This is a genomic window from Mycobacterium sp. (assembly GCF_004298145.1).
Classification (GTDB): Bacteria; Actinomycetota; Actinomycetes; order Mycobacteriales; family Mycobacteriaceae; genus Mycobacterium.
The window spans coordinates 1-115,343 of sequence record NZ_SCRH01000015.1 but is presented as its reverse complement, the minus strand read 5'-3'; the positions used below and the strand labels follow the sequence as shown (position 1 = coordinate 115,343).

Annotated in this window: 101 protein-coding genes, 3 tRNA genes and 4 pseudogenes (1 of these 108 running past the window's edge); 58 read left to right on the top strand and 50 right to left on the bottom strand. The window is 67.5% G+C overall.

The window, feature by feature from the left end:
• A protein-coding gene (locus tag EPN51_RS06160; protein WP_293038674.1) for a VWA domain-containing protein crosses the window boundary here: on the top strand, nt 1-67 show its end. Its footprint begins 1,970 nt before the window's first position; 67 of the gene's 2,037 nt are visible here — the last part of the coding sequence; the start codon falls outside the window, past its left edge; its stop codon occupies nt 65-67.
• A gap of 32 nt (nt 68-99) precedes the next feature.
• The gene (locus EPN51_RS06155; protein WP_293038671.1) at nt 100-948 is read left to right on the top strand and encodes an aldo/keto reductase; all 849 of its coding nucleotides are present in this window, start codon (nt 100-102) and stop codon (nt 946-948) included.
• A 21-nt stretch (nt 949-969) separates the two neighbouring features.
• Here the strand turns inward: EPN51_RS06155 and EPN51_RS06150 are convergent, their stop codons facing one another.
• From EPN51_RS06150 to EPN51_RS06120, 7 genes are all read right to left on the bottom strand, one after another.
• On the bottom strand, nt 970-1,572 hold the full coding sequence (locus EPN51_RS06150; RefSeq protein ID WP_293038668.1) for a DUF1707 domain-containing protein: 603 nt from the start codon (nt 1,570-1,572) through the stop codon (nt 970-972).
• Between the two features lie 132 nt (nt 1,573-1,704).
• Nucleotides 1,705-2,601: an enoyl-CoA hydratase family protein gene (locus EPN51_RS06145; RefSeq protein ID WP_293038665.1), complete on the bottom strand. Its 897-nt coding sequence runs from the start codon at nt 2,599-2,601 to the stop codon at nt 1,705-1,707.
• Between the two features lie 9 nt (nt 2,602-2,610).
• On the bottom strand, nt 2,611-3,777 hold the full coding sequence (locus EPN51_RS06140; protein ID WP_293038662.1) for an acyl-CoA dehydrogenase: 1,167 nt from the start codon (nt 3,775-3,777) through the stop codon (nt 2,611-2,613).
• A complete protein-coding gene (locus EPN51_RS06135; RefSeq protein ID WP_293038659.1) occupies nt 3,774-5,765 on the bottom strand; it encodes a biotin carboxylase N-terminal domain-containing protein in 1,992 nt (663 codons plus the stop codon). Before EPN51_RS06135 ends, EPN51_RS06140 begins: the two co-directional genes overlap by 4 nt.
• Nucleotides 5,766-5,770: 5 nt before the next feature.
• Nucleotides 5,771-7,360 carry an acyl-CoA carboxylase subunit beta gene (locus EPN51_RS06130; RefSeq protein ID WP_293038978.1) on the bottom strand — a complete coding sequence of 530 codons (1,590 nt, stop codon included), beginning with the start codon at nt 7,358-7,360 and terminating at the stop codon, nt 5,771-5,773.
• Nucleotides 7,361-7,451: 91 nt separating this feature from the next.
• Nucleotides 7,452-8,600: an acyl-CoA dehydrogenase family protein gene (locus EPN51_RS06125; protein WP_293038656.1), complete on the bottom strand. Its 1,149-nt coding sequence runs from the start codon at nt 8,598-8,600 to the stop codon at nt 7,452-7,454.
• A complete protein-coding gene (locus EPN51_RS06120; RefSeq protein ID WP_293038653.1) occupies nt 8,597-10,321 on the bottom strand; it encodes an acyclic terpene utilization AtuA family protein in 1,725 nt (574 codons plus the stop codon). The genes EPN51_RS06125 and EPN51_RS06120 overlap by 4 nt, the downstream gene beginning before the upstream one ends.
• Nucleotides 10,322-10,606: 285 nt before the next feature.
• On the opposite strand from EPN51_RS06120, the gene rpmF reads away from it, so the two are divergent.
• The 7 genes from rpmF (at nt 10,607) to EPN51_RS06085 (ending at nt 15,921) form a co-directional block, all read left to right on the top strand.
• On the top strand, nt 10,607-10,780 hold the full coding sequence (rpmF, locus tag EPN51_RS06115; protein ID WP_293038650.1) for a 50S ribosomal protein L32: 174 nt from the start codon (nt 10,607-10,609) through the stop codon (nt 10,778-10,780).
• 57 nt (nt 10,781-10,837) lie between these two features.
• Nucleotides 10,838-11,524 carry a two-component system response regulator MprA gene (gene mprA, locus EPN51_RS06110; protein WP_293038647.1) on the top strand — a complete coding sequence of 229 codons (687 nt, stop codon included), beginning with the start codon at nt 10,838-10,840 and terminating at the stop codon, nt 11,522-11,524.
• Nucleotides 11,525-11,540: 16 nt separating this feature from the next.
• A complete protein-coding gene (locus tag EPN51_RS06105) occupies nt 11,541-13,103 on the top strand; it encodes a HAMP domain-containing sensor histidine kinase (protein ID WP_293038975.1) in 1,563 nt (520 codons plus the stop codon).
• A 72-nt stretch (nt 13,104-13,175) separates the two neighbouring features.
• On the top strand, nt 13,176-14,630 hold the full coding sequence (locus EPN51_RS06100) for a trypsin-like peptidase domain-containing protein (RefSeq protein ID WP_293038644.1): 1,455 nt from the start codon (nt 13,176-13,178) through the stop codon (nt 14,628-14,630).
• Between the two features lie 59 nt (nt 14,631-14,689).
• Complete coding sequence (locus tag EPN51_RS06095; RefSeq protein WP_067167795.1) at nt 14,690-15,187, top strand: MogA/MoaB family molybdenum cofactor biosynthesis protein; 498 nt, start codon at nt 14,690-14,692, stop codon at nt 15,185-15,187.
• A 22-nt stretch (nt 15,188-15,209) separates the two neighbouring features.
• The gene (locus EPN51_RS06090; protein WP_293038634.1) at nt 15,210-15,338 is read left to right on the top strand and encodes a hypothetical protein; all 129 of its coding nucleotides are present in this window, start codon (nt 15,210-15,212) and stop codon (nt 15,336-15,338) included.
• Nucleotides 15,339-15,498: 160 nt separating this feature from the next.
• The gene (locus EPN51_RS06085) at nt 15,499-15,921 is read left to right on the top strand and encodes an MscL family protein (RefSeq protein ID WP_293038631.1); all 423 of its coding nucleotides are present in this window, start codon (nt 15,499-15,501) and stop codon (nt 15,919-15,921) included.
• A 37-nt stretch (nt 15,922-15,958) separates the two neighbouring features.
• Here the strand turns inward: EPN51_RS06085 and EPN51_RS06080 are convergent, their stop codons facing one another.
• From EPN51_RS06080 to EPN51_RS06070, 3 genes are all read right to left on the bottom strand, one after another.
• Complete coding sequence (locus EPN51_RS06080) at nt 15,959-16,639, bottom strand: SAF domain-containing protein (RefSeq protein ID WP_293038628.1); 681 nt, start codon at nt 16,637-16,639, stop codon at nt 15,959-15,961.
• 64 nt (nt 16,640-16,703) lie between these two features.
• Complete coding sequence (locus EPN51_RS06075; protein ID WP_293038625.1) at nt 16,704-17,039, bottom strand: FmdB family zinc ribbon protein; 336 nt, start codon at nt 17,037-17,039, stop codon at nt 16,704-16,706.
• 88 nt (nt 17,040-17,127) lie between these two features.
• Nucleotides 17,128-17,727, bottom strand: coding sequence for a 5-formyltetrahydrofolate cyclo-ligase (locus tag EPN51_RS06070; RefSeq protein WP_293038622.1), 600 nt, complete (start codon nt 17,725-17,727; stop codon nt 17,128-17,130).
• Nucleotides 17,728-17,803: 76 nt separating this feature from the next.
• Between EPN51_RS06070 and EPN51_RS06065 the strand changes: the two genes are divergently transcribed.
• The 6 genes and pseudogenes from EPN51_RS06065 to EPN51_RS06040 form a co-directional block, all read left to right on the top strand.
• Complete coding sequence (locus tag EPN51_RS06065; protein WP_293038619.1) at nt 17,804-18,715, top strand: UTP--glucose-1-phosphate uridylyltransferase; 912 nt, start codon at nt 17,804-17,806, stop codon at nt 18,713-18,715.
• Nucleotides 18,716-18,824: 109 nt separating this feature from the next.
• Nucleotides 18,825-20,114, top strand: coding sequence for a gephyrin-like molybdotransferase Glp (glp, locus tag EPN51_RS06060; protein WP_293038616.1), 1,290 nt, complete (start codon nt 18,825-18,827; stop codon nt 20,112-20,114).
• Nucleotides 20,115-20,136: 22 nt separating this feature from the next.
• A complete protein-coding gene (locus EPN51_RS06055; RefSeq protein WP_293038613.1) occupies nt 20,137-20,790 on the top strand; it encodes a GNAT family protein in 654 nt (217 codons plus the stop codon).
• Between the two features lie 202 nt (nt 20,791-20,992).
• Nucleotides 20,993-22,048 (top strand): gephyrin-like molybdotransferase receptor GlpR, encoded by a 1,056-nt coding sequence (glpR, locus tag EPN51_RS06050; RefSeq protein WP_293038972.1) that lies wholly within the window; start codon nt 20,993-20,995, stop codon nt 22,046-22,048.
• A 50-nt stretch (nt 22,049-22,098) separates the two neighbouring features.
• Nucleotides 22,099-22,171: transfer RNA gene (locus EPN51_RS06045), tRNA-Ala, on the top strand.
• Between the two features lie 99 nt (nt 22,172-22,270).
• Nucleotides 22,271-22,369 (top strand): annotated as a pseudogene (locus EPN51_RS06040) (helix-turn-helix domain-containing protein); the annotation flags it as partial.
• Here EPN51_RS06040 and EPN51_RS06035 read toward each other — a convergent pair.
• From EPN51_RS06035 to EPN51_RS06025, 3 genes are read right to left on the bottom strand one after another with little or no spacing between them, the layout of a single operon-like run.
• Complete coding sequence (locus EPN51_RS06035; protein WP_293038610.1) at nt 22,366-23,577, bottom strand: cytochrome P450; 1,212 nt, start codon at nt 23,575-23,577, stop codon at nt 22,366-22,368. The pseudogene EPN51_RS06040 and the gene EPN51_RS06035 overlap by 4 nt on opposite strands.
• Nucleotides 23,578-23,602: 25 nt before the next feature.
• On the bottom strand, nt 23,603-24,883 hold the full coding sequence (locus EPN51_RS06030; RefSeq protein ID WP_293038608.1) for a DUF427 domain-containing protein: 1,281 nt from the start codon (nt 24,881-24,883) through the stop codon (nt 23,603-23,605).
• A complete protein-coding gene (locus tag EPN51_RS06025) occupies nt 24,880-26,115 on the bottom strand; it encodes a cytochrome P450 (RefSeq protein WP_293038606.1) in 1,236 nt (411 codons plus the stop codon). The genes EPN51_RS06030 and EPN51_RS06025 overlap by 4 nt, the downstream gene beginning before the upstream one ends.
• A gap of 170 nt (nt 26,116-26,285) precedes the next feature.
• Between EPN51_RS06025 and EPN51_RS06020 the strand changes: the two genes are divergently transcribed.
• From EPN51_RS06020 to EPN51_RS06010, 3 genes are all read left to right on the top strand, one after another.
• Nucleotides 26,286-26,879, top strand: a complete 594-nt coding sequence (locus EPN51_RS06020) for a TetR/AcrR family transcriptional regulator (RefSeq protein WP_293038603.1) — start codon at nt 26,286-26,288, stop codon at nt 26,877-26,879.
• A gap of 178 nt (nt 26,880-27,057) precedes the next feature.
• A tRNA-Ala gene (locus tag EPN51_RS06015) sits at nt 27,058-27,142 on the top strand.
• 275 nt (nt 27,143-27,417) lie between these two features.
• On the top strand, nt 27,418-27,924 hold the full coding sequence (locus tag EPN51_RS06010; protein ID WP_293038600.1) for a formate dehydrogenase: 507 nt from the start codon (nt 27,418-27,420) through the stop codon (nt 27,922-27,924).
• Between the two features lie 129 nt (nt 27,925-28,053).
• Here EPN51_RS06010 and EPN51_RS06005 read toward each other — a convergent pair whose 3' ends face one another.
• The gene (locus EPN51_RS06005) at nt 28,054-28,662 is read right to left on the bottom strand and encodes a TetR/AcrR family transcriptional regulator (protein ID WP_293038969.1); all 609 of its coding nucleotides are present in this window, start codon (nt 28,660-28,662) and stop codon (nt 28,054-28,056) included.
• A gap of 91 nt (nt 28,663-28,753) precedes the next feature.
• Here EPN51_RS06005 and EPN51_RS06000 point away from each other — a divergent pair, with 91 nt between their 5' ends.
• From EPN51_RS06000 to EPN51_RS05980, 5 genes are all read left to right on the top strand, one after another.
• Entirely contained in the window at nt 28,754-29,923 is a 1,170-nt protein-coding gene (locus EPN51_RS06000) for an SRPBCC family protein (protein ID WP_293038597.1), read from the top strand.
• Nucleotides 29,924-29,999: 76 nt separating this feature from the next.
• A complete protein-coding gene (locus EPN51_RS05995; protein WP_293038594.1) occupies nt 30,000-31,133 on the top strand; it encodes a peptidase M42 in 1,134 nt (377 codons plus the stop codon).
• A 158-nt stretch (nt 31,134-31,291) separates the two neighbouring features.
• Complete coding sequence (locus EPN51_RS05990) at nt 31,292-32,308, top strand: GHMP kinase (RefSeq protein WP_293038591.1); 1,017 nt, start codon at nt 31,292-31,294, stop codon at nt 32,306-32,308.
• On the top strand, nt 32,296-32,913 hold the full coding sequence (locus EPN51_RS05985) for an SIS domain-containing protein (protein ID WP_293038588.1): 618 nt from the start codon (nt 32,296-32,298) through the stop codon (nt 32,911-32,913). The genes EPN51_RS05990 and EPN51_RS05985 overlap by 13 nt, the downstream gene beginning before the upstream one ends.
• 13 nt (nt 32,914-32,926) lie before the next feature.
• Nucleotides 32,927-33,481: an HAD-IIIA family hydrolase gene (locus EPN51_RS05980; protein WP_293038585.1), complete on the top strand. Its 555-nt coding sequence runs from the start codon at nt 32,927-32,929 to the stop codon at nt 33,479-33,481.
• Here EPN51_RS05980 and EPN51_RS05975 read toward each other — a convergent pair.
• Nucleotides 33,478-34,224: a WecB/TagA/CpsF family glycosyltransferase gene (locus EPN51_RS05975; RefSeq protein ID WP_293038582.1), complete on the bottom strand. Its 747-nt coding sequence runs from the start codon at nt 34,222-34,224 to the stop codon at nt 33,478-33,480. The genes EPN51_RS05980 and EPN51_RS05975 overlap by 4 nt on opposite strands.
• Before the next feature lie 349 nt (nt 34,225-34,573).
• On the opposite strand from EPN51_RS05975, the gene EPN51_RS05970 reads away from it, so the two are divergent.
• The 3 genes from EPN51_RS05970 to EPN51_RS05960 are packed head-to-tail and all read left to right on the top strand — an operon-like array spanning nt 34,574 to nt 36,948.
• A complete protein-coding gene (locus EPN51_RS05970) occupies nt 34,574-35,524 on the top strand; it encodes a GNAT family N-acetyltransferase (protein ID WP_293038966.1) in 951 nt (316 codons plus the stop codon).
• Between the two features lie 56 nt (nt 35,525-35,580).
• Complete coding sequence (locus tag EPN51_RS05965) at nt 35,581-36,270, top strand: DUF5642 family protein (RefSeq protein ID WP_293038579.1); 690 nt, start codon at nt 35,581-35,583, stop codon at nt 36,268-36,270.
• A gap of 27 nt (nt 36,271-36,297) precedes the next feature.
• Nucleotides 36,298-36,948 (top strand): DUF5642 family protein, encoded by a 651-nt coding sequence (locus tag EPN51_RS05960; RefSeq protein WP_293038576.1) that lies wholly within the window; start codon nt 36,298-36,300, stop codon nt 36,946-36,948.
• Here EPN51_RS05960 and EPN51_RS05955 read toward each other — a convergent pair.
• Nucleotides 36,945-37,541, bottom strand: coding sequence for an alpha-ketoglutarate-dependent dioxygenase AlkB (locus EPN51_RS05955; protein WP_293038573.1), 597 nt, complete (start codon nt 37,539-37,541; stop codon nt 36,945-36,947). The two genes, EPN51_RS05960 and EPN51_RS05955, sit on opposite strands and share 4 nt — an antisense overlap.
• Before the next feature lie 95 nt (nt 37,542-37,636).
• Between EPN51_RS05955 and arcA the strand changes: the two genes are divergently transcribed.
• A complete protein-coding gene (gene arcA, locus EPN51_RS05950; protein WP_293038571.1) occupies nt 37,637-38,851 on the top strand; it encodes an arginine deiminase in 1,215 nt (404 codons plus the stop codon).
• A 77-nt stretch (nt 38,852-38,928) separates the two neighbouring features.
• Here the strand turns inward: arcA and EPN51_RS05945 are convergent, their stop codons facing one another.
• Nucleotides 38,929-40,461 (bottom strand): dolichyl-phosphate-mannose--protein mannosyltransferase, encoded by a 1,533-nt coding sequence (locus tag EPN51_RS05945; RefSeq protein ID WP_293038963.1) that lies wholly within the window; start codon nt 40,459-40,461, stop codon nt 38,929-38,931.
• Nucleotides 40,462-40,543: 82 nt separating this feature from the next.
• On the opposite strand from EPN51_RS05945, the gene rsmI reads away from it, so the two are divergent.
• A complete protein-coding gene (rsmI, locus tag EPN51_RS05940; protein ID WP_293038568.1) occupies nt 40,544-41,383 on the top strand; it encodes a 16S rRNA (cytidine(1402)-2'-O)-methyltransferase in 840 nt (279 codons plus the stop codon).
• A gap of 1 nt (nt 41,384) precedes the next feature.
• On the opposite strand, the gene EPN51_RS05935 is transcribed toward rsmI, so the two are convergent.
• The 4 genes from EPN51_RS05935 to EPN51_RS05920 all read right to left on the bottom strand — a co-directional run bounded on the left by EPN51_RS05935 (nt 41,385) and on the right by EPN51_RS05920 (nt 45,344).
• Nucleotides 41,385-42,638, bottom strand: coding sequence for an aminodeoxychorismate synthase component I (locus EPN51_RS05935; protein WP_293038565.1), 1,254 nt, complete (start codon nt 42,636-42,638; stop codon nt 41,385-41,387).
• A gap of 106 nt (nt 42,639-42,744) precedes the next feature.
• On the bottom strand, nt 42,745-43,656 hold the full coding sequence (locus EPN51_RS05930; RefSeq protein WP_293038563.1) for an RNA polymerase sigma-70 factor: 912 nt from the start codon (nt 43,654-43,656) through the stop codon (nt 42,745-42,747).
• Entirely contained in the window at nt 43,653-44,837 is a 1,185-nt protein-coding gene (locus EPN51_RS05925; RefSeq protein ID WP_293038560.1) for an FAD-dependent oxidoreductase, read from the bottom strand. The genes EPN51_RS05930 and EPN51_RS05925 overlap by 4 nt, the downstream gene beginning before the upstream one ends.
• Before the next feature lie 204 nt (nt 44,838-45,041).
• Nucleotides 45,042-45,344 (bottom strand): hypothetical protein, encoded by a 303-nt coding sequence (locus tag EPN51_RS05920; RefSeq protein WP_293039011.1) that lies wholly within the window; start codon nt 45,342-45,344, stop codon nt 45,042-45,044.
• Here EPN51_RS05920 and EPN51_RS05915 point away from each other — a divergent pair.
• From EPN51_RS05915 to EPN51_RS05880, 8 genes are all read left to right on the top strand, one after another.
• On the top strand, nt 45,226-46,896 hold the full coding sequence (locus tag EPN51_RS05915) for a hypothetical protein (protein WP_293038557.1): 1,671 nt from the start codon (nt 45,226-45,228) through the stop codon (nt 46,894-46,896). The genes EPN51_RS05920 and EPN51_RS05915 overlap by 119 nt on opposite strands.
• 221 nt (nt 46,897-47,117) lie before the next feature.
• Nucleotides 47,118-48,983 (top strand): bifunctional diguanylate cyclase/phosphodiesterase, encoded by a 1,866-nt coding sequence (locus tag EPN51_RS05910; RefSeq protein ID WP_293038555.1) that lies wholly within the window; start codon nt 47,118-47,120, stop codon nt 48,981-48,983.
• A 10-nt stretch (nt 48,984-48,993) separates the two neighbouring features.
• Complete coding sequence (locus tag EPN51_RS05905; protein ID WP_293038552.1) at nt 48,994-50,688, top strand: hypothetical protein; 1,695 nt, start codon at nt 48,994-48,996, stop codon at nt 50,686-50,688.
• A gap of 161 nt (nt 50,689-50,849) precedes the next feature.
• Nucleotides 50,850-52,310, top strand: coding sequence for a polysaccharide biosynthesis tyrosine autokinase (locus EPN51_RS05900; RefSeq protein WP_293038550.1), 1,461 nt, complete (start codon nt 50,850-50,852; stop codon nt 52,308-52,310).
• A complete protein-coding gene (locus EPN51_RS05895) occupies nt 52,307-53,788 on the top strand; it encodes an O-antigen ligase family protein (protein WP_293038548.1) in 1,482 nt (493 codons plus the stop codon). The genes EPN51_RS05900 and EPN51_RS05895 overlap by 4 nt, the downstream gene beginning before the upstream one ends.
• The gene (locus EPN51_RS05890; RefSeq protein WP_293038546.1) at nt 53,785-54,798 is read left to right on the top strand and encodes a glycosyltransferase family 4 protein; all 1,014 of its coding nucleotides are present in this window, start codon (nt 53,785-53,787) and stop codon (nt 54,796-54,798) included. Before EPN51_RS05895 ends, EPN51_RS05890 begins: the two co-directional genes overlap by 4 nt.
• Before the next feature lie 16 nt (nt 54,799-54,814).
• Entirely contained in the window at nt 54,815-55,741 is a 927-nt protein-coding gene (locus EPN51_RS05885) for an aldo/keto reductase (RefSeq protein ID WP_293038960.1), read from the top strand.
• Nucleotides 55,738-57,441: a GMC family oxidoreductase gene (locus tag EPN51_RS05880; RefSeq protein WP_293038544.1), complete on the top strand. Its 1,704-nt coding sequence runs from the start codon at nt 55,738-55,740 to the stop codon at nt 57,439-57,441. Before EPN51_RS05885 ends, EPN51_RS05880 begins: the two co-directional genes overlap by 4 nt.
• A 5-nt stretch (nt 57,442-57,446) precedes the next feature.
• Here the strand turns inward: EPN51_RS05880 and EPN51_RS05875 are convergent, their stop codons facing one another.
• Complete coding sequence (locus tag EPN51_RS05875; protein WP_293038957.1) at nt 57,447-58,490, bottom strand: glycosyltransferase family 4 protein; 1,044 nt, start codon at nt 58,488-58,490, stop codon at nt 57,447-57,449.
• An 11-nt stretch (nt 58,491-58,501) separates the two neighbouring features.
• Nucleotides 58,502-59,323: a class I SAM-dependent methyltransferase gene (locus EPN51_RS05870; RefSeq protein ID WP_293038541.1), complete on the bottom strand. Its 822-nt coding sequence runs from the start codon at nt 59,321-59,323 to the stop codon at nt 58,502-58,504.
• 307 nt (nt 59,324-59,630) lie between these two features.
• On the opposite strand from EPN51_RS05870, the gene EPN51_RS05865 reads away from it, so the two are divergent.
• The gene (locus tag EPN51_RS05865) at nt 59,631-60,500 is read left to right on the top strand and encodes a hypothetical protein (protein ID WP_293038539.1); all 870 of its coding nucleotides are present in this window, start codon (nt 59,631-59,633) and stop codon (nt 60,498-60,500) included.
• A gap of 35 nt (nt 60,501-60,535) precedes the next feature.
• On the opposite strand, the gene EPN51_RS05860 is transcribed toward EPN51_RS05865, so the two are convergent.
• Genes EPN51_RS05860 through EPN51_RS05840 form a run of 5 tightly spaced genes read right to left on the bottom strand, consistent with a single transcriptional unit; the run spans nt 60,536 to nt 67,403 of the window.
• Nucleotides 60,536-62,509, bottom strand: coding sequence for a glycosyltransferase (locus EPN51_RS05860; RefSeq protein WP_293038537.1), 1,974 nt, complete (start codon nt 62,507-62,509; stop codon nt 60,536-60,538).
• A complete protein-coding gene (locus tag EPN51_RS05855) occupies nt 62,506-63,969 on the bottom strand; it encodes an oligosaccharide flippase family protein (RefSeq protein WP_293038535.1) in 1,464 nt (487 codons plus the stop codon). Before EPN51_RS05855 ends, EPN51_RS05860 begins: the two co-directional genes overlap by 4 nt.
• An 11-nt stretch (nt 63,970-63,980) precedes the next feature.
• Entirely contained in the window at nt 63,981-65,567 is a 1,587-nt protein-coding gene (locus EPN51_RS05850) for a sugar transferase (protein ID WP_293038533.1), read from the bottom strand.
• Nucleotides 65,552-66,124, bottom strand: coding sequence for a dTDP-4-dehydrorhamnose 3,5-epimerase family protein (locus tag EPN51_RS05845; RefSeq protein WP_293038530.1), 573 nt, complete (start codon nt 66,122-66,124; stop codon nt 65,552-65,554). Before EPN51_RS05845 ends, EPN51_RS05850 begins: the two co-directional genes overlap by 16 nt.
• A 58-nt stretch (nt 66,125-66,182) precedes the next feature.
• The gene (locus EPN51_RS05840) at nt 66,183-67,403 is read right to left on the bottom strand and encodes a PPE family protein (protein WP_293038528.1); all 1,221 of its coding nucleotides are present in this window, start codon (nt 67,401-67,403) and stop codon (nt 66,183-66,185) included.
• 655 nt (nt 67,404-68,058) lie between these two features.
• Here EPN51_RS05840 and EPN51_RS05835 point away from each other — a divergent pair.
• The 4 genes from EPN51_RS05835 (at nt 68,059) to EPN51_RS05820 (ending at nt 72,761) form a co-directional block, all read left to right on the top strand.
• Nucleotides 68,059-68,736, top strand: a complete 678-nt coding sequence (locus EPN51_RS05835; protein ID WP_293038525.1) for a TetR/AcrR family transcriptional regulator — start codon at nt 68,059-68,061, stop codon at nt 68,734-68,736.
• Nucleotides 68,737-68,789: 53 nt separating this feature from the next.
• Complete coding sequence (locus tag EPN51_RS05830; protein ID WP_293038953.1) at nt 68,790-69,503, top strand: TetR/AcrR family transcriptional regulator; 714 nt, start codon at nt 68,790-68,792, stop codon at nt 69,501-69,503.
• Between the two features lie 140 nt (nt 69,504-69,643).
• Complete coding sequence (locus EPN51_RS05825) at nt 69,644-71,680, top strand: hypothetical protein (protein ID WP_293038523.1); 2,037 nt, start codon at nt 69,644-69,646, stop codon at nt 71,678-71,680.
• A gap of 13 nt (nt 71,681-71,693) precedes the next feature.
• Nucleotides 71,694-72,761, top strand: a complete 1,068-nt coding sequence (locus tag EPN51_RS05820) for a polysaccharide deacetylase family protein (protein WP_293038521.1) — start codon at nt 71,694-71,696, stop codon at nt 72,759-72,761.
• Here EPN51_RS05820 and EPN51_RS05815 read toward each other — a convergent pair.
• Nucleotides 72,758-73,120, bottom strand: a complete 363-nt coding sequence (locus EPN51_RS05815; protein ID WP_293038518.1) for a PAS domain-containing protein — start codon at nt 73,118-73,120, stop codon at nt 72,758-72,760. The two genes, EPN51_RS05820 and EPN51_RS05815, sit on opposite strands and share 4 nt — an antisense overlap.
• A 210-nt stretch (nt 73,121-73,330) precedes the next feature.
• Nucleotides 73,331-73,921: a TetR/AcrR family transcriptional regulator gene (locus EPN51_RS05810; RefSeq protein ID WP_293038516.1), complete on the bottom strand. Its 591-nt coding sequence runs from the start codon at nt 73,919-73,921 to the stop codon at nt 73,331-73,333.
• Nucleotides 73,922-74,014: 93 nt separating this feature from the next.
• Between EPN51_RS05810 and EPN51_RS05805 the strand changes: the two genes are divergently transcribed.
• Both EPN51_RS05805 and EPN51_RS05800 read left to right on the top strand, forming a co-directional pair.
• Nucleotides 74,015-74,488 (top strand): DUF1772 domain-containing protein, encoded by a 474-nt coding sequence (locus tag EPN51_RS05805; RefSeq protein WP_293038513.1) that lies wholly within the window; start codon nt 74,015-74,017, stop codon nt 74,486-74,488.
• Nucleotides 74,489-74,509: 21 nt separating this feature from the next.
• Nucleotides 74,510-74,875 carry a nitroreductase/quinone reductase family protein gene (locus tag EPN51_RS05800; RefSeq protein ID WP_293038511.1) on the top strand — a complete coding sequence of 122 codons (366 nt, stop codon included), beginning with the start codon at nt 74,510-74,512 and terminating at the stop codon, nt 74,873-74,875.
• Here EPN51_RS05800 and metG read toward each other — a convergent pair.
• Complete coding sequence (metG, locus tag EPN51_RS05795) at nt 74,872-76,416, bottom strand: methionine--tRNA ligase (protein ID WP_293038508.1); 1,545 nt, start codon at nt 76,414-76,416, stop codon at nt 74,872-74,874. The two genes, EPN51_RS05800 and metG, sit on opposite strands and share 4 nt — an antisense overlap.
• Nucleotides 76,417-76,434: 18 nt before the next feature.
• Here metG and EPN51_RS05790 point away from each other — a divergent pair, with 18 nt between their 5' ends.
• The 5 genes from EPN51_RS05790 (at nt 76,435) to EPN51_RS05770 (ending at nt 82,461) form a co-directional block, all read left to right on the top strand.
• Entirely contained in the window at nt 76,435-77,277 is an 843-nt protein-coding gene (locus tag EPN51_RS05790) for a TatD family hydrolase (protein ID WP_293038506.1), read from the top strand.
• A 158-nt stretch (nt 77,278-77,435) separates the two neighbouring features.
• Nucleotides 77,436-78,563 (top strand): resuscitation-promoting factor, encoded by a 1,128-nt coding sequence (locus EPN51_RS05785; RefSeq protein ID WP_293038503.1) that lies wholly within the window; start codon nt 77,436-77,438, stop codon nt 78,561-78,563.
• Nucleotides 78,536-79,468: a 16S rRNA (adenine(1518)-N(6)/adenine(1519)-N(6))-dimethyltransferase RsmA gene (gene rsmA / locus EPN51_RS05780; RefSeq protein WP_293038950.1), complete on the top strand. Its 933-nt coding sequence runs from the start codon at nt 78,536-78,538 to the stop codon at nt 79,466-79,468. Before EPN51_RS05785 ends, rsmA begins: the two co-directional genes overlap by 28 nt.
• Before the next feature lie 64 nt (nt 79,469-79,532).
• On the top strand, nt 79,533-80,489 hold the full coding sequence (locus EPN51_RS05775; protein WP_293038947.1) for a 4-(cytidine 5'-diphospho)-2-C-methyl-D-erythritol kinase: 957 nt from the start codon (nt 79,533-79,535) through the stop codon (nt 80,487-80,489).
• 337 nt (nt 80,490-80,826) lie between these two features.
• The gene (locus EPN51_RS05770) at nt 80,827-82,461 is read left to right on the top strand and encodes a fatty acyl-AMP ligase (protein ID WP_293038501.1); all 1,635 of its coding nucleotides are present in this window, start codon (nt 80,827-80,829) and stop codon (nt 82,459-82,461) included.
• A 12-nt stretch (nt 82,462-82,473) separates the two neighbouring features.
• Here EPN51_RS05770 and pth read toward each other — a convergent pair whose 3' ends face one another.
• The 3 genes from pth to EPN51_RS05755 all read right to left on the bottom strand — a co-directional run bounded on the left by pth (nt 82,474) and on the right by EPN51_RS05755 (nt 84,971).
• Nucleotides 82,474-83,049 (bottom strand): aminoacyl-tRNA hydrolase, encoded by a 576-nt coding sequence (pth, locus tag EPN51_RS05765; RefSeq protein WP_293038498.1) that lies wholly within the window; start codon nt 83,047-83,049, stop codon nt 82,474-82,476.
• A gap of 12 nt (nt 83,050-83,061) precedes the next feature.
• Complete coding sequence (locus tag EPN51_RS05760; protein ID WP_293038495.1) at nt 83,062-83,727, bottom strand: 50S ribosomal protein L25/general stress protein Ctc; 666 nt, start codon at nt 83,725-83,727, stop codon at nt 83,062-83,064.
• Between the two features lie 374 nt (nt 83,728-84,101).
• Entirely contained in the window at nt 84,102-84,971 is an 870-nt protein-coding gene (locus EPN51_RS05755; protein ID WP_293038492.1) for an oxidoreductase, read from the bottom strand.
• 180 nt (nt 84,972-85,151) lie between these two features.
• Here EPN51_RS05755 and EPN51_RS05750 point away from each other — a divergent pair.
• A pseudogene (locus tag EPN51_RS05750) lies at nt 85,152-88,457 on the top strand (LuxR C-terminal-related transcriptional regulator).
• Nucleotides 88,458-88,492: 35 nt separating this feature from the next.
• On the opposite strand, the gene EPN51_RS05745 reads toward EPN51_RS05750, so the two are convergent.
• The 5 genes from EPN51_RS05745 to EPN51_RS05725 form a co-directional block, all read right to left on the bottom strand.
• A complete protein-coding gene (locus EPN51_RS05745; protein WP_293038489.1) occupies nt 88,493-89,149 on the bottom strand; it encodes an LpqN/LpqT family lipoprotein in 657 nt (218 codons plus the stop codon).
• Entirely contained in the window at nt 89,146-89,493 is a 348-nt protein-coding gene (gene arsC / locus EPN51_RS05740) for an arsenate reductase (glutaredoxin) (RefSeq protein WP_293038486.1), read from the bottom strand. The genes EPN51_RS05745 and arsC overlap by 4 nt, the downstream gene beginning before the upstream one ends.
• Nucleotides 89,494-90,474, bottom strand: a complete 981-nt coding sequence (locus EPN51_RS05735; RefSeq protein ID WP_293038483.1) for a ribose-phosphate diphosphokinase — start codon at nt 90,472-90,474, stop codon at nt 89,494-89,496.
• A 91-nt stretch (nt 90,475-90,565) separates the two neighbouring features.
• Entirely contained in the window at nt 90,566-92,059 is a 1,494-nt protein-coding gene (gene glmU / locus EPN51_RS05730; protein WP_293038480.1) for a bifunctional UDP-N-acetylglucosamine diphosphorylase/glucosamine-1-phosphate N-acetyltransferase GlmU, read from the bottom strand.
• Nucleotides 92,060-92,176: 117 nt separating this feature from the next.
• Nucleotides 92,177-92,248: transfer RNA gene (locus EPN51_RS05725), tRNA-Gln, on the bottom strand.
• 184 nt (nt 92,249-92,432) lie between these two features.
• On the opposite strand from EPN51_RS05725, the gene EPN51_RS05720 reads away from it, so the two are divergent.
• Nucleotides 92,433-93,026, top strand: a complete 594-nt coding sequence (locus EPN51_RS05720) for a TetR/AcrR family transcriptional regulator (RefSeq protein ID WP_008254212.1) — start codon at nt 92,433-92,435, stop codon at nt 93,024-93,026.
• A 92-nt stretch (nt 93,027-93,118) separates the two neighbouring features.
• Here the strand turns inward: EPN51_RS05720 and lysA are convergent, their stop codons facing one another.
• Nucleotides 93,119-94,459, bottom strand: coding sequence for a diaminopimelate decarboxylase (lysA, locus tag EPN51_RS05715; RefSeq protein WP_293038477.1), 1,341 nt, complete (start codon nt 94,457-94,459; stop codon nt 93,119-93,121).
• Nucleotides 94,460-94,580: 121 nt separating this feature from the next.
• On the opposite strand from lysA, the gene mfd reads away from it, so the two are divergent.
• The 8 genes and pseudogenes from mfd (at nt 94,581) to EPN51_RS05675 (ending at nt 104,219) form a co-directional block, all read left to right on the top strand.
• The gene (mfd, locus tag EPN51_RS05710; protein ID WP_293038474.1) at nt 94,581-98,279 is read left to right on the top strand and encodes a transcription-repair coupling factor; all 3,699 of its coding nucleotides are present in this window, start codon (nt 94,581-94,583) and stop codon (nt 98,277-98,279) included.
• Nucleotides 98,279-99,237 (top strand): annotated as a pseudogene (locus tag EPN51_RS05705) (nucleoside triphosphate pyrophosphohydrolase). The gene mfd and the pseudogene EPN51_RS05705 overlap by 1 nt, the downstream one beginning before the upstream one ends.
• Before the next feature lie 350 nt (nt 99,238-99,587).
• Complete coding sequence (locus EPN51_RS05700; protein ID WP_293038908.1) at nt 99,588-100,316, top strand: lytic murein transglycosylase; 729 nt, start codon at nt 99,588-99,590, stop codon at nt 100,314-100,316.
• Nucleotides 100,317-100,362: 46 nt separating this feature from the next.
• Nucleotides 100,363-101,652 (top strand): phosphopyruvate hydratase, encoded by a 1,290-nt coding sequence (eno, locus tag EPN51_RS05695; RefSeq protein WP_293038471.1) that lies wholly within the window; start codon nt 100,363-100,365, stop codon nt 101,650-101,652.
• A 26-nt stretch (nt 101,653-101,678) separates the two neighbouring features.
• Entirely contained in the window at nt 101,679-102,374 is a 696-nt protein-coding gene (locus tag EPN51_RS05690; protein WP_293038468.1) for a septum formation initiator family protein, read from the top strand.
• The gene (locus EPN51_RS05685) at nt 102,367-102,855 is read left to right on the top strand and encodes a DUF501 domain-containing protein (protein ID WP_293038465.1); all 489 of its coding nucleotides are present in this window, start codon (nt 102,367-102,369) and stop codon (nt 102,853-102,855) included. The genes EPN51_RS05690 and EPN51_RS05685 overlap by 8 nt, the downstream gene beginning before the upstream one ends.
• The gene (locus tag EPN51_RS05680) at nt 102,849-103,799 is read left to right on the top strand and encodes a Ppx/GppA phosphatase family protein (RefSeq protein WP_293038462.1); all 951 of its coding nucleotides are present in this window, start codon (nt 102,849-102,851) and stop codon (nt 103,797-103,799) included. Before EPN51_RS05685 ends, EPN51_RS05680 begins: the two co-directional genes overlap by 7 nt.
• Before the next feature lie 111 nt (nt 103,800-103,910).
• Complete coding sequence (locus EPN51_RS05675; protein WP_293038459.1) at nt 103,911-104,219, top strand: hypothetical protein; 309 nt, start codon at nt 103,911-103,913, stop codon at nt 104,217-104,219.
• A 59-nt stretch (nt 104,220-104,278) separates the two neighbouring features.
• On the opposite strand, the gene EPN51_RS05670 is transcribed toward EPN51_RS05675, so the two are convergent.
• The 10 genes and pseudogenes from EPN51_RS05670 to EPN51_RS05630 all read right to left on the bottom strand — a co-directional run.
• Entirely contained in the window at nt 104,279-104,959 is a 681-nt protein-coding gene (locus EPN51_RS05670) for a response regulator (protein WP_293038456.1), read from the bottom strand.
• Nucleotides 104,956-107,538 (bottom strand): sensor histidine kinase KdpD, encoded by a 2,583-nt coding sequence (locus EPN51_RS05665; RefSeq protein ID WP_293038453.1) that lies wholly within the window; start codon nt 107,536-107,538, stop codon nt 104,956-104,958. Before EPN51_RS05665 ends, EPN51_RS05670 begins: the two co-directional genes overlap by 4 nt.
• A 12-nt stretch (nt 107,539-107,550) precedes the next feature.
• Nucleotides 107,551-108,474 (bottom strand): potassium-transporting ATPase subunit C, encoded by a 924-nt coding sequence (locus EPN51_RS05660; RefSeq protein ID WP_293038450.1) that lies wholly within the window; start codon nt 108,472-108,474, stop codon nt 107,551-107,553.
• Between the two features lies 1 nt (nt 108,475).
• Nucleotides 108,476-110,626 (bottom strand): potassium-transporting ATPase subunit KdpB, encoded by a 2,151-nt coding sequence (gene kdpB / locus EPN51_RS05655; RefSeq protein WP_293038447.1) that lies wholly within the window; start codon nt 110,624-110,626, stop codon nt 108,476-108,478.
• The gene (gene kdpA, locus EPN51_RS05650) at nt 110,623-112,296 is read right to left on the bottom strand and encodes a potassium-transporting ATPase subunit KdpA (protein ID WP_293038444.1); all 1,674 of its coding nucleotides are present in this window, start codon (nt 112,294-112,296) and stop codon (nt 110,623-110,625) included. The genes kdpB and kdpA overlap by 4 nt, the downstream gene beginning before the upstream one ends.
• Entirely contained in the window at nt 112,297-112,386 is a 90-nt protein-coding gene (locus EPN51_RS28965; protein ID WP_366509392.1) for a potassium-transporting ATPase subunit F, read from the bottom strand.
• A complete protein-coding gene (locus EPN51_RS05645; protein WP_293038906.1) occupies nt 112,383-112,466 on the bottom strand; it encodes a potassium ABC transporter ATPase in 84 nt (27 codons plus the stop codon). The genes EPN51_RS28965 and EPN51_RS05645 overlap by 4 nt, the downstream gene beginning before the upstream one ends.
• A 223-nt stretch (nt 112,467-112,689) precedes the next feature.
• On the bottom strand, nt 112,690-114,213 hold the full coding sequence (locus EPN51_RS05640) for a HAMP domain-containing sensor histidine kinase (RefSeq protein WP_293038441.1): 1,524 nt from the start codon (nt 114,211-114,213) through the stop codon (nt 112,690-112,692).
• Nucleotides 114,210-114,983, bottom strand: coding sequence for a response regulator transcription factor (locus EPN51_RS05635; protein ID WP_293038438.1), 774 nt, complete (start codon nt 114,981-114,983; stop codon nt 114,210-114,212). Before EPN51_RS05635 ends, EPN51_RS05640 begins: the two co-directional genes overlap by 4 nt.
• A 243-nt stretch (nt 114,984-115,226) precedes the next feature.
• Nucleotides 115,227-115,343, bottom strand: a pseudogene (locus EPN51_RS05630) (type VII secretion protein EsxI); the annotation flags it as partial.

Below are 115,343 nucleotides of genomic sequence, written 5' to 3'. Positions count from 1 at the left end.
GCCCGATCTCGACGGGCTGGGAGCGGCGGTCGTCGGCGACTATCTACGCTCCCGCCGCCGTAAGTAGCGCCCGGTGAGGGCTGAGGAGGAGAAAATCCCGTGAGCAAGGTTCCCACGATCGAACTCAACGACGGTGTCGACATCCCACAGCTGGGTTTCGGCGTGTTCCAGATCAAGCCCGACCAGACCGCGTCGGCGGTCAACACAGCGCTGAAAATCGGATACCGGCACATCGACACCGCCCAGATGTACGGGAACGAAACGCAAGTCCGACAAGGCATCCGTGACGCGGGTCTCGACCGCGGCGAGGTCTTCATCACCAGCAAGCTCAACAACGGCTTTCACAAGCCCGACGATGCGCGCCGCGCCTTCGACCACACGCTGACGGCGCTGGATTCCGACTACGTCGACCTGTTCCTCATCCATTGGCCGCTGCCCACGCTCTACGACGGCGACTTCGTCTCGACGTGGAAGGTCTTCGAGGAGTTCGCACGGGACGGGCGCGCCCGCAGCATCGGTGTGTCGAATTTCCAAGTCGCACATCTGGATCGGCTCGCCGACGAAACCGGCACCGTCCCGTCGGTCAACCAGATCGAGGTGCATCCGTACTTCGGCAACGACGAGGTCCGGGCGTACGGGCGCGAGCACGGCATCGCCACCGAGGCGTGGGCGCCCATCGCCCAGGGCAAGGTGCTCGACGATCCGGTGATCAACCGCGTCGCCGAGGGCCGCGGTAGGACGGCCGCGCAGGTGGTGTTGCGCTGGCACATTCAGCGGGGTGACATCGTTTTCCCCAAATCGGTGACACCGGAACGGGTCAAATCCAACTTCGAGCTGTTCGACTTCGAATTGGACGGCTCCGACATGGACGCGATCTCGGCGCTGGATAAGGGGGAGTCGGGACGCAACGGCCCCAACCCGGACACCTTCGACTACGTACCCGGCTGACGCTGCTATAGCCGCTGGCGGCTACCCGCGTGGTCTGCGGGCTTTGCGGGTGATCCCGACGCCGCCCCACAGCGAAAAGCCGCGAATGTGGACCGTCGGCGCTCCGGGAGTGCCTTGGCCGATGACGCGGCGGTCGAAGTTTCCCATCACGCCGCGGCCGTGCACCTCGACGTTGACCTCGGGTGGCAGCAAAATGTTCTGCATACCCATGATCGACATCGCGTGGATGTCGACCTCGGTCGAGGTGAAGTCGGCGTAGCGCAGATCGACCACCCCGCTGCCCCACAGGGTGAAGGTGGTCAGCTTTTTCGGCACGTTCCATCTGCCGCGCCGCTCGAAGCCGCTCAGCAGCGCCAGCAGCAGCGTCGACGGCGCCGGATTGGGTTTGCCGCCGCGGCGCGGACTGATCGGCGCCCCCGGCAGATCGGCCCTCAACCGGTCCAGCTCCTCATACGTTGTCGCCGCATAGGCCCTGGTCAAGCGGTCTTCGTAGTCGTTGAGCTGCAGGCGACCCTGCTCGGCCGCATACGCCAGCAACTGCGCAGTCTGTATGCGATCGGTATCGGCCGCACGCGACGGTTCGTCGCGCGTGTCCTCCGCATCTCGTTGCGTTGAGTTGCTCATCACCCACGAGCCTACGACGTCCAGGTTTTGCTGCAAGAGGATTGGCTAAACTGCAACCTCGCATCGGCCCGGGCCGCACCGCCGGCCGTTTGGCCGGACCCCCTCTTTGACATCTGGCTAACTAATCGGTGGCTAACTCGTCCATCTCGGCGCCCGCTTCTCGAGGAACGCCAACATGCCTTCGCGGGCTTCGTCGGAGACGAAAAGGCGCGCCGATTCCTCGGCGAGCCGTTCGGCATCGCGGTCGAACCCTTCGAGGACCGCGGCGGTGGTCAGTGCCTTGGAGGCCGCGAGGCCCTGCGGTGAACCACGGCCCACGTCGGCGACCAGCTTGTCGACCGCGGCGTCGACGTCGTCGGCGGCCATGGTGATCAGCCCGATCTCCGCCGCTTGGTGGGCATCGAAGGTTTCGCCGGTCAGGTAGTAGCGCGCCGCGGCGCGCGCCGACAGCTTCGGCAGCAGCGTCAACGAGATGATCGCCGGCGCGACGCCGATGCGGGCCTCGGTCAGCGCGAAGGTACTGCGCGGACCGGCGACGGCGATATCGCAGGCGCCCACCAAGCCGAAGCCGCCCGCCCGGACATGCCCGTTGATGGCGGCGATCACCGGCAGTGGTGAGGCGACGATGGCCCGCATCAGGGCGGCCATCTCCCGGGCCCGTGCGACGGCCATGTCGTATACCGATGGTGGCGACCCGCTTCGCCCGGCTGCGCCGCCCTCGCGATCGCCACGCACCGATGGTGGCGACCCGCTTCGCCCGGCTGCGCCGCCCTCGCGATCGCCACGGGGGCTTCCCCCGCCGGCCGCTGAATTTTCGGAGAGGTCCGCGCCGGCGCAGAAGGTACCGCCGGTGTGGCCCAGCACCACCGCGCGCACCGCGGGATCCGACGCGCCATCGCGCAGCCCCTGGTGCAGCTGGCTGACCAGCGTGGTGGAGAGCGCGTTGCGGTTGTGCGGTGAGTTCAGCGTCAGCCGCGCATACGGGCCGCCCGTGTCGGCGGGCCCGGCGTATTCGACGAGCGTGTCCATCAGCAGGGCTCAGTAGCTACGCGGCAGGCCCAGTGACGTCTGCGCGACGAAGTTCAGCACCATCTCGCGGCTGACCGGAGCGATGCGGCCCAGCCGGGCCGAGGTCAGCATGGCGCCGACGCCGTATTCCTTGGTGAGCCCGTTGCCGCCCATCGATTGCACCGCCTGGTCCACCGACCGGGTGGCCGCCTCGGCCGCAGCATACTTGGCCATGTTCGCGGCCTCGGCCGCGGCCATGTCGTTGCCGGAGTCATAGAGGGTGGCGGCCTTTTGCATCATCAGCTTGGCGAGCTCGACCTCGATGTGGCACTGCGCCAACGGATGTGACAGGCCTTGGTGCGAGCCGATCGGTGTGCCCCATACCTGGCGGGTCTTGACGTATTCGGCGGCCCGGTCGAGCGCGAACCGTCCCATCCCGACGGAACTGGCTGCGCCCATGATGCGTTCGGGGTTGAGCCCGGCGAAAAGTTGTGCGATGGCGGCATCCTCGGCGCCGACGAGCGCATCGCTGGGCAGCCGGACATCGTCGAGGAAGACCTGGAATTGGCGTTCGGGGCTGATCAATTCCATTTCGATGGGCGTATAGGTGAAGCCCGGCGAATCGGTGGGCACCACGAACAGCGCGGGGCGCAGCTTGCCGGTCTTGGCCTCCTCGGTGCGGGCCACCACCAGCACCGCCTGCGCCTGGTCGATGCCGGAGATGAAGACCTTCTGGCCCTTGAGGACCCAGTCGCTGCCGTCGCGACGGGCGGTGGTGGTGATCTTGTGCGAGTTGGATCCGGCGTCCGGCTCGGTGATGGCGAACGCCATCGTCAGGGTGCCGTCGGCGATCCCGGGGATCCAGCGCTTCTTTTGCTCCTCGGTGCCGAACTTGCTGATGATCGTCCCGTTGATGGCGGGCGACACCACCATCAGCAGCAGCGCGCTACCGGCGGCCGCCATCTCCTCCATCACCAGCGACAGCTCGTACATTCCGGCACCGCCACCGCCGTACTCCTCGGGCAGGTTCACGCCGAGGAAGCCGAGTTTTCCTGCCTCCGACCATAATTCGTCGGTGTGCTGGTGGGCGCGGGCCTTGCGCAGGTAGTATTCGCTGCCGTAGTTGGACGCCCACTCGGCCACGGCCTTGCGCAGGGCCTGGCGTTCTTCGTTCTCGATGAAGCTGCTATCGGTCACTGGGGATCTCCTTCGGATTGGGGCGCTTCCACTCTTGCCAGCACGGCGCCCACTTCGACTTGCTGACCGGTTTTGACGTCGAGTTCGGCGAGAACGCCGTCGACCGGTGCGGCGATCGTGTGTTCCATCTTCATGGCCTCCAGCCAGATCAGCGGCTGCCCCGCGGTGACGGTGTCGCCGATCGCGGCGCCGAGCCGGATGACGTTGCCCGGCATGGGGGCGACCAGCGAACCCTTTTCGACGGTCGAGCCGGGCTCGGGGAACCGCGGCAGCGCGATCAGGTGCACCGGTCCGCGCGCGGAATCGACATAGACGTCGGAATCGCCTGCGTCGTAGTGCCGTACCGAGAAGGTGTGGTCGACACCGTCCGTCCTCAGTACCACGTCATTCACGGTGGCCGACACCAGCTGCACCGAAGGATCGTCGGGGAGGGTCAACCCTGTTCTGTCGAAACGGTATTGGACCCCGTGTTCGTTGCCTTCGTCGTCACCGTAAGTCTTGACCTGGTAACCCGACCGCAGGTTTCGCCAGCCACTGGGGATCGCACCCAACACCGGGGCGAGGGCGCGGTTGCGCGCGGCGCCGGCGAGGGCGGCCGCGACCGCCGACAGACGTACGGTTGCGGCGTCGCCCAGCGGGGCCGATAGCTCCGCCAGGCCGTGCGTATCGAAAAACGCTGTGTCGGTGGCGCCGTCGAGGAACGCCGGGTGCCGCAGCACGTTCACCAGCAGATCGCGGTTGGTGCGTAGGCCGTGCACCCGGGCGCGGGCCAGCGCGTCGGCGAGAACCAGCGCCGCCTGACGGCGCGTCGGGGCATAGGAGATGACCTTGGCCAGCATCGGGTCGTAGTGGATCGACACCGTGAATCCGTCGACGATCCCCGAATCCAGCCGGATCCCCGTCCGTTGCCCCAGCGAGCCGAACTGGGCCCGAACCGACGGCACCTCGAAGGCGCGCACCACGCCGGCCTGCGGCTGCCAGTCGCGTGCGGGATCCTCGGCGTAGAGCCGCGCCTCGATCGAATGGCCCTGGGCGGCAGGAGGGTCGGCGTCGAGGGCAGCGCCGTCGGCCACCGCGAGTTGCAGCTCGACCAGGTCGAGCCCGGTGGTCTCTTCGGTGACGGGGTGCTCGACCTGCAGTCGGGTGTTCATCTCCAGGAAGTAGAACTCGCCGTCATCGTCGGCCAGGAACTCCACGGTCCCCGCGCCGGCGTAGCCGATCGCGCCGGCGGCCAGCCGGGCCGCGTCGAACAGCTTGGCGCGCATGCCCGTGGTGCGCTCGACGAGCGGTGAGGGGGCCTCCTCGATGATCTTTTGGTGGCGGCGCTGAATCGAGCATTCGCGTTCCCCGACCGCCCACACCGTGCCGTGGGAGTCGGCGAGCACCTGAACCTCGACGTGATGCCCCGTGGGCAGGTAGCGCTCGCAGAACACCGTCGGATCGCCGAAGGCGGACTGCGCCTCCCGGCGCGCCGCGGCGACTTCACCGGCGAGGGCCGATAATTCGCGCACCACCCGCATCCCACGGCCGCCGCCGCCCGCGGAGGCCTTGACCAGCACCGGCAGCTGCGCCTCGGTGACGGTATCCGGGTCGAGTTCGTCGAGGACAGGCACGCCCGCGGCGGCCATCAGCTTCTTGGACTCGATCTTGGAGCCCATCGCGCGCACCGCGTCCACCGGCGGCCCGACCCAGGTCAGGCCGGCGTCCTGGACGGCGGCCGCGAAATCGGCGTTTTCCGAGAGGAATCCGTAACCAGGGTGTATCGCGTCGGCGCCTGCCGCGCGGGCGGCCTCGATGATTGCCTCGGCGTTGAGGTAGTCGTTGTTCTTGGGCAGCCGAACGCGGGCGTCGGCCTCGGCGACGTGCGGCGCGCCGGCGTCCGGGTCGGTGTAGACGGCGACGGTGCCCAGGCCGAGCCGTCGGCACGTGGCGAACACCCGGCGGGCGATTTCGCCGCGGTTGGCAACCAGAACTCGAGTGATTCCCATGGGGCTCACATCCGGAAGACGCCGAAGTTCGACGTCCCCTTGATCGGGCCATTGGCAATGGCGGACAAACACATTCCCAGCACTGTGCGGGTGTCGCGCGGGTCGATCACCCCGTCGTCGTAAAGCATTCCGGACAACACCAGCGGCAGCGACTCGGCCTCGATCTGGCCTTCCACCGCGGCCCGCATCGCCGCGTCGGCCTCCTCGTCGACCTGTTGGCCGCGGGCCTCCGCGGCCGCGCGGGCCACGATCGACAGCACGCCCGAGAGCTGGGCGCCGCCCATCACCGCGGACTTCGACGTCGGCCACGCGAAGAGGAAGCGCGGATCGTAGGCGCGACCGCACATGCCGTAGTGGCCCGCGCCGTAGGAAGCGCCGATCAGCAGCGAGATGTGCGGGACCGTCGAATTGGACACCGCGTTGATCATCATCGCACCGTGCTTGATCATCCCGCCCTCCTCGTAGTCCTTGCCCACCATGTAGCCGGTGGTGTTGTGCAGGAACAGCAGTGGCGTGTTGGAGCGGTTGGCCAGCTGAATGAACTGGGTGGCCTTCTGCGACTCCTCGCTGAACAGCACCCCGCGCGCGTTGGCCAGGATCCCGATCGGATAGCCGTGCAACTGGGCCCAGCCGGTCACCAGCGAGGACCCGTACAGCGGCTTGAATTCGTCGAATTCGGAGCCGTCGACGACGCGGGCGATGACTTCGCGGGGGTCGAACGGGATACGCAGGTCCGCGGGAACGATGCCGATGAGCTCCTCGGTGTCGAACAGCGGCTCGGTGACCGGTTTGGGTTTCGGCCCCTGCTTGACCCAATTCAACCGGGTGACGATGCGACGGCCGATGCGGATCGCATCGAGTTCGTCGAGGGCGAAGTAGTCGGCCAAACCCGATACCCGGGCGTGCATTTCGGCGCCACCTAGCGATTCGTCGTCGGATTCCTCGCCGGTGGCCATCTTCACCAGCGGGGGACCGGCGAGGAAAACCTTGGAACGTTCCTTGATCATCACCACGTGATCGGACATGCCCGGGACGTAGGCGCCACCCGCGGTGGAGTTGCCGAATACCAGTGCGATGGTGGGGATTCCGGCCGCCGAGAGGCGGGTCAGGTCGCGGAACATCCGCCCGCCGGGAATGAAGATCTCCTTCTGGGTGGGCAGATCCGCGCCGCCGGATTCCACCAGCGAGATCACCGGAAGCCGGTTTTCGAAGGCGATCTGGTTGGCCCGCAGGATTTTCTTCAGCGTCCATGGGTTGCTGGTGCCGCCTTTGACCGTCGGGTCGTTGGCGACGATCATGCATTCGACGCCTTCGACCACGCCGATGCCGGTGACGGTGCTGGCGCCGACCTTGAAGGCGCTGCCCCAGGCCGCGAGCGGGCTCAGCTCCAAGAACGGCGAGTCCGCATCGACGAGCAACTCGATGCGCTCGCGGGCCGTCAGCTTGCCGCGGTCGTGGTGGCGTTCCACGTATTTGGGCCCGCCGCCGGCCAGCGCGTTGGCCAACTCGGCGTCGATTTCGTCGAGTTTCGTTATCGCCGCGGACGCCGCCTCGGTGAACACGGCGTCGTCGTGGTCGAGCGTGGACTGCAGCACGGTCATGACCACCGCCGACGACGCAGGGCGACGAAGCGATGTGGGGGTACCCCCGGCCGCGCAGCGGCGAGGGGGCAAGGAGGCGGTGTGATCATGATTGGAACCCCAGGAGTTTGGCGGACAGTGCGGTCAGGATCTCGGTGGTTCCGCCGCCAATACCCAGGATCCTCATGTCCCGGTATTGGCGTTCGACCTCGGATTCGGCCATATAGCCCATGCCGCCGAACAGCTGGACGGCTTGGTTGGCAACCCATTCCCCGGCCTCGACGGCGGTGTTCTTGGCGAAACACACCTGCGGAATCAGATTCGTCTCGCCGGCGAGCTGACGTTCCACCACGCTGCGCGAGTAGACGCGGGCAACATCGATGCGGCGGGCCATCTCGGCCAGCGTGTTCTGCACCGATTGCCGCGAGATCAACGGGCGACCGAACGTCTCACGGTCGCGACACCATTGCACCGTCAGGTCCAGGCATCGCTGTGCGCTCGAATATGCCTGTGCGGCAAGGCCGATGCGCTCGGAGACGAAGGCCTGGGCGATCTGGGCGAACCCGCTGTTCTCGGCGCCGACCAGGTTGGCCACCGGCACCCGGACGTCGGTGTAGGAGAGCTCGGCGGTGTCCGAGGACCGCCAGCCCATCTTGTCCAATTTGCGCGTCACCTCGAAGCCGGGGGTGCCCTTCTCGACCACGATCAACGAAACCCCCGCCGCGCCAGGGCCTCCGGTGCGCGCCGCCGTGACGACGTAGTCGGCGCGAACCCCGGAGGTGATGTAGGTCTTGGCGCCGTTGACGATGTAGTCGTCGCCGTCCCGCACCGCCGAGGTGCGCAGGTGCCCGACGTCCGAACCACCGCCGGGCTCGGTGATGGCCAGCGAACCGATCTTCTCGCCGGCCAGCGTCGGCCGGACAAAGGTGTCGATCAGCCGGGCATCGCCGGAGGCGATCATGTGCGGCACGGCGATGCCGCAGGTGAACAGCGACGCGAAGACGCCCCCCGGGGCGCCGGCCTGATGCATTTCTTCGCAGATGATGACCGCGTCGGCGCCGTCGCCGCCCCCGCCGCCGACCGATTCGGGGAGGCCCGCGCCCAGCAGCCCGGCCGCCCCGGCGCTGCGATGCAGGCTGCGCGGCAGATCGCCGGTGCGCTCCCATTCGTCGACGTGGGGCAAGATCTCACGTTCCGCGAAGGAGCGCACCGTCTTTCGCAGTTGCTCGCGTTCGGGTGTGGTCCAGATAGTCACAGAAACCCTTCCGGAATGTCGACGTAGCGGCTGCGCAGCCATTCGCCCAGCCCCTTGGCCTGGGGATCGAACCGCGCTTGGTAGGCGACGCCCTGACCGAGGATGCCCTCGATCACGAAGTTCACCGCCCGCAGATTCGGCAACACGTGGCGGACGACGTCGAAGTCCGCCGCTTCGGGCAGCAGCTCCTTGAGGCGCTCGACGGTCAACGTGTGGGCCAGCCAGCGCCATTGCTCGTCGGTGCGGACCCAGACCCCGACGTTGGCCGAGCCGCCCTTGTCGCCGCTGCGGGCCCCGGCGACGCGGCCCAGCGGCGCCCCGCGCACCGGCCCGTCCGCAAGCGGCTCGGGCAGCGGCGGCGGATCGGCGCGTGTCAACTCCAAAGTCTCGGTGGCGCAAGGGATGAAAGTCCCGGTCCCGTCGGCGTGCACCGCGACGTGCGGCACTTTCGTAGCGTCCACGTAGCCGGCGGTGAACACGCCGTAGACCTGGCCGTCGCCCGGCGGGGCGGTGACGTGAAATCCTGGATAGCTGGCCAGCGCCAATTCCACTGCGGCCGAGGAGAACTGGCGTCCGACGTTGGCGGGGTCGGGGTCGCGCACGACGCAGTGCAGCAGGGCGCTGGCGGCTTCCTCGGTGTCGGCGTCGGCGTGGTCGGTGCGGGCCAGGGTCCACTCGAGTTCGGCGGGTTTGACGGTGAGTGCGGCGTCGAGTTGCCTGCGCACCAACTCGGCCTTGGCCTCGATGTCCAGGCCGGTCAGCACGAAGGTCATCGAGTTGCGGAATCCGCCGATGCTGTTCAGCGACACCTTGTAGGTGGGCGGCGGGGCTTCGCCGCGCACGCCGCTGATGCGCACCCGGTCGGGGCCGTCGGACGCGAGCTCGACGGTGTCCATCCGGGCGGTGACGTCGGGGTTCGCGTAGCGGGCCCCGGTGATCTCGTAGAGCAGCTGGGCGGTGACGGTGTCGACGCTGACCAGGCCGCCGGTGCCCGGGTGCTTGGTGATCACCGAGGATCCGTCGGCGTAGACCTCGGCGAGGGGGAAACCGGCGTGGGTGAGGTCGGCGACCTCCGTAAAGAACGAGTAGTTGCCACCGGTGGCCTGCACACCGCATTCGATGACATGGCCGGCGACCACGGCGCCGGCGAGCCGGTCGTAGTCGGTGCGACCCCAACCGAAATGCGCGGCGGCTGCCCCGACGATCACCGAGGCGTCGGTGACCCGGCCGGTGACGACGACGTCGGCGCCGTCGCCCAGGCAGTCGACGATGCCCCAGGCGCCCAGGTAAGCGTTCGCCGTCAACGGGCTGCCCAGGCCCAGTTCCGCGGCACGCGGCAACAGGTCGTCGCCCTCGACGTGGGCGATCCGGGCGTCGATACCCAGGCGGTCGGTCAGCGCGCGGATCGCGTCGGCGAGGCCGGCCGGGTTGAGGCCGCCGGCGTTGGCCACGATGCGGACCCCGCGGTCGCGCGCCTCGCCCAGGCAGTCCTCGAGCTGTGTCAGAAAGGTCCTGGCGTAGCCGCGCTCCGGGTGCTTCATCCGGTCCCGGCCCAGGATCAGCATGGTGAGTTCGGCCAGGTAGTCGCCGGTGAGGTAGTCGACCTCACCGCCGGTGAGCATTTCGCGCATCGCCGAGAGCCGGTCGCCGTAGAACCCGGAGCAGTTCGCGATCCGGACGCCACCACCGGAAGTACCGGAAGCACCGGAAGCAGAGGCCATGTCCGTCCTCCATTCAGGGATTCACCGGCGAAACCCAACCAACCAACCGGTAGGTTAGCGGGTACCGCGGGTGTCACGTCAAGGATCCCACTTCGTTGCGGGTGCACCAGGGCCGTGCCCGCACGGCAGGCGCGCAGCCGGCTGGACCGCGGGCAGGCGGGCGTCCGTTTTGGCGACGAGCGGACCAGCGACTATCCTGATACGCGATCGTCGTCCGTTCGGCCTCCCGGCCACGCCGCGCGACATTGCCGAACTGCAAGCCACATTGAGGAGTTAGGCCCGACCATGGCCGTACCCAAGCGCAGAATGTCGCGCGCGAACACCCGTAGCCGGCGCGCGCAGTGGAAGGCCGAGAAGACCGAACTCGTCGGTGTCACGGTCGCAGGTCAGCGGCACAAAGTCCCGCGCAGGCTGCTCAAGGCGGCCCGTCTCGGCCTGATCGACTTCGACCGCCGCTAGCCCGATGGCGGCGCGCCTCTCAGGTCAGTCTCAGGCGGTGGGACGAAACTAGGGGCCGTGCGAATACTGGTCGTCGACGACGATCGCGCGGTGCGCGAATCGCTGCGCAGATCGTTGTCCTTCAACGGCTACTCGGTCGAGTTGGCCCATGACGGGGTCGAAGCCCTCGAACGGATCGCCAGCGATCGCCCCGACGCGCTCGTCCTGGATGTGATGATGCCGCGCCTGGATGGTCTCGAGGTCTGCCGTCAGCTCCGCAGCACCGGCGACGACCTGCCGATCCTGGTGCTCACCGCGCGCGATTCGGTTTCCGAACGGGTCGCGGGGCTGGACGCCGGCGCCGACGACTACCTGCCGAAGCCGTTCGCCCTGGAAGAACTGTTGGCCCGGATGCGGGCGCTACTGCGCCGGACCAAGCCGGAGGATGACGCCGAATCGGTGGCGATGAAGTTCTCCGACCTCACCCTGGACCCGGCGACCCGCGAGGTCACCCGCGGCGAACGCGGAATCAGCCTGACGCGCACCGAGTTCGCGTTGCTGGAAATGCTGATCGCCAATCCGCGCCGCGTGCTCACCCGCAGCCGCATCCTCGAGGAGGTATGGGGATTCGACTTCCCCACCTCGGGCAATGCGCTGGAAGTCTACGTGGGCTATCTGCGCCGCAAAACCGAAGCCGACGGTGAGTCCCGGCTCATCCACACGGTGCGCGGAGTGGGTTATGTCCTTCGGGAGACACCACCGTGACGACGCAATTCCCACGATGATCAAGTTCCACCGGCCTGCGCGCCCACCCATGCGCCCACCGCTGCGCGCCACGCCCTCCCTGTCGTTGCGGTGGCGGGTCATGCTGCTGGCGATGTCGATGGTCGCGATGGTCGTGGTCCTGATGGCCTTCGCCGTCTACGCCGTGATTTCGGCCGCGCTGTACAGCGACATCGACAACCAACTGCAAAGCCGGGCCCAACTGCTGATCGCCAGTGGTTCACTGGCGGCGGACCCCGGCAAAGCGATCGAAGGCACCGCCTATTCGGACGTCAACGCGATCCTGGTGAACCCGGGCCACGCGATCTACACGGCCCAGCAGCCGGGTCAGACCCTGCCGGTCGGTGCGCCGGAAAAGGCGGTCATCCACGGTGAGCTGTTCATGTCGCGGCGCACCGCCGGCGATCAACGGATCCTGGCCGTCCACCTGCAGAACGGCACCTCGTTGCTGATCTCCAAGAGCCTCAAGCCGACAGAGGCGGTGATGAACAAACTGCGCTGGGTGCTGCTGATGGTCGGCGGCGTCGGGGTGGCGGTCGCCGCGGTCGCGGGCGGCATGGTCACCCGGGCCGGCCTGCGCCCGGTGGCACGCCTGACCGAAGCGGCCGAGCGGGTGGCGCGCACCGATGACCTGCGACCCATTCCGGTGTTCGGCAGCGACGAATTGGCCAGGCTCACCGAGTCGTTCAACCTGATGCTGCGGGCGCTCGCCGAGTCGCGGGAACGGCAGGCGCGGCTGGTCACCGACGCCGGGCATGAACTGCGCACCCCGCTGACGTCGCTGCGGACCAATGTCGAGCTGCTGATGGCGTCGATGGAACCGGGAGCGCCGCGGCTGCCCGAACAGGAGATGGTCGACCTGCGCGCCGATGTGCTCGCGCAGATCGAGGAATTGTCCACTCTGGTAGGCGATTTGGTGGACCTCACCCGCGACGACGCCGGCCAGGTGGTGCACGAGCCGGTCGACATGGCCGATGTGGTCGATCGCAGCCTGGAGCGAGTCAGGCGGCGCCGCAACGACATTCACTTCGACGTTGACGTGACGCCGTGGCAGACGTACGGCGACGCCGCGGGGCTCTCGCGTGCGGTCCTGAACCTGTTGGACAACGCGGCCAAGTGGAGCCCGCCGGGTGGCCACGTCGGTGTCACCATGCGACAACTCGACCCGTCGCACGCCGAGCTGGTGGTCGCCGACCATGGCCCCGGCATTCCACCACAAGAGCGTCGGCTGGTGTTCGAGCGGTTCTATCGTTCGACGACGGCGCGGTCCATGCCGGGCTCCGGACTGGGGCTGGCAATCGTCAAGAAAGTCGTGCTCAACCACGGCGGGTTGCTGCGGGTCGAGGACACCGTCCCGGGCGGCCAGCCCCCGGGCACCTCCTTCTATGTGCTGCTACCCGGGCGGCCGCTGCCGCCGACGACCTACTCCGCGTCGGAACCCGAAACCGGCCAGGTAGACGCCACGGCCGACCCGGCGGTGCCGGCGACCGGCGATGAGGCGAACTCTCGGGAATCGGCGAACGTTATCTCAGTGGACTCTCAGTCCGCGCGGGCAAGGTAGGTCTGCGGCTACTGTTGAACCCAGCCGTCGACTTGCCGAAACACTGAGATAGAGGAAGAGCGACTTAGCGACATGACGAATGACCCGAGGTATTCGCCACCGCCGCAGCAGCCGGGATACCCGCCCGCGCCGAATCAGACTGCGCCCGTCCCGAGCCATGCGGGGTCCTCAGGCTATGCCCAGGGGCATCAGCAGCCGTACAACCAGCAGTTTGACTGGCGCTATCGGTCGCAGACAACCCAGTTCCGCCCGCCCTACGAACCGTTCAGCAACAGCAGGCCCGGCCGGCTCCCCGGGCCCGGCCCGATCCCCGGGGCGGGCCCGATTCCCGGCATGCTGCCTGGAATGCCCGCCGCGCCGGAACCGCGGAAGCGTTCTCGCGCAGGACTTTTGACCGTCGGTGCGGTGGCTATCGCGGTGGTGTCGGCCGGTATCGGCGGTGCGGCGGCAACGGCCATCGAGCTTGGCAACCACGCGACGAGCAATGGCGGCGGGCGCATCGCGGGCGCGGCGCCCAGCGTCCCGGCCGCGAACATGCCGCCGGGCAGCGTCGAGCAGGTCGCCTCCAAAGTCGTGCCCAGCGTCGTGATGCTCGAGACCGATATCGGGAGACAGTCCGAAGAGGGCTCCGGCATCATCCTGTCGACAGACGGGCTGATCCTGACCAACAACCACGTGGTCGCGGCCGCGGCGGCACCGCCCAAGGGCCCCGGGGGTCCCCCCGGGGCTCCGGTGCCTCCCGGCGGCCCGGGCGGTCCGGCGCCGAAAACCACGGTGACCTTCTCTGACGGTCGCACCGCCCCGTTCACGGTCGTCGGTGCCGACCCCACCAGCGACATCGCCGTGATTCGCGTGCAGGGCATGTCCGGGCTCACGCCCATCTCGCTGGGCTCTTCGTCGGATCTCCATGTCGGTCAGCCGGTGGTGGCGATCGGGTCGCCCTTGGGTCTGTCGGGCACGGTGACCACCGGAATCGTGAGCGCGCTCAACCGGCCGGTGTCCACGACCGGTGAGTCGGGCAACCAGAACACCGTGCTGGACGCGATCCAAACCGATGCCGCGATCAACCCCGGTAACTCCGGCGGCGCGCTGGTCAACATGAACGGCCAGCTGGTGGGCGTCAACTCGGCCATCGCCACCCTGGGCGGCGAGTCGCCGGACGCCCAGAGCGGCTCGATCGGTCTGGGCTTCGCGATCCCGGTCGATCAAGCCAAGCGCATCACCGACGAGCTGATCGCGACCGGCAAGGCGTCCCACGCCTCGCTCGGTGTTCAGGTGACCAGCGACAAAGGCACCCCGGGCGCCAAAGTTGTCGACGTCGTCGCGGGTGGTGCGGCCGCGAGCGCCGGTTTGCCCAAGAACGTGGTCGTCACCAAGGTCGACGACCGCCCGATCAACAGCGCCGACGCATTGGTCGCCGCCGTACGGTCCAGGGCGCCCGGCGACAAGATCACGCTGACCTTTTCCGATCCCGCCGGTGGCGGCAGCCGGAGTTTGCCGGTCACCCTCGGGAAGGCGGACCAGTAGTGAGAGTGGACGAACCCTCGGCGACCGGATTGTCGGAGCTCGGATATACGGTTGCACCCATGGAAACGGGTGCGGAATTGGTCGTTGGCCGGGCTCTGGTCGTGGTGGTCGACGATCGCACCGCCCACGGGGACGAGGACCACAGCGGCCCGCTGGTAACCGAACTGTTGACCGAGGCGGGATTCGTCGTCGACGGTGTGGTCGCGGTCGCCGCCGACGAGGTCGAGATCCGCAATGCGCTGAACACCGCCGTGATCGGCGGGGTGGACCTGGTTGTCTCGGTCGGCGGGACGGGCGTGACCCCCCGCGACGTCACCCCGGAGGCCACCCGCGAGATCCTGGATCGCGAAATCCTTGGCATCGCCGAGGCTATCCGCGGCTCGGGGCTGTCGGCAGGCATCGTCGATGCCGGTTTGTCACGCGGTCTGGCCGGTGTTTCCGGCAGTACGTTGGTGGTCAACCTGGCCGGCTCGCGCTATGCGGTGCGCGACGGAATGGCGACGCTGAATCCGTTGGCGGCCCAGATCATCGGGCAGTTGTCGAGCCTGGAAATTTGATTCGCGTTCCCCGGGATTAGTTGTGACCAGACCTCCCAGTTTCGACCCCGAATCGGTTTCGGGAACTCAGGAGTCGACGGACGGGCTCGACCCGGACGCCGACGAGCACGAGCAGTGGTTGCGGGAGAACGTGCCCCCACACCACGGTTGAGCGGCGGACTCGACCGAGGGTCTGGTTGCCGACGTCACGACGCGGTCAACCTTTGGCGACTAATTGCCCGAGAAATGTGTGATAGCGCACAACCTGGCATAGCGTTTTCCGGGGGCGGCGGCGTGTCGCCCTGGTAATTGGCGCTACGGGAGGTGTGCGCATGCTAAAGGGATTCAAGAGTTTTGTGATGCGCGGTGACGTGATCACCGTGGCCATCGGTCTGGTCGTGGCCCTGGCCTTCTCGAACCTCGTCAAGGCCTTCACCGACAGCGTGGTCAACCCGCTGGTCGCGGCCGTGCAGCCCGGTGCCAAGTTCGGATTGGGTTGGCAACTCGGCGACGCGGGCAACAGGGCGACCTTCGTCGACATCGGATCGTTCATCTCGGCGATCATCTATTTCGTCGTCTTCATGACGGCCGTGTACTTCATGATCGTGGTGCCTTATAAGCACATCCAGGCCCGCCGTGGGGTCACCGTGTTCGGAGAGGAACCGGCGACCAAGGCGTGCTCGGAGTGCATGTCCGACATCCCGGACGGCGCGCGCAAGTGCAAATACTGTGCCAGCCTCCAGACGGCCGCCTGATCCAGTGCGTTTGGGGGGCGAAGCCGCGGCGACGCACTCAGTGCAGGGTGAGCGTCACCGCCTGACCTAGCGCCGAGCCCGCCACCGTGTTCGCCACGCGAGCCGGCAGCGCGACCAACACGACGCGGTCGCTCTCGGCGGCCTGGAGTTTTTCCCTGGCCGACACGAGCACCACGACGGCGTCGGTGGCCACTACCTTGGGGGCGGCGTGGGCGGTCTCCGGCGAACCGGTCGCCGGTGCGGCCAGCACGTCGACCACGTCCCCGACGCGAACGAGGTCGATCAAGGCGCCGTCCGCCAGACGCAGCGGCACGATACGGGCCCCGGGTCCCGCCTTCGACCCGATTGCGGCCTCGGCCAGCCGGCTGCCCAGTAACCGGACGTCGGTGAGCACCTCGCCGCGCCTCGCCGGGCCGGCCAGCGTCGAACCCACGACGGCATCCACGTCGGCGCGTACCCCGTCGGGAACCGTTGAGGCCAAACGTTTTTCGAGTCGAACGTCGGCGGCGGTCAACGCGGCACCGGGCCGCAGGTCATGCTCGGCGACCACCACCTGCGCGTAGTCACCGTCGGGATTGGAACGCAGCGTCGCGATCCCGGCCAGCACGACGAGCCCGCTCGCGGCGACACGGCGCGCCAGCACAGTACGAGTCCAGTCCGGCCGCAACCACAGCGACAGCCGGCTCAATGCGCTTGGGTTCAGCGATGATTCGCCCACGCCGCAACGGTAGGCGCAACGCGATGGGCAGGCTGGCGGTCAGCGACGCCGGTGTGGATAACCCTCAGCTGGTGGCGGCAGCGGCCGACGCCGTGGAGCTGCTGCTCGACTTCTCGCTCGAGCTGGACTTCTCACTGGAATTGGACTTTTCGCTCGAACCCGAGCTCGATCCCGAGTCGGTCGACGAGGACCCATTGCCGGAGGTGCTGGACTTCTTGCCGGACTCGCGGCTGTCGGTGCGGTAGAAACCGCTGCCCTTGAACACCACTCCGACGGAGTTGAAGCGCTTGCGCAGCCGACCGGAGCAGCGTTTGCACGTGGTCAGCGCGTCGTCGGTGAAGGCCTGCACGATGTCGAAGCGATCGTCGCACTCGGTGCACTGATAGCTGTAAGTCGGCACGAAAACCTCCGGATGATTGCAAACGTGGTTAGCACTCTAGCGTCTCAAGTGCTAGAACCGCCACGTGACCTGTCTCATTCCCGACGCATCACCGCGGAACGAGGGCGATTAATCCGCCCCGCGGCGTGAGCGCGTGGGTCATGGGAACGTCGTGCGGGCCGGCCGGGATCTCGTCGAGCAATTCCGCGTCGCGGACGATCGCGACCAGCGGTGCTTGCGGGTCGTGGCCGCGCAGCGAGCGATCGTAGAAGCCCCGGCCCCGGCCCAGCCGCACCCCGCCGCGGTCGACGGCCAGCGCCGGCACCAGTACCAGGCCGCACTCCGCCAGGGCCGATGCCGGCAGCCACGGCTGTGGCGGCTCGAGCAATCCCCACCGGCCGGTCGTCAGCGTGCCGGGCCGGTATTCGCCCCAGGACAGCGGCAGCGGCGTGTTGTCGGCGGTGGTGCGCGCAACCGGCAGCAGCACCCGCCCAGAGCGCCGCAGCAACATATCCAACAGTTCGATCGACCCCGGCTCGGTGCCCACCGGCACGTAGGCGCAGACCGTGGTGTCGCTGGTCAGCATGTTTTCCAGGGCTTCCAGCTTGTCCCGCAACAGCTGCGCCTCGGCGGCCCGAACGTCGTCGGCAACGCGACGCCGGGCCGCGAGCACCTGTTCGCGCAACGTGGCCTTGCCCGTGGTCGCCATGCGTCAACCATGACAGTCAGGACTTTGCCCGCGCCACATCGAGTCGGCCAGGCGGATGCGGGTTATCGTGTGAACAATGTCATGCCCAAACGTGGTGGTGCCACGCACGGCTGTTGTGCCCGCCGCCGGTCTCGGTACCCGCTTCTTGCCGGCGACCAAAACGGTCCCCAAGGAACTGCTGCCGGTCGTCGATACCCCGGGCATAGAGCTGGTCGCGGCCGAGGCGGCCGAAGCCGGCGCCGAGCGCCTGGTGATCATCACCTCCGAGGGCAAGGACGGTGTCGTCGCGCATTTCGTCGAAGACCTGGTGCTGGAAAGCACGCTCGAGGAGCGCGGCAAAACGGCGATGCTCGACAAGGTCCGGCGCGCGCCGCGGCTGATCAAGGTCGAGTCCGTCGTGCAGAGCGAACCGCTGGGGTTGGGTCACGCGATCGGGTGCGTGGAATCGCGGCTGTCCGACGACGAGGACTCGATCGCGGTGCTGCTGCCCGACGACCTGGTGCTGCCGACCGGCGTGTTGGGGACGATGTCGAAGGTGCGAGCCCACTACGGCGGCACGGTGTTGTGCGCCATCGAGGTGACTCCCGAAGAGATCAGCGCCTACGGGGTTTTCGACGTCGAACCGGTGCCCGACGACGACAATCCCGACGTGCTCCGGGTCAAGAGCATGGTCGAGAAGCCCAAGGCCGAGGACGCGCCGTCGCTGTTCGCCGCGGCGGGTCGATACGTGCTCGACCGCGCCATCTTCGACGCGCTGCGCCGCATCGAGCGCGGGGCCGGTGGTGAAGTGCAACTCACCGATGGGATCGCGCTGCTGATTTCGGAGGGCCACCCCGTGCATGTCGTCGTGCACCGCGGATCTCGACACGACTTGGGAAATCCTGGCGGCTACCTCAAGGCTGCGGTTGACTTTGCATTGGATCGTGACGACTACGGCCCGGAATTGCGGCAATGGTTGGTGGCGCGGTTAGGCCTGGCCGAGCAGTAGCCCGGCGGTACCCGGCCGGCGGAACGCTTAGCGGTCCCGGGCGGGGATGCCCCGCCCGCGCAGTGAGCGGGCCGGGCGCCCGCCGGGATTGAGGGCAGAGAGGCGCGCTGTGCGTTCTGTGGAGGAGCAGCAGGCCCGGATCACGGCGGCCGCGGTGGCCCCGCGGCCGATACGTGTGGCGATCGCCGAGGCGCAGGGATTGATGTGCGCCGAGGAGGTGGTGACCGAACGCCCGATGCCCGGTTTCGATCAGGCCGCGATCGACGGCTATGCGGTGCGCAGCGTCGACGTCCTCGGTGTCGGCGAGGTGGGCAGCGACAGTCTCCCCGAGCCGGTCGACGACTCACCCGAGAACGACGGGCGCGACGGGCTGGTGCTGCCGGTGATGGGAACCGTCGAGGCCGGGTCGCGCACACCCAGCCGCTTGCAGCCACGCCAGGCCGTCCGGGTGCAGACCGGAGCGCCGCTGCCCACGCTGTCCGACGCCGTCCTGCCGTTGCGGTGGACCGACGGCGGAACGTCGCGCGTCCGGATCTACCGGGGGGCGCCGTCGGGCGCCTACGTGCGCCGCGCCGGCGACGACGTCCAGCCCGGAGACGTCGCGGTGCGCGCCGGAACGGTGATCGGCGCGGCCCAGGTCGGGCTGCTCGCTGCGGTCGGCCGCGAACGCGTGCTGGTCCATCCGCGGCCGCGGGTCACGATCATGGCGCTGGGCGGCGAACTGGTCGACATTTCGCGCACCCCGGGAAACGGGCAGGTCTACGACGTCAACTCCTATGCGCTGGCGGCGGCGGCCCGCGATGCCGGTGCCGAGGTCAACCGCATTGGGATCGTCGGCGGCGGCCCCAAGGAGCTGCGCGACGTCGTCGAGGGCCAGATCAATCGCGCCGAGGTCATCGTCGTCGCCGGCGCGGTCGGGGGCGCCGCGGCCGAGACGGTGCGCTCGGTTCTCTCCGAGCTCGGGGAGATAGAGGTGGTTCGGGTTGCCATGCATCCCGGATCCGTCCAGGGTTTCGGGCAGCTGGGCCGCGAGGGCGTTCCGACGTTTTTGTTGCCGGCCAACCCGGTGAGCGCGCTGGTGGTTTTCGAGGTGATGGTGCGCCCGCTGATCCGGTTGTCGCTGGGCAAACGCCAGCCGATGCGCCGCGTCGTGCAGGCCCGCACGCTCTCGCCCATCACGTCGGTGGCGGGGCGCAAGGGTTACCTGCGCGGCCAGCTGATGCGGGACCAGGAGAGCGGGGAGTATCTGGTGCAGGCGCTCGGCGGCGCCCCGGGCGCGTCATCGCACCTGCTGGCCACCCTCGCCGAAGCCAACTGTCTGGTTGTGATGCCCAGCGGCGCCGAGCAGATTCGCACCGGCGAGATCGTCGACGTCGCCTTCTTGGCTCAGCGCGGCTGAGCGGAACCGGACCACGCCCACCGTGAACCTGTTGCGCTCCAATTCTCGTCATCCGGGCTGGCCCATGAGCGTTGGGCCGCTGCGGGTTCCGGCGGGCGTGGTCCGGCTGCGGGCGGTGCGGCTGCGCGACGGGGCGCAGTGGAGCCGGATCCGGCTGACCGATCGTGCGCATCTGGAGCCGTGGGAGCCCAGCTCCGAGGGTGACTGGACGGCCCGGCACGCCGTGGGCGCCTGGCCGGCGTTGTGCTCCGGCCTGCGTGCCGAGGCCCGCCAGGGTCGCATGCTGCCCTATGTCATCGAACTCGACGGGCGCTTCTGCGGGCAGTTGACCGTCGGCAACGTCACCCACGGGTCGCTGCGGTCGGCGTGGATCGGCTATTGGGTGCCGCGCTCGGCCACCGGCGGCGGGGTGGCGACCGCGGCCTTGGCCCTGGGGCTCGATCACTGCTTCGGGCCGGTCATGTTGCACCGGGTGGAGGCCACCGTGCGCCCGGAAAACGCCGCCAGCCGGGCCGTGTTGGCAAAGGTGGGGTTTCGCCAGGAGGGCGTATTGCAGCGCTACCTCGAAGTCGACAAGGCGTGGCGCGATCACCTGCTGATGGCGATCACCGCCGAAGAGGTCACCGGATCGGTGGCATCGGCGCTGGTCAGAGCCGGTAGCGCAAGCTGGGCGTGACGCCCGCCCGGTGATTGGGACCGTGGGCGGCGCCCCGAGGGAGACCGAATCTTTGTCGATCTGGGACTAGCGCGACACGAGTGACTCATGGTGCTTGTGGGAGGCAAATTACAGGTGTGTAATTGTCCTGGTCGTCATGACCCGGCCGCGTTGGCTACCGATGGGCTTCGCGGGGGACGAGAACCGAAGAGAGCAGGTCATCATGCCAAGCATCCCGCAATCATTGTTGTGGATATCGCTCGTGGTGCTGTGGCTGTTCGTCTTGGTGCCGATGCTCGTCAGCAAACGCGACGCGGTGCGTCGCACCAGCGACGTGGCGTTGGCGACCCGAGTCCTCAACGGCGGGGCTAACTCCCGGCTGATCAAGCGCAGCGGCCCGGCCGCCGGCCATCGCAGCGATCCCGACTGGCAGCCGCCGGAAGGCTCGGCCGACACCGACCTCGACGAGGAGCACTTGGCCGAGGACGAAGACAGCGACCGGGAAATGGACGACGACGCCGACACCGAGGAGCTGAGCCGCCGGCGCCCGGTGGTCATGAAGATGGCGGTCGCCGAAGCCGACGAGCCCGACTACCTCGACGTCGACGTCATCGAGGATTCCGCCGCACTTCCGGTGGGGGCCAGCGGTTCTGCGGCCGAGGTCGTCGACGAGGAGCCTGCTGAGCCCGTCGAGGACGACGACGTCGACACCGAGGCCGTCGCGAAACACGATGACGAGGACAGCTACGAGTACGTCGAGGACTCGTCCGGGTTGGAGCCCGCGGCCGACGGTGACGAAGCCGACGACGAGGTGCCGGCCCCGATCCCGCGCAACGCCGCGCGGCGGCGCCGGTTCGACACCAAGACCGCCGCCGCGGTCAGCGCCCGCAAGTACGCGTTCCGCAAGAAGGTCCTGGTGGTGATGGCGGTCGTCCTGGTCGGCTCGGCCACCGCGGCGTTCAAGATCTCCCCGAGCGCCTGGTGGGTGTGCGGCACCGCGATCGGCATCACCCTGCTGTACCTGGGTTATCTGCGGCGCCAGACGCGCATCGAGGAGAAGATCCGCCGCCGCCGGATGCAGCGGATGGCGCGGGCGCGCCTCGGCGTCGAGAACGCCTACGACCGCGAGTACGACGTGGTGCCGTCGCGGCTGCGCCGCCCGGGCGCGGTGGTGCTGGAAATCGACGACGAGGACCCGGTCTTCGAGCACCTGGATTATGCGACGGCGATGCGGACCTTCGGTTGGCCGCGGGACTTGCCGCGCGCCGTCGGCGAGTAGTGCCGGCAGTTCGGCGGTTGGTGCCGCGGCTGGTAGCCTGCTAGCGATCAGGGGCTATGGCGCAGTTGGTAGCGCGACTCGTTCGCATCGAGTAGGTCAGGGGTTCGATTCCCCTTAGCTCCACAAAGTTTGAGCAGGTCAGGGCGTATAGAGGCCGTTAGGGAACTTCCGCCGTCCGCAGGGCGTCCGCAGTAACCTGGATTGCCTCGTTCAGGCGGTCTGCAACTTCGTCGCAGCGGGGAATCGGCTACGACTATTGCGACGGCTCTTGGCGTTAGTCGTGCCACGGTCTACAGGGTTCTCGGAGAAGCCCTGACCTAGTCGAGGACCTTGACGGGTAACGTCTTCCAGCCAACGACGTTCGCCATCTGAACCCGTTCGCACCTGTCGAAGTCGACGTCGTATCGGGGCATGAAGTCGAGTAGCTTCTCCAACGCGATGGCGCTTTCCATGCGAGCCAGGGCGGCACCGAGGCAACTGTGGATGCCGTATCCGAGGCCGAGATTCTGAGCCTCGGTGCGGTCTCGGTCGATGTCGAAGATGTCGGCGTTAGTCCACGCCAGGTGGTCGCGATTGGCCGACCCTCCAATCAGGAATACCGGGGCACCCTCGGGGATCGTTTGTCCGTGCAGGTGAACGTCTTTCGTGGCGACGCGCACGTTGTATTGCGCAGGTGCCTCGTACCGCAGTAATTCTTCGACCGCAGCGGGAATCCGGCTGCGATCATCGAGCAACTTCTGCCATTGGTGTGGGTGCCTGGCGAAGAGGTAGATCGCGCTGCCGACGAGCTTGGTCACGGTTTCGGCTCCCGCTCCGCCGAGCATCGTTGCGAATGCGGCGATTTCGATGTCGTCGAGTCGAGTTTTCTCGCCGTCATCACGGACCAATTCGGCTTCGAGCAACTTAGTGAGCAGATCGTCTCGGGGTTCGGCGCGGCGTTCTTCGATTAGCCCGTAGTAGTACATCGCGGTGTCAAGGGAGGCTTGAGCGCCGTCCTCCGTCAGTTCGAGTTGTCCGACCTCGCGTGTTAGGGACAAGTCGATCCAGTGCCGCACCTGTTGTGCGTCTTCCTCAGGTGCGCCGAGCATGTTGGTGATGACTTCGACGGGAAACGGTGCGGCGAAGTCACCGACGGCATCGAATCCGTCGGGGTCGACCCGGCGGAGGTGCTTGTCGATCTTCTCGGTGGCCATCTGTTTCTGGGCTTGGATTGCTCTTGGCGTAAAGACTTTGTTGAGCAAGCTGCGCATGTCGCGATGGCTGGGAGGGTCCATCATGATGATCATGCGTGGGCCGGTGTCGACGGGTATTCCGTTGCGGATCGTGGCGAGGTCGGTTCCACGGGCCGACGAGTACGTCGCCGAGTCTTTGAACGCAGGCGCGACATCGGCGTGTCGGGTCAGTGCGTAGAAGTCGAAGTCGGCGTTGTAGTAAACCGGTTGCTCATCGCGCATGCGTCGGTAAGTCCCGTAGGCCCCGTTGAAGAAGTCCTCCGAGAACGGGTCAAAGTTGATTTCGGCGGTCGTCACTGCGCCCTCCACTGCGTCAGATAAATCACATGGCAGTGCGGTTGTCGCGGCCCATCGCTGCCGGGGTGCGGTCGAAGGCGCGTGCCATGGCCTGCACCGTGTACGACGCCGCGAGGCGACCGTCGGATGTGAAGACTTTGCCGTTGCCTTGGATCAGTCCACGCCCTGACCAAAAGGCATGATTGCTGTACAGCAGCCAGTCGCTGACGTCGACTTCATCGTGAAAGGCGATGCTGCTCGTCATGACTCCGGTTGACACGGTGTCGTGTGCCTGAGCTTCACCGAAACCGTGATGCGGTGACATGCCGGCGGCAATGGTCCAGTGTGTGGTCGATTGGGCGAGAAGCGCAGTGTGCAAGTACGACTCGTCGGGCGCGTCACGGAAGCGGACCCATACGTCGATCTGGGGCGGTCCGATGCGCTCGGGGTCGGGATCGTAGGCTCCGTCGACGATTCGTATCTCGCGTCCGGTGACTCCGAATCCGGGGAAGCTCTCCGCCCCGTCGGGTCCTGGTACGTCGGGCATAGGTGGCTGATCACGGATGAGATCGGGCGCACCGGAATCGGCGAGGACTATCGCGACGCAACACAGTGCCCCGTGCTGAGTGGCGTGAACTTGAGTCGTGGAGAAGGTTCTGCCGTGCCGAAGAACTTCGACGGCGAGGTCGACGGGCGCATCGAAGGCCGCTGATTTTGTGAAGATGGTGGATACAGAGGTAACTCGTTGACTTGCAAGCGTTTTGGATGCTGCGACGATGGATTCTGCGACAAGTTGACCACCCTCGACCACGTTGCGCCAGGTGGGTCCGTGCGCGGGACCGATGAACCGGCCCTCACCGGCGGGCTCGACATCAATGATCCGCAATAACTCACTCGCATCGCCCCAGACTGGGAAGGAGGCTGGCACGCTTCTGCCGCCGGGCCACCGCTCCACAATTTCGATGCGTAGCTGGTGGCTGTAGAACGCCGCATAGCCCGCGATTCCTGCGACCTCGGGGAGCGGAGTGCGATACGTCCAGGCGACGCCCTTGGCGTGGTCGTGGGCACCTGCGAGGTCCCAGTAGTTAGCGCGACCCTTGAACGGGCATTCCGTCGTGTGAGCTGAGGGCATCAACAGGTCCCATCGGACATCGGACTTCGGGAAGTACAGTCGGTCGATGTGATCTGTCTCGGTCACTACTAGGCAGTCGTCGCTTTCGGCGATGAGTGTGTCGTCGTGCCATACCTGGCCGGTGTACTGGCACGGCGCGATGTCGATCCGGTAGTCGGGGTGGACGGGCCACGCCGATTCGACTTGACCGCTCACGACCTGGCGTCGGCTTGGTGTCGCGATTTTTCGCCGGTCAGTGCGGGCATGGTTTCCCAGCCTCGGACGGTTGAGGTGGTCGACATCCGTGCTGCCGAGAGGTCGACGTCCCACTCAGGGAACCTTTTCAGAATTTCTTCGAGTGCGACGCGCCCTTCTAGGCGCGCCAGGGCGGCACCAAGGCAGAAGTGCGCACCGACAGCGAAAGCGATATGTGATCGGTTTTGGCGGTGAATGTTGAACATCTCGGCGTCGGGACCGAATTGGCGGTCATCTCGGTTTGCCGAACTGATGAGGAGTGTCATCACGCTGCCGCTAGGCACCTGCTGGCCGTAGTATTCGACGTCGCGTGTGACGTAACGCGATACAAACGGAGCGGGTCCTTCGAAGCGCAATAACTCCTCGACCGCCTGAGGGATCAGACCCGGATCGGCGACGAGTTCCCTTCGTTGGTCGGGGTGCTCGGCGAGCACTTTTGCGGCCCATCCGATAAGCCGTGCTGTGGTCTCGTTGCCTGCAAGGGCGACCATGTTGACGTACATGAGCAGCTCGGCGCGCTCCAAGTGACGAGTGACTCCATGCTCGTCCTCGAACTGCACATTGAGCAGTTCGGTGACGATGTCGTCGGACGGATTATCGGCCCGCCAGTCGATGTAGTCCGCCCACAGTTGACCGTCGTCGAATCCGGTCGACGCGGACTCCATGGGCTGACCCGCCTCGGTGGTCAGAATCGCGTTCGCGTGGTCGCGGGACCTCAGTTGGTCCTCATCGGGGAAGCCCAACAGCATGCCAATGACCCGCATGGGCAGTTCCGCGCCGAAGTCCGTGACGAAGTCGAACCCGCCTGCACCGACGAGCGGGTCGAGGCTGCGCACGCAGAACTCTCGAATCTGAGGCTCCAGTGCGCTGATCTTGCGCGGAGTGAACATTCGCGACAACAGCCTTCGGTGAATGTCATGTCGGGGTGGGTCCTCCGCGACGATAAGACCTGACGGAATCTCCATATCCGCCTTGATGAACTCCAAGATGTCGCCGCGTGCGGAACTGAACGTCTTGTTGTCGAAGAGAGCCTTCTCGACATTTGTGTAGCGGCTCAGCGCGAAGAAATCGTGTTGCTCGTTGTAGTAGAGCGGCATCTCGTCTCGTAGCCGCCGGTACACGGGGTAGGGGTCGGCGACGAGGTCGACATCGTAAGGGTCAAAACGAATCTCACCAGTGGTGTTGCGGGCCATCGCGTCGCTCCTCTAGCTGTCCGACGTGCGGATGAGTTTGCCGCTAGCCGGACTCTGCCATGTTTTTAAGCGCCTGCTTAAAAGTTAAGCACCTGCTTAACATATCATGGTGGAGCCGGTCAACCCGATAGCCTGACCTGTCGGTACGTACGAAGAATGCGAGCGCATGAATGGCATCGCCAAAACGGATCGCGTCGCCGAATGCGAAGACGCGCACCGTGATACTGGATGCAGCCGAGCAACTGATGTTCGAAGAGGGCTGGGCAGCCGTCACTGGCCGCCGCGTTGCGCAGAGAGCCGGCCTCGGCTCTCAGCTCGTCCACTACCACTTCGGCACGATGGACGATCTCCTTCGAGCGGTTTTCCAACGCCAAGCCGAAAAAGGGTCCACGGCTCATGCAGAAGCCCTTGAATCGCCTCAGCCTCTGTGGTCACTCTGGCGGATGATTCGGGACGCCCCTTTCAGCAAGTGGACTATGGAGGTTCTTGCCCTGGCGAACCATCGTCCGCAACTCGCCGCCGAACTACGCCACTACGCGCAGACGTTCCGCGCCGAGCAAGCTGAGATGGTCGCCGCCGTGTTGAAGAAATATGACGTCGACGAACGAAGCGTTCCGCCCATGGCGGTGGCATTCCTGATGACCGTCATCCCGCCGGTCCTTTTCATGGAGGACCAACTCGACATCACCGCAGGGCACGCCGAGATAGTCGGCCTCGTTGAGCGATACCTGCGCGAGGTCGAGGGGGAACCCACTCCGCATTAGGCAACGTCGCGGTTGGAGCCTCCACTGAAATGGGACGGGGTGGGGGGTAGCGCCTTGGCCCTTCGCCATGCGCCTTGAACAGCCCAGCGTCCTCTCTCTCCGGCACGCGTCCGCAGCAGTTCCTCTTGCGGTCTGCGTTGGCCAACGTCGCCAACTCGACGACCAGCGCATTTCTAGCGGAGCCAACGCCGTCAACATGCACACACGCCCAGGCCGACTCGTCCGCATCGAGTAGGTCAGGGGTTCGATTCCCTTTAGCTCCACAGAGTTTGAGCAGGTCAGGACGGTAGTCGAGCGTCAGGCTTCCGAAGCCGTCCGTTGCGGCATCGAGACGCCGGCGACCTCGTCCAGGTCCTCGTAGAACTAAGTCCGCGTACACATCCAGCGTCGCCGACGCCGTGGCCGAGCAATCGCTGCAACGACCATCCTGACGAGCCGGAGGCGGTCTCGAGCCGGTAACGCTATGGCGTGTCGGGATTTCACCGCCGGTCGGTTCTGAGATCGTTGGACATATCGCGATGGAACGCAAGGAGGCGGCGTGAGCCCCACTCACATTTTCTTCGTGTCGGCTCTCGTCGTCATGCTGGTAGTCGGGATCGCGGCAATCATGTTCTCCGGAAAGCGGTTCCGCCCTGAAGCGACCCTGGCGATTGTGTTGACGGTGGTTACCGTCGCGGGCTGGGTCTGGCGGATGCCACGGGGGTGGTACACGATTTCGCAAATCGCTTGGCGCTACCGGCTAAAGACGTCTCAGGTCCGGGAGGTCGCGGACAAGCTCGGCATGAGGGCCTTCAACCGTGGTGCGCTGGTCCCTCCCGCACAGCGGAAGAAGATGCATCCCGAACTGATGCGTCTGAAGAAGCGTAAGGCGGTACGCGAGCCGAGGGCAGCGCAGGACACCCGACTGGTCTACGAATCCTCGGCCGCGCAGTCTGATTTCCTGGAGGAGGCCGATCGCATGCAGTTCTCCGGGGAGGAGCTATTGCGACATCTGCGTCCGAGTAGTACCCATTTCCTGGCAGACGTCGAGGACGAGGCGGTCTGACGAAATCAGCTGGGGCCAGGGCGGACCGACGCCCTCGCACCTCCTCGTCTCGTTGGCGGACCGGACGCCGTGAGCTGATACCGGGACCGGACCGCCGCCGAACGTGAGCGGCGGTTCACGGGCAAGTAGCTAGCGCTCGACGGCGGCGTGGGCACGCACCGACGGCGCGATCCAGTCTTCAAGGAACTTTCGCAGCTCCAACCCGGTGCGCGGCGGGCGGCCCGGATCCACGATCAATGACTGCAGCGTGCGCAGCATGATTTCGACCAGTTCGTCCAGCCGGCCCGCGGCGAATCCCGCTGCGGCCCAATCGACGTCGAACCGGCGCAGGATCGACCGGCCGAACGAAATGGCCATGTCCGAGGTGACCCCCGCGGTGAACGCGCTGGCCTTGCCGGGCTGGAACACCAGGCTGAGGTACTTGTCGTGGGCGAGTTGCTCGAAGGTGTAGGCGATGCCCTCCACCACGGCCTCGGTCGGGTCGGTGATCGAACCCAGATGTGCCGCAAGCCGATCCAGAAACCCATCGACCGACGACAGCGCCGTCGCACCCAAGAGCGTCTCGTGGGTGGGGAAGTACCGGTAAATCGTCTGCCGGGTCACGCCGAGCGTCGACGCCACCTCGGACACGCTCACGGTCCCGCGCGCGTCGATCGCGCGTCGCGTCGCGGTCAGGATGCGCGCGATCGCCTCATCGTCGTCGGCCGGGATGTCACCCGACCAGCCGTGCCGGCGCATGGCGTGATCGTCGCACACGCCGCGCCCGAGCTTGACAATACAAACAATAGTGATTGTATGGTCCGAGACATCGGGGGTGAAGGAGACGAGCGTGACGACGATCGACAGCCCGGTGAGCGGCACCGACGAGACGTTGACCCGGCGGGGCCTGCGTCACGCCCTGGAGAAAACGACCGACCTGGCCGAGCGTGAACTGCGGGTGCCCCTGCACTACTACCGCGACCCCAAGATCACCGAGATCGAGGAGTCGCAGATTCTGCGCCGGGTGCCGCTGGCCATCGTCCCGTCGGCGCAGGTGCCGAACACCAACGACTACGTCGTGCGCTCGGTGCTGGGCGACTCGCTGTTGGTGACCCGCGATCGAACCGGGGCCAGCCACGTCTTGCTCAACTACTGCCGGCACCGGGGCGCGATGCCGGCCCGCGGATCGGGCAACGCCGCACGCTTCGTCTGCCCGTATCACGCCTGGACGTACAAGAACACCGGTGAACTGTTCACGGTCCCGGGCAAGGCCGGCTTCGACTCGATGGACACCAAGGACTACGGCCTGGTCGAACTGCCCTCCGAGGAGCGACACGGCTTCATCTGGGCGGTGCTGACCGCCGACGCGACCATCGACCTCGACGAACACCTGGGCGACTTCGCTGCCGAACTCGCGCTGTGGGACTACGCGTCCTACGGCTATCACACCGAGCGCGAATTCACCTCCGACGTGTCATGGAAGGGCGCCCTGGAGGCGTTCGCCGAGGGCTACCACTTTCCGTACGTCCACGGCGAAAGCCTGATCGGGCAGAACACCCTGGCCAACACGATGGTCTACGACGGGTTCGACAAGCATCACCGCATCGGGTTTCCGTTCACCTGGATCACCAACGCGGACACCGATCCGTCGGCCTCGCTCGAACCGGTGGCGAACATGGGGGTGATCTACTGGGTGTATCCGAACCTCGTCCTGGCCAACAGCCCGGTGGGGGTGGAGATCATCGACATATTGCCCGCCGGTGAGCCGACCCGGTGCACGGTGCGCCACAGTTGGATGGGGCGCATCCCGGCTACCAGCGATGAGATGAGAGCGGCCTACGACGCGGTCTTCGAGGGGGTGCACGCGGCCGTTCGCGACGAGGACTTCGCCATGCTGCCCCAGTGCGGCGAGGGCGTCCGGCACGGCCAGCACGACCACATGATCATCGGACGCAACGAAATCGCCGTCCAGCACATGATCAAGGTGTTCGCCCAAGAACTCGGCGTCGCACTCGCCTGACATCATTTGAGCGTTTGCGATAGTCGCAGGCCATCGCGGGTACTGATCCTCTGAACCCAATGACGGAGAGGATCTCATGGCGCAGCGCGACCGCGATTCGACCGACGAGTTGCTGCAAGAACTCCTGTGGACCTATGGGCCGTGCGGGCAGGAGGACGAGGTCCGCGCCGTCATCGCCCGCGAACTGCAACCCGTCGTCGACGACATGTGGACCGACGACGCCGGAAACCTGATCGGATACATCGCCGCCAACGCCTCGAGCGACGACGCCGGGGCGCCCGATCACCGTCACCGGACGGCGGCCATACCCGGCACCGCGACGCGGGTCATGGCGCACATGGACGAGCTGTCGATGATCGTCAAGCGCGTGGAGCCCGACGGCACCCTGCATCTGACGCAGCTGGGCACGATGTACCCGGGTAACTTCGGACTGGGCCCGGTCGCCGTGCTCGGCGACAACGAAACCCTCACCGCGGTACTGACTCTCGGCTCCGAGCACACCACCGAAGAAAGCTCGCGGATCTGGGAGACCAAGCCCGATCAGGGCGACCGCGCGCTGGACTGGCATCACGTGTACGTCTTCTCCGGCCGCAGCACCGAGGAGTTGGCGGCCGCGGGCGTGCACGCCGGCACCCGCGTGTGCGTCGACCGCAGCAAGAGATCGGTGGTCGAGATCGGAGACTACGTCGGCGCCTACTTCCTCGACGACCGCGCCGCGGTCACCGCGCTGCTGAACGTCGCCCGCGTGCTGCGCGAGGGTGACCAACGGCCCGCCGACGACGCCTACCTCGTGTTCACCACCAACGAAGAGATCGGCGGGGTGGGGGGCAGCTACGCCAGCGCCACCCTGCCCGGCGACCTCACGCTCGCCCTGGAAGTCGGCCCCACCGAACGCGAATACCGCACCAGCGTCACCGGCGGACCGATCATCGGCTACAGCGACGCGTTGTGCGTTTACGACAAAAAGGTCGCCGACCGGCTGCTGAAAATCGCCACCGACCGGGGGCTGTCGCCCCAGCCGGCCGCGCTGGGCGCGTTCGAATCCGACGCGTCGCACTCCAAGGCCAACGGGCTGACCGCGCGCGCCGGCCTGCTGTGCCTGCCCACGCTGAGCACCCACGGCTACGAGGTCATCGCGCGCAGCGCGATCGACGACATGGCCGCGATCGTGGTCGATTTCGTGCTCGAGCCCAGCAACCAGACCGCCTGAACATCGCTGCGGACCGCGCCGGGCGGAGTCCGGCGAAAACGCGACAATCGTGCTGGTCAGCTTGTTAGGCTGGCGACGCTTCCGGACGCAGAACGATGGGGTTGGCACGTGGTAAGCGTGGTCTCGCAGCTGGGCGAATCGCTCGCGGGGGAATCCCCATGACACGTCCGCGAATTCGCGCACGCGCGCCGCTGCGGATCTCGTTCGCCGGTGGCGGCACCGACGTGCCACCGTTCCCGGCGACCGAAGGCGGCTGCGTCCTGTCGGCGACCATCGATCGCTACGCCCAGGGATCGCTTGCCCCGCGCACCGATCGCCGGGTCAGCATCGAGTCGGTGGACTTCAAGACCACGCACGAGATGACGCTCGACAGCGAGATTCTCTACGACGGCAGCCTCGATCTGATCAAGGCCGCGGTGCGCAGATTCGGCCGTGACGGCACGGACGGCTATGACCTGGTGCTGCGTTCCAGCGCCCCGCCCGGCTCGGGGCTGGGCTCGTCGTCGACGATGATGGTCGCGCTCACCGGCCTGCTCGCCGAGCACTACCGGCTGCCCATGGGCGAATACGAGACGGCCCAACTGGCGTGTGCCATCGAACGCGAGGATTTGGGCATCGCCGGCGGCATGCAGGACATGTACGCCGCGACGTTCGGCGGGTTCAACTTCATCGAATTCACCGACCGGGTGATCGTCAATCCGCTGCGGATCCGCGACGAGACCGCCTTCGAGCTCGAGCTCAGCCTGCTGCTGTGCTACACGGGCATCACCCGGGACTCCGCGCGGGTGATCGAGGACCAAACACGGCGTGCCACAACGGGTTCGGATGACACCCTCGCGGGGCTGCGGGCCCAGAAGGACCTGGCGGTCGCGATGAAGGCCGCGCTGTTGACGGGCAAGCTGAACGACTTCGGTGCGCTGCTGGGCGAAGCGTGGACCCAGAAGAAACGCATGTCGCCCTACATCACCAACGAGCGCATCGACGATCTCTACGAGCTGGCCCGGAAAAACGGGGCACTGGGCGGCAAGCTCACCGGAGCCGGTGGTGGGGGATACATCCTGCTGTTCTGCGACTTCGCCAAGAAGCACCGCCTCATCGAAGCCCTCGAGGGCGCCGGCGCGGGCATCACCGAATTCGCCTTCGAGAGCAAGGGATTGACGACATGGCAGGCTTGACCGGTTCGGACGTGGTCCCGCCGAACGTGGAGCTGGTCCAGCAGCGCTTGGCCGAAACCATCGCGGTCAAGCGGCAAATGCAGCAGGGTGATTTCGCCGCACAGACCGTCGAGGTGGCGCGGGTCATCATCGGCGCGCTGCGCGCGGGGGGAAAGGCGATCTTCTTCGGCAACGGCGGGTCGGCGCAAGACGCCGGACACCTGGCGGCCGAACTCATGGGCCGCTTCGCTTTTGACCGTCCGGGCCTGGCCGCGATCAGCCTCCCCGACGCCACGGCGGCGATGACGGCCATCGGAAACGACTACTCCTATGACGAGGTGTTCGCCCGCCAGGTCCTCGCCGCCGGGCGCCCCGGGGACGTGGTGATCGGACTGACCACATCGGGCAACTCTCCCAACGTCGTTCGCGCGCTCGAGGTGGCCGGCCAGGCGGGGATGGCGACCGTCACGCTCACCGGTGCGCACGGCGGCAAGGTGGCCGGCGTGGCCGACCTGTGCATCCGGGTTCCCAGCGAGGACACCGCGCGCATTCAGGAGGCATGCCTGCACCTGGGCCACTCGATTTGCGAAATGGTCGAAGCGGCACTGTTTCCCAGGCCCTCCTGACCTCGGTCCGACGATGGCCGCACCCGATCTGCGCAACGTGCGCACCGTGTTCCTGGACCGGGACGGCACCGTCAACGTCAAGGCCGCCGAGGGCGAGTACATCCGATCACCCGCCGAGCTGGTTCTGTTGCCGGGTGCGGCGGCGGCGCTGGCCGCCCTCAACGCCGCCGGCCTGCGGACCATCCTGGTGACCAACCAGCGGTGGCTCTCCGAACCCGGCTCCGACCCAGCGCATTTCGCCGCCGTCCAGTGGCGTCTGCAAGAATTGCTCGCGGACGCGGGCGCCCGGATCGACGCCACCTACCATTGTCCGCACGCGGCGAACAGTTGCGACTGCCGCAAACCCGGCACCGGCATGTTGTTACGCGCGGCGGCCGAACACGGTATCGATCTGACGGAATCGGTGATGATCGGGGACACCGACATCGACATGATGACGGGCAGAGCGGCCGGAACGGCGACCATCCTGCTTCGCGCCGGCGGGAAGCCATCCGTCGACGCCGACGTCGTGGTCGACGATCTGGCCGCCGCCGTGGAGCTGATCGTGAATAACCAAGCGGCACACTAGTTGCGGGTAAATCGGTGGGCCGTCGAGCGGGCCACCAACGCGAGCGCAAACGGCAGATCGTCGCGCAGATACCTGCGGGCAAGCCGTCGCGGTTCGAGCGCCAGCCGGTGCAACCATTCGAACCCGAGCCGCTGGATCATCGGAGCGGCCCGGCGCACCACGCCGGCGGTCATCGCGATACCCCCGCCGCACGCGAGGCACCAGGCATTCGGCAATTCTCGGCGCAGCCGTTCGATGAGGCGTTCCTGACGAGGGAAGCCCAAGCCGACAAGGACCAGATCGGGTGCCGTGCTGACGACGGCGGTGATCACCCGCCGCGTCCCCTCCTCGGTGCTATCGAAGCCGAACGCCGGTGACGCGGTTCCGGCGATCCGAAGATCGGCGCAGCGGGCGGCCAGCGCCTCGGCCGCCCGCTGCGGCACCCCGTCGACGCCTCCGAGCAGATAGACCGACTTCTTGGCGGCGGCCGCGGCCGCCGCCAACGGGACGATCAGCGACGAGCCGGCCACGCGCTCCGGCAGCCTCTCGCCCCTGGCCCGCGCCGCCCACACCAGTGGCATCCCGTCGGCGACCACCAGCGATCCCCGGGCGATCAGTTCGGCCAGCCCGGCGTCTCGACCGGCCGCCCGGGCCACGTCGATGTTGACCGGGATGATCGAGCCGCCGCGGCCGCCCGCCCAGGCCGCCTTGACGACGTCGACCACCTGGTGTTGCGTCAGCGCGTCGAACCAGAGATCACCCACCTGGACTTTGGCAGGCCCTGCGCCGGCCGGCTTCGGTGCTATAACCTCGGGCCCCCATCCGGTGCGATCGCACGTGCTTCAAGCAGCGCTGCCCCGATCATCATGCCCGACTTACCCCGAGTGATCTCGCGATTGGACCGCACGTCCTTGCCGGAGCCGCAACCCTGCTCATAACCTGGCAACATCCGACCGCGTCCAGGAGTGCCGGGCCTGGCGCACCAGACGACGGCAAGCAGGCAGGGCAGGTCATGGCGGCATCGCGACGCGCACACCGGTGTCGCGACGCCGCGGGTGGCGGTCTCTAGCGGTGGCCGGTCTGGCCGGCGCCCGGGCGGACGAGCTGGCGACGATGGACATCTTCGCGGGATGTCCCGCCGAAGACCTTGTGCAGTTGGCCGGCCGCCTGCAGCCGCTGCGCGCCCCCGCCGGCCGTGAGCTGATGCGGCAGGGCGAGCGGGCCGTCTCGTTTCTGCTGATCTCCTCGGGTACCGCGGAGATCAAACACGTCGGCGACGACGGCGTGGTGATCGTCGAGCATGCGACCCCGGGCATGATCGTCGGCGAGATCGCGCTGCTGCGCGACATCCCGCGCACCGCAACGGTGACCACCGCCGAACCGCTGACCGGCTGGATCGGTGACACCGAGGCCTTCGCCAGCATGGTGCGCATCCCCGGCATCACGTCACCGCTGCTACGCACCGTGCGTCAGCGTCTGGCCGCGTTCATCACGCCGATCCCGATCCAGGTTCGGGACGGCACGCAACTGCTGCTGCGCCCGGTGCTCCCCGGTGACAGCGAGCGCACCGTGCAAGGACACATCCGCTTCTCCAGTGACACGCTGTATCGGCGTTTCATGACCCCGCGGATTCCCACCCCGGCGTTGATGCACTACCTGGCGGAGGTCGACTACGTCGATCACTTCGTGTGGGTGGTCACCGACGGCAGCGACCCGGTGGCCGACGCGCGCTTCGTACGCGACGAGAGCGACCCGACGGTCGCCGAGATCGCCTTCACCGTCGCCGACGCCTATCAGGGCCGGGGGATCGGCACGTTTTTGATCTGTGCACTGTCCATCGCCGCCGAGGTCGACGGAATCGAAAGGTTCTCCGCGCGAATGCTTTCCGACAACGTGCCGATGCGCGCGATCATGGACCGCTACGGCGCGGTGTGGCAGCGCGAAGACGTCGGAGTCATCACCACCGTCATCGACGTGCCCCACCGGCGTGACCTGCCATTCCCCCGGGACGAAGCCGAGCAGATCAAGCGCGTCGCCCGGCAGGTGATCGAGGCCGTCGGCTGACGGCGCCGCGCGCGTGGGACGACGGGTGCGGCCGCGTCTTGTGCTATCAACTCCTCATGCGGCCCTTCTGGATTGGCTCGTCGGTGGCTTCGGTCCTCGCGCTGACGGTTGCGGCCTGCGCTCACTCACCCCGGACCGCGCCGTCGGGCACCCCCGCGAAATCGGCCCCGGCGAGCCCCGTCGCCGTCAACCCGGCCAATATCAAGCGGGTGGTGCGCGACCTGCCGCCGGGTTACGAGGTGACGACGGGAATCCCCAGCGCGGCCACGCCGAGGGTGATCTGGGGCCTCGCGGCCGACGCGCGGGCCAAGCCGGCCCGATGCGGGGTACTGGCCGACCCCGGGAACGGGCGCGACCAATCGGCGCAGGGAGTGTCGGGCTCGGGCAGCGGCGGCATCGTCGACGCGGTGGTGGTGGCTTTGCCGGGGCCGGTGGACTTTCCGCACGACCTGGTCGCCTCGTGTGGCCAGTGGTCGGAGACCGCCGGGCGCACGGTGGCGCGGGTACAGCTCGCCGACGCCCCGCATATCGAGGGCGCCGAAACCCTGGGCATGGTGGCCGACATCAAGTCTTCCGTCGAGTCGGGTACCGAAATAGACTCGCGCGTCTACACATTCACCGCGTATCTGGGTAACTACTACGCGTTCACCACGCTGACCACGGATCCCGGCTCGGCGCTTCCGGTGCTGCCTCCGCAATTCGCCGCCGATCTGCTCGCCAAAACGGTGTCCACGTTGCGCAGCTGAGCTAGCGGCTTGGGTAGATTGGCCACGATGTCCAAGGTGTTGCTCGCGGTCGCCGCCGTCTGCGTCCTGGCCGGCTGTTCATCGGCCACCCATCCGGCGAAGGTCGACATCAACAAGGTCGTCGACGTGAAATCAAGCTTCGGACCCGACTACAAGGTCAGCGACATCAGCGAACGGGGAATCGACCCCAAGCTGCTCTCCGGACGCAAGCTGCCCGACGGATTGACATTCGACCCCGCGAGCTGCGCGAAAGTGGCGAGCGGGCCGGAGATGCCGTCGGACCTGCAGGGCAACATGTCCGCCGTCACCGCCGAGGGTCGCGGCAACCGGTTCGTGGTCATCGCGCTGGAGACCTCAAAAGCGTTGCCGTTCAACGACCCCGGAAAGGACTGCACCAAGGTCACCTTCTCCGGGGCGCAGATGCGCGGCGGCATCCAGGTGATCGACACGCCCCAGATCGACAGCACCCGCACGCTGGGCGTGCATCGCGTCCTGCAGGCGCTGACCCCGGGCGGTCCGCGCACCGGCGAACTGTATGACTACTCGGCCCAATTCGGCGACTACCAGGTGATCGTCATCGCCAACCCGTTGGTGGTCCCCGGGCAGCCCGTCGCCGCGGTCGATACCCAGCGCGCCCGCGACCTGCTCGTCAAAGCCGTGACGGCGGTGCGCGGCTAGCGCACGCCGCGGGGCCGGAACTGGATGCTCACCCGCGGGCCGACCGGTGCCGTGGTCTTGGGCACGGCGTGCTCCCAGGTGCGCTGGCATGACCCACCCATCACCAGCAGATCCCCGTGCGCCTGCGGCAGCCGCAGCGAGGGGCCGCCGCCGCGGCGGCGCATCGCGAACGAGCGGGTGGCGCCCAGGCTGACGATCGCCACCATGGTGTCCTGCGAATTTCCGCGGCCGATCGTGTCGCCATGCCAGGCCACGCTGTCGGAGCCGTCGCGATAACAGCACAACCCCACCGTGGTGAACGGTTCACCGAGCTCGCCGGCGTAGATGTCGTTGAGCCGCCGCCGCAGCCGGGCCAACGTCGGATGCGGCGGATCGTCGACCGTGAGGTCGTGAAAGCTCACCAGCCGCGGCACGTCGACCACCCGCTCGTACATCTGCCGGCGTTCCTCGCGCCACGGCACCGTCGACAACAAGGCGTCGAGCAGATCGTCCACGTCGGTCAGCCAGCCGGCGCGGATTTCGATGAACGCGCCGTCACCGAGTTGCCTGCGCTCGGTGTGCTGGAACAGGGAGCCTTGGACCGCAACCTCCACGCGAGCCAGTTTATCGCACATCCGTTCGATCGCGCGGGGCGCGCGGTGGGCGTGTGACGCGACCGTCGAGCCCTGTCCGCCGCTACGGTTGAGTCGTGGGTGTGGTTGAGCTGGGCACCAATACCGAGGTCGGCGCGCTGCGCACGGTCATCGTGCACCGCCCCGGCGCCGAGCTGCTCCGGCTCAACCCGCGCAACGTCGACCAACTGCTGTTCGATGGCCTCCCGTGGGTTGCCCGCGCGCAGGACGAGCACGACCAGTTCGCGGAGCTGCTGCGTTCCCGCGGGGTCGAGGTGCTGCTCCTGTCGGACCTGCTCACCGAGGCGCTGACGAACAGCGGAGCCGCGCGGATGCAGGGCGTCGCCGCCGCCGTCGACGCGCGACGGCTGGGAGTGCCGCTGGCGCAAGAGCTTTCGGGCTACCTGCGGGGCCTGGAGCCGGCCCGGTTGGCGCAGGTGCTGATGGCCGGGATGACGTTCAACGAGTTGCCCGCGGATACCCGGACCGACGTGTCGCTGGTGCTGCGCATGCACCACGGGGGCGATTTCGTCATCGACCCGCTGCCCAACCTGGTGTTCACCCGCGACTCGTCGATCTGGATCGGACCGCGGGTGGTGATCCCGACGCTGGCGTTGCGGGCCCGCGTTCGTGAGGCGTCGCTGACCGATCTCATCTATGCCCATCACCCGCGGTTCACCGGGGTGCGGCGAGCCTACGAGTCACGCACCGCACCCGTCGAGGGCGGTGACGTGCTGCTGCTGGCGCCCGGCGTGGTCGCGGTGGGGGTGGGCGAGCGGACCACCCCCGCCGGTGCGGAAGCGTTGGCCCGCAGCCTGTTCGACGACGGCCTCGCGCACACGGTGCTCGCGGTGCCGATCGCGCAGCGGCGCGCGCAAATGCACCTGGACACGGTGTGCACGATGGTCGACACCGACACCGTGGTGATGTACGCCAACATCGTCGACACGCTGTCGGCGTTCACCATCCAGCGCACGCCCGACGGGGTGGCCATCAGCGATGAGGTCCCCTTCCTGGAGGGTGCGGCCAAGGCGATGGAGATCGACAAACTGCGGGTCATCGATACCGGGCTGGATCCCGTCATCGCCGAACGCGAGCAGTGGGACGACGGCAACAACACGCTGGCGCTGGCGCCCGGCGTCGTCGTCGCCTACGAACGCAACGCGCAGACCAACATTCGCCTGCGGGACGCCGGTATCGAAGTGCTGACCATCGCGGGTTCCGAATTGGGGACCGGCCGCGGCGGCCCCCGCTGCATGTCGTGCCCCGTCGCCCGCGACGCCATTTCATAACGCCGCGAGACTGTAACTGGCAACGCATTTCCCGAGTGACGCCGTCGCTAGTTGCCGTCTCGCGGCGCGGCCAAGAGTCAGCGCCAGCTGGGCAGCCAGATCTCCATGTTCCACGTCTGCTGCGAAATCGGCATCCCGGTGAGCACCGGAAACAGCCACGCGAAGTTGGTCACCACCGCGGCCACGTAGGCGCAGACGGCGATCAGCCCCAGCGTGCGTCGTTCCTGGTTCACCCCGGGCCCCCGGGCGGGGGCGCCGGGCGTGTAGAGGACGTCGCCGCAGATCAGCGCGATGGCCATCACCAGGAACGGCGCCATCGTCGCCGCGTAGAAGAAGTACATCTGCCGATCGATGTCGGCGAACCACGGTAGCCATCCGGCGCAATAGCCAACCAGCACAGCGGCGTAACGCCAGTCGCGGCGCACCAGCATGCGCCACAACGCGAAAATCAAGACCGGCACCGCCAGCCACCACATCGCCGGCGTGCCCACCAGCATCTGGGCCTTGACGCAGGATTGCGCGCCGCACCCGGGCACGTTCTGCTCGTCGATGGCGTAGAGCACCGGCCGCAACGACATCGGCCAGCTCCACGGCTTCGATTCCCACGGATGGTAATTGCCGGCCGAATTCGTCAAGCTCGCGTGGAATTGGAAAGCCTTGGCGGAGTAATGCCACAGCGATCGGATGGCGTCGGGCAGTGGGATCACCGAATGCGGGCCGATCGTCTGGCCCACCTCGTGCCGATCGATGGCGGTCTCGGAGGCGAACCACGGCGCATAACTGGCCAGATACACCATCACCGGGATGAGGCCCAGCGCATAGCCGGTGGGGACGAGGTCGCGCCGCAGGGTCCCCAGCCAGGGCCGGTCAACCTGGTACTGGCGCCGCGCGGCCACGTCGAACGCCAGTGACATCGCGCCGAAAAAAACTACGAAGTACAGGCCGGACCATTTTGTGCCGCAAGCCAATCCGAGCAGTATCCCGGCGCCGAAGCGCCACCACCGCACACCCAGTCGCGGGCCCCATACCGTATCGGCGGTGCGGCCCTGCAGCAGCGCGACGTGCATTCGTTGCCGAACCTGGTCGCGGTCGACGATCAGCGCGCCGAACGCGGCGACCACGAAGAACGTGAGGATGCCGTCGAGCAGCGCGGTCCGCGAAGCGACAAAGCTGACGCCGTCGCAGGTGACCAGCACCCCGGCGACCGCGCCGATCAGCGTCGACCGGCTGATCCGCCGGACGATCCGCATCACCAGCGCCACCATGACCACGCCGAGCAATGCGCCGGTGAACCGCCAGCCGATGCCGCCGTAGCCGAAGATCGCCTCGCCGACCGCGATGAGCTGCTTGCCCACCGGCGGGTGGACAACCAGGCCGAATCCCGGATTGTCTTCCACCCCGTGGTTGTGCAACACCTGCCAGGCCTGCGGGGCGTAATGCTTTTCGTCGAAGACCGGCGTGCCGCCATCGGTGGGCGAGCCCAGGTTCAGGAATCGGGTCACCGCGGCCACCAGGGTGATCACGCCGGTCACCACCCAGCCGCGGACGTGATCGGTCGGCCCGAAATCGGCCACCGGAACCCGCGGGCCGGGGCTCACGACGGGGACCACGCGCTCCTTTTCGGCACCCTGGATGTTCAAGGGGGATTCGCGGGGCGGGGCAGTCATCGGTGTCGATCGTAGGCTGTCGACCATGACCACCGGCCGCCTGTTGCTGGGCGCGACCCCCCTGGGCCAGCCGTCGGATGCCTCGCCTCGCCTCCTGGACGCGCTGGCCCGAGCCGACGTGGTGGCCGCCGAGGACACACGTCGGGTGCGGACGTTGGCCAACGCTCTCGAGGTGAAAATCACCGGTCGGGTGATCAGCATGTTCGACCGGGTCGAGGCCACCCGCGTGGACTCGGTGATCGAGGCGATCCGGGAGGGCGCGACCGTGCTGGTGGTCAGCGACGCCGGGATGCCGGTGATCAGCGACCCCGGCTTCCGGCTGGTGACGGCGTGTGTGGAGGCCGGCCTGCCGGTGGAATGCCTGCCGGGGCCCTCGGCGGTGACGACCGCGCTGGCCCTGTCCGGCCTGCCTGCGGAGAAGTTCTGCTTCGAGGGGTTCGCCCCCCGCAAGAAGGCGGCGCGACGGACCTGGCTGGACTCGCTGGCCGACGAGCGACGCACCTGCGTGTTCTTCGAATCACCGCGCCGGTTGCCCGCCTGTTTGCAAGACGCGGTCGAACGGCTCGGCGGCGCACGCCGGGCCGCGATCTGCCGGGAATTGACCAAGGTGCACGAGGAAGTGGTGCGCGGTTCGCTCGACGAGCTGGCGGCGTGGGCGGCCGACGGTGTGCTCGGGGAGGTCACCGTGGTGCTGGCCGGCGCCACCCCGCGCGCCGACCTGCCGTCGCTGGTGGCCGAGGTCGAGGAGCTGGTCGCGGGCGGTACCCGCGTCAAGGACGCCTGCGGGGAGGTGGCGGCCGCCCACCCCGGGGTGCGGTCGCGCCAGCTGTACGACGCGGTTCTGCAGTCCCGCCGCTCCGGATAGCTCAGCCGGCCGGGCTGGCCGTCGCGATGGACGGCAACCCGACGATGGGCGACGCCTTGTGCAGGCATTCGGCCCACTCGGCGTCCGGGTCGGAATCGGCGGTGATGCCGCCGCCGACGCCCAGCACCGCGCCACCCGCGGCGTTGAATTCGACCGTGCGGATCGCGACATTCAGTTCGCATCCGGCGACAGGGGAGGCCAACCCTATTGTGCCGCAATATATTCCGCGACGGTACGGTTCCCACTGCGAGAGCAGTTGGCGGGCACGGTGTTTGGGTGTCCCGGTGACCGAGGCCGGCGGGAAGGTGGCGTCCAGCAGCGCCCGTGTCGGCAGCTCGACGGGTACCTGGGCCGCCACCGTGGACACCAGGTGCCACACGCCCGGTGCGCGCCGCACGACCAGCAGCTCCGGTACGGTCACCGAGCCGACGATCGCCACGCGGCCAAGATCGTTGCGGACCAGGTCGACGATCATGATGTTTTCGGCCACCTCTTTGGCCGAGGCGCGCAGCGCCGACGGCCAGGCATCCAGCGGCAAGGTGCCCTTGATCGGGCTGGAAATGACGGCCGTGCCGCGCCGTCGCAGGAAAAGCTCCGGGGACAGGGACGCCACCGCGCCCCACGGGCCCGCGACGTAGGCGGCCCGTGCCGGAGAGGTGCGTGCGACGCCGCCGATGAAGAAGTCCAGCGGGGCACCGGTGACCGTGCCGGTGAATTGGGTGCACACGCACGCCTGGTAGACCTCGCCGGCGCGGATGGCGTCCAGGCAGGCAAGCACCCCGTCGCGGTGTGCCGCCCGGTCGGCGATGCCCCAGTCGATCCGGCAGTCGCGCGTGGGTGCCGCCGATGCGGCCAGCGCGGTGGTGAGCCAACCCGGCATCGGCGCGCCGGAGAGGCTTTCGTACCACCAGTGCCCGTCGCGGTCGCGGCGCAGCACGCAGTCCGTCCAGCCGCCGGCGGCCTCGGGGATCCGATTCGGCTGGGCGTCGGCACCGCTGTCGGGATACGAGAGGTAACCGATCCACCCGCCGCCCACCGCGTGCGGTTCGAGTGGCCGCGATCCCAGCTGCACCGCGAACACGTCGTCGACATCCACCGGCCGCACCGACAGGCTCGGCGCGATCACCGCCAGCGCACCGAACCATTCGCCGGTCAGCGCGGCCGGCGGGGGAAGACCGAGCCGGGTCGTGGCGTCACCCACGGCGCGCAGCACCTGGGGTGCGGCGCCAAGATCGCCGAGCCGATCGATGCGCACTGCCCTAGCTTGACAGAGCGGCGGATTTTCGCGCCCCCGAGTCCGCCACGGGTCCGATGGTGGCGACCCGCTGCACCCGGCTACGCCGCGTTTGCGATCGCCACGGTCAGCCGCGGCTGATGTCGCGGGCGCTGGCCAGCGCGGCCAGCTTCCGCGGGTTGCGCATGACGTAGAAGTTGGTGATCTTGCCGTCGGCGATCTCCAGCGTGATCACGCCTTCGAGTTGTTCGCCGAGGTAGAGCAACACCGCCGGGGCGCTGTTGCAGGTCACCATGTCCACGCGCAGCGTGGCCATCTCCGCGGCCCTGCGCAGCAGCCCGGCGATCGCCCGGGCCACCCGCTCCGCGCCGACCACCGGCCGGCGGGCGGCGCTCACCACGCCGCCGCTGTCGGCCGTCCAGGTGGCGTCCGGGGCGAGCATCGTCATCAGCGTCTCCACGTCGCCGCTAGCCGCCGTGGCCAGGAACTGCGCGGTGATCTCGGCGTTGCGTTCCGGGTCCGCCGGGTCGAATCGCTTCCGCCGGGCCCGCACATGTTCGCGGGCCCGGTGTGCGACCTGGCGCACGGTGGGGGCCGGTTTGCCCACCGCCTGCGCGATCTCGCCGTAATCGAAACCGAACACCTCGCGCAGCACGAACACGGCCCGCTCGTCGGGGCTCAGTGTTTCCAGCAACACCAGCATCGCCATCGAAATCGACTCTGCGAGAACGATATCGGCGGAAGGGTCCTGCTCGTCGAGGAGCAACGGCTCGGGCAGCCACGGGCCCACGTACTCCTCGCGCCGGCGGGCGTCGGCCCGCAGCGCGTTGAGTGCCTGGCGGGTGACCAGCTGGGCCAGGTAGGACTTGGTGTCGCGCACCGTCGCCAAGTCGACGGCCGACCACCGCAGATAGCTGTCCTGCAGCACGTCGTCGGCCTCGGTTGCCGAGCCCAGCATCTCGTAGGCGATGGTGAACAGCAGCGGCCGCAGCAGGGTGAACCGTTCGGCGTGCTCGCTGCCGGTCGGTGCGCGTGTCATCGCGCGGTGACCTCCTCCTCAACGGGTGACTGCGCGGGCCGGTTGCCGCCCTTGAGCCAGAAATACGAACCTGGCTTGGCGGCCTCGCGCCGGATGGCCCACAGGGTCCCCTTGCAGATGCGTTCCTTGATGGCGGCGGTGGTCCGGCCACCGAGCGCCATGTTCACCGGGGTGTCGTCGGTGCGGGCGAACTGCAGCGTGCCGTGGTTGCGGCCGATGCTGATGCACTGCCCGACGAACGCCTGGTTGAGCGCCGCGGGGGTGTCCCCGGCGATCCGGGCCAGCACGGTTTCGGCGGCTTGGGCGCCCAGCGGCTCGGCGGCCTGGCAGCTCATTCGCAGCGGCTGGCCGGACGGCGCCGCGGCGTCACCGGCGGCGACGATGCGAGCGTTGTTGACGCTGGTCAACGTCTCGTCGGTGAGCAGCCGGCCCAGCTCGTCGGTGTGCAGGCCGCTGCGGGCGGCCAGATCCGGCACGGTGAACCCGGCCGTCCACACGGTCGCGCCGCTGGGCAGCACCGCGCCATCGCTGAGCACCACGCTGTCCCGACGGACCTCGCTGGCGGCGACGGACTCGAGGATGTTGACGCCGAGCTGGCGCAACTGCTTGGCCACCGAACGCCGGCCCCGCTTACTAAGCGAGGTGCCGAGCGTGCCGCCGCACAGCAGCGTCACCGGGCGGCCCTGTTCGGCGAACTCGGAAGCCGCCTCGATGCCCGTCAACCCGCCGCCGACCACCGTGATCGGGGCGCCCAGCGGCAGGTCGGCCAGCGCGTAGCGCAGCCGCTGCGCGCTTTCCAGGTCGGAGATCGAATGCGCGAATTCGGCGGCACCGGGCGTCGAGGGCACCGCGCCCGTGCTGCCGACGGCGTAGATCAGATAGTCGTAGTCCAGAGTGACGCCCGAGGCCAACAGCACCCGACGGTCGTCGGCCTCGATGCGTGCGACGGTGTCGACGACCAAGCGGATTCCGTCGCCGAGCAGCGTGTCGTAACCGGCCGTCGCGGCGCCGGTGTCGGCGACCAACTGGTGCAAGCGGATTCGCTCGACGAACACCGGACGCGAGTTCACCAGCGTGATATCGATGTCCGGCCGCTGGCGCAGGCGGTTAGCGGCAAGCGTTCCGGCGTATCCGCCGCCGACTACGACGACATGGGTTTTCTGGGGGGCCACCTCGGTCATGGCTGTCTCCTATTCGTGAGGACTTGTGCCCTTGAGACACCGCAGGCCGGCCGAGTGTGACAGGCTCGCCCGCAATTGTGACCCGCCTCACGGCGCACGTGCGGGGCGAAAGGGGGCCGTACGTGCGCCGCAGGGGGCCAAAGCCGGAGCGCACCACCGCTGAGCTGCGGCGGAGCAACGCCGGAACCCGCGTGATACGCTGCGCTACGCTAATTCGTGGCCCGCCCCCGGGGCCGGATACACGCACCAGACAACTCGCGAAATATGGGGCCACTTCAGTGCGCATCGGTGTGTGTTGGGAGAAGCAACCTTGACGACGACCATCTTTTCGAGCGGCCACGGGCCTTTGTCGCTGGGCATGTCGTCGGCCGCGGTCTGACGCGTGACGATGTCGTGTTCATTGAGGACGAGCGCGCTCGTCGCTGTCGTGTGCGCGGCGCTGGCGTTGAGCGGATGCGGCACTAGGAGCGATCCCGGGCCACTGTCCGTGATGGTCAGTCCGGCCATCCCGCCGACCGCTCAGGAGATCTCGAACCCGCTGCGCGGCCAGTACGAGGAAATGCTGAATCCGCTTTTCCCGCAGGGTAATTCGGCGCAGCAACGATACTCGTCCTGGCCTGCGTCCTACGACGCCAGCCTGCGCGTCTCGTGGCGGCAGTTGCAGCCGGTCGACCCGCGCACGCTGCCCCCCGATGCGCCCGACGACCGCAGGTTCGATTTCAGCGTGATCGACGACGCGCTGGCCAAGCTCGGGACCCGGAACATGCGCCTGACCCTCGGCGTGTACGTCTACAAGTCCTGTTGCAACGACTCCTATGCGGACAACACCAACATCGCGATTCCGGACTGGATGCGCCAGTCCGCCGCCAGCTATCCCGCGCCGCCGAAGAGTTCCGCACCGGGCATCACCCACGTGGTGCCGAATTTCAACGACCCCGACTACCTCAACGGGGTCGGTCAGCTGCTGGCCGCGCTCGGCCGGCGATACGACGGCGACGAGCGACTCGGCGTGTTCGAGTTCTCCGGGTACGGCGACTTCGGCCAGAACCACGTCGCGTATCTGCGTGATTCGCTGAGCGCGCCGGGCCCCACACCGGACGACAGCATGGCAAAGCTGGGCTATTACAGCCAGTTCCGCGACCAGAGCGTCACCAAGGCCTCCATATCGCAGTTGGTCGCGGCAAACGCGAATGCGTTTCCGCACACGCAATTGGTGGTGGCTCCGCAGAATCCGGAGATCGTCCGCGAATTGTTCGCCGACGACGTCACCAAGAAATTGGCCGCGCCCGTGGGCATCCGCGCGGATTGCCTCGGTGTGCAGGCGCCGCTGCCGGAATGGGCCGAGGCCAGCGACTCTCACTACGTGCGTTCCAACGATGCCGTCGTCAACGCGATCAAGCAGCGGCTCACCTCGGCGCTGGTGATCAGCCAGTGGTGCAGGTTGCCGAACGGCGCCGACCCGCGGTCCTACTACGAGAAGGGGCTGCACGACGTCATCAGGTATCACGTGTCGATGACCTCGAGCGCCGACTTCCCCGACCGGGATGCGACGACGGCGATGGATCCCAAGCTGTTTCTGCTGTGGAGTAAGGCCAATACCTCCGCCGGCTACCGGTACTCGGTCGAGGCAAAGCCGGGATCGCAGGCGATCCAGGGCAAGGTGGCGACGATCTCGGTGGCCTGGACCAACTACGGCTCGGCGGCGGCCACCGAGCACTGGGAGCCCGGCTACAAGCTGGTGGACTTCTCCGGAGCGGTGGTTCGCAGCCTGCCGGCGACGGTGAATCTGCGCAAGCTGGTCCACGACGAGACGAGCCAGTCGCGTGAGGAACCGGTTCCCGAGTCGTCGAGCGAGTCGGTGCACGTCGACGTGACGGGTCTGGCGCCGGGGCACTACACGCTGCGGGCTTCCGTCGAATGGCAGCAGCACAAACCGGGCGCCTCGCACGTCGTCAACTACGCACCCATGGCCCTGGCCCGGGACGGCCGCGACGGCTCCGGCCTGTACCCGATTGCCACACTTGACATCCCGAGCGACTCGGCCTCAGCAAACGATTAGCGACGCATTTCGGCCGGAGCGATTTCTCGTCCGGTGCGATGAGCTTTTCGTAACCCCGGATGGATGGGGTCGTCCAGTGATACCGTTCTCAAACGGATTTCGGCCTCCTGACCCGGCGGGTCGCAATTCGACCAGCAAACGACCGAGCGAACCGTCGAGAAATGCGCGGGCACGCCCAGCGGGGACCCAGACGGGATATGTGCTCCGTATCGGAGGACTCCGTGCCACGCAGCCTGAACCTGGTGGTCACCTCCGTCGCCACTGCGCTGATGGAGGCCACGGCCGCCACCGCGACCTCGGTGAGCGAAAAGGTGCTCGCGCAGCTCGTCGAGCGGTTCGACGTGGACGCCAGCTTCCTGCGCCACCACGACAACAACGCCGCGGCTTCGATGCTGGTCGCCGAATGGCCACGGCGTACCGACGGCCCGGATCCGGATTCGATGGCCGCTCTGCAATTGGACGGTGTCGAGTCGGTGCTCACCCAATGTGAGCGCGACCGCAAGCCGGTGGTGACGCGCCCGGATCGGCCCGACGGGTGGGTCCGCCGCTGGTTGAGCCGGGGCGGAGCGCCCGCGTCGCCCTCGGTGGCCGCCGCGCCGCTGGTATCCAGCGACGCGTGCACCGGTGTGCTCGGCTTCGTCAAGTTCGGTGCCCGCAGGTGGAGGCAAGAGGAGATCAACACCCTCGAGGCGGTAGCCGCCCTGTTTGCGCAGCTGCAAGCGCGCATCGCCGCCGAGGAGCGGCTCCGTTATCTCGCCGAGCACGACGACCTGACCGGTTTGTACAACCGCCGGGCGCTGGTCGCGCACCTGTCCGATCGCCTCGTGGCGGGAAGCCCGGGCCCCGTCGCGGTCTTCTACCTCGACCTCGACCGGCTCAAGCCGATCAACGACTACCTCGGCCACGCCGCGGGTGACTGGTTCATCAGGGTCTTCGCGCAGCGCATCGAGGAGTGTGCGGGAACGCCGAGCATGATCGCCCGACTCGGTGGCGATGAGTTCGTCGTCATTCCCGACCAGCCGATGTCGCAGGAGGCCGCGGAGGCGTTCGCGCGCCGCCTGTCGACGATGCTGTGCGATCGCCTCACCATCGGCGGCCACGTGATCAGCCGGACCGTCAGCATCGGGCTGGCGGTGGGCACGCCCGGGGCGGACAACTGCGCCGATCTGCTCCGTCGAGCGGACGAGGCCGTGTTGGCGGCCAAGCGCGCGGGCGGCAACCAGACCGCGGTGTCCACCGAGGACATGTCGCTCAAGCGGGCCTTCCGCAACGACATCGAGCTGCACCTGCGGGGCGACATCGAAGGCGAAGGTCTGCTGCTGCATTACCTGCCCGAGGTCGACCTGTGGACGGGCGCCATCGTGGGCGCGGAGGCGCTGGTGCGGTGGCGGCACCCGGTCTGGGGGCTGCTGCTGCCCGACTCGTTCATCGGTGTGGCCGAATCGACCAACCTGGCCGCGGAGTTGGGCGGGTGGGTGATGCGCAGCGCCTGCGCCGACTTCAGCCGCTGGCGCACCAACGGTGTCGGGCGCGGCGCCATGCTGCGCATCAATGTGTCGCCCATCCAGCTGATCAGTCGCGGTTTCGTGGACAGCGTCGCCGACACGATCGGCGAGTTCGGTATCGATGCCGCATCGGTGTGCCTGGAGATCACCGAACGCGCCGTGGTGCACGACATCGAAACCGCTCGAAAGACCTTGTCGGAGCTCAAGGAAGTCGGCGTGCAGATCGCGATCGACGATTTCGGCACCGGTTATGCCGTGCTGTCCCATCTGAAGTCCCTGCCGGTCGACATGCTCAAGATCGATGCCGGGTTCGTGCGCGACGTGGGCACCGACGCCGGTGACCTGGCCATCGTCCGCGCCATCATCGGGCTCGCCGAGGCGTTCGGCCTGGAGGTGGTCGCCGAGGGAGTCGAGACACCCGCTGCCGCATTGACTTTGATGCAACACGGCTGCCACCGCGCGCAGGGCTTCCTGTTGTCGCGTCCGCTGGCCGGCGATGCGATGGAAGCGCTGCTGTCCGCGCGCTGGATGCCGATGCCGTTTCTCGCCGATCCCGAGTCATCGTCGCTGGGCTCGATCTAGCATCGCAACGGTGGTCCGAACAATAAGGCGAAGCTCGGCGGTCCTGCTCACGTGTGCGGCGTTGGTGTTGAGCGGGTGCGGTGGTCACCGCGGTAATCCCGGACCGTTGTCCGTCGTGGCCAGCCCGGCCATACCGCTGAACGTTCAAGAGGTACCCAATCCGCTGCGCGGCCAGTACGAAGACCTCTTGATGCCGCTTTTCCCGCAAGGCAATTCCGCGCAGCGACGGTACCCGGCGTGGCCGTCGTCGGATGACGCCAGTCTGCGTGTCACGTGGCGGCAGCTGCAGCCCACCGACCCGGCCGCGCTGCCCCCCGACGCTCCCGATGACCGCAGGTTCGACTTCGGCGTCATCGATGACGCACTGACGAAGCTCGCCGGCGAAAACATGCGGCTGACCCTTCGCGTCGTCGCCTACAACTCCTGCTGCGACGCGACCTATGCGAACAACACGAACATCGCCATGCCCGACTGGGTGCGCGCCCTCCCTGACGCCAGCATCAGCCTGACCGGGCCGCAACGGTATTGGTGGACACCCGGGGTGACACACGTGGTGCCGAACTGGAACGACCCCGGTTACCTCAACGCCTTCGGTCAGCTGCTGGCCGCGCTCGGCCGTCACTACGACCGCGACGAGCGGCTCAGCGTGTTCGAGTTCTCCGGCTACGGGGATTTCAGCGAGAACCACATCGCATACCTGCGCGACACACTCGGCGCGCCGGGACCGACACCCGAAGACAGCGTCGCGAAGCTGGGGTATTACAGCCAGTTTCGCGATCAGAGCATCACCAAAGCGGCCATTGGCCAGCTCGTCGCGGCCAACGTAAACGCCTTCCCGCACACACAATTGGTGACCACCGCGCTGAACCCGGAAATCATTCGCGAACTGCTCGCCGACGATGTCACCAAGAAACTGTCTGCGCCGGTGGGGATCCGTTCGGATTGCCTCGGTGTGTACGCGCCCTTACCCACCTGGGCCGAGGCGGACGGCTCATACTATGTGCGGTCGAAGGATCCGCTTGTCGGACAACTCAAAGACCGAATGGCCTCGGCGTTGGTGATCACCGAATGGTGCCAGCTGCCCCAGGGAACCGATCCGCGGTCCTACTACGAAAAGGGCCTGCGGGACGTCGTGACGTACCACGTGTCGATGACGTCGAGCTACAACTTCCCGGCCGTGGATTCGACGACTCCGATGGACCCCGCGCTGTACCTCCTGTGGGCACAAGCCAATGTCGCGGCCGGCTATCGGTACTCGGTCGAAGCGCAAGCGGGGCCGCAGTCGATACGCGACGGGGTGCCGACCCTGTCGGTGGTGTGGACCAACTACGGTTCGGCCGCCGCGACCGAGCATTGGGTGCCCGGCTACCGGTTGACGGACTTCTCCGGGGCGGTGGTCCGCACGCTGCCCGCGGCCGTGACCTTGAAGACGCTGGCCCAGGGGCACTCCGACGACAAATCCGGCACCGAGCCGGTCCCGTCGTCGTTCTCCGAATCGGTGGCCGTCGACGTGACGGGGCTGGCACCGGGCCATTACACGCTGAGCGCCGCGGTCGAGTGGCAACAGCACAAACCGGACGCATCGCACGTGGTGAACTATCCGCCCATGCGGTTGGCGCGCGGCGGACGCGACGGCAACGGGTGGTATCCGATCGCGACGCTGGACGTGGCGCGCGATGTGTTGACCTCCGCCCCCCGACAATGAGCGCGCGGCGTTGACGTCCGCCAATTCCCGGGTGGGCGCCGCGCGCGCGATTCCGCCGATGCCGCAGGGCGATTGCTGCATAATGTGCACTGGGTTTTGCGCGAGGGTGAAATAAATCAAATCGGCGCTATTCGTGTGGTGTCGGCCAGAAAGGTTAGTGGATGGATTTCCGCACCTTTGTCAAGATTCTTCTTGCACATTGGAAACTGGCCGCCGCCGCGGTGCTGGCCTGCACGATCGGCGCCGCCGCCATTACGGCATTGCAGACGAAGCATTACCAGTCGACGGCCACGATCCTCATCTCGTTTCCGGGTGCCACCGACCTGACCGAGTTGTACAACGGCACGCTGGCCGCGCAGGAACGGCTGTCATCGTATGCCCAGATCGCCGGCGGGCGCGTCGTGGCGGAGCGCGCGGTCAATCAGCTACAGGTCCCGATCAACCCCGATGCACTGGTGACTCAAACGCAGGTGAAATACACCGCGAAATCAATGCTTTTCACGATCACCGTCAAAGACACCGATGCCGCGCGTGCCGCGGCGCTGGCGGGTGCGATGGCTGACCAGTTCGCCGTGATGGTCCCGGCGCTCGGGGCAAATCTGACGCCGAACGGCCCGATTGCGCCCGCACCCAACGGACCGCGATCCGAGGCGGGTGAGGCCCCGGCCCCGGGACCGCCGCCGGAAGCGTCGGGCCCGTCGCCGTCGGCGCCCAAAGCGTTGCCGGTGGCCAGGGCGAGGGTGGTGGAGCCGCCGCGGGTGCCGAAGCATCCGGTGACGCCGGTGCCCGTGCGCAACATGGCGATGGGGTTCGTCGCCGGGATACTGCTGGGCATCGCGGTGGCCCTGACCCGCGAGGCCGGCGACCGCACGGTGCGCGATCGGGAGAAGCTGGAGAAACTCTCGGGATTGCCGACGTTGGCCGAGCTGTCCGGTAAGCGGGGCAGCACGCCGCGGTTCGGCACCGATGGCGCGTCGGACGACGCCGTGCGCGGCCTGCGCGCCCGGCTGCTGCGGGCAACGGGGCCCGACGGCCGCCGGGTGCTGGTGACGGCGCCCTTCGGCGGTGAGGGAACGACGACGACGGCGTTGAACCTGGCGCTGGCGCTCGCCGAGATCCGCGAGGACGTCCTGCTGGTCGAGGGCGATACCCGCCGCCATGTGATCGCCGGCCTGTTGCGGGTCGAGTCGGGGGAGGGGCTCGCCAACGCGCTGGCCAACCCGGACATCGCCGCGCAAGCCGTCAAGCAATCACCGATCGCGAGGGTGTTCACCCTCGCCTCGCGCTCCGCCCGCCGCGAGACCCCGCCCTGCAGCGCGTTCCTGCCGGAAGTGATCGACCGGGTGCTGCAGGAGTTGTCGTCGCGTTTCGACCGGATCGTGGTCGACGGCCCGCCGGTGCTGGCGACGGCCGACACCGCCCTGCTGGCCGGCGCCACGCAAGCCACGGTACTGGTGGTGCGGGCCCGCCGGACCACCGTCGATGAGCTCGAGGACGCGATGACCGCGCTGCGCGCGGCCGGGGCGGAGGTGGTCGGCACGGTGCTGACCGATGCCCGTCCGTCCCTGCACATCAAGGCGGCCACCCGGGCCTACCGGACAAAGGTCAGCGGGCCGGCGTGATCCCATACCTGCCGGGTCGCCATCGCCTGGCGGTGGATGGCGCACTCCTGGCGGTGTTCCTGTTCGGCTGCTTTGTGTTCGGCGTGCTCTCGGTGCGCAGAACCACCGAGGGTGTGCTGCTGATCGCCGCGCTGTTCTGCCTGGTCGTCTACTGGGTGAAGCCGGAGGGGATGGTCGGTGTCGCCCTGTTCTTGGCGTTCGCGGCGCTGCCCGAGGGTTTGCACGTCGGCAAGGTCATCGGCCCGGTGGCGGTCTACGCCTATCACGTGGCCGCGGTGCTGGCGATCTGCTACCTGATCCCGATCGTGAGACCCCGATTCAACGATTTCCTGTTGCCGGCGATGTTCGTGTTCACGGTGCTGGTCTACACCGTCGTCGGATTCCAGCTCGGCCACGACGCCACGATGGTGATGCGGGAATCGGCGACGCTGCTCGAAATGGTCATCGGGTTCCTGCTGGCGTTGTTCGTCGTCTACGGCGACTACCTCAAATGGTCGATCCGCGTGATGGTCGTGACGCTGTGGTTCTCCGCGTTCATGGCGATCGTGAGTTCGTTGCATGCCATCCGGCTGGCCGGCCGGGCGGAAAGCCTGGAAGGGGTGACGGGCGCCGGTCAGGCCCTGCGCATCGTGTTGTCCACCCAGACGCCGGCGACCGCCGTGCTGAGCGCGTTGGTCGCCGCCTCGATCATCGGCCGGGTCAGGCCCGCAATGCTTTTCGCGCTCGGCCCGCCCGCGCTGATCATTTCGCTGCTGTCCTTTGCCCGCAACACGCTGATCGCCGTGGCGGTGGCCGCCGCCGTGGCGTTTCTCGCCAGCTTCGGCTGGCATGCCCTGCGCCGGACGGCCGTGATCGGCGTGATCAGCGCGGCGGTCTTTGCGGTGACGGTGCCGGGGGCGCTGTTCGTGCTGCAGCAATCACACGCCGGGACATGGCTGCGCGATCAGTTCACCGCGTTCAATCAGCGGGTGCTGGGCGGGATTTCGGCGAGTGCGCTGGCCACCGACGAATCGACCCTGGACCGGCTGCGCGAAGTCGCCCGCCTCAACGACGCGATCGCGCAGGCCCCGGTGTTCGGCCACGGACTGGGCTACGCCTACCAGCTGCCGTCCGGGAAAGATCCGAATGCCTTCGCCTGGACGCTGGGCCCCACCTACTCGCACCTCTTCTACCAATGGTGGCTGGCCAAAGCCGGGGCCGTCGGCATGGCCGCGTTCGTGTGGTTCGCGGGGACACCGATCGTCCGCGCGCTGCGCACCGCGACGGTGCCGGCGAAAATCAGTGCGGCGGCTAGCGCCGGCCTGCTCGCGATATCCGCCGTGTGGCCGTTGCCGGAGATGCCGATGGACGCCTTGGCAATGGGTCTGGCCCTGGGGGCGACGATGGGTTTCGCCAACGTGGCGCGTCGCGACCGCGCCGTCGGCGAAATGGGGGCCGACCGTGCGCCGGTCCCGACCGCCCTGGCCGCGTCGCGATGAACGCGGTCACCCATGTGGGACCCGACATGTACAGCTTCGGCGGGACGCAGACGGTGATCCGCGTCATCCGCGACAACAACATCGGCGCCGACGAAATTCGCGTCCTGTCAACGTGGAACGGCCGGCACCACGCCAAGAACCTGTTGCTCACCGCCCGTGCCGCGGCGGCGCTGGCGCGCGCCCCACGCGGGACCGTCACACACTTCCACATGTCGAACGGCGGTGCGTGGCTGCGCGAAGGGCAGTTGATCGGGCTGGCGAAGGCCCGCGGTTTCCGGGTCATCGTCACCATCCACGGCTCCGACTTCCACGCGTTCGCCCATTCGCGCCCGCGTTTCGTGGCCGCCACCCTGAACCACGCCGACCATGTGATCCTGCTGTCGGAGGAAGCGCGGACCGCCGCACGGTGGGTGGCGCCCGGCGTGCCGACCTCGGTGGTGGCCAACCCGATCCCGATCGATCGAGATGCGCCGCCGGCCGGCTCGACGCCGCCAGTGGTGCTTTTCGCGGGCACCATCGGTCGCCGCAAAGGCGTCAGCACGCTGGTAGCGGCCTGGCGCCTACTTCTCGCCGAGGGCGTCGAAGGTCATTGCCGCATAGTCGGTGTCGTCGACGACTACTCTCCGCCGCCGACCGAGCGCCTGACCGTCGAAGGCCCGGTCCACCCGGACAAGGTCCGTGATCTGATCCGGTCGGTCCGGGTGGTGACCCTTCCGTCGTTCGCGGAGGGAATGCCGATGATCCTGACCGAGGCCCTCGCCGGCGCACGACCGTTTGTGGCGACCCCCGTCGGCGGCACACCGGAGATCGCGTCCGACCCGAGAATGCTTGTGCCCGTTGACGATGCACCCGCCCTGGCGGCGGCGATCGGACGGTACCTGCGCGACCCGGGATTGGCCGAGCGGGACGGGCTAAGTGGCCAAGCGCACATTGCGGCGACGCGCAGCCCCGAGGTCGTCGGTGCCCAGCTGCGCCGTATCTACCAAGGCTGCTCTCTTGAAACGGGTTGAGCTGCAAGGATCGAAGCTGATCCTGAGTGCGGTCGGTTTCGGCTGCGGCACTCTAATGCAGTCGCCGTCCCGTAAAGAGCGGATGGCCGTGCTCGGCAGCGCGGTGGACAACGGGATCACGCATTTCGACACCGCGCGGATGTACGGACTGGGCAGAGCGGAGGCGGAGCTCGGGGCGTTCTTACGCACGGTCGAGCGCGAGAAGCTGACGGTGGCCACCAAGTTCGGCATCGACGCCGGCGGAATAGCCCGGCGGCTCGGGCGGTTTCAGGGACCCGCCCGGGCGCTGCTGCGAAAAGCTCCGGCACTGCGGCGTGCCGTAAAGCGCCAGCAGGCCTCAGCCGAAACAGCCCGGGTGTACGACGCGGCCGTCGCGGCCCGCAGTCTCGATGACAGCCTCGCCGCACTCGGCGTCGACTATGTCGACATCCTGTTCGTTCACGGTCCCAGGCCGCACGACACCGTGGCGGCCGACGAGTTGCACCAGTTCTTCGAACACGCGTACCAACAGGGCAAGATTCGCGCGTGGGGCGTCTCGCAAGACGAAGGGCTCGAGCTGGATTTTGCCCGTGAATTCGCGCCCCGGGGAGTCAGTCAGGTTCGCGGCGATCTGCTCAATCCCCCGCCGCGTCCCGCGGACCTCGCGTTCGGCGTGTTGAACGGCGCGTACACGGCTCTGTCCGCGGCGCTGCGCGCCGACGCGACACTGGCGCGGCGCTGGCGCGACGCGCTCCAGCTCGATCCGCTCGCCGCGGGTGCGCTCCCGAAGTTGATTCTCGGAACATCCAGCGCCGCAACGGGTTGCCGCGCGATTCTGTACAGCACCACCGATCCGCGGCGGGTGGCCGAAGCGGCGAGCGCGATCTCGTCACCGCCGGACGCGGAGACCTCGGCGCGCTTCGTCGCGTTGGTCGAGGAATTCCGACGGGGCGGTGCCGGGTGATTCGGGGCCCGCGGGAGTTCACCGCCGGCATGACGATCGAGACCGACGTCGTGGTCGTCGGGGCCGGCGCGATCGGCATCGCGACGGCACTGGAACTCGCCGGATCCGGAGTCCGGGTGGCCCTGATCGAAAGCGGTCTCGAGCGTAGCGACCAAGCGGCGCAGGACTTGTCGGCACTCGACTCGCGGCAGGACGACCATTTTCACTCGAGTGGCGATCTCATGATTCGCCGGCAGGTGGGCGGCACCACCGCGCTCTGGGGCGGGCGTTGCGTCAACTTCGACCGCATCGATTTCGAGGACCGGCCGTTGACCGCGCAGGCGCCCTGGCCGATCGCGTATGAGGATGTCGAACCCTACCTGCAACGCGCCTGTGACTGGGCGGCCTGCGGGCGGGCGGTGTTCAACGCGCGCGATATCCCCGAGATTGCGGGACGAGACATGGTCGCAGGGCTTCCCGACGGCCGGGTCCGCACCACCGATCTCGAACGCTGGGCGCTGCCAACGCGTTTCGGGCGCGAGTACCGGGTGGCGCTGCGCGACACCCCCGGCCTGACGCTGTGGACCGGCCTGACGTGCACCGAAATCGTCACGACCCAAGCCGGCGATTCCGTCGACCACCTCGTGGTCAAGACGCTCGACGGCCGCCGGGGTGCGGTGGTCGCGGCGGACTACGTCATCGCGACAGGGGGATTGGAGGCGACCCGTCTGCTGCTCGCGTCGGACCGTCACCATCCCGCGGGACTGGGAAACGCGGGCGGCCACCTCGGCCGCTGGTACATGTCGCACGTCGAGGGCCGCGTGGCGCGCGTCCGGTTCACCACCGATGACGTCCTCTACGCCTACGAACGCGACAACGACGGCGTCTACGTACGACGTCGCTTCACCCTCGATCCGGGTCTGCAGCGTGCAGCCGGAATGCTCAATGCCGCTGTCTGGCTGGTGAATCCGCCGATCAGCGATCCGAGCCACGGCAGCGGGATCCTGTCCGGGGTGTACCTCACGCTGATCTCCCCGGTCGGCCGGTTCCTGCTCGCCGAGGCCATCCGCGCCAAGCACACCCACACCGATGGCCCGCCGCGTGTCCTCGCGCATCTGCGCAACATCGTGCGGGACCTGTTCGGTTCGACACGGTTCGCATTCGCGTTCACCTACGCCCGCTTCCTCCGCAGGGGCCGCAAGGCGCCCGGCTTCTTCGTGAAGAGCGCCGACAACCGCTACCTGCTGCACTACCACGGCGAGCATCTCCCGCACTGGGAGAGTCGCGTCGAGTTGGCCGACGACCGCGACGCCCTGGGGATGCGGCGGCTGCGCACCCATATCCACTTCTCCGACGCCGACTACGAGAGCGTGCGCAAGGCCATCGTCTCGATCGACGAACACCTGCGCCGCCACGACGCCGGATGCGTGGAGTGGCTGGCCGGCGACGTCGAGGGCTTGGTGCGCGAGTTTCTGGCCGGGCACGCCGGCTACCACCAGGCCGGAACCACCCGCATGTCGGCGACCCCCGACGGCGGCGTCGTGGATGCGAACCTTCAGGTGCACGGGGTGCGCGGGTTGTATGTCGCGAGCACCTCGGTGCTTCCGACCTCGAGCCAGGCGAACCCGACGCTGCTCGGGATCGCGCTGGGCGTGCGGCTGGCCGATCGTCTTGCCAAAGACCGAACTGCTTGCGGGGCTTCGGATTCCGGGACGGCTTGAGCGAGTCAAGGCCGGCCGGTGAGCACCTCCGCGATGACCTCCAGGAAACGCTGCGCGACGATGTCGACGTCGCAGTGCCGCGCGTAGTGGCGCGCCGCCTCGGCGCCACGGTGCGCCGCGACGGCCGGGTCGGCCAGCAGGTCGAACGCGGCGGCCAGGCCGGCAACGTCGTCGACACCGACCGGGGGGCAGCCCGGCGGCTGGTACTCGGGCAGGCCGCCGGCCGTGGACACGATCGGCATCACACCCAGTTGCATCGAGAGCACCTGCACGCCGCTCTGGGACGCGCGCCGGTAGTGCGAGATCGAACCTTTCGCGGCGGCCAGTGCGGGGATGACGTCGGCGTAGCGGTAGCTGCCGTTGCGCCAGCGGGTGTGCTTGGGCAGGGCGCCGGGGTCCAGTGACCCGTCGCCGATCAGCACCAGGTTGTCGCCGCGCCAGCCGCCGCCGACGATGTGCCGCTGCCAGGCCTGCAGGACCACGTCGACGTTCTTGTAGGGGTTGAGCCGGCCGAACATGACGAAGTCGCGGCGGCCGTCGGGCCCCACGAATGGCGGAACCCGGTGCGGGTCGATGTCGCTGGCGAGCGGTACCACGTGCACGGGCGTGCCGGCGACGTCGCGGCGCGCGGCGACCCGGGAGGCGACATAGTCGCTGTAGGTGATGGTGGCCGCCGAGCGCGCGCCCCACCGGTCGAACACCGCACGTTCGTAGGACGGGACGTGTTCGCCGGGGTCGTGCGGGCGGTCGTCGTGCACCACCTGAATGCGTGGCACCCGCCCGGCCAGCGCGATCCAGCGCGGGTCGCGGACGATCTCGGCGATCACGACATCGGGCCGGTACCGGCGGATGCGCCGCCAGGCGCGGAAAGTGGGCGGCCAGGTCGCGGCCGATTTGAAGCGCGGTTCGAGCACCAACTCGTAAGCACGGGCGGCATCCGACTCGGGGTGCCGGTCGGAGGTCACCAGCAGCACGTCGGCGCCGCCGCGCTGCAGCGCTTCGGCCTGCACGCGCACCGCCGGCCGTGTCCACGGCGAAAGCCACAGCACCCGAGGCGAATTCACGGCCGCTCGTCGGACCGCAGGAAGGTGTCGGCGTCGGTCCACATGCGCGTCCCCAGCGCGCGTCGTGGCAGCCCCTGCAGGAGGTTCGTCACCCGCGGGGACGCGAGCAGCCGCCAGGCCAGCGGATTGATCTTCGCCCGCGTCCAGACGTGTAGGCCCATGCCGCCGAGGAACCACCACCGGGTTTTGGAGGTATGGAAGTTCATGCCGAAGCGTCGTCCGATGAGCTCCAGCGTCGGCCTCTGATAGAAGGTGATGTGCTGCCCGGTGGCGAAGGCGTAGTACATCCATTCGTCCGGGGGCGGGGGCGCGCCGTCGAAGAGTTCCGTCGTGAAAATGATCGTGTCGGTACCGGTGCTCTCCAGTAGCTCGCCCACGAAACCGACCGGATCGGTGAGATGCTCCAGCACTTCGAACGCGGTGACCGCCGTGTACGGCGCCCCCGGACCGGCATCCGCCTCGAAGCCCTGCGCGGTCAGGTTGGGGGAGTACTTGTCGTTCCAGTAGTAGTCGAAGCCGATGTCGCGCATCAGCCGGGTGAAAACGCCGTAGCCTCCGGCCGCATCGAGAAACCGGCCGCGGTGATCGAACAGGAAGTACAGCAGCACCGACACCGCCCGCGACAGGTACAGGTTGCGCCACAGCATGGTGGTGTCCGCCGCCGCCACGGGGCTCGCATAGGCTTCGTCCAGCCAATGCGGTTCTTCGGTCTGCAGGCCGCCGCAGCCGTCGCAGAAGTAGTATCTGCAGTCGTATTTGTTGAGCACCGTGCGCGTGAACGCCGGGCTGGTGTCCGAACTGCAGATGCGGCACAGCACGGCATCAAACCTTCCTGAGCATCTTCCGCGACGTCAGCAAACTCCGGAAGTAGGACAGTTAGAACCTACGGCACATTCAGCGCGGCGAGCAAGAGAACCGCCCGGAAATCCGCCCAGTTCTGCGCGCGCGGCGCCCGATGGGTTGCGCACCTTGGCTATTCGACGCGCCGCGAGGGAAAACGCAGGGGCTACAAGAACTTCGCCGATCGCGCGTCGACGGCCGTCGCGCAGGGGTGCGCGGGCGTTGACGTGGTAGCTTTAGGCTCCGTTCGATGCTTGCTCGAGAGAGACCCCGGATGACCGCCTAATGTCCAGAAGCGCGACACCGCCGCCCGGAAAGAGGCTCAGGCAGAAGATTCGGCGCCTCGCCGGCACGGAAACGCGGGACCAGCTCAAGGATCTGATCCTTTTCGATCATTCTCAGGCGCTGAAGGCAAACCATCCCAATCCGCTGAATCGCGCCGGGAAGAGATGCTTTTCCGGAGCCGACCAGGATGGCATAACGCTGGAGATCCTGCGCCGGGTTGGCGGCCTCGACGGCGGCGTGTTCGCCGAATTCGGTGTCGGCGACGGGACGGAGAACAACACTCTCATCCTTGCCGCGCTGGGCTGGAAGGGCTTCTGGGTCGGGGGACAGGACCTGGCCGTCAGCTACGCCGACGGCCCCCGCTTCACCTACGAGAAGGCCTGGATCACCGCGGAAAACATCCTGCCGCTGAGCCGGTCATGCCTGCGGCGAATCGACGCCACTCGGGCCGACGTGGTCTCCCTCGACCTGGACGGCAACGACATCTACCTCGTCGAAAAACTCTTGGCCGACGGTATCCGCCCCAAGCTCTTCATCGTCGAATACAACGGCAAGTTCCCGCCCCCGGTGGAGTTTCAGATCGCTTATGACCCCGGCCATGTCTGGCAGTCCGATGACTATTTCGGGGCGTCGCTGGGCAGCTTCGCCTCGCTGTTCGCACGCTTCGGCTATCGGCTGGTGTGCTGCAATTCCCACTCGGGTTCCGACGCGTTCTTCATCGACGCCGCTCTTTCGGAACATTTCGCCGACGTACCGACAGACATCAACGAGATCTACTGTGAGCCACGCTATTTCCTCTACAGCGGTTTCGGGCAGCACAAGACGTCGCCGCGCACGGTGGCCAGGATCCTGGGCGGCGACAAGCCCTAGCGGATGAGGCGAAAGCCGAAGCGTCCACGCCTGATTCACAGCACAGCGTTGATCGCGTCGAGGTAGGCATCCGCCATCGCCTCGACCGTGTAGCACTTGTGCATGCGTTCGAAGCCGCGCCGTCCCACCGACGGCAGCGCATCGGGGTCGGCCAGGATGTGGGCCAGGCTTTCACGCCACCCGGATACCGACACGGGGTCGACGAGAAATCCGGCCTTTCCGAAATCCAGCATTTCCGGGACAGCGCAGATGGCCGACGCCGCAACGGGTACGGACCGCGCCATCGCCTCGAGAATCACCAGCGGGAAGGCCTCGGAGCGGCTCGGGACGCACAGCAGGTCGGCGTCGGCGAGGGCCGTGCCGGGACCCTCAACCCAGCCACGCCACCGCACCCGGTCCAGCAGCCCGGCGGGCGTGCGGGCCTGCAGCCTCTCGCGATCCGGGCCGTCGCCGAAAATCGAGAGTTTCCAGGGGAAGTCGGTGAGGCCGCCGAGCGCCTCGATCAGCACATGCGGATTCTTGTGCTCGAGAATGCGCGAGAGCATCACTAGGTGCAGTGGCGCACCGGCGGTCCGGATCCGCGGGCCCGTGTCACCGGTCACGGTGACACCGTTGGGTGCGATGAATCGCCGCCCCCGGAGTGGGTGCGTGGCGGTCAGCATGTCCCAATGCCGTTGCGCCAGCACGATGAAGCCATCGGCGTGGCGCATGGCGGCGGTCAGTGGCCGCGAGTAGATGGCCCGGTCCTCTTCCGGCGGAACGTGGGGGGCCACCAGCCAGCGGCGGCCGCGACCGGCGCCGCGCCACAAGGTGGCGAATCCCGCCTCGGTGTTGGTGTCCGCGGTGATCAGCACCGCCGGACCGTCGGGGATGTCGACGACGGGTGCCCACCAGGGCTGGCGCACCACGCGTACGGTCGGGGGGATCTCGGCGACCATCGGGCCGAACCGTTGCACGCAGACGATCGTCACCGGATAGCCGCGGCGGTCCAATTCGGTCGCCAGCAAGGCTTTTTGTCGCTCAGCGCCGCCGTAGACCAAGCGGTTTGTGGTGATCACGATCGCCGGGAGGTCTCGGCGCCGGGCGGCACCGGCCACGTTGCGCGCATTGCGTTTGGACCGCTGCAAGCGCTCCAGCAACGTCGTGCCGGCCAGGTATACGTCCGCGTGATGAACGCTGTTTTGATGCTCGAGTAGCAGCGCGGTGTTGGTGCGCGCCAGGTCCCGACGGCGGCGCTGTCGGGCGCCGTCGTCGATCACCGGATCGCCGCGGCGCTCGACGCCGAGTTCGTCGGCCAGCAGAATGCGCCACCCGGCCGCGCGGGCCCGGGCCTGCCAGTCGGCCGCTTCGCCGTAGCCGGCGTACTCCTCGTCGAAGCCGCCGATCGTGTTCCAGGCCGCGCGGCTGATCGCCAGGCAGACCGGGCTCAAATCGCCGTCGATGCTTCGTGATTCGGCGGGCTGACGAGGGTAGCGCGGTGAGAGGGGCGTGCGACGTAGCGAGTCGGCGTAGCCGGCGGCCGCGCTCCACTCTCTGGCGACGGTGCGCCGGCGGGCGGCGATGTCCCACGGCGCCCGAGCGGGCGCGCTGTCGTCACGCGCGAGCGGCGAGACCGCCGCCACCCGGGGCTGACGAAGCAACTCCCGGGTGCGGGGCAGCGGGCCCAGCACGCGGGCACCGGGGTCCAGCAACAGCAGGTCGACGTCGGCGGGTGTGTGCTCCACCAGCGTGTTGCAGGCCGCGCCGAAGCCCAGGTTCTGGTTTCCCGAAACCCAGTGCACCGCAGGGTATTTCGCGGCCAGGTCAGCCCGGACCGTGCCGCCGTTGCCGGAGACGTAGACGTAGACGGGCAGCGCGGGCAGCTGCTCGGCGACGCCGGCCAGGCAGCTCTCGAGGGACTCGTGGCCCCGTTGACTCACGATCAGCGCCGCCAGCGCCCGCGACGCCGGCAGGCCGGCCGTGTCGCCGACCGGGCGCCTCAGATATGCGCGATCCAATTCACGCTTCATGCCACCAGCTGACTCCGGCGCAGCGAGGTCACGTCCGACCAGCGCAGCGGGCCGACGGCCGCGCTGGTGGCCAGATAGACGGCGGCGGCCGCCGTCAGGGTCAACACCACATGGTGACCCGAAAGCAGCAGCGTCACGGCCACGCTCGCTGCCGTCGGTACCAGCAACCGCAGCAGGAACAGCACCGGCGTCCGGTAACCGCAGTGGCGGCGCAACCACCAGGTGCTGACCACCATGTTGAAGAATTCCGTGCACACCAGCGCGACACCCGGGCCGACCGCGCCGTACCGCCCGGCGAGGACGAGATTGAGTGCGACGTTGAGCACCAGGGTGGCCATCGTCAACCAGAACAGGATCCGCTGATGATGACTGGCGACCAAGCCCTGGCCGAGGGTGCCACTGACGAATCGCAGGGCCGCCGCGACGAACAGCAGCGCGAGCGTCGGGGTGCCGCGGGCGACGAAGGCCTTGTCGCCGAAGAGCGCGATCAGCGGTCCGGCCAGCAGCGCACCGACCACCGCGACGGGGACCGCGACGAAGCACATCAGCTCCACGCTGCGGCGCAGGAACCCGGCGAAGGCGGCGACGTCACGCGCGAACAATTCGGTGGCCGTCGATAACGTCGACTTGAGGAAGATCAGCGACACCACAATCGTGTTGAAGGCGATCGTGAAGGCCAACCCGTACACGCCGACCTCGGTATGCGTGCTCAGCAAGGACAGGATCACCCCGTCGGCGCGGCAGTACAGCAGACCGACGACCAGGAATCCGATGAGCGGCAGGCTTTCCCGCAACAGGTCGGCGGCCTCACGGGGAGCGAAGATCGGGCGCACCGAGATATGCCGCATCGCGGCGGTGCCCTGGATCAGCAGTTGCACGGCGGGCGGGACGAGCTGTGCGACGGCGAACCAGATGACGTCCGCGCGCGTCGCCACCAGCCAGGCGACCACGCCGAGCGCGCCCAGCCGGCCGACGAGGTCGGAGATGGCCACCGCGGAGAACCGGACCGTGGCAAGAAACACCGGCTCGAACCGCGTCACCATGGTTTGCATCAGCAGCGCCCCCGACAGCACGACGAGCATCACGCGCACGTCCGCGTCGCGGTAGACGAGCAACCCGGACAGCGCGGCCACCGCGGCCAGCGGTACGCAGTAGATCAGGGCCAGGCCGCTGTTGATCCGGACCAGGCGTTCCAGGTCGCCGCGGCCGGAGGTCACCCGGCGCACGATCACGGTGGCGATACCGAGATCGGCCAGGCTGGTCCACATGGCGATGAAGAGGACCGCGATGGAGAGTTGGCCGTAGCGCCCGGGGCCCAGATAGCGCGCGGTCATGGCCACCGAGACCACTGAGGCCAGCATCCCCAGGGCCCGGCAGATCAACTGGATGGAGAACGCGTGCGCCATCCGCGTGAGCGGCACCGAGGGCAGCACCGCGTCGGGTGCCGTCGGCTCGGTCATGGCTCGCGAGCCTAATAGGCTCCGTGGCTCGTTAAAACCGCTTTCACCGTCTTGGCGATAATCATCAGATCACCCGACATCGACCAGTTGTCGACATACGACAGGTCCAGCCGCACCGACTCTTCCCAGGAAAGGTCCGACCGGCCGCTCACCTGCCACAGCCCGCTGACGCCCGGCTTCACCAGCAACCGGCGCTTGACCTCGCCGTCATAGTTGTCGACTTCGCGTCGCAACGGGGGCCGCGGCCCGACGACGCTCATGTCCCCCGTGAGGACGTTGATGAATTGCGGGAGCTCATCGATGCTGTACCGGCGAAGGACTCTGCCGACGGGGGTGACCCGGGGGTCCTGGCGCATCTTGAAGAGCATGCCGCCGGCGCCTTCATTGCGGGCCAGCAGGTGTTGGAGCTGTGTGTCCGCACCGTCGGTCATCGTGCGGAACTTCAGCATCGTGAACGGTTTTCCGTCGACGCCGATGCGTTCCGACGGGTAGAAGACGGGCCCCTTGCTGGTCAGCTTGATGGCGATGGCGGCGGCGATGAGAATCGGTGCCGTGCCGACCAGCGCCGCCAGCGAGAACACGAAATCGAAGGCCTGCTTCTGAAAGCGGTGCGCCCCTTCGTATTGCGGCTTGTCGACATGCAGCAGCGGCAACCCGCCGGTCAGGCGCAGGGTCAACCGCGCCTCGGTCACGTCCATCACGCCGGGAGACACCACCAGGTCGACGTCCAGCGTCTCCAGCTGCCACAGCAGCTCCCTGATGCCGTGCATCCCAAAGTGATCCGTCTGCGTCACCGCCACGGTGTCCGCGCCGCAGCTGTCGATCGCGGTGGCCACGTGGGTTTGGTCGCCGAGGATCGGAACCTGACGGCCCCCGATCGTCAGGGTGTTGCCGCGGGCCGGCCCGTAACCGGGAATGCAGACACCGACCACGACGCACCCGGCCGCCGGATTGCGGGACAGCTCATGCGCGAGGTGCGAAACCGACTGCCGGTCTCCGATCGCCAAAACACGGGTCTGGCATTCGCCCTGGACGCGCTTGCGGCAGATGCGCTTTCGCCACACGCTACGGCTCGCCAGCAGTCCCATGGTGCCGACGGGAAGCGCGATCGCCAGATAGCCGCGGGCGAGATTTATGTTGGCGAGCAACGTCGCCATGGCGATGATTCCGAACGTCCAGAACGACGCGGTGCCGATGCGCCGGTACTCCTCGATGCCCGAGCCGATGATTCGCGTTGAGCGCGTCTGGAATACCGCGAGCGCCGACAGCCACAGCGCAGCGAACAGGAAGGAAAACAGCGTCATCGTCGGGTCCGAGTAACCCGACGTGTTCGCGATCTCCCCGAACCGGACGTACTGGGCGAGCAGTACTGACACACAGACGATCACCGAGTCGCTGCTGCGCAGATGCTGCGAGTATTGGTCCTGCCAGCGCCGTAGGGCGGTGCCGGCGACCGGGAGCACCGGACGTGCGGGTGCCGGCCGGGTGTTGGTCTCGTTGCGATGCGACGCGGTCATGCCGGCCGGCCAGGCCTTGAGCTGCCGCCAGCTGGGCTGCACGACATCCACCGTGTTGGGAATGATCACCGACTGACGCATGACGCCACCTGCTCCACTGGTGCCAACCTGGATGTGCGCGAGGGCCAGCTCGCGTCTTGCTCGGAGATGACCGTGACCGGTAGCGGCCACGAGATCCCGAATTCGGGGTCGTCCCAGCGGATCCCCTGCTCGTCGGCCATCACATACTGACCGCTGACGTGATAGGTGACCTCGGTGTCGTCGATCTGCGTCTGGAAGCCGTGGGCGACGTACGGGGGCAAGAACAGGGTCCGGTGGTCGTCGGCGTTCAGCTCCACCAGCACGTGGTCGCCGTAGTTCAGCGAGTCGGGGCGGACGTCGGCGGCGACGGCGACGATGGCACCGCGGGTGCAGCGGAGCAATTTGGCCTCGGCGTGTGGCGGCATCCGGCGGTACAGACCGCGCACGGTGCCACGGGTGTAGTTGAAGAAGATATTCGTCTGTGCGACATCAAATTCCAGCCCGTGATTGGCGAAGTCGCGGGCGCAGTACGCACGTGAGGAAAACCCGCGATGGTCGCGGTCGAGTTCCAAGTCGATGATTGTCACCCCGGCGACCTTGGTGGGCGTGTACTTCACTTACCGCTCCTTCTCCTGCACCGGGCCTTCATGAACACCTGTCCCCGCACGGGATGGCCTACGCGTATCCGGCGGACAGCGGGCGTGTCATCACGGTGGGGATCACGCCGTACCGGGGTCCGAGCGTCTTGCCCGAGGTAGCCGCCAGGCGGGGGAGCGAGCCCATGACGCTGGGCGGCACGTTCGCGCCGGCAAGGTTGATGGCCGGCAACGCCGACACGGCGCTGTTGGCCGCCGGAATGACGCTGGTCCAGCTCGCCGGGACCGCCAACGGCCCCAACGAGGCCGCACTGCCGAGGCTGCCGAATACGCCGGACCCGAGTGAACCGAGCGCGCCCGCACCCGAACTGACCGCGCTCGCGGCCCCCGACGCGGTGCCCGCGACCGCCATGGCCCCGTCGCTGGCGGCTTTGGCCAGGCCCTGAGCGGTCTGGGCCATGCCGAGGATGGAGGACATCCCATACAGCGGGGTCGCGCCCGCCATGAAATACGTGGCCGCGGTATTGGGCAGTTGGGACATCATGCTCGAAATCGCGTCTGACGCGGCCGAGCTTCCCGACGTGACCCCCGTGCCTCCACCACTCGCGCCGATACCGCTGCCATCGCCGAGGAGGGTGCTCCCGGATTTCATCGGCGAGGAAAGCCGGTGCAGCGTGTTGGGGACCTTGGACACCACGTGGGCCAGATTCGCCTGCTCGCTTTCCGAGGTGGCCCGCCCCACCGCGGCCGCCTGCTGGGCCGCCCCGCTCTCGTTGGTCACGTTCGGCGCCGGGCTGAACGGTGTCACTTCGCACGCGGCCGCCGAACCCGCGGCGTACGCGTACATCGCCGCGGCGTCCTGCGCCCACATCTCGCCGTACTCGGCTTCGGTGGCCGCGATCGCCGCCGAGTTCTGCCCCAGGAAGTTGGTCGCGACCAGCGTCGCGAGCTGTGCCCGGTTGGCGGCGACCGCCGGGGGCGGGACGGTCATGGCGAAGGCCGCCTCGAAAACCTCCACGGCGAGTCTGGCTTGACCTGCGGACTCCGCGGCGCGCGCGGCGGCCCCGGCCATCCACGCCATGTATGGCGCGTATGCGGAGGCCATGGACAGCGAAGAGGGTCCCAACCAACGTCCTGTGGTCAAACCGGCGATCACCGAGCGGTAGCAACTTGCCGCGGCGTGCAGTTCGGCGGCCAAGGCATCCCAGGCCACTCCCGCGGCCATCAGCGAGAAGGGGCCCGGACCGGCGTACATTCGCGTGGAGTTGATCTCCGGGGGAAGCGCTCCGAAATCGATCACGTCAGGGCCGCCCCGTCTCGAGTGGCGTCGAGAGCAGCGTTGCGACCGGTGCGCCCGGAGCATTCCCTGAGATCAACGCAATCGATAAATCCATACTTTGAGTATGTGAAATACCCTAATTCCAAACTAAGAGGCATTAGCCCTCGCCTTGAGGCCTTTGGTCCATGACCGCAGAGGCCGTTGGTCCCCGCGGCCGGCGGGGAGGCGAGCGCCGCGGTCATGCCCCCTCTCACCACGCGGCCCAAGTAAGGCGTGGTGAGAGGGGGCATGTGCTTCTCCTTTGCGCGGTACGGACGGTCGAGACGGTCTAGATGCCCGATACAAACTGACTATCGCACAATAGCGTATAAAACATACTAATAGTTTCACAACGCGGTGTGACGTAAACCTCAGGTATTCACACGACCGTCAACCGGGACAGCCGTATGACTGCTAACCTCGGGAATGGGTAAGCCATCTAGAGCGGCACGGGCGCGTGTTCGCTCGCAATCCCTGAAGAGCCCCTGAAGAGCCCCTGACGAACCGAGGTATGTGTGCCCTGCTTGAGCAAGGCGTCATTCGATAGAAGGGCGGACGGCACGGCCCGCGCCGTCCGCCTCGGCGACACGACGTGCGCCACAACCCCCGCCGCGGGGGAACTGAGCTCACGATTGCGATGACGACACACTCGACTGATGGACGCGCGGACGCGACCCGGCAACAGATTCTGCGGGCCGCGTCGCATCAGTTCGCCCGACGCCCCTACCACGACGTCGGCCTCGACGACATCCTCGCCGAGGCCGAACTGACCAAGGGCGCGATGTACTTCCACTTCAAGTCGAAGCACGCGTTGGCGGTCGCCATCATCGACAGCCAGGTCGAGGCCGGCGCGGTCGGCGTACGGGATGTGCTGTCGCGCGGGCTCTCGGGCCTCGAGACGCTCATCGACTTCTCGTATCTGATCGCGATCCAGGACATCAAGACGGACCTCGTCAGATCGGGCATGAATCTGATGGAGTCGGTCGGTCTGACGGACGGGATCCAGGACAGGTTGTTCGGCCGATGGATCAAAGCCCTGGCCAGAGTCGCGGAGCAAGCCAAGGCCGAGGGCGACATCAGCGAGCAGTGCGACCCGCAGGACATCGGCCGCATGATGGTCTCGCTGCACATGGGACTGCGAAAGACCAGCGATCTGGACGACCCGGAGCGGTTCCTGCTCGACTTGGAGAAGTGCTGGTCCTTGCTGCTCACCGGGATTCTGCAACCGGACCGCACCGACTATTTCCGCCAATTCCTCAGGCGGCGTGCGGCGCTCGCCGTCAACACCAGTTCAGACGATGCCGACGCGCAGTAACAGCGAAAGCAGGCGATCCGCACATCCGACGAGACTCCGGAGGTGCAGCGGCGATGCCGCGCCAGGTTCGGTCTGAAGCCACTCGGCGAAAAATTTTCGACGCCGCGATCGAGGTGTTCGGCGAGGTCGGGTACGCGGCCGCCGGCTGGAGCACGATCATCGAGCGGACAGGAATGACCAAAGGCGCCCTCTATCACCACTTTGATTCCAAAGAATCGTTGGCCTCGAACATCATCGAAGAAGGCTCCGACACGCTTCTGGGCGCCTATCGAAATGTCTGTAAGTCGTCATCGCCGGGGCTGGAAAACATTGTGCACGGCTCATTCACGCTCATCGACGTGTTGGGCTCAGACAAAATGGCCCGGGCGGCCGCGCAATTGGCCACTGCGTTAAGCGGATTCAACGGGGCCGCTTCCCGCTTCTACGCCAACTTGGTATTGGAGACCGCTCAGGAGGCGCGCCGCGCGGTCAAGGAAGGAGACCTCCGGAGCGACATCGACGCCGATGTGCTCAGCGCGTCGATCATCGGCACCATATCCGGGGCCCGGTTGGTAGCGATCGCGATATCCAGCCACGGCAGAATCGGGGACGTCATCGGCGACCCCTTCGCGCGGTTGCATCAGATATGGGAGCTCCTGCTGCCCGGCATCGCCTCGGAAGCGTCGCTGCCCTACTTCCAGCAATTTCTGCGGCGCGAAGTGATGCGCCATACCGCGGCTGCTGACGTTCACCGCGACGACGCAACCGGGGTGGCGGAAACCGATTAGCTTTCGGTGAGAGCCGTCGCTTCATGGCGGTCCGGGCCGGGGTAATCGACGCCGGCGGGATCTCGAAGAGGTGGTGCGCGATAGCTTTTCGCGGTCACCGCAACGGCGTTTCCGTTATTGGGGTTGAAGCGCTTTCAACAATGCATACTGTTCCGGTGATGTTCCGGAAATCTTTCGGCCGAGCAATCGCACTGGCCGGTGTCGTCGGTTTCTTGGTGATGAGTGCTCCGGCATCATGGGGTGCGCCGGCCGACCCGACTGCCCCGGCGGACTCGACGACCGCGACGACGGCGACGACGACGGCGACGACGACGTTGTCGATGACCGACGTTGGTTCGTCCGCCACCGTGGAGTTCTGGGGACTGACGAGCAGCCAGCAACTGTCCCTTCCGGTCCTGCACGGGCTGACCCCGACGGCGATGAACGCGACCGTCGAATTGCCGATCAATCTGCGGTCCGGGCTGCTCGCCGTGACGCAGGGCGAGCGCACCATCGCCAGGCTGAACCTGCCCAACACCGATCAGGCGCCGATCGTCATCCCTCTGGCCGGAGCAGAGGTGATCGACAACTGGCTGACGGTGACGTTGCGGGCATATCTGGTGCCGTTGGACGGATTTTGCCTGTACCCGGAGAGTCCTCTGCGGCTGGCCAACGGGACGGTCAACTACGCGGGCACCGAACTGCCGCCCACCACGGTGTCCCATTTCTTGCCGCCGGTGCTGCGGAAGCTGACCGTATATCTGCCGCAATCGCCGTCAACAGCCGAGTCCGACACGGCGATTCAGCTGGCCACTTCCGCCGCCGCGCATTACGGCAAGCAGGCCCCCGAGATCGTGGTGGTCCCGCTGCAGGAAGGGCAGGCGGCGCCGCCGTCGCCGCCGCAATCGCTGGAGCGCCAGGTTGTCATCAAAGAGGGCCCGGACAACGGGCTTTCCCTGCAGGGCCCCTCCGGTGTGCCGTGGCTGTTGATCTCGGGGTCGCTGAACCGAACCGACGAATCGGACACGGCCCTGTTGTTCAGCAACCTGTCGGATCTGGCCCTGTCGTCGCGGGCCTCGGTGGAATCGCCCAGGCCCAAACCGCAATTTCCGGGTGACACCGCCACGCTGCGTGAACTGGGCCAGTCCGTTGCCAACTCCACCTCCCTGCAACCGCGGGTGTCGATCGGACTCGACCAGACCCGGTTCGGCAGATCCGTTCACTCGGTGCGGGTGCATCTGCAGGGGTCATACACGCCGACGCCGAACAATATCGGCGGCCAGATCGCCGTCACGGTCGGTCCGGAGACCATCGACCACTGGCCGACCGACGGCCATGGCAACATCGACCGCTGGGTCGACGTGCCGGATCGGCTGCTACAGCGCTACACCAGCGTTGATTTGGTGCTCGATGTCGCCGGCAACATCGGGCACTGCGGAGATTTTTACACCGCCGGACCCGGAAATCAGTTGCTCACGTTGAACATCAGCGGCGACAGCATCGTTTCGAGCAGTCCCGCCGCGCCTCCGGTGCCGGACGGTTTTCAATCGGTGCCGCAGACCCTGATGCCCCGCGTTCAGGTGGGCGTCGCGGAGCACTCGTTGATCGACACGGTGCGCGCGCTCGACATCATGGTGGGCCTGCAGCGAATCAGCTCGATACCGATCGACACCACGGTCACCAGCGTGAAGCAGGCGATCGACTCGTCGAATCCCGCATTGCTGATTTCCGCCGACGGGTGGAATGAGTCCGACGTGACGCTCCCGGTGGGCGCCGGGCCCAGCGGTCCGATCACCGTCAACGCCGTCGGGCCCGGCGACAAGCCCACCAAGCTCACGCTGGACCCGGTGTTGCGGTTCGCCTCTCTCCAAACGGTCTTCCATCGCGGCCGGTCACTCCTGATCGCGACGTCCAACGGGGCGCCCGGACAGCTTGACGAGCTGATCAGGTGGCTCAAGGGCGACAACAACAAGCACTGGCAGCGGCTCAAAGGCGTTGCGGTGGTGTCGGTGCCCGGACAAGACCCGGTGACCGTCGATCATCCGCCGTTGGCCGCCGGTGCGGCGGCCGCGGGAGCCGGAGGCCATTCGGATCTCGACTGGCTGTGGTGGTTCGGCGCAGGTTGGGTCGCTGTGGCCGTCGTCGGCGCCGGGGTGATCGTATGGCGCGTCAGGCGCGAATCATGGCGGCGCCGATAGAGTTCGACAATTGATGGCACGAGTCAAAGGCATCGCGACGCGCACGGCCATCAAGAACGTGGCCGCCGGATTGCTGTGCGCCGCCGGGGTTCCGGCGCTGGCCCGGCGACGGCACCGCGACGCGCTCGCCATCGTGATGTTCCACGGCGTGGAAGACCAACCGCTGTCGCCGGCCTGCCGCCATGTCGGTAGCTCGGCGCTGTACCGGCGCCAATTGGAGTACATCCGTAGGCATTTCAACGTCCTGGCACTCGAGGATGCGCTGGTTCGGCTGGCGGCCGGTACGTTGCCGCCGCGCGCGATGGCGATCACGTTCGACGACGGCACCCGCAACCTCGCGACACACGCGATGCCGGTGCTGCGCGAAATGAACCTGCCCGCGGCGGTGTTCCTGGCGACGGGCCCGATCGGCACCGCCGAAACCTTGTGGCCCGACCGGCTGTGGCTGGCGATCGCCCGCAGCGTGGCGACCGAAGTCGATTTGGCCGCACTGGGATTAGGAACGTGTTCGCTCGACGGCAACTCCCAGCGCGGCAGGGTTTACGCGGCAGCGGTTGAGGCGTTGAAAGACCTTGCCGACGCGGAACGAATGGCGGTGCTGGGCGACGTGCTCGGTGCACTCGGATACGGCGACGACCCGGACGGTGGCCCGTTCCGGATGCTCACCTGGGACCAAGTGCGTGAAATGGCCGAGGACCCTTTGGTGACGCTGTATCCGCACACCGTCACCCACCCGATCCTCGCCCGTTGCCCGGACGACAAGGTCGAGCGGGAGATCACGGATTCCTGCGTGGCGATCGAACGTGAGACGGGCGTGGCGCCAACGGTTTTCGCCTACCCGAATGGACGGGCACAAGATTTCGACGCCCGAGCCAAGGACGTGTTACGCCGCCGCGCGGTTCGCTGGGCGTTGTCCACCACTCCGGGATTCGCCGATCGCCGCGGCGATCCGCTGGCGTTGCCGCGACTGGCGGTGGGCGGCGATTCGTCCTTCGGCTACTTCCGGCTGATGGTCTCCGGTGCTCTGCCGCGCCGACGCGGGACGTCCGTCGCGGCGGCCCGCGCTCACCGAGGACGCTAGCGCGCTTCCTCCCAGAGCTGCTCGGTCAGATCCTGGAACGCGGCAAGCGCGAACTGATCATCAACCCGCCGCACCGCGGACTTGCTCATCATCGCGCGCACCACCGAACCGTCCTTGTGCGCCAGTTCGACGACCATGTTCGCGAGGGCGTGGACGGTCGCCAGCAGTGATTCCGACGCCGGGGCCTGATGGAAGATCTGTTCGAAGCGCAGCGACAGGGCCTCGTCCGGCTCGTAGCCCATCATGTCGGCAAATGCGGTGTTGGCGAACAAGATACTGCCGTCGTCCCCGATGGCCAGCACGGGCACGGGGATCCGTTCCAGCACCACCAGTGCGGGTAGCTCCTTCAAGGTCGTCATCGGTGATTGGCTCTGTTGCCGGTTCTGGCGTCGTTCCACAGCCCGATTATGGTCCATCGCAGTGGATATGTTGGAGGCTTTGCCGGACGGATTTGACGGTGTCGTTGAACTCGCTTGATCCGCAACCGAATTGTCCGGGATTCCGACGGCCGGTCACACCCCTTTGACTCCGCCGCTGTGCGAGCGTGCGAGGAGCCGGTATCACCGGCCTCACGTCGACGGTGTGGCGGCGCCGCAGAACCCGCTGACCAGGATGTCGACGCGGGCGGCGTGATGGTTCGGGCGTAACCGCCCGCCGCGGTCCAGGGTGACCAGGCCGTGCAGGGCGGCCCACACCACCTCGGTCAGCGTGTCGGGGTCCCGCGGGCCCGCGACCATGTCCACCGCCGCGCGCAGTTCGGCGAACGCCGCCGTCAGCTCGGCCGGGGTTTCCGCGGCGGCGAACGGCAGCGTGGTGGCGCGGGTGAACATCGCGTCGAACAGTGCGGGGTTGTCACGGGCAAACTCGATGAAGGCCCGGGCAACTCGCGCCAGGGCATCCCGGCCGTCGGTGGCGCCCCCGCGCGCGGTGCGGAGCGCGCCTGCGAGTTCGCCGAATCCCTCCAGGGCGACCGACGCGGCGATGTCCTCCATGCCCGAGAAGTGTTTGTAGAGCACCGGTTGGCTGTATTCGATCTCGGCGGACAGCCGACGGGTGGTGACGGCGTCCCAGCCCTCTTCCTCGGCCAGCTTGCGCGCGGTCGCGGTGATCAGCCGACGACGAGCGGCCCGTTCGCGTGCCCGGCGGTCTTCGATGGCCATCCGGTAATGCTAGCGCCGATATAGAAAATAGCATCACTATTGACACGCGAACATCTGGGGGTTAGCGTTGCTAGCACCTGCCGTCGACGAGGAGTGCGCATCATGATCGCCACGTTGTTCGCGGTCATCGCGGTGCTGGGCACCGCGGTGGTCTATGGCACCGACGTGTTCTGCGCGCTGGTGCAGCGGCCCGCGTTGGCCCGGATCGACGACCGGGCCCTGCTCGCGGTGATGGGCAACATTCATCGCTACGGAGACCGCCGGATGCCGGTGCCCGGGGTGCTCGGCGTGGTGGCCGCGGCGATCAGCGCGGTATTCGCCGCGGCGTCGGGCCGCTGGGCGCAGGCCGGCGCGGCCGGTGCCTCCGTCGTCCTGCTGCTGGGGTGGCTATTGGTTTACCTGCGCGTGAGCGCGCCGATCAATCGCCAACTCGTTGCCGGGGTCGATCGACCCGAGCTGCCAACCAATACCCGAGCGCTGCAACGTAATTGGGACAAGGTGATCACGATCAGGGCCACCTTGCAGGGCCTGGCAGTCGCAGGATTGTGCCTGGCACTACTGATCTGAACCGGAAGGGGTATGGGGACAGTGACGATAGGCAAGAACGTCGGGCGCCTGCTGATGCGCGGGGCTCCGCTTCTGAACGCGCCGGTCGCGGCAATAGCGGCCTCGCCGCGCTTCGGCGCACGCATCGGGCGCAGCATCACGCTTGTCACCTACACGGGTCGGCGTTCGGGGCGGACGTTTTCGATTCCGGTGGCTTACCGCCGCCGCGGCGAGGCTATCGAGATCGCCGCGAATATGCCCGACGCCAAGACGTGGTGGCGCAACTTTGTCGGCGATGGCGCCCCGGTGACGCTGACCCTCGACGGCGCGGAACGGGCCGGACATGCCATCGCTCACCGAGACGCCAACGGGCGCGTCACCGTTCGCGTCCGCCTCGCAACCAGCTAGTCGACCTGGTAGCGGGGGAAGACGCCGGTCGGCGCCGGCAGCGCCGTGCCGGGCGCCAACCGTGTGCCGATGGCGTCAAAGCCGCGCTGCTCGGGCGTTTGGCCGAGCAGATCCAGTAGCTTGCCCGCCGAATCGGGCATCACCGGCTGAATCAACAGCGCCGCAATGCGAACCGCTTCGCACGTCGTGTAAAGCACTGTCGCGAAGCGCTTCTGATCCGCCGCCGACTCGCTCTTCCGCAGGACCCACGGCTGTTGCGCCGAGAAGTACCTGTTGGCGTCGCCGAGCATCAGCCAGATCGCTTCCAGCGCCACGTGCATGGCCTGCGCGTCGAAACCGGCGCGGACACGGTCCAATAATCCGTCGGCCGTCGTCAGCAGTTCGGTGTCGGCGGCGGTGAAGTCACCGGGTTCGGGCAGCACCCCGCCCAGGTTCTTGGCGATCATCGACAGCGACCGCTGGGCCAGATTGCCCAGCTCATTGGCCAGATCGGTGTTGATCCGGGTGACGATGGCCTCTTCGCTGAAGCTGCCGTCCTGGCCGAACGGAACCTCCCGCAACAGGAAATAGCGCACCTGATCCACCCCGAACTGCTCGATCAGGGTGACCGGATCGACGACGTTGCCCACCGACTTGCTCATCTTCTCGCCACGGTTGAGCAGAAACCCGTGCGCGAAAACCCTTCGCGGCAGCTCGATTCCGGCCGACATCAAAAATGCCGGCCAGTACACGGTGTGAAACCGGATGATGTCCTTGCCGATCATGTGTAGGTCGGCCGGCCAATAGCGGCGGAACATCTCCGCGTCGGTGTCCGGGTAGCCGACCCCGGTCAGGTAGTTGGTCAGCGCGTCGACCCAGACGTACATCACGTGATCGGGATGCTCGGGCACGTGCACGCCCCAGTCGAACGAGGTGCGCGAGATGGACAGATCACGCAGGCCGCCCGAGACGAAGCTGACGACCTCGTTGCGTCGCACCTCGGGCGCGATGAAGTCCGGGTTCGCCTCGTAGTGGGCGAGCAACTTGTCGGTATACGCCGAGAGCCGGAAGAAGTAGGTCTGTTCCTCGGTCCAGGTCACCGGGGCGCCGGTCTCCACGGCCGTCCGGGTCCCGTCCTCGAGGAGTCTGGTTTCCGATTCGACGAAGAACCGTTCATCGCGCACCGAATACCAGCCCGAGTAGGTGTCCAGGTAGATGTCGCCGGCCGCCGCCATCCGCCGCCAGATCTCCTTGGATGCCTCGTGGTGGTCGGGGTCGGTGGTGCGGATGAAGCGGTCGAAGGAGATGTTCAACCGCTCCTGCAGGCGCTGGAACACATCGGAGTTGCGCCGGGCCAGCTCGGCCGTACCGATGCCCTCGGCCGCCGCCGTCTCGACCATCTTGAGGCCGTGCTCGTCGGTGCCGGTCAAAAACCGCACATCGAACCCGTCGAGCCGCTTGAACCGGGCGATCGCGTCGGTGGCGATGTATTCGTACGCGTGCCCGATGTGCGGATCGCCATTGGGGTAGGTGATTGCGGTGGTGACGTAATACGGCCTCATCGCAGTTCACCCTATTGTGTGCGCGTGAGTTCCAAACGCCAGCCGCCCCCGCCCCCAGAGCCGTTGAGCCCGCTCGTCGACGCGCACACCCACCTCGACGCGTGCGGCGCCGCCGACGCCGAGGGAGTGCGGGCCATCGTCGACCGCGCCGCGGCGGTTGGCGTGCGCGCCGTCGTCACCATCGCCGACGATCTCGACTCGGCGCGCTGGGTCACCCGCGCCGCCGAGTGGGACCGGCGGGTTTATGCCGCGACGGCGCTGCACCCGACCCGCGCCGACGCGCTCACCGATGCCGCCCGCGCCGAAATCGAGCAACTGGTGGCCCACCCCCGGGTGGTGGCGGTCGGCGAGACCGGCATGGACATGTATTGGCCCGGGCGGCTGGACGGCTGCGCCGGGCCCGCCGTGCAGCGGGAGGCCTTCGCCTGGCATATCGATCTGGCGAAGCGGACGGGGAAACCGTTGATGATCCACAATCGGGAGGCCGATGCCGAGGTACTCGACGTGCTGGCGGCCGAGGGCGCCCCGGACGTCGTGATCTTCCACTGCTTTTCCTCGGACACCACCATGGCGCGGCGCTGCGTGGACGCCGGCTGGCTGCTGAGCCTGTCCGGCACGGTCAGCTTCCGCAACGCGCGCGCCCTGCGCGAAGCCGTCCCGTTGATACCGCCGGAGCAGCTGCTGGTGGAAACCGATGCACCGTTTTTGACGCCGCATCCCTACCGGGGGACGGCGAATGAGCCCTATTGCCTTCCTTATACTGTTCGGGCGATCGCCGAATTGGTGGATCGTCGCCCGGAAGAGCTGGCTCAGGTCACGACGAGCAATGCCCGAAGGGTGTACGGATTGGCCGCTCAGTGAGGCGACTGACCGGGGCGATTTGTTCAACGCAACCGCGTCAGAGTTGCCCAACATTGGCCAGTTCGTTACCGTCTTGTGATCGAACGGTTGGGCCTACGGGCCCTTAATTTGTGACTTGCTGCTGACTGAGTGGGTTGTTGAGGGTTGGGTAACGCGCGTTGAGTGTATTGACAAAACTTCATCAGAATCCTTCGCCGATGTTGCGTCTCGTGGTCGGAGGGCTGCTGATAGTCCTGGCATTCGCGGGCGGATATGCGATCTCGGTGTGCAAGACGGTGACGTTGACCGTCGACGGCGTCGCCATGCAGGTGACCACCATGAAATCCCGCGTCATCGACGTCGTCGAGGAGAACGGTTTCGTCATCGACGACCGTGACGACCTGTATCCCGCCGCCGATGTCGCGGTTCACGACGCCGGCAAGATCGTGTTGCGGCGCAGCCGCCCGTTGCAGATCTCGCTGGACGGCCACGACACCAAGCAGGTGTGGACCACGGCGTCCACCGTGGACGAGGCGCTGGCCCAGCTGGCGATGACCGACACCGCCCCGGCCGCGGCCAACCGCGGCAGCCGCGTTCCGCTGGCCGGGATGGCGCTGCCCGTCGTCAGCGCCAAGACGGTCCGCATCAACGACGGCGGCGCGACACGCACGGTGCATCTGGCCGCCCCGAATGTCGCCGGCTTGCTCAGCGCCGCCGGCGCGCCACTGCTCGAGAGCGACCAGGTGGTACCAACCGCGACGATGCCGATCGTCGACGGAATGGAACTCCAGGTGACCCGCAACCGTATCCGGCAGGTCACCGAGCGGATCCCGTTGTCGCCCAACGCGCGTCGGATCGAAGATCCGGAGATGAACATGAGCCGCCAGGTGGTCGAGGATCCGGGTAGCCCGGGCACGCAGGATGTCACCTTCTCGGTGGCGACGGTCAACGGAGTCGAGACCGGCCGGCTGCCGATCGCCAACACGGTGATCACGCCCGCCCGTGAATCGGTGGTCCGCATCGGCACCAAGCCCGGCACCGATGTGCCTGCGATCAGTGACGGTTCCATCTGGGATTCGATCGCGGGCTGTGAGGCCGGCGGAAACTGGGCGATCAACACCGGTAATGGGTACTACGGCGGTGTGCAGTTCGATCAGGGCACGTGGGAGCGAAACGGCGGGTTGCGGTTCGCCTCCCGGGCCGACCTCGCCACCCGTGAGGAGCAGATCACCGTCGCCGAGGTGACCCGAGAGCGCCAGGGTTGGGGCGCATGGCCAGTGTGCAGCGGAAGAGCGGGTGCGCGCTGACCATCCGGCTACTCGGGCGCACCGAGATCAGGCGGCTGGCCAAAGAACTTGAATTTCGGCCACGGAAATCGCTCGGCCAGAATTTCGTCCACGACGCCAATACGGTGCGCCGGGTGGTGTCGACCTCCGGAGTCGGTCGGTCTGACCATGTCCTGGAAGTCGGTCCCGGCCTCGGTTCGTTGACGCTGGCATTGCTCGACCGCGGCGCCACCGTCACCGCCGTCGAAATCGATCCGTTGCTGGCCGAACGGCTGCCGCACACCGTCGCCGAGCACTCGCACAGCGAAATCCAGCGCCTGACCGTGCTCAACCGCGACGTCCTGACCCTTCGCCGCGACGAGCTGGCCGTGCAGCCGACCGCCCTGGTCGCGAACCTGCCCTACAACATCGCGGTCCCGGCGCTGTTGCACCTGCTCGCCGAATTTCCGTCCATCCGGACCGTGACGGTCATGGTGCAGGCCGAGGTGGCCGAACGTCTGGCCGCGGAACCCGGTGGCAAGGAGTACGGCGTCCCCAGCGTGAAGGTTCGCTTCTTCGGCCGGGTTCGCCGTTGCGGCATGGTGTCGCCGACCGTCTTCTGGCCGATTCCCCGGGTGTATTCCGGGTTGGTTCGCATCGATCGACACGCGACCTCGCCGTGGCCCACCGACGAGGCTTTCCGCCGGCAGGTGTTCGAGCTGGTGGACATCGCGTTCGGTCAGCGCCGCAAGACCTCACGCAACGCGTTTGTGGACTGGGCCGGCTCGGGCAACGAGTCGGCGGATCGGTTGCTGGCCGCCAGCATCGACCCCGCCCGTCGCGGTGAGACGCTCTCCATCGACGACTTCGTGCGGTTGTTGCAGCGGTCCTCGGATCGGACCCACAGCACCGCCGCGCCGAACCCCCACACGGCCCCCGCCGGCTGACGGCGAGACGCCCGGGCGCCGTTACGTGTGGTTGGCCCGCAGCAGCGATAGTCTGCTGCGGTGGCTGAGAATGTCTGACGGCAATACCGCCGCGCAGTGGGTGCCCACCGGGTCGGTCACCGTTCGGGTGCCCGGAAAAGTCAACCTCTACCTGGCGGTCGGTGACCGCCGCGAGGACGGCTATCACGAGCTGACGACGATATTCCATGCCGTCTCGCTGCTCGACGAGCTGACGGTCCGCAATGCCGACGTGCTCTCGCTCGAGATCGTCGGCGAGGGCGCCCACAAACTGCCCACCGATGAACGCAACCTCGCCTGGCAGGCCGCCGAGCTGATGGCGGAACATGTGGGCCGGGCGCCGGATGTGTCGATCATGATCGACAAATCGATACCGGTGGCCGGCGGCATGGCCGGTGGCAGTGCCGATGCGGCGGCGGTGCTGGTCGCGATGAACTCGCTGTGGGAACTCAACGTGCCCCGCCGCGACCTGCGCATGCTTGCCGCGCGGCTGGGCAGCGACGTGCCGTTCGCGCTGCATGGCGGCACCGCGTTGGGCACCGGGCGCGGCGAGGAGTTGGCGACGGTGTTGTCGCGCAACACCTTCCACTGGGTGTTGGCGTTCGCCGACAGCGAGCTGCTGACGCCGGCGGTCTTCGCCGAGCTGGACCGGCTCCGGGAGGCAGGCGACCCGCCGCGGCTGCCCGCACCCGGGCCGGTGCTGGCCGCCCTGGCCGCCGGCGATGCCGAGCAGCTGGCGCCGCTGTTGGGCAACGAGATGCAGGCGGCCGCGGTGAGCCTGAACCCCGGCCTGCGGCGCACGTTGCGCGCCGGCGTGGACGCCGGCGCCCTGGCGGGCATCGTGTCCGGTTCGGGCCCGACGTGTGCCTTCCTGTGCGCGTCGGCGGCCGCGGCGGTCGACGTGGGCACCGAGGTGTCCGGGGCGGGGGTGTGTCGCACGGTCCGGGTCGCCAGTGGGCCGGTGGTCGGTGCGCGCGTGGTCCCGGCGCCCACCGAGGTGTGAGGATTACCCCAATTCGCGCATGGGTTTGGCGCTTCCCTAAGAGGAGTTTAAGATAATCCGCGGTGACGGGAAGCGTTGAGCAAGATCACTTAATTCCATCGTCCGCCGGGCGTTCCGGCGGACGATTAATGCATCCGGCCCGACAACGATTGTCGGGCCCGTTTCGCGCTTGTCGAGCGACCGAACGCCGCCGTTTTGCGGCGGGCGGGCACGCATCACCGATCCGAGACCTAACCGCCGCCCAACCGTGTTTGCGTGCCTGCGGCGAAGCATTACCCCGCGGGCGGAATATGAGATCCCGGGCGTTGGGACGAGCGCTGCAACCGAGGAGGCTTTTGTGAGCAGGTTTACCGAGAAGATGTACCGCAATGCCCGGTGCGCGACGACGGGCATGGTCACCGGTGAACCCCACGAGCCCGTTCGTCACACCTGGGGCGAGGTCCACGAGCGCGCCCGGCGTATCGCGGGTGGCCTGGCCGCCGCGGGCATCGGGCCCGACGACGCGGTCGGTGTGCTCGCCGGTTTCCCGGTGGAGATCGCGCCGACGGCGCAGGGCCTGTGGATGCGCGGGGCCAGCCTGACCATGCTGCACCAGCCGACACCGCGCACGGACCTGGCCGTGTGGGCCGAGGACACCATGAACGTCATCGGCATGATCGAGGCGAAGGCCGTCGTCGTCTCCGAGCCGTTCCTGGTGGCCGTCCCGGTGCTCGAGGAAAAGGGCATCAAGGTCGTCACCGTCACCGACCTGCTCGCGGCGGAACCGATCGACCCGGTCGAGGTCGGCGAGGACGCGCTGGCGTTGATGCAGCTGACGTCCGGTTCGACCGGGTCCCCCAAAGCGGTGCAGATCACCCACCGCAACATCTACTCCAACGCCGAGGCGATGTTCATCGGCGCCCAGTACGACGTCGACAAGGACGTCATGGTGAGCTGGCTGCCCTGCTTCCATGACATGGGCATGGTCGGCTTCCTCACCATCCCGATGTTCTTCGGTGCCGAGCTGGTCAAGGTCACCCCGATGGACTTCCTGCGCGACACCCTGCTGTGGGCCAAGCTCATCGACAAGTACAAGGGCACCATGACGGCGGCACCCAACTTCGCCTATGCGCTGCTGGCCAAGCGGCTGCGCCGGCAGGCCAAGGCCGGCGATTTCGACCTGTCGACGCTGCGCTTCGCGCTGTCCGGCGCCGAGCCCGTCGAACCCGCCGACGTCGAGGACCTGCTCGACGCCGGCAAGCCGTTCGGCCTGAAGACCTCGGCGATCCTGCCGGCCTACGGCATGGCCGAAACCACGCTGGCCGTGTCGTTCTCCGAGTGCAACGCCGGTCTGGTCGTCGACGAGGTCGACGCCGACCTGCTGGCCGCCCTGCGCCGCGCGGTACCGGCCACCAAGGGCAACACCCGCAGGCTGGCCACGCTGGGTCCGCTGCTGACCGACCTCGAGGCGCGCATCATCGACGAGAACGGCGACGTGATGCCACCCCGCGGTGTCGGAGTCATCGAGCTGCGCGGCGAGTCGCTGACGCCCGGCTACCTGACCATGGGCGGTTTCATCTCGGCGCAGGACGAGCACGGCTGGTACGACACCGGTGACCTCGGCTACCTGACCGACGAGGGCCACGTGGTGGTGTGCGGTCGCGTCAAGGACGTCATCATCATGGCGGGCCGCAACATCTATCCGACCGACATCGAGCGCGCCGCCTGCCGCGTCGAGGGGGTGCGACCCGGCTGCGCCGTGGCGGTGCGCCTGGACGCCGGCCACTCTCGTGAGACGTTCGCCGTCGCCGTGGAGTCCAACGCCTTCCAAGACCAGACCGAGGTGCGTCGCATCGAGCACCAGGTCGCCCGCGAGGTGGTGGCCGAGGTCGACGTGCGGCCGCGCAACGTGGTGGTGCTCGGTCCGGGGACCATCCCGAAGACGCCGTCGGGCAAGTTGCGGCGCTCCAACTCGGTCACCCTGGTCACCTAGGGGTTGCCGCGCCTACCAGGCGTGGACGCGGTTCTGCGCGGGTTCGGGCCCCAGTTCGATCAGCAACTCGGTGGCGTCCGCGGCCTGCTCGCAGACGGTGGGGACTTCGGCGCGCTCGACGGCGCTGAAGTTCTCCAGCACGAACGCCGCCGGGTCCTTGCGTCCCGGTGGACGGCCGATCCCGATACGGACCCGCTGAAAGTCCTTGCTGCCCAATGCATTAGCCAGCGAACGCAGTCCGTTGTGCCCGCCTTCGCCGCCGCCGACCTTGAGCCGGATGCGGCCGAACTCCAAGTCGAGATCGTCATGGATGACGATGATGTCGCCCGGCGTCACCGAGTAGAACTTCGCCAACGGGCCGAGTTGGCGGCCGGATTCGTTCATGTAGCAGCGCGGCTTGGCCACGACCACCGAGTGCCCGACGAGGCGGCCGCTGACGATCTCGGCGCCGGAACGCTTGTGCGCCTTGAACTTCGAACCCATCCGCGCCGCGAGCAGGTCGGCGACCATGAACCCGACATTGTGTCGGGTGCGGGCATAGTTGTCTCCGGGATTGCCCAGGCCGACGACCAGCAACGGCTCGGCCATGTTGCGATCCGCCTACTCGGACTCGGTCTCGGCGGCCTCTTCTTCGCCGGCCGCTCCCGCTTCGGCCTCGGGCGCCGCGGCCTCCCCGGTGACCTCGCCCGCGCCCTCTTCGGCGAGCTCCTCGGCCGTCGGCGCGTTAACCACGTTCACCACAAGTATTTCCGGGTCGGAGATCAGGTTGACACCCTTGGGCAGGGTGACCTGTCCGGCGGTGAACTGGGTGCCGGGCTCGGTGCCCTCGACCGACACAGTCAACTGCTCGGGGATCGACATGGCGTCGGCCTCGACCTCGATGGTGCTGGTTTCCTGGGTCACCAGGGTGCCGGGCGTGGCGTCGCCCTCGATGACGACTCGGACCTCGACGACGACCTTTTCGCCGCGACGCACGACCAGCAGGTCGGCGTGCTGAATGGTGCGGCGAATGGGGTGGATGTCGAGCGCCTTGGTCAGCGCCAGCTGCTCCTTGCCCTCGATGTCGAGGGTGAGCACCGCGTTGGTGCCCGCGTGCCGCAGCACCGCCGCGAAATCATGGCCGGGCAGTTCGAGGTGCTGAGGATCGGCGCCGTGGCCGTAGAGGACGGCCGGGATCTTGCCGTCGCGGCGTGCCCGCCGGGACGCACCCTTGCCGGTCTCGGCTCGCACCGTGACCTTCAATTGGTTGAGTGTTTTCGCAGCCATCGTGTCGCTCCTGTGTGCTCTGTGGTTCGGGGCACGGCCAGGATCGCGACGGTTCGTCGGTCTCCGTCGATAACGGTGCTGGCCAGCCAGTCACCCTCGCCGTGACGCCCGGTCAGGTTAGCGCACGTGCACCTCAGAGGGGAAATTCGGTGCCCGGCGCGGGGATGGGCGTCACACCTGTCACTCGGCCAATGGCGTCACACCCGTCACTCGGCCAGGAGATGTTGCAAATGCCCGCCGTCGAGCGACAAGTGGGCGGCCGCGCGGCAGCGGCCCGGCTTGCGCTGGAGGCGATCGCCGTTGTCGCTCGAAGGTGGGCAAACCGCCCACCGCCCCGCCCAGGGACTGCTGTGACCAGCGCGGCCCATGTGACGTCAGAGGGGAAATTGCGTCTTCGTGAGCTGCTCGGACAGCGCCCACAGCGCCGCCGCGGTGGCGGCGTCTTTGGCCCGCGGGCTGCGCCCGACCGGCTGGGTCCGGCCGAGGTAGCCGAATCGGGGGCCAACGAAGGTGTCGCCGGGCAAATCCTGGGACGCCGCGTACAGGGTTTGCCGGGCGCCGAAATCGGCGTCGGTGGCGAACACGCTCGTCACGGCCGACATCAGCGCGTCACCCAGCTTGCGGCCCGAGGCGCCCTGCAGGTTGGTGTGCGAGTAGCCGGGATGGGCCGCGAGCGCGCGCAGCGGGGAACCGGCCGCGGCCAGGCGTCGCTGCAGCTCGCTGGTGAACAGCAGGTTGGCGAGCTTGGACTGGCTGTAGGCCAGCCACGGCGAATACCGCCGCGTCTGCCAGTTCAGGTCGTCGAAGCTGATGGTTCCCGGCCAGTGCGCCATCGACGACACCGTCACCACCCGGTCGGTGAGCTTGGGCAACAACAGATTGGTCAGCGCGAAGTGACCCAGGTGGTTGGTGCCGATCTGGCTCTCGAAGCCATCGGCGGTCAGGGCGAACGGGGCCGCCATGATGCCGGCGTTGTTGATCAGCACGTCGGCCCCGCCCACCCCGTCGGCGAACCGGCGCACCGACGACAGGTCGGCCAGGTCGAGCTCACGCACCTCGACCTGACCCGCCATCGTCCGCGCCGCGGTCTCACCCTTGCGGATGTCGCGCACGGCCATGACGATCGTGGCCCCCCGTCGCGCCAGCTCGCGGGCGGTCACCGCACCCAACCCGCTATTGGCGCCGGTGATGATGACGGTTCGTTCGGCGAATGACGGCAGCTCTGCGACGGTCCAGTTCGTCATGGCTGAACAGTACCGACGTCGAAGCCCAGCGGCAGGGTCGTGGGGCCGGTGATGGCTAAGACCATCCGCCGTGGCGCGTAGAGCTGCGCGGTGGGGGTCGTAGATCCACGCACCTCGCGAAGGCGATCTGCGCGCATTGGCCGATGTTTTGCCTAGCAGGCGCCCGCGAAGCTGACTAACATGAGCCAACATGCGGAAATTCCGTCGCTAACCTGGGACGATTTGGGCGTGGTCGAGTTGCTACCGACCGGAACTGTGACGTTGCTGCTGGCCGATGTCGAGGGTTCGACACGGCTGTGGGAAACGCGGCCCGAAGAGATGACGGCAGCGCTGGTCCAGCTGAACAAGACGGTGAACGAGGCGATCGCCTCGCACGAGGGGGTGCGTCCGCTCGAACAGGGCGAGGGCGACAGCTTTGTGGCCGCGTTCGCCCGGGCGTCCGACGCGGTGGCGTGTGCGCTGGAGTTGCAGCGGGCGCCGCTCGCCCCGATCCGGCTGCGCATCGGGATACACACCGGTGAGATCCAGCTGCGCGACGACGCCAACTACGCCGGCCCGACGATCAATCGCACCGCGCGCCTCCGCGATTTGGCGCATGGTGGGCAGACGGTGTTGTCCGGTGTGACCGAATCCTTGGTCGTCGACCGCCTGCCCGAGGACGTCTGGTTGGCCGATCTGGGCAGCTATCCGTTGCGGGACCTTCCGCGTCCGGAACGGGTCGCGCAGATGTGTCATCCGGACCTAAGCAACGAATTCCCACCGCTTCGTGTCCGCACCGCCGTTGCGTCGCAAAATCTTCCGGCCCAATTGACGAGTTTCGTTGGCCGCCACGCGCAAATGGATGAGTTGCGGAAAGTCATCACCGCCAATCGTTTGGTGACGTTGACCGGAGCCGGTGGCGCCGGAAAGACCCGGCTCAGTGTGGAAGTGGCCTCCGCGGTCAGTAGCGCCTTCTCCGATGGCACCTGGTATGTCGACCTCGCACCGATCACCATCCCGGAAGTGGCGCCGGTGACCGTGGCCCGCACGCTGGGACTGCCAGACCAACCGGGCCGCTCCACCATGGATCTGCTCGTACGCTTTTTCAGCGATAAGAAGGTATTGCTGCTGCTCGACAATTGTGAGCACCTGCTTGACGCGTGCGGTGCGATGGTCATCGAATTGCTGGCGGCCTCACCGCAATTGACGATCCTGGCCACCAGCCGCGAGCCGTTGGGCTTGCCCGGAGAGCTGAGCTGGCGGGTACCGTCGCTTTCCCTGACCGATGACGCGATCGAATTGTTCGCTGACCGCGCGCGCCGTGCGCGGCCGGATTTTGTTGTCGACGATGGCAATGCCGCGGTGGTAGCGGAGATCTGCCGGCGAGTCGACGGGATGCCGTTGGCGATCGAGCTTGCGGCGGCGCGGGTCCGGGCGCTGTCGCCGACTCAAATCGTGGACAGCCTGCACGACCGGTTCCGGTTGCTCACCGGGGGCGCCCGCACCGCGGTGCGTCGTCAGCAGACGTTGCGTGCGTCGGTGGATTGGTCCCACGCGCTGCTCACCGAACCGGAGCAGGTCTTGTTTCGGCGGCTGGCGGCGTTCGCTGGCGGCTTTGATCTCGACGCCGCCCAAGCCGTCGGCGCCGACAGCAACGTCGAAAGTTATCAAATTCTGGATCAACTGAGCCTGTTGGTCGACAAATCGCTGGTGGTCGCCGACGACACCGGCACCGGGATGCGCTATCGCTTGCTGGAGACGGTGCGCCAGTACGCGCAGGAAAAACTGGGTGAGTCCGGTGAGGCCGGCGAGGTTCGCACGCGCCACCGCGACTACTACACGACTGCGGCGATCGACTTGGACTCGCAGGGCCTGAGCGGCCTTGAGAGGCTGTTGGTTTGGGCGCAAGACGAAATCGACAACCTGCGAGCCGCCTTCATGTGGAGCTACGAGCATTCCAACCTCGAGACAGCACTGCGGCTGGTATCCACATTGCAACAGTTCTGGATAGCGTGCGGCCGTTTCCGCGAAGGACTGGCGGCGTTCGAAACGGTGTTGACCGACGACCGCTGCTCGGAAGTCGAATCGGCGGTGTGGATTCGCGCGGTCGCCGACCAGAGCACGCTGACGGGGTGGGCGGTCGTCCCCGCGAATGTGGGGCGTGCGCGGGACGCCCTCGCTGCTGCGCGGGAACTCGGGGACCCGGCCCTGCTTGCCCGAGTCCTGACCGGGTGCGCGACCGTCACCTTCTACGATCCCGAGACATCCGAGCGCTACCTCGGAGAGGCCACGGAAGTGGCACGCGCTAGCGACGATCGTTGGATTCTGTGCCAAATACTCAGTTATGCGGCGACCACGGAGTGCGTGGCGGGTGAACCGACGGGCGGGCGCGCCGCGGCCGAGGAAGGACGCGACGTCGCCGACGCATTGGGCTTCGGGTTTTTTTCGCGTCACTCCCGAGCGTGGCTCAGTATGGCGCTGATGATGCAGGGAAATCTTGCCCATGCCGCTCGGGTCGAAGGGCAACTGATCGAGGAAGCCGAAGCGGCCGGGGATAAACCGATGAAGGTCTTCGCCGACGTGGGCCGTGCTGTTGTGCTTGCCTATCACGGACAGGCTGATGCCGCTCAAGCGGCGGCGGACTCCGCACGAGAACTTGCCGAGGCGCTGGGCGGGCAGTGGGCAGACGTGGCGAGTGCGGTCTCGGCGCATGCTGCGCTGGCTGCCGGTGACGCCCCCCGAGCCAGGGACGCCGCAGAGGTGGCATGGCGGCACACTATTCCGCTGCGCGAAGTATTCATCAAAAGCATCAACCCAATCGCCGAGGCGGCGCTGGCCTGCGGTGATCTGGTGACTGCACGCAAATGGGCCGACGATTGTGTAGCGGTGGTACCGGGCTGGTACCAAGTGATCGCGCGCGTAGTTCGCGCCTTTGTCGCGATCGCTCAGGGTGAGCCGGATAAAGCCGAGCGCGATGCCCATGAAGCACTTGTGATTGCCGCCCGCACCAAGGGATATCTGCGGGCGGCTGACACGTTTGAATGCCTTGCCCGCCTGTCGGTCGACCACGGCAATTACCCGTATGCGGCACGCCTGTTGGGCGCAGCGGACCAAACCCGGCAGCGCATGGCGCATGCCCGTTATCCGATGTACCAAGCCCATTACGATGCCGCAGTCGCGCTGGTGCGAGAAGCTCTGGGCCAGCGGGACTTCGACGCCGCGTGGGCCGAAGGCGCCGCCCTGTCCACCGAGGAGGCGATCGCCTACGCGCAACGCGGTCGCGGCGAGCGCAAACGGCCCACGAGCGGCCGGGGGTCGCTGACCCCCATGGAGCAGGATGTGGTGCGCCTCGTCCGGGAAGGCTTGGGCAACAAGTAGATCGGCGCGCGGCTGTTCATCTCGCCCCGCACGGTGCAGACGCACCTCACCCACATCTACGCCAAGCTCGGTGTGACGTCGCGCACCCAGCTGTGCCGCGAGGCTGCAACTACCGACGCCGCTACTTGAGAAATACGTAGCCGGTTAGATTTTCGCGGCGCCGCTTACTTTGCGGCGACGACGAATCCGTGGATGATCGTCTCGATATCCGTCGACTCCGCGGCGGCCTGGTTGGCCAGGCTGGTGATGGTCAGCTGCACCAGATAGCGCGTTTTTGCCGGCGGCGGCCCGGTGGGTATGACGATGCGGTTCCAGCTGTGCAGCCGCATGCCGTCGAGGTCGTAGCTGCCCTGGATCATCGACGAGGGGAAGCCGTTGAACGGCGCACCCGAGGCGTCCAGCTGCTTGAAGTTCTCGAACAGGTGCGCATCGTCGTTGCCGTGTTTGATGACTTGGGCGGGGTCGAAATCTCCATTCAGCTGGAACACCACCAGCCTTGCCGTCGGGAATTTGCCGCCCTTGGAGATGATCAGCGTTTGCGGGGTGATGTTGGGGCTGGTGAACGGTGCCCAGCCCTGCGGCGTCGGGATCGAGACCTTCAGATCGGGCACGTCTCCCGGTGCCACCGGTTGTCCGGTGACTCCGATGCCTTGCAGATACTGCGACAGGGGGACCGGCTTTGACGTCGGGGTTGTCGTGGAGGTCGTCGGTGTATTCGACAAGATCGATTGATAGTCAGGGGGTTTCGGGGCGCACCCGGCAGCCGACACCGCCAGTGCAACTATCGCGGCGGTGGCCGCGCAGCTGCCGAACCGATTCACAGAATCTCGCGGACCGCGTCGATCGGACGGGCGAGCCGAGTGCCCTTCGGTGTGACGACAAAGGGTCGTTCGATGAGGATGGGGTGTTCGACCATGGCGTCGAGCAACTGCTCATCGGTCGCGTCGGCGAGATTGAGCTCGTCATACAGCGGCTCACGCTTGCGCGCCGCGGTGCGCACGTCGATGCCGGCGTCGCGGATCATCTTCACCAGTTCGCCGCGCGACGGCGGGGTTTTCAGATATTCGACGATTTTGGGTTCAAAGCCGCTGTCGCGCAACAAGTCCAGCGTCTTGCGGGATGTGCTGCACTTGGGGTTGTGGTAGATAACTCCCTCGTCGGCCATTTACGCGTCTCCGTCGAATAGTCCTGTGACCGAGCCGTTTTCGAATACGGCACGGATGGTGCTGGCCAGCAGCGGCGCGATGGACAGCACCGTCAGCTGCGGGAAACGCTTCTCCTCGCCGATCGGCAGGGTGTTCGTCACGATCACTTCCCGCGCTCCGCAGCCGGCCAGCCGCTCGGCGGCCGGATCCGAGAGCACACCGTGGGTCGCCGCGATCACCACGTCGGCCGCGCCGTCCTCGCGCAACAGATTCACCGCGCCGGCAATCGTGCCGCCGGTGTCGATCATGTCGTCGATCAGCACGCAGGTGCGGCCCTCGACTTCACCCACGACGCGGTTGGACACCACCTGGTTGGGCACCCGCGGGTCGCGCGTCTTGTGGATGAAGGCCAGCGGGACGCCGCCCAGCGCGTCGGCCCATTTCTCGGCGATGCGCACCCGGCCGGAGTCGGGGGAGACGACCACCATGTTGCCGTCGGGATAGTTGTCCCGGATGTACCCGGTCAGCAGGTTCTGCCCGCGCATGTGATCGACGGGTCCGTCGAAGAAGCCCTGGATCTGGTCGGTGTGCAGGTCGACGGTCACGATCCGGTCGGCGCCCGCGGTCTTGAGCAGGTCGGCGACCAGGCGCGCCGAGATCGGCTCGCGGCCGCGGTGCTTCTTGTCCTGCCGGGCGTAGGGGTAGAACGGCATGACCGCGGTGATCCGCTTGGCGCTGCCCCGCTTGAGCGCGTCGATCATGATCAGCTGTTCCATCAGCCAGTTGTTCACCGGCGCCGGGGCCGACTGCAGGACGAAGGCGTCACACCCGCGCACGGATTCGTGGAACCGCACGAAGATCTCGCCGTTGGCGAACTCGCGCGCGGTCTGCGCGGTGACGTGGACGTCGAGCTCCTTGGCCACCTGCTCGGCCAGCTCCGGATGCGCACGACCGGAGAAGAGCATCAAGTTTTTGCGGTTATCGGTCCAGTCGTGGCTCACCGTGCTGCCCTTGCCGTTCGGAACGAAATGGGAGTGCCCATCGTACGAAGCGAATCGTACGGAACTGTGGGCGGGTTGCCAGCTACCAACGTCACGGTGTCTGTTCGGCTTCTGCTACGGGGACCTGTCCGGCGGTCTTCTCGGCGGCTTCCGCCGCCTGCGCGGCGGCACTGCCGGGCCGCTTGCGGTGCACCCAGCCTTCAATATTGCGTTGTGGACCTGCGGATACCGCCAGCGTTCCCGGTGGGACGTCGTTGCGCACCACCGTGCCCGCGCCGGTGTAGGCGCCGTCGCCCACGGTCACCGGAGCCACAAACATGGTGTCCGACCCGGTGCGGACGTGGGAGCCGATGGTGGTGCGCCGTTTGGATTCGCCGTCGTAGTTGACGAACACGCTGGAGGCGCCGATGTTGCTGTGTTCGCCGATATCGGCGTCCCCGACGTAGGTCAGATGCGGCACTTTGGACCCGGTGCCGATCGTGGAGTTCTTGGTCTCGACGAACGCGCCCAGCTTGCCGTCGTCACCCAGCACGGTGCCGGGTCGCAGGTAGGTGAACGGGCCGACGGTGGCCCCGGCGCCGATGGACGACGAGGTGCCGTGGGTTCGCACCACCGAGGCGCCGTCGCCGACGCTGACGTCGGTCAGGGTGGTGCCCGGGCCGACGACGCAACGCCCGCCGAGCTGGGTGCGGCCCAGCAGCTGGGTTCCCGGGTGGATGACCGTGTCGCGGCCGATCGTGACGTCGACGTCGATCCAGGTGCTGGCGGGGTCGACGATGGTGACGCCCGCCATCTGGTGGGCGGCGACGATCCGGCGGTTGAGTTCGGCGCCCAGTTGCGCGAGCTGGACCCGGTTGTTGACGCCCGCCACCAGCGCGCTGTCGTCGATGTGGCGGGCACGAATGGCCAGGCCGTCGCTGCGCAGTATGGCGATGACGTCGGTCAGATACAGCTCCTGTTGGGCGTTGTCGGAGCTCAACCGGTTCAGCGCCGAGCGCAGCGCCGCGGTGTCGAAGGCGTAGACACCGGCGTTGACCTCCCGGATCTCGCGCTGCGATCCTGTGGCGTCGGCGTGCTCCACGATCGCGGTGACCTCGTTGTCCTGGGTGCGCAGGATGCGGCCGTAGCCGCTGGGGTCGCGCACGGTCGTGGTCAGCACCGTGGCCGCGGCCCCCTGACCCGGCCCCGCCGCGCCGTGGGTGGCGATCAGGTCGGCCAGGGTGTCGGCGTCCAGCAGCGGGGTGTCGCCCGAGGTGACGACGACGACCCCGGCGTAATCGTCGGGCAGCGCGGACAGGCCGCACAGGACGGCGTCGCCGGTGCCCCGGGGTTGTTCTTGCAGTGCCACGTCGATGCGGCGGCCCAGGGCGTCGGCCCAGTCGGCGACCAGGGGTGCGATGCGCTCGTGATCGTGGCCCAAGACGACGGCCAGGTGTTGCGGTGCCACCTTGGCGATCGCGTGCAGGAGATGGGACAGCATGCTGCGCCCACCGATGGTGTGCAGCACCTTCGGGGTGTCCGAGCGCATTCGGGTGCCGGGCCCGGCCGCCAGCACCAGGACCGCGGTATCACCTTGGATTGTCATCGAGCCTCCTCGGCCTCCTGGCGCGAGCTGGGGGCACCTCCCGATTGCGGGGGAGCGTGTACACGCCGTCAAGCGTGTCATTTTGTGCACTCTCGCGGCAAAGGCCCAGCGAACAAGCTCCGTCGCCAGGACTCGAACCTGAACTATCTGAACCAAAATCAGAGGTGCTGCCGATTACACCACGACGGATCGCTCACTCATGGCGAGTGGCCGCAAGTGCGGCACGCGCCAAGAAGACTTTAGTCGGATGGCGATGCGGGCCGCTTGTCGGCCGCGCAAGCGCCCACCGCCCGATACGCTGATTGACGTGGCCGTGCTGGACCCCCAAACGCAAAAGGAACCGGACAAAGAGGTGCGGGCGCCGCGCGCGAGAATGACCGGCACCGAGCGCCGGCAACAACTCATCGGCATCGCACGTTCGCTGTTCGCCGAACGCGGGTATGAAGGCACGTCGATCGAGGAGATCGCGCTGCGTGCCAACGTGTCCAAGCCGGTCGTCTACGAGCATTTCGGCGGCAAAGAGGGCCTCTACGCCGTGGTCGTCGACCGGGAGATGTCGGCGTTGCTCGACGGCATCACCTCGTCGCTGACCAACAACCGCTCCCGGGTGCGGGTCGAGCGGGTGGCTCTGGCCCTGCTCACCTACGTCGAAGAGCGCACCGACGGCTTCCGGATCATGATCCGCGACTCGCCGGCCGCGATCAGCTCGGGCACCTACTCCAGCCTGCTCAACGACGCCGTCAACCAGGTCAGCTCCATCCTGGCCGGTGACTTCTCCCGTCGCGGCCTGGATCCCGGGCTGGCGCCGCTGTACGCCCAGGCGCTGGTGGGCTCGGTGTCGATGACGGCGCAGTGGTGGCTCGATACTCGGGAGCCCAAGAAAGAAGTGGTGGCGGCGCACCTGGTCAACCTCATGTGGAATGGGCTGATCGGGCTGGAAGCCGACCCTCGCCTGCAGGACGAATAGCCCGGCCCTGGCTTCGCGAGCGTAACGTCAGGGCGATACTCGGCCCGATTTTTCGCCGTGACGTTACGCTCGGCGATCCAATCCGGCGGAGGCTACCCGCAGTCGCGGGCCAGCAGGTCGGCAACGGTCTCGCGGCGAACCAGTTCGCGGGCCCGGCCGTCCTTGACGGCCACCAGCGAGGGCCGGCCGACCATGTTGTAGTTGGACGCCATGCTGTGGTGGTAGGCGCCGGTGCAGGCCACGGCCAGCAGGTCGCCGGGGTGTAGATCCGCCGGCAGCTCGATATCGCGGGCGATCTCGTCGCCGGCCTCGCAGTGCCTGCCGGCCACCGTGACGCGCTGCTTGAGGCCCAGCGGGTGCCGGTTGGCCAGCGCGACGGCGTATCGCGCGCCGTACAACGACACCCGCGGGTTGTCGCTCATCCCGCCGTCGACGGCGACGAAGGTGCGACCAGCGAATTGCGTCTTGACCGAGCACACCCGGTACAGGGTCACGCCGGCGCGGCCGCTGATGGCCCGGCCCGGCTCCACCACGATCTGCGGGCGGGGGAACCGCTCGGCGGCGCAGGCCTCGTCGAGGGCGTTCTCGATGACCTCGCCCAGCGCGTCGAGATCCAGCTCCCGATCACCGGGGACGTACGGGATCGCATGCCCGCCACCGATATTCAGCTCGGTGAGGATGACGCCGTGCCGGGCCCGGATGTCGGCCATCGCGGCGATCACCCGGCGAATCGCCTCGCCGTACAGGGCGGGGTCACTGACCTGCGAGCCGATATGGCAGTGCAGGCCGACGAGGTCGAGGATGGGGTGCGCCAGCACGCGCTGCACGGCCTCGGCGGCGTGGCCGCCGGCGAGGGTGAAGCCGAACTTCTGATCGCTGACGCCCGTGGTGATGGCGCGATGTCCATGGATGTCGATGTCGGGGGTCACCCGGAGCAGCACCGGTTGGCGACGCCGTGCCAGCCCCGCGAGGTAGGCGATCTCCATGCCGGAATCCAGCACGATGCGGCCCACCCCGACGCGCACGGCTTCGCGCAGCTCCCCGGGTGATTTGGCGTTCCCGTGCATGACGATGCGCGCCGGGTCCACCCCACCGGCGAGGGCCGTCGCCAGCTCACCGGCCGAGCAGACGTCGATACCGAGGCCCTCTTCGCGGGCCCAGCGGGCCACGGCGGTGGTCAGCAGCGACTTTCCGGCGTAGACGACCTCGATACCGCGCAGCGCCCTGCGATAGCGGCGGGCGCGATGCCGAAAGTCGGTTTCGTCGATGACGTAAGCCGGGGTGTCGAACTCGTCGGCGATGTCGGCCAGCGGTATGCCGCCGACGCACAGCCTGCCCTCCTCGTCGGGGTGGGCGGTGATGGGCCAGATCGCGGGATCGAACCGCGGGGGCACCGCGTGACCGAGAGACGGCAGAATGTCCAGCAATGTCATGAATCCAACGTGCGCCCACCGGTGATCGGGCGGTGCTCTCCTTGACGATCCCTTGACGACGCCGACGCCGATATTGACGCGGTCCGGCGTGCCCGGCGGCCCCCCTAGAATGGAATTCATCATGACCGCACCGGGGGCTGCTCGCCCAGAAACCCCGATCGCGGGGCTCGTTGAATTGGCGCTCACCGCGCCGACCTTCCAGCAGCTGATCGACAGCGCGGCCGCGTCGCCGGCCGAATTGAACCTGGTGGGTCCAGCCAGCGCACGGTTGTTCGTGGCCAGCGCGCTGGCGCGGTTGGGTCCTTTGCTGGTAGTCACCGCGACCGGGCGCGAAGCCGACGACTTGACCACTGAACTGCGCGGCGTCTTCGGCGACGCCGTGGCGGTCTTCCCGTCCTGGGAGACGCTGCCGCACGAGCGGCTCTCGCCCGGCGTCGACACCGTCGGCGCCCGGCTGACGGTGCTGCGCCGGCTGGCCCATCCCGACGACGCGCGGCTGGGCCCGCCCCTTCAGGTGGTGGTGACCGCGGCTCGCTCGCTGCTGCAGCCGATGACGCCGCAGCTGGGCCTGGTCGAACCGGTCACGTTGAGCGTCGGCGCGGAAGTCGAATTCGAGGGCGTGATCGCCCGGCTGGTCGAGCTGGCCTACACCCGGGTCGACATGGTGGGCCGGCGCGGCGAGTTCGCCGTGCGCGGCGGGATTCTCGACGTTTTCCCGCCGACCGCCGAGCACCCGGTGCGCATCGAGTTCTGGGGCGACGAGGTCAGCGAAATGCGGATGTTCTCCGTCGCCGATCAGCGGTCGATCCCGGAGATCGAGGTCGACACCCTGATCGCGGTGGCCTGCCGCGAACTGCTGCTGACCGAGGAGGTGCGGGAGCGGGCCGCCGAGCTGTCGGTGCGGTTGACCGGCGGGCGGCCGCCGGACGAGCCCGCCATCACCGGCAGTGTCACCGACATGCTGACCAAGCTCGCCGAGGGCATCGCGGTCGACGGCATGGAGGCGCTGCACTCGGTGCTGCAGCCCGCAGAAAATGGGGCACACGTCCTGCTGACCGACCAATTGCCGCACGGCACGCCGATACTGCTGTGCGACCCGGAAAAGATCCGCACCCGCGCCGCCGATCTGATCAAGACCGGTAGCGAATTCCTCGAAGCCTCCTGGTCGGCGGCGGCCATGGGCACCTCGGAAAATCAAGCTCCGGTCGACGTCACGCAATTCGGCGGATCGGGATTCGCCGAGCTGGCCGATGTGCGGGCCGCGGCCGCCAAGGGCGGGCATCCCTGGTGGACGCTGAGCCAGTTGTCCGACGAGTCGGCGGTGGAGCTGGATATCCGGGCGGCGCCGTCGGCTCGCGGCCATCAGCACGACATCGACAGCATCTTCGCGATGCTGCGCGCGCACGTCACCACCGGCGGCTACGCCGCCATCGTCGCGCCCGGCGCCGGGACCGCGCATCGCGTGGTGGAGCGGCTGGCCGAATGCGACACCCCCGCCGCCATGCTGGAATCGGGTGCCGCGCCCAAGCTCGGGGTGGTCGGCGTCCTCAAGGGGCCGCTGCACGACGGCGTCATCATCCCCGGCGCCACGCTGGTGGTGATCACCGAGACCGATCTGACCGGCAGCCGGGTCGCCGCCGTCGATGGCAAGCGGTTGGCGGCCAAGCGGCGCAACACCGTTGATCCGTTGGCGCTGACCGCCGGTGATCTGGTGGTGCACGATCAGCACGGCATCGGACGATTCGTCGAGATGGTCGAGCGCACCGTCGGCGGCGCCCGCCGCGAGTACCTGGTGCTGGAGTACGCGTCCGCCAAGCGCGGCGGCGGGTCCGACAAGCTGTATGTCCCAATGGATTCGCTGGACCAGCTCTCGCGGTACGTCGGCGGGCAGGCGCCCGCGCTGAGCAAGCTCGGCGGCAGCGACTGGACCAACACGAAGACCAAGGCGCGTCGCGCGGTGCGCGAGATCGCCGGTGAGCTGGTGGCGCTGTACGCCAAGCGGCAGGCCAGCCCCGGGCACGCGTTCGGGCCGGACACCCCCTGGCAGGCCGAGATGGAAGACGCGTTCGGCTACACCGAGACGGTCGATCAGCTCACCGCGATCACCGAGGTCAAGGGGGACATGGAAAAGTCGATCCCGATGGACCGGGTGATCTGCGGCGACGTCGGCTACGGCAAGACCGAGATCGCGGTGCGGGCGGCCTTCAAGGCGGTCCAGGACGGCAAGCAGGTCGCCGTGCTGGTGCCCACCACGCTGCTGGCCGACCAGCACCTGCAGACCTTCGCCGACCGGATGACCGGGTTCCCGGTGACCGTCAAGGGCCTGTCCAGGTTCACCGATTCCGCGGAGTCCCGGGTCGTGATCGAGGGCCTGGCCGACGGCTCGGTGGACGTCGTGATCGGCACGCACCGGTTGTTGCAGACCGCGGTGCGCTGGAAGGACCTGGGCCTGGTCGTGGTCGACGAGGAGCAGCGGTTCGGCGTCGAGCACAAGGAGCACATCAAGTCGCTGCGCACCCACGTCGACGTGCTGACCATGAGTGCCACCCCGATCCCGCGCACCCTGGAGATGAGCCTGGCCGGGATCCGCGAGATGTCGACCATCCTGACCCCGCCCGAAGAGCGCTATCCGGTGCTGACCTATGTCGGTCCGCAGGACGACAAGCAGGTCGCGGCCGCTTTGCGGCGTGAGTTGCTGCGCGACGGGCAGGCGTTTTACGTGCATAACCGGGTCAGCTCGATCGACCGAACGGCGGCCCGGATCCGGGATCTGGTGCCCGAGGCGCGGGTGGTCGTCGCGCACGGGCAGATGCCCGAAGAACGGCTGGAACGCACGGTGCAGGGGTTCTGGAACCGCGAATACGACATCCTGGTGTGCACCACGATCGTGGAGACCGGGCTGGACATCTCCAACGCCAACACCCTGATCGTCGAGCGCGCCGACACCTTCGGCCTCTCCCAGCTGCACCAGCTGCGCGGCCGGGTCGGCCGCAGCCGGGAGCGGGGCTACGCCTATTTCCTGTATCCGCCGCATACGCCGCTGACCGAGACGGCCTACGACCGGCTGGCCACCATCGCGCAGAACAACGAGCTGGGCGCGGGCATGGCGGTCGCGATGAAGGACCTCGAAATCCGCGGCGCCGGCAACGTGCTGGGTATCGAGCAGTCCGGGCACGTCGCCGGCGTCGGCTTCGACCTGTACGTGCGCCTGGTGGGCGAGGCGGTGGAGGCGTACCGGGCGGCCGCCGACGGCCAGACCGTCACGACCGCCGAGGAACCCAAGGACGTCCGGATCGACCTGCCGGTCGATGCGCACCTGCCGCCGGACTACATCGCCAGCGACCGGCTGCGGCTGGAGGGGTATCGGCGGCTGGCCGCCGCGGCCTCCGACGGCGAGATCGACGCGGTCGTGGAGGAACTCGTCGACCGCTACGGGGCGCTGCCCGAACCGGCCCTGCGGCTGGTGGCGGTGGCGCGGCTGCGGCTGCTGTGCCGCGCCGCCGGCATCACCGAGGTCTCGGCGCCCTCGGGCGCTACGGTGCGGCTGTCACCGATCCAGCTGTTGGATTCCGCCCAGATCCGGCTCAAGCGGATGTATCCGGCGGCGAACTACCGCGCCACGACGTCCACCGTGCAGGTTCCCATCCCGCGCGCCGGTGGCGGCCAGAGTTTTGCGGGTGCGGCCCGCATACGCGATGTCGAGTTGGTGCAGATGGTGGCCAACCTGGTGACCGCACTGCAGGGCAAACCGCAGACGGACATTGGTATAACGAGTGAGCTACCTGCGTCGATGGCAAGTGAGGAGAGACAAGCGCGCTGATGATCGTCGTCTTGTTCGACCCCCGCCACCCGTCGCTGGTGCCCGTCGAGGCTATCGAGCACCTCACCGGCGAGGTGCAGTACACCGAAGAGATGCCCGTCGCGGTGCCCTGGTCGCTATCGGCGGCGCGTCCGGTGCACTCCGGTGAGGACGCGCCGGTGCTGCTGTCGTCCGACCCCGACCACCCGGCCGTGACCGCCCGGTTGGCGGCCGGTGCCCGGCTGATCTCGGCGCCCGAGGCGCCGCGCGGTGAACGGCTGGTCGACGCCGTGGCCATGATGGACAAATTGCGCACCGCCGGGCCGTGGGAGAGTGAGCAAACCCACGACTCGCTGCGCAGGTTCTTGCTGGAGGAGACCTACGAGCTGCTGGACGCGGTCGGCAGCGGCAACGCCGACCAGCTGCGCGATGAACTCGGCGACGTGCTGCTGCAGGTCCTCTTCCACGCCCGCATCGCCGAGGACGCGCCGCAATCCTCCTTCACCATCGACGACGTCGCCGCCGCCCTGATGCGGAAACTCGGCAACCGGGTACCGGGAGTTCTTGCCGGGCAATCTATTTCGCTCGAACAGCAGTTGGCTCAGTGGGAACAGCGCAAGGCGGCCGAGAAGCCGCGGAAATCGGTGATGGACGACGTGCACACGGGGCAGCCCGCATTGGCGCTCGCCCAGAAGGTGATCCAGCGGGCCGACAAAGCCGGTCTGCCCGCCGACCTGATCCCCGACGGGGTCACCTCGATCTCCGTGTCGGCCGATGTCGATGCCGAAAGCGCGCTGCGCACAGCGGTTCTGGAGTTCGTCGAAGCGGTCCGCGGCGCGGAGCGGGCGATCGCCACGGCGCGTCGTGGGGCCGGCGTCCCCGCGGAGTTCGACGTGGCCCCGCTCGGTGAAGTCTCCGAACGGGAATGGCGCGAGCACTGGCCGACGGGTGAATCGGAGGCCGACTCGGCCGCCGATGAGGTCGCCGTCGACGCCGCGGCCGACGAGGCCTGAGCGCGCGACGGCGCCTGTGAACGGCGGCGATGCCGCGGATTGTCTCCCGTCGGCATCGGCGAGAGCGATCGCCGCGATGTTTGCCGGATTTGTCGTCGGCCGCTCGGTAATATCGCCGATGAGGTTGCGAACCCCCGTGGTCGGCGTTGGTCTGACTGCGCTAGCCAAGGCGGCCAGCAGCTAATCGGCGATTAGCTGAAACCGGCAAAACGTCGGTGCGCCCAGGCCCGACGCGACCGAGCGGTCCCCCATTGCATGGGACGATGGTGTGGCGGAAGTTGGTGCAGGCGAGTTTAGGGGAGCTCAGGAGAGCATGGTGTCGCCGAGGCGTTGGATGCGCGCGGCCGCCGTGATCGGCGCGACCGCGATCGTTCTGGCCTCCAGCTGCACGTGGCAGCTCAGCCTGTTCATTCCCGACGGTGTGCCGCCCCCGGTGGGAGACCCGGTACCGTCGGTGGACACTCACGCCAGCGGCCGGCCCGCCGAACAGTTGCGCGACTGGGCGGCGCAACGGTCGGCCGGATTGGAGATCCCGGTGATCGCGCTCGAGGCCTACGCGTACGCGGCCCGGGTCGCCGAAGTCGAGAACCCGAAGTGCCACATCGCCTGGACCACGCTGGCGGGTATCGGACAGGTGGAGAGCCACCACGGCACCTACCGCGGCGCCACACTGGCCCCCAACGGAGATGTCAGCCCCCCGATTCGCGGTGTCCGGCTGGACGGCAGCGGCGGCACGCTGCGCATCGTCGACACCGACGAAGACCTCACCGACGGGGACGGCGTGACGCGCGCCATGGGGCCGATGCAGTTCATCCCGGAGACGTGGCGGCTCTACGGGGTCGATGCTCACAACGACGGCCGTGTCAGCCCGGACAACATCGACGATGCCGCGCTCGCCGCGGCGGGCTATCTGTGTTGGCGCGGAAAGGATCTCGCAACGCCGCGGGGCTGGATCACCGCGCTGCGGGCCTACAACAACTCCGGGGTCTACGCGCGGGCGGTCCGGGATTGGGCGACCGCTTACGCGAAAGGTCACCCGTTGTAGCAGGATGTATCGCTGACCCAGGCCTTACGCGAACAAGGAGAACCCAGTGCCGATTATCGAGCAGGTCGGGGCCCGCGAGATCCTCGATTCCCGCGGTAACCCGACAGTCGAGGTCGAGATAGCCCTGATCGACGGGACGTTTGCCCGCGCGGCGGTGCCGTCGGGCGCGTCGACGGGCGAGCACGAGGCCGTCGAGTTGCGCGACGGTGGCGAGCGTTACGGCGGCAAGGGTGTGCAGAAGGCGGTGCAGGCCGTGCTGGACGAGATCGGCCCGGCGGTGATCGGCCTCAACGCCGACGACCAGCGGCTGGTCGACCAGGCGCTGCTGGATCTGGACGGCACGCCCGACAAGTCGAGGCTGGGCGGCAACGCGATCCTGGGCGTGTCGCTGGCCGTGGCCAAGGCGGCCGCCGATTCCGCCGAGCTGCCGCTGTTCCGCTACCTCGGCGGCCCGAACGCACACATCCTGCCGGTGCCGATGATGAACATCCTCAACGGCGGCGCGCACGCCGACACCGCCGTCGACATCCAGGAGTTCATGGTGGCGCCGATCGGTGCGCCCAGCTTCGCCGAGGCGCTGCGCTGGGGCGCCGAGGTGTATCACGCGCTGAAGTCGGTGCTGAAGAAGGAGGGCTTGAGCACGGGGCTGGGCGACGAGGGCGGCTTCGCTCCCGACGTGGCGGGCACCACCGCGGCCCTGGATCTGATCAGCCGGGCCGTCGAATCGGCCGGTTTCAGGCTCGGCGCCGACGTGACGCTGGCCCTCGATGCGGCCGCCACCGAGTTCTTCACCGACGGGGCGGGCTACAAATTCGAGGGCGCCACCCGCACCGCGGAGCAGATGGCGGAGTTCTACGCCGGGCTGCTCGGCTCCTATCCGCTGGTGTCCATCGAAGACCCGCTGTCCGAAGACGATTGGGACGGCTGGGTCACCCTGACCGCGTCGATCGGCGACCGGGTGCAGATCGTTGGCGACGATATCTTCGTCACCAATCCCGAACGTCTGGAAGAGGGTATCGACAAGGGCGTGGCAAACGCGTTGCTGGTCAAGGTGAATCAGATCGGCACGCTGACCGAGACGCTGGACGCCGTCGCGCTCGCCCACCACAGCGGCTACCGCACGATGATGAGCCATCGCAGCGGCGAAACCGAGGACACCACGATCGCGGACCTGGCGGTGGCCGTCGGCTGCGGGCAGATCAAGACCGGTGCGCCCGCCCGCAGCGAGCGCGTCGCCAAATACAACCAGCTGCTGCGGATCGAGGAGGCGCTCGGCGACGCCGCCCGCTACGCCGGCGACCTGGCCTTCCCGCGGTACGCTGTGGACGCGAAATAGCTTGATTCTCAACGGCTAGATGTGCAATGCCTGACGCGAAGCGGCCCGATCCGAAGCGGCGTTCCCCGGCGTCGCGCCCGGGGAACGCCGCTGATCCGGTTCGGCGCCGCCGCTCGGCCAAGCCGTCGTCGAAGCCGTCTTCGCGGACGTCGCCCACGGCGAACCACGCCGGTCGCAACACCACGCAGCAAGAGCATGTCGTCGAACCCATCACCCGCCAAGCCGCCGAATCGGTTGAGCAGCGCTCCGATCAACGGCTGGGTTTCACCGCGCGGCGCGCGGCGGTGCTGGCCGCGGTGATCTGCGTGCTGACGCTGACCATCGCCGGACCGGTGCGCACGTATTTCGCGCAGCGCACCGAGATGAATCAGCTGGCCGCCAGCGAAGCCGCACTGCGCCGTCAGATCGCGGATTTGGAGCAGCGAAAGACCAAACTCGGTGACCCGGCCTACATTGCGGCGCAGGCCCGCGAGCGGCTCGGCTTCGTGAAGCCCGGAGACATCCCGTTTCAGGTTCAGCTTCCGCCGTCGGCGGCCGAGCCCACCCAGCCGGGATCCCCGTCGGCGAAACCGGTCAACAACGACCCGTGGTACACGTCGCTGTGGCACACCATCGCCGACGCCCCGCACCTGCCACCGGCCAACCCGCCTGCCCCCGAAACTCCGCCCCCGCCGGCCGAACCGGGTCCGCCCGCACCGAATCCCACGGGCCCCGGTGGTTGATCGCGCCGACCTGGAGGCGGTGGCGCGCCAGCTCGGGCGTGAGCCGCGCGGGGTGCTCGAAATCGCCTACCGGTGTCCCAACGGTGAACCCGGCGTAGTGAAGACCGCGCCGAAATTACCTGACGGTACCCCCTTTCCGACGTTGTACTACCTGACGCATCCGGTGCTGACGGCGGCCGCGAGCAGGCTCGAGACGACGGGATTGATGCGAGAGATGACCGAGCGGCTGGCGCGTGACGCGGACTTGGCGACCGCCTACCGGCGCGCGCACGAGTCGTATCTGGCCGAGCGCGACGCGATCGAATCGATGGGGACCACGTTCTCCGGCGGCGGAATGCCCGACCGGGTCAAGTGTCTGCACGTGCTGATCGCCCATTCGCTGGCCAAGGGGCCGGGCGTGAATCCGTTCGGCGACGAGGCGCTGGCGATCCTGGCCGCCGAACCCGCGATGGCCGGCGTTTTGGTAGAGGGTCGATGGTGAAGGGCAGGTTCGCGGGAATCGACTGTGGTACCAACTCGATTCGATTGCTGATCGCCGACTTCAAAGAGGGGGGCCGGCTGCGTGACGTGCATCGGGAGATGCGAATCGTGCGGCTGGGCCAGGGGGTCGACGCGACGGGTGAGTTCGCGGCGGAGGCGATAGCCCGAACCCGGGCGGCGCTGACGGACTACGCTGCGCTGCTGAAAGAGCACGGGGTCGCACGGGTGCGGATGGTGGCCACGTCGGCCGCCCGCGACGTCGCCAACCGTGACGACTTCTTTGCGATGACCGCCGACGTGCTGGGCGCGGTGCTCCCCGGTTCGGTGGCCGAGGTGATCAGCGGCGGCGAGGAGGCCGAGCTGTCGTTCCGCGGGGCGGTCGGTGAATTGGACAGTGCGGCGGGGCCTTTCGTCGTCGTCGACCTGGGGGGCGGGTCCACCGAGATCGTCGTCGGGGGTGCGGCTGCGGCGGCCAGCTACTCGGCCGACATCGGCTGTGTCCGGCTGACCGAGCGTTGCCTGCATTCGGATCCCCCGACGCCCGCGGAAGTGGCCGCGGCCCGGCAGCTGGTGCGCGAGCGGCTCGGGGTCGCGCTGGGCGTGGTGCCCGTCGAAGGGGCGCGGACCTGGGTGGGGCTGGCCGGAACGATGACCACGCTGTCCGCGCTGGCGCACAATTTGACGGCGTATGACCCTGCGGCCATTCATCTTTCGCGTGTCGCGGGCACGGATCTGTTGACGGTGTGCGAGCGGCTGATTCAGATGACGCGCGCCGAGCGCGCGGCGCTGCCGCCGATGCACGAGGGGCGGGCCGACGTGATCGGCGGGGGCGCGATCGTGGTGGAGGAGCTGGCGCGTGAGCTGCGTGCCCGGGCGGGTATCGACGAGTTGACGGTGAGTGAGCACGACATCTTGGACGGCATCGTGCTGTCGATCGCCGAGTAGCTCGGGATTAGTCACATCCGCCTCACCAGTCTCTAGAAAAGTGGACACCACTTTTGCCCGCCTTTCAGCGACAACTTCGGGCGTGTCGTACCCGTATGCGACGGTCCGGGGATGACCTATCCGCTCAAAGGCATCGAGCTGCGCTACGTGCTCACGATGCAGCTGGCCGTTCATGGGCCGGCGACGATCGCCGAATTGCTGGATGCGTTGAAATGGCACGGCTTCTGGGTGCGCGGCAGACCATCGAAGGTGGTGTCGGACGCGCTGCGGTGGGAGGTCGAACGCGGCAGGGTGTGGCGGCGTGGGCGTGGCCGGTATGGTCCCGGATACATGCCGCGTGGCACCGAACATCGGATCCATCGGCGCGTGCTGGCGTTGCGGGAGGCGGCAGCAAAGAGTCGCTATGAGGTGGGCAATTAACGTGCCGCCGTCCGGAGAGACGCGTGTGGCGGATGGGACTATGCGGGTGGCGGCGGGCGTCATACCTCGAATCGATAGCCCATGCCCGACTCGGTCAGCAGGTGCTTGGGATGCGACGGGTCATCTTCGAGCTTGCGGCGTAGCTGCGCGAGATACACACGCAGATAATGTGTTTCGGTGGCATAGGCCGGACCCCACACCTCCTTGAGGAGCTCCTCACGGCTAACCAGCTTGCCGCGATTGCGGACAAGGACTTCGAGCATCCCCCACTCGGTCGGGGTGAGGTGTACTTCGCTGCCGTTCTTGGTGACTTTCTTCGCGGCCAGATCGACCGTGAACGACTCGGTTTCGATCACCGGCTGCTCTAGTTCGGAGGCCGCGGTGTTGCGGCGGACCGCCGCGCGCAGCCGTGCCAAGAACTCGTCCATCCCAAAGGGTTTGGTGACATAGTCGTCGGCGCCGGCGTCGAGGGCTTCGACCTTGTCCGACGAATCCGTGCGTGCGGACAGCACGATCACCGGCGCGGTGAGCCAACCGCGCAGACCGGCCAGCACGTCGATGCCGGAGATGTCGGGCAGACCGAGGTCGAGGATCACCACGTCGGGCTTGTGCTCGGCGGCGGCGCGCAGCGCACCGGCGCCGCTCGCCGCGGTGATCACCTCATAACCCCGCACGGACAGGTTGATGCGCAGCGCCCGCAGGATCTGTGGTTCGTCGTCGATCACCAACACGCGGGTCATGATGTACCTATCGGTTGCGGCGCGGCGATATCCACGATCACGGTCAGTCCGCCTCCTGGAGTGTCGGTGGCCGAAATTGTTCCGCCCATCGCTTCGACGAAGCCCCGCGCCACCGACATCCCCAGACCGACGCCGGTGGTGTTGTCGTGATCGCCGAGCCGTTGAAACGCCTCGAAGATCTGGCCCTCGGCCCCATGCGATATTCCGGGCCCCTCGTCGATGACGTTGATCAGCACCCGATCGCCCACCCGCCCGGCGTTGACCCGGACCAGACAGTGGGGTGCGTACCGCAGCGCGTTGTCGATCAGGTTGGCCAGCACGCGTTCCAGCAGCCCGGCGTCCGCTATCACCATGGCGTCGCCCACATCCACCTTGACCCGGTCGATGGCGGACCGGAAAAAGCCGGTGGCGCCCTTGCCGATGCTGACCAGCGCGCGCTGCACGGTTTCCTCCAGGTACACCCGGCTCATGTCCGGGTGGATGACCCCGGCGGCCAGCCGTGACGAATCGAGTAGATTGCCGACCAGCGCGGTGAGTTGGTCGATCGACTCCTCGATGGTCGCCAGCAATTCCGCGGTGTCGGCGGCGGAGAAGGCGACATCTTCGGCGCGCAGGCTGGACACCGCGACCTTGGCCGCCGCCAGCGGCGTGCGCAGGTCATGGCTGATCGCGGACAACAGCGAGCGCCGCAGCTGGTCGGCCCGCACGACGGCCTCGGTCCGGCTGGCTTCCTCGGCGAGCTCCCGCTGCCTGATCAAACCGGCGGCCTGCCTGGCCACCGCGCTGAGCACCCGCCGGTCCCGCGCGGAAAGCTTTCGGCCCGACAGCAGCATCTGAAACTCGCTGGAATCTGGGCCGGCGACCTCGATCGCCGTGTCCGCCGAGTCGACGGTGACGGAGGGATCCCTGCCCACGCAGGCGACGACGTGGCCCTGCGTCCCGCCGGCGCGCGCGTCCTCGCCGGGCTCCCGCAGCATGCTCACCGCGCGTTGGGCATAGGTTTCTCGCACCCGTTCGAGCAGCGTTTCGAGGTCGGCGCCGCGCAGCACCGAGCCCGCGAACAGGGTGAGCAGCTCGGCCTCCTGCGACGCGCGGCGGGCTTCCCAGGTGCGTTTGGCGGCGAAATCGACCAAAACCGCGACCGCGACCGCGATCAGCAGCAGCACCAATTCGGTGATGGCGCTGTCGGGGTCGGCGATGGTGAAGCTGTGTCGCGGGGCGATCAGGAAGTAGTTCAGCAGCAGCCCGGACAGCACTGCCGAAAGTGCCGCGGGCGCAACACCTCCGAACAATCCGACCAGAAGCACCCCCACGAAGAACAAGGCGCTCTCGCCGCCGGTGTTCAGGTGCGAGTCCAGCGTCGTGACGGTGATCGCGCAGATGATCGACGGCACGATGACGGCTGCCAACCATGACGTCACCCGCCGCTCGCGGGGTGCGAGTGAGGCCGTGCGGAAGCCACGTTTGGCCTCCTCGTGCGTGACCAGGTGCACGTCGATCTTTCCGGACAGCTCGACGATCCTCGGTCCGATTCCCTCCTCGAACAGGCGCGCCCAGCGGGACCGCCGCGAGGTGCCGATCACCAGCTGTGTGGCGTTCATCTCGCGGGCGAACTCGAGTAGGGCCGTGGGCACCTCGTCGCCGACCACGGTGTGCAGCGAAGCGTCCAGGCTGGTCGCCAGCTCCCGGATCTTGGCCATCCGGGACTCCGACAGGCCGGCCAGGCCGTCACCGCGGATGACGTGCACCACCATGAGCTCGGCGGTGGACTTCGACGCGATCCGGGACGCCCGTCGCACCAATGTCTCGGATTCGGGCCCACCGGTGACCGCCACGACGACCCGCTCGCGGGCCTCCCACAGGTCGGTGATCTTGTTCTCGGCCCGGTATTTGGCCAGCGCCGTGTCGACCTGGTCGGCAAGCCACAGCAGCGCCAGTTCCCTTAGCGCGGTGAGATTTCCGCGGCGGAAGTAGTTGGACAGCGCCGCATCGATGCGATCGGGAGCGTAAACGTTTCCATGGGATAGCCTGCGCTGCAGCGCCTCTGGCGTGATATCGATGAGCTCGACCTGTGCGGCCTGGCGCACAATCAGGTCCGGGACCGTCTCTTTCTGCTCGATACCGGTGATCTGGGCGACGACGTCGTTGAGGCTTTCCAGGTGCTGCACGTTCACCGTGGAGATCACGGTGATCCCGGCGTCGAGCAATTCCTCGACATCCTGCCACCGCTTGGGGTTTTTGCTGCCCGGCGTGTTGGTGTGCGCGAGTTCGTCGACGAGGACGACCTGCGGGTGGCGCGCCAGCACGGCCGGCACGTCGAGTTCGGGGAAGCTGCCGCCACGATATTCGATAGAGCGCGGTGGAATGACCTCGATGCCGTCAAGCAGCTCAGCGGTTTTCGCACGCCCGTGACTTTCCACCACGCCCGCCACCAGATCGGTGCCACGTTCCAGCCGCCGATGTGCCTCACCCAGCATCGAATACGTCTTGCCCACGCCCGGAGCCGCACCGAGGTAGATGCGTAGCTCCCCCCGCTTGGGAGGGTTGCGGTGGCCGACGTCGCTCACGTCAACCATCATCCCCCCTTGGAGCTAACTCGTGACCGGATACCGGTGGTCGAGTTGCAGGTTTAGGTGCAGCACATCGACGCACGGTTCACCGAAGAATCCCAGCGCGCGCCCGCTCCGGTTCTGCGCCACCAGCTCACGGATCCGATCCGGGCTGACCCGGCGCGCCTTGGCGACCCGCGCCACTTGGATGTCGGCGTAGGCCGGCGAGATGTTCGGGTCGAGGCCGCTGCCGCCGGCGGTGACCGCGTCGGCCGGCACGGCGGGCTTGGCCGGTGCGGCCCCGCGGATGGGTACGGTCCGGCCGATCGAGTAGTCGTCACCGTACTTGGCGCATTCGACCCGCACACCCTCGTACAGGGTGAGGAAGGGCGCCGGCGCCGATCCGCAGGGCTCGTTGACGCTGACCACCCGAGTCGGGTGGACGACGTTTCCGCGCGGGTCGCGCGGACCGATCACCGACAACACCGCGCCCACACCGCCGCCGGTGCAGAACGGCCGCGACCCGTCGATTCCCTCCAATTTGCCGACGGCGGCGCTACGCGAGCACACCGTGGTCAGCAGGCTCGCCTTGAAGCCCGCGTCCGACGCGGACTTGCCGGCCGCCCGTTGCGACGGGTCGGCGGGCGTGTCGATGATGCTTTCCGGCCCGAGGTTGCTGCCGCCCGACGAGGTCGGGTCGTAGCCGGCGCCGGCCGCCGAGGGTCGGCTCTGAAAGTACCGCGGCAGCGGGTTGCCGTCCTTGTCGGTGAACGGCTGGCCGATCAGCCTGCTGCCCACCGGCTTACCGCCCGCGGTGAGGATCGACCCCTCGGCGTGGTCCCGCAATCCGGGAAGCTGCGCGACCACCCAGACGAACAGGGGATAGGCCAGACCGGTGATCACGGTCAGCACCAGCAGCGCACGCAACGCCGCCCAGTGCAAACGGACGAAATTCGAGAACATCATGTCAGGACATCCCTGGGATGAATTGGACGATCAGGTCAATCGCCTTGATTCCGATGAACGGGGTGACGATCCCGCCCAGGCCGTAGACATACAGGTTGCGGCTCAACAGTTTTGACGCGCTGCTCGGTGTGTACCGCACACCGCGCAGCGAGAGCGGGATCAGCAGGACGATGATGATCGCGTTGAAAATGACCGCGGACAGGATCGCCGACTGCGGGCTGTGCAGCCGCATCACGTTGATCAGATCCAACCCGGGGAACAGTGCGACGAACATCGCCGGGATGATCGCGAAATACTTCGCGATGTCGTTGGCGATCGAGAAGGTGGTCAACGCCCCGCGGGTGATCAGCAGCTGCTTGCCGATCTCGACGATCTCGATGAGCTTGGTGGGATCGGAGTCGAGATCGACCATGTTGCCGGCCTCTTTGGCGGCCGAGGTGCCGGTGTTCATCGCCACGCCCACGTCGGCTTGCGCCAACGCCGGCGCGTCGTTGGTGCCGTCACCGGTCATCGCGACCAGTTTGCCGCCCGCTTGCTCACGCTTGATCAACGCGAGCTTGTCCTCGGGTGTGGCCTCGGCCAAGAAGTCGTCGACTCCGGCCTCGTCGGCAATCGCCTTGGCGGTCAACGGGTTATCGCCGGTGATCATCACCGTCCGGATACCCATCCGCCGCATCTCGTCGAACCGTTCGCGCATGCCGTGCTTGACGACGTCTTTGAGGTGGATGACGCCGAGGATGGTGGCCTGGCCGTCGACACTCTCCCCGACGACCAGCGGCGTGCCACCGCCGGCGGAGACGCCGTCGACGATCTGGCCGAGCTGCGGCGCGACGTTACCCCCTTGGCTGCGTACCCATTCCGCAACCGAGCTCGCCGCGCCCTTGCGCAGCAGGTGCCCATCGAGGTCGACACCCGACATCCGGGTGGTGGCGGAGAAGGTCACCCATTGGGCGTGCGACAGCTCACCCGGTGTGCGGGCACGCAGTCCGAAGTGCTGCTTGGCGAACACGACAACCGAGCGGCCTTCCGGCGTTTCGTCGGCGAGGCTGGACAACTGCGCGGCGTCGGCCAGTCGTTCGGCGGCGACGCCGTCGAGCGGGATGAAGGCGGCTGCCTGCCGATTGCCCAGCGTGATGGTGCCCGTCTTGTCCAGGAGCAGGGTGTTGACGTCACCGGCGGCTTCCACCGCCCGCCCGGACATGGCGAGCACATTGCGCTGCACCAGCCGGTCCATGCCGGCGATGCCGATGGCCGACAGCAGCGCGCCGATCGTGGTCGGGATCAGGCACACCAGCAACGACACCATCACGATGCCGGTGACACCGCTTGCACCCAGCGCCTGGGTATTCGGGACGCCGGGATTGTTGGCCTTGGAGTAGATCGCCAACGGCTGCAGGGTCGCCACGGCGAAGACGAAGATGATCGTCAACGCGGCCAGCAGGATGTTGAGCGCGATCTCGTTGGGGGTCTTCTGCCGATTGGCGCCCTCGACGAGCGCGATCATCCGATCGATGAAGCTCTCGCCGGGCTTCTGGGTGATCTTCACGACGATCCGGTCGCTGAGCACCGTGGTCCCGCCGGTGACCGCGGAACGGTCACCGCCGGACTCGCGGATCACCGGGGCCGACTCGCCCGTGATGGCCGATTCGTCGACGGAGGCGATGCCTTCCACCACGTCTCCGTCGCCGGGGATCACCTGGCCCGCCTCGACCACGACGAGGTCGCCCCGCTGCAATTGTGTTGCGGCGACTGCCTCCTCGATCGCGACGGCCCCGGGTGCCCGGTCCTTGAGCCGCCGGGCCACGGTTTGAGTCTTGGCCCGGCGCAGCGTTTCGGCCTGGGCTTTGCCCCGGCCCTCGGCGACGGCTTCGGCGAGATTGGCGAACAGCACGGTCAGCCACAACCAGATCACGGCCAACCAGGCGAACCATGTCGGGTCGATGATCGCCAGCGCGGTGCTCCAGGCGGCGCCGATTTCGACGATGAACATCACCGGGTTGCGCCACAGGGTGCGCGGGTCGAGTTTGCGCAGCGCATCCGGCGCCGACTTGCACAGCATCTTCGGGTCGAGCAGGCCGGCCTGCACCCGTTGTCTGCCGGTGGGCGCCGCAGGCTGCGGCTGCTCGGCCGGCTCGACCGCGGTCGCGGTCATCGGTGGATTCCTTCGGCGAGGGGCCCGAGCGCGAGCATGGGCAAGAACGTGAGGGCAACGACGATCAACGTGACACCGGCGATCATGCCCACGAACTGCGGCCGGTGGGTGGGCAGGGTGCCCGCCGAGTCCGGTGTGCTGCCCTGGCGGGCAAGCGATCCGGCCAACGCGAGCACCAGCACGACGGGCAGGAACCGGCCGAAGGCCATGGCCAGACCGAGAGCGGTGTTGTACCAGTCGGTGTCGGCGCTCAGCCCGGCGAAGGCCGACCCGTTGTTGTTGGCCGCCGAGGTGAACGCGTAGAGGATCTCCGAAAGGCCGTGCGGCCCGCTGTTGAGCATGCCGGCGCGTTCGCCGGGCAGCGCCATCGCGATCGCGGTGCCGGTCAGCACGATCAACGGGGTAACCAGGAAATAGCTTGCGGCAAGCTTGATCTCGCGCGGGTTGATCTTCTTGCCGAGGTATTCGGGGGTGCGTCCGACCATCAGCCCGGCAACGAACACGGTGATCACCGCCAGCACAAGAATGCCGTACAGTCCGGAGCCGGTGCCGCCGGGCGCGACCTCACCCAGCTGCATGTTGAACATGGTGATCATGCCGCCGAGGCTGGTGAGGGAGTCGTGGGTGGAGTCGACGGCGCCGGTGGAGGTGAGCGTCGTCGCGGCGGCGAACACCCCCGAGTCGGTGACGCCGAAGCGCTGCTCGACTCCCTCCATCGCCGCGCCGATCGAGGTCGGCACGGTGCCGTGGTGTTGCGTCTGGAACCACAGCATGACGGTGGTGCTGATCGTGTACAGCGTCGCCATCACCGCCGCAATCGCATAGCCCTGCTTGGTGTTACCCACCATGCGACCGAACGTGCGCGGCAGTGAGAACCCGATCACCAGGATGAGGAAGATCTCCAGCCAGTTGGTCCAGCCGGTCGGATTCTCAAACGGGTGCGCGGAATTCGCGTTGTAGAAGCCGCCGCCGTTGGTGCCGAGCTCTTTGATGACCTCCTGGCTGGCCACCGGCCCGCCGGTGATGGTCTGCGGGGTCCCGTTGACCGTGGTGACCAACTGGTCGTGCAGGTGGAAGTTCTGGATCGCCCCGCCGGCGATCAGCAGGATCGCGCTGACGAGGGCAACGGGCAACAGGATGCGCAGCGTTCCGCGCACCAGGTCGACCCAGAAGTTGCCCAGCTCGCCGGTGCGGGTGCGGGCGAACCCGCGCACCAGCGCGACGGCCACCGCCATCCCGACGGCGGCGGAAACGAAGTTCTGCACCGCCAGACCGGCCATCTGCACGAGATGGCCCTGCGTCGATTCGCCGGAGTAGGCCTGCCAGTTCGTGTTGGTGACAAAGCTGACCGCGGTGTTCCATGCCAGGGAGGGAGTCAGCCTCGTGGCCGGGTCATGCAGGTGCAGCGGCAACGTGCGCTGGACGAGCTGGAACGCGAACAGGAACAGAACGCTGATCGACGAGAACGCCAGCACGCTTCGGGCATAGGCCCCCCATGTCTGTTCCGAGCGCGCATCAACGCCGATCAGCCGGTAGATCACTCGCTCGGTCGACGAATCCTTTTCCGAGGCGTACACCCGAAACATGTAGTCCCCGAAGGGCACGTGCACGACCGCCACCGCCGCCACGAGAACAACGAGGAAAATAACCCCGGCCGTCGTGCTGCTCACTCAGAACCTCTCCGGGAACAGCAGCGCACCTCCGAGATAGAGCGCAATGACGACGGAAAGCACCAAGCCGACGGTATTTTGGTAGTTCACAGCCGTTCGACCAGCTTCTGAGCCAAGCCGAGCGCGGCGAATACCGCCACGGTCAGCACCACGTACACCGCCACGCCCATCTCGTCTCCGTTCCGCGCCGATCACGTGCATACGACAGTGATCTCAATCGAGTCAGCCGCCGCGCGTGGTGATCGCAAGCGCGGCGAAGCCGGGCGCAGCGGGTCACCACGGTCCAGCGACAGACTCGGAGGAAAAGTCAGCTTGAAATTATCTGGGCACCGTCCGGCAGCGCGTGTGGGTTGACGGTTTCCTAACGCGGGTGCCGTGCACCTTTACGGTTTATTAACGCCCTGTGGCCGCCGCGATCAGGGGGAGCCGCACCCGGAAAACCGTGATGTTCTCCGTGGATTCGACGGTGACCGAGCCCTGGTGGGCCTTGACGATCGAATTGACGATGGACAGGCCCAGTCCGTGACCCGACCCGTCGGATCTCGACGTGTCCGCCCGGACAAACCGCTCGAACAGCCTGGGCAGCAGTTCTTCGTCGATACCCGGTCCGTCGTCGGTGACGGTCAATTCCACGAAGGGGGGCTCGGGACCGTCACGGTGGCAGGTGATTCCGGTCGTCACCGTGACCCCGGGCGGGGTGTGCACGCGGGCGTTGCCGAGCAGGTTGCTGACCAACTGATGCAGGCGGTCGTGGTCCCCCCGCACCCAGACCGGCTCGTCGGGCAGGTCTTTGGCCCAGTGGTGGGTCAGCGCGGCCACCGTTGCGTCGTTCACCGCATTGTTGGCCAGCTCGGCCAGGTCGACGTCGTCGGACTGCAGGTCTTGGCCTTCACCCAGCCGGGACAGCAGCAGCAACTCGTCGACGAGCAATGCCATCCGCCGAGCTTCGGATTCGATCCGGGCCAGCGCGTACTCGGTGGTCGGCGGCAGCGCCGAACTGTCCTGACGGGTGAGTTCGGCGTAGCCCTGAATGGCCGCCAGCGGTGTCCGCAGTTCGTGGCTGGCGTCACTGATGAATTGGCGCATCCGCAGGTCGGATTCGACACGATGCGCCAGCGCGCTATCCACGTTGTCCAGCAACCGGTTCAACGTGTGACCGACGATCCCGACTTCATTGCGCGGGTCGGTGTCCGGCGGTTGAACCCGGATGCTGATCCGGTGCTCGTCGTCGGCGAGCGGCATGCCGGCGACGTTGGCCGCGACCGCCGCAAGCCGGCGCAGCGGGCGAAGCGTGTACCCGACGACCCATCCGGTGAGGGCGGCGGTCAGCGCCAAAGCCGCCGCGGTCAGCGCGATGGTGGTGATCTGTTTGCGCGCCATGATTCGGTCGGCGATGTTCTGCGGCGTCCCGACCACAAGCACGTCGGATCCATCTACCGTGCTGGCGACGCGGTAAGACCCTAGCCCGCCCAGCATTTCGGTCCGTGGCGGCCCGCCGGGCCACGATTGCGCTTCGAGCAGGCGGACGACGTCGTCCGGCGCGGGTTTCGTTTCGACTTCGGAGAAGACCGCCGACCCGATCACAACGTGGTTGCGCAGCACGGCGATGAGGTTTTCGGGTCTTTGTCCGGTGAATTCGAGCATCGCCTGTCCGATCGGCGGGGTACCCGGATGCACCGAAGTGTGTTCGCCGTTGCGATATTTGGTGTACTGGTGGCTCAACGCGTCCAGGGATTCGGCGATGTCGGCGTCGCTCATGGCGTTGACATAGCCACGCAGGCTGAGCACGGAAACGATGCCGACCGTCACCAGCACCACACTGACCACGGCCAGTACGCCCCAGAGCAGTTGGCGGCGCAGCGACGAGGGAAACCACCGGGGAAAGCCCCCGGATGCCCTGGCCCGGTCGCGGGTCATTCCGCCGGCCGCAGCATGTACCCCACACCGCGAACCGTTTGAATCATCGGCTCCCGGCCGGAGTCGATCTTCTTCCTCAAGTAGGAGATGTAGAGATCCACGATGCTGGTGCGCCCGGCGAAGTCGTAGTTCCACACCCGGTCGAGGATCTCGGTGCGGCTCAGCGCGCGTCGCGGATTGCGCATGAGGAAGCGCAGCAACTCGAACTCGGTGGAGGAAAGCGACACCGGGGTGTCGCCGCGGGTGACTTCACGGCTGGCGGTATCGACCCTGAGGTCGCCGACTACGAGGGTTTCGGCGGCCCGTGTGGGCGACTGGCCGGAGCGGCGTAACAACCCGCGCAGCCGGGCGACCAATTCCTCCAGGCTGAAGGGTTTGGTCATGTAGTCGTCGGCTCCCGCGGTCAGGCCGGTCACCCGGTCCATCACCGAGTCGCGCGCGGTAAGGAAAAGCGTCGGGGTGTAGGCGTCGGATTGGCGCACCCGTTCCAGGATCCGCAGCCCGTCCACGTCGGGAAGCATGATGTCGAGGACGAGGACGTCGGGGCTGATCTTCTCGAACTTGGCCATGGCCTCGCGCCCGTTGTGGGCGATGTCGACAACCCAGCCCTCATAGTGCAGCGCCATCTTCACCAAATTGGTCAGCGCCGGCTCGTCGTCGACCAGCAAAACCCTGATCGGTGACCCATCGGCACGGTTGATTCTGGGCAGCTGCCCCAGGATGGCTTGGCGGGGGCGCTGCGAGCCTGAGTATCCGGCCGTGGCGGTCATGTCCCTCTATTCTGACCGGCTGCACACCCGATTGTCACGGAGTTCATAGAATTCTCAAATGTAGGCGTGTCGGCCGGCACTTTCGAAAGGTGCTGGGATGCAGAGTCGTTCATTTGACGGCGCCGAAATCATCACGGTGCCTGGGTTATCGAAATCGACGGTACCTGAGCGGATTTCAGCGACTGCGCAGTAAAACGGGGCCGCACACCAGTCGGTGTGCGGCCCCGGCGTCGAGACGTGGCGTCAGGCCCAGCTGGACCCGACGGCGCTGTCGGTGCTGGCCATGTTGTTGCCCGCGGACTGGACCTTCTGTCCGTGGGAGTTGGCCTGCTCGTAGATCACCTGGAAGTTGCGACCCAA

Coding starts and splice junctions, on each gene's coding strand:
- EPN51_RS06120 (WP_293038653.1), bottom strand. CDS start 10,321: ATGGCCTCTGCTTCCGGTGCTTCCGGTACTTCCGGTGGTGGCGTCCGG.
- EPN51_RS06085 (WP_293038631.1), top strand. CDS start 15,499: ATGCTAAAGGGATTCAAGAGTTTTGTGATGCGCGGTGACGTGATCACC.
- kdpB (WP_293038447.1), bottom strand. CDS start 110,626: ATGACCGCGACCGCGGTCGAGCCGGCCGAGCAGCCGCAGCCTGCGGCG.
- EPN51_RS05990 (WP_293038591.1), top strand. CDS start 31,292: ATGACACGTCCGCGAATTCGCGCACGCGCGCCGCTGCGGATCTCGTTC.
- EPN51_RS06095 (WP_067167795.1), top strand. CDS start 14,690: ATGGAAACGGGTGCGGAATTGGTCGTTGGCCGGGCTCTGGTCGTGGTG.
- EPN51_RS06070 (WP_293038622.1), bottom strand. CDS start 17,727: ATGGCGACCACGGGCAAGGCCACGTTGCGCGAACAGGTGCTCGCGGCC.
- EPN51_RS05665 (WP_293038453.1), bottom strand. CDS start 107,538: ATGATGGTTGACGTGAGCGACGTCGGCCACCGCAACCCTCCCAAGCGG.
- EPN51_RS05900 (WP_293038550.1), top strand. CDS start 50,850: ATGGATTTCCGCACCTTTGTCAAGATTCTTCTTGCACATTGGAAACTG.
- EPN51_RS05850 (WP_293038533.1), bottom strand. CDS start 65,567: ATGCGTCAGTCGGTGATCATTCCCAACACGGTGGATGTCGTGCAGCCC.
- mfd (WP_293038474.1), top strand. CDS start 94,581: ATGACCGCACCGGGGGCTGCTCGCCCAGAAACCCCGATCGCGGGGCTC.
- EPN51_RS06105 (WP_293038975.1), top strand. CDS start 11,541: ATGATCAAGTTCCACCGGCCTGCGCGCCCACCCATGCGCCCACCGCTG.
- EPN51_RS05930 (WP_293038563.1), bottom strand. CDS start 43,656: ATGACACGCGCACCGACCGGCAGCGAGCACGCCGAACGGTTCACCCTG.
- EPN51_RS06145 (WP_293038665.1), bottom strand. CDS start 2,601: ATGGACACGCTCGTCGAATACGCCGGGCCCGCCGACACGGGCGGCCCG.
- EPN51_RS06135 (WP_293038659.1), bottom strand. CDS start 5,765: ATGGGAATCACTCGAGTTCTGGTTGCCAACCGCGGCGAAATCGCCCGC.
- EPN51_RS05755 (WP_293038492.1), bottom strand. CDS start 84,971: ATGACGAACTGGACCGTCGCAGAGCTGCCGTCATTCGCCGAACGAACC.
- EPN51_RS05670 (WP_293038456.1), bottom strand. CDS start 104,959: ATGACCCGCGTGTTGGTGATCGACGACGAACCACAGATCCTGCGGGCG.
- EPN51_RS05815 (WP_293038518.1), bottom strand. CDS start 73,120: ATGACGACCTTGAAGGAGCTACCCGCACTGGTGGTGCTGGAACGGATC.
- EPN51_RS05995 (WP_293038594.1), top strand. CDS start 30,000: ATGGCGCAGCGCGACCGCGATTCGACCGACGAGTTGCTGCAAGAACTC.
- EPN51_RS05985 (WP_293038588.1), top strand. CDS start 32,296: ATGGCAGGCTTGACCGGTTCGGACGTGGTCCCGCCGAACGTGGAGCTG.
- EPN51_RS05820 (WP_293038521.1), top strand. CDS start 71,694: ATGGCACGAGTCAAAGGCATCGCGACGCGCACGGCCATCAAGAACGTG.
- EPN51_RS05640 (WP_293038441.1), bottom strand. CDS start 114,213: ATGACCCGCGACCGGGCCAGGGCATCCGGGGGCTTTCCCCGGTGGTTT.
- EPN51_RS05855 (WP_293038535.1), bottom strand. CDS start 63,969: ATGACCGAGCCGACGGCACCCGACGCGGTGCTGCCCTCGGTGCCGCTC.
- rsmI (WP_293038568.1), top strand. CDS start 40,544: ATGACCACCGGCCGCCTGTTGCTGGGCGCGACCCCCCTGGGCCAGCCG.
- EPN51_RS06025 (WP_293038606.1), bottom strand. CDS start 26,115: ATGGCCCGCAACACCACTGGTGAGATTCGTTTTGACCCTTACGATGTC.
- EPN51_RS05680 (WP_293038462.1), top strand. CDS start 102,849: ATGGTGAAGGGCAGGTTCGCGGGAATCGACTGTGGTACCAACTCGATT.
- EPN51_RS05810 (WP_293038516.1), bottom strand. CDS start 73,921: ATGGCCATCGAAGACCGCCGGGCACGCGAACGGGCCGCTCGTCGTCGG.
- EPN51_RS05645 (WP_293038906.1), bottom strand. CDS start 112,466: ATGGGCGTGGCGGTGTACGTGGTGCTGACCGTGGCGGTATTCGCCGCG.
- EPN51_RS05635 (WP_293038438.1), bottom strand. CDS start 114,983: ATGACCGCCACGGCCGGATACTCAGGCTCGCAGCGCCCCCGCCAAGCC.
- EPN51_RS05890 (WP_293038546.1), top strand. CDS start 53,785: ATGAACGCGGTCACCCATGTGGGACCCGACATGTACAGCTTCGGCGGG.
- EPN51_RS05690 (WP_293038468.1), top strand. CDS start 101,679: ATGCCTGACGCGAAGCGGCCCGATCCGAAGCGGCGTTCCCCGGCGTCG.
- EPN51_RS05920 (WP_293039011.1), bottom strand. CDS start 45,344: ATGGCCGGACTGACCATCACGGACAGTGGCCCGGGATCGCTCCTAGTG.
- metG (WP_293038508.1), bottom strand. CDS start 76,416: ATGAGGCCGTATTACGTCACCACCGCAATCACCTACCCCAATGGCGAT.
- EPN51_RS05925 (WP_293038560.1), bottom strand. CDS start 44,837: ATGACCGAGGTGGCCCCCCAGAAAACCCATGTCGTCGTAGTCGGCGGC.
- EPN51_RS05825 (WP_293038523.1), top strand. CDS start 69,644: ATGCATACTGTTCCGGTGATGTTCCGGAAATCTTTCGGCCGAGCAATC.
- EPN51_RS05675 (WP_293038459.1), top strand. CDS start 103,911: ATGACCTATCCGCTCAAAGGCATCGAGCTGCGCTACGTGCTCACGATG.
- EPN51_RS05760 (WP_293038495.1), bottom strand. CDS start 83,727: ATGGCTGCGAAAACACTCAACCAATTGAAGGTCACGGTGCGAGCCGAG.
- EPN51_RS05830 (WP_293038953.1), top strand. CDS start 68,790: ATGCCGCGCCAGGTTCGGTCTGAAGCCACTCGGCGAAAAATTTTCGAC.
- glpR (WP_293038972.1), top strand. CDS start 20,993: ATGCCAAGCATCCCGCAATCATTGTTGTGGATATCGCTCGTGGTGCTG.
- EPN51_RS05660 (WP_293038450.1), bottom strand. CDS start 108,474: ATGATGTTCTCGAATTTCGTCCGTTTGCACTGGGCGGCGTTGCGTGCG.
- arsC (WP_293038486.1), bottom strand. CDS start 89,493: ATGGCCGACGAGGGAGTTATCTACCACAACCCCAAGTGCAGCACATCC.
- EPN51_RS05980 (WP_293038585.1), top strand. CDS start 32,927: ATGGCCGCACCCGATCTGCGCAACGTGCGCACCGTGTTCCTGGACCGG.
- EPN51_RS06020 (WP_293038603.1), top strand. CDS start 26,286: ATGGCATCGCCAAAACGGATCGCGTCGCCGAATGCGAAGACGCGCACC.
- EPN51_RS05960 (WP_293038576.1), top strand. CDS start 36,298: ATGTCCAAGGTGTTGCTCGCGGTCGCCGCCGTCTGCGTCCTGGCCGGC.
- rpmF (WP_293038650.1), top strand. CDS start 10,607: ATGGCCGTACCCAAGCGCAGAATGTCGCGCGCGAACACCCGTAGCCGG.
- EPN51_RS05965 (WP_293038579.1), top strand. CDS start 35,581: ATGCGGCCCTTCTGGATTGGCTCGTCGGTGGCTTCGGTCCTCGCGCTG.
- EPN51_RS06065 (WP_293038619.1), top strand. CDS start 17,804: ATGTCATGCCCAAACGTGGTGGTGCCACGCACGGCTGTTGTGCCCGCC.
- EPN51_RS05865 (WP_293038539.1), top strand. CDS start 59,631: ATGTCCAGAAGCGCGACACCGCCGCCCGGAAAGAGGCTCAGGCAGAAG.
- EPN51_RS05720 (WP_008254212.1), top strand. CDS start 92,433: ATGACCGGCACCGAGCGCCGGCAACAACTCATCGGCATCGCACGTTCG.
- EPN51_RS06100 (WP_293038644.1), top strand. CDS start 13,176: ATGACGAATGACCCGAGGTATTCGCCACCGCCGCAGCAGCCGGGATAC.
- EPN51_RS05835 (WP_293038525.1), top strand. CDS start 68,059: ATGACGACACACTCGACTGATGGACGCGCGGACGCGACCCGGCAACAG.
- glmU (WP_293038480.1), bottom strand. CDS start 92,059: ATGACAATCCAAGGTGATACCGCGGTCCTGGTGCTGGCGGCCGGGCCC.
- EPN51_RS06150 (WP_293038668.1), bottom strand. CDS start 1,572: ATGAGCAACTCAACGCAACGAGATGCGGAGGACACGCGCGACGAACCG.
- EPN51_RS05970 (WP_293038966.1), top strand. CDS start 34,574: ATGGACATCTTCGCGGGATGTCCCGCCGAAGACCTTGTGCAGTTGGCC.
- EPN51_RS06005 (WP_293038969.1), bottom strand. CDS start 28,662: ATGCGCCGGCACGGCTGGTCGGGTGACATCCCGGCCGACGACGATGAG.
- EPN51_RS05915 (WP_293038557.1), top strand. CDS start 45,226: ATGTCGTGTTCATTGAGGACGAGCGCGCTCGTCGCTGTCGTGTGCGCG.
- lysA (WP_293038477.1), bottom strand. CDS start 94,459: ATGACATTGCTGGACATTCTGCCGTCTCTCGGTCACGCGGTGCCCCCG.
- EPN51_RS05860 (WP_293038537.1), bottom strand. CDS start 62,509: ATGAAGCGTGAATTGGATCGCGCATATCTGAGGCGCCCGGTCGGCGAC.
- pth (WP_293038498.1), bottom strand. CDS start 83,049: ATGGCCGAGCCGTTGCTGGTCGTCGGCCTGGGCAATCCCGGAGACAAC.